Origin of the sequence: Streptococcus sp. HF-2466 (assembly GCF_015594645.1) — a bacterium.
GTDB lineage: Bacteria > Bacillota > Bacilli > Lactobacillales > Streptococcaceae > Streptococcus > Streptococcus anginosus.
In genome coordinates this window covers 461,371-546,038 of sequence record NZ_JADNQU010000001.1, presented here as the reverse complement: position 1 = coordinate 546,038, position 84,668 = coordinate 461,371, and the positions used below count along the sequence as shown (strand labels likewise).

The 84,668-nt window shown below is 38.8% G+C and carries 79 protein-coding genes (1 of these 79 running past the window's edge); 66 read left to right on the top strand and 13 right to left on the bottom strand.

The window, feature by feature from the left end; translation table 11 throughout:
* From IYQ91_RS02660 to IYQ91_RS02605, 13 genes are all read left to right on the top strand, one after another.
* On the top strand, nt 1-561 hold a 561-nt coding region (locus IYQ91_RS02660; protein WP_195672989.1), incomplete at its 5' end, for an ABC transporter ATP-binding protein.
* Nucleotides 542-2,518, top strand: a complete 1,977-nt coding sequence (locus IYQ91_RS02655) for an FtsX-like permease family protein (RefSeq protein ID WP_195672988.1) — start codon at nt 542-544, stop codon at nt 2,516-2,518. The genes IYQ91_RS02660 and IYQ91_RS02655, both read left to right, overlap by 20 nt.
* 152 nt (nt 2,519-2,670) lie before the next feature.
* Nucleotides 2,671-3,537, top strand: coding sequence for an ABC transporter ATP-binding protein (locus IYQ91_RS02650; RefSeq protein WP_195672987.1), 867 nt, complete (start codon nt 2,671-2,673; stop codon nt 3,535-3,537).
* A 1-nt stretch (nt 3,538) separates the two neighbouring features.
* On the top strand, nt 3,539-4,402 hold the full coding sequence (locus IYQ91_RS02645; RefSeq protein ID WP_195672986.1) for an ABC transporter permease: 864 nt from the start codon (nt 3,539-3,541) through the stop codon (nt 4,400-4,402).
* 25 nt (nt 4,403-4,427) lie between these two features.
* A complete protein-coding gene (locus IYQ91_RS02640) occupies nt 4,428-4,883 on the top strand; it encodes a LytTR family DNA-binding domain-containing protein (RefSeq protein WP_174721263.1) in 456 nt (151 codons plus the stop codon).
* A 12-nt stretch (nt 4,884-4,895) separates the two neighbouring features.
* Nucleotides 4,896-5,300: a DUF3021 domain-containing protein gene (locus IYQ91_RS02635; RefSeq protein WP_003030740.1), complete on the top strand. Its 405-nt coding sequence runs from the start codon at nt 4,896-4,898 to the stop codon at nt 5,298-5,300.
* Between the two features lie 163 nt (nt 5,301-5,463).
* Entirely contained in the window at nt 5,464-5,592 is a 129-nt protein-coding gene (locus tag IYQ91_RS10070; protein WP_003030748.1) for a hypothetical protein, read from the top strand.
* A gap of 138 nt (nt 5,593-5,730) precedes the next feature.
* Entirely contained in the window at nt 5,731-6,498 is a 768-nt protein-coding gene (locus tag IYQ91_RS02630) for an ABC transporter ATP-binding protein (protein WP_003040243.1), read from the top strand.
* A complete protein-coding gene (locus IYQ91_RS02625; protein ID WP_195672985.1) occupies nt 6,491-8,479 on the top strand; it encodes an ABC transporter permease in 1,989 nt (662 codons plus the stop codon). The genes IYQ91_RS02630 and IYQ91_RS02625 overlap by 8 nt, the downstream gene beginning before the upstream one ends.
* A 146-nt stretch (nt 8,480-8,625) precedes the next feature.
* Nucleotides 8,626-10,014 (top strand): APC family permease, encoded by a 1,389-nt coding sequence (locus tag IYQ91_RS02620; RefSeq protein WP_195672984.1) that lies wholly within the window; start codon nt 8,626-8,628, stop codon nt 10,012-10,014.
* 67 nt (nt 10,015-10,081) lie between these two features.
* Nucleotides 10,082-10,510, top strand: a complete 429-nt coding sequence (locus IYQ91_RS02615) for a GNAT family N-acetyltransferase (protein ID WP_195672983.1) — start codon at nt 10,082-10,084, stop codon at nt 10,508-10,510.
* A 12-nt stretch (nt 10,511-10,522) separates the two neighbouring features.
* Nucleotides 10,523-10,984, top strand: coding sequence for a GNAT family N-acetyltransferase (locus IYQ91_RS02610; RefSeq protein WP_195672982.1), 462 nt, complete (start codon nt 10,523-10,525; stop codon nt 10,982-10,984).
* Nucleotides 10,981-11,619, top strand: coding sequence for an RpiB/LacA/LacB family sugar-phosphate isomerase (locus IYQ91_RS02605; protein WP_195672981.1), 639 nt, complete (start codon nt 10,981-10,983; stop codon nt 11,617-11,619). Before IYQ91_RS02610 ends, IYQ91_RS02605 begins: the two co-directional genes overlap by 4 nt.
* Before the next feature lie 121 nt (nt 11,620-11,740).
* On the opposite strand, the gene IYQ91_RS02600 is transcribed toward IYQ91_RS02605, so the two are convergent.
* On the bottom strand, nt 11,741-11,944 hold the full coding sequence (locus tag IYQ91_RS02600; protein ID WP_003025526.1) for a cold-shock protein: 204 nt from the start codon (nt 11,942-11,944) through the stop codon (nt 11,741-11,743).
* Between the two features lie 191 nt (nt 11,945-12,135).
* On the opposite strand from IYQ91_RS02600, the gene IYQ91_RS02595 reads away from it, so the two are divergent.
* The 10 genes from IYQ91_RS02595 to IYQ91_RS02550 all read left to right on the top strand — a co-directional run bounded on the left by IYQ91_RS02595 (nt 12,136) and on the right by IYQ91_RS02550 (nt 19,714).
* A complete protein-coding gene (locus tag IYQ91_RS02595; RefSeq protein ID WP_003025500.1) occupies nt 12,136-12,372 on the top strand; it encodes a DUF2829 domain-containing protein in 237 nt (78 codons plus the stop codon).
* Nucleotides 12,365-13,063 carry a 3-oxoacyl-ACP reductase gene (locus IYQ91_RS02590; RefSeq protein WP_195672980.1) on the top strand — a complete coding sequence of 233 codons (699 nt, stop codon included), beginning with the start codon at nt 12,365-12,367 and terminating at the stop codon, nt 13,061-13,063. The genes IYQ91_RS02595 and IYQ91_RS02590 overlap by 8 nt, the downstream gene beginning before the upstream one ends.
* Before the next feature lie 13 nt (nt 13,064-13,076).
* Nucleotides 13,077-13,868, top strand: a complete 792-nt coding sequence (locus tag IYQ91_RS02585; RefSeq protein ID WP_195672979.1) for a GNAT family N-acetyltransferase — start codon at nt 13,077-13,079, stop codon at nt 13,866-13,868.
* Nucleotides 13,843-14,286 carry an ASCH domain-containing protein gene (locus IYQ91_RS02580; RefSeq protein ID WP_049517199.1) on the top strand — a complete coding sequence of 148 codons (444 nt, stop codon included), beginning with the start codon at nt 13,843-13,845 and terminating at the stop codon, nt 14,284-14,286. Before IYQ91_RS02585 ends, IYQ91_RS02580 begins: the two co-directional genes overlap by 26 nt.
* 449 nt (nt 14,287-14,735) lie before the next feature.
* Nucleotides 14,736-16,115, top strand: coding sequence for a bifunctional UDP-N-acetylglucosamine diphosphorylase/glucosamine-1-phosphate N-acetyltransferase GlmU (glmU, locus tag IYQ91_RS02575; RefSeq protein WP_195672978.1), 1,380 nt, complete (start codon nt 14,736-14,738; stop codon nt 16,113-16,115).
* A gap of 8 nt (nt 16,116-16,123) precedes the next feature.
* Nucleotides 16,124-16,675, top strand: coding sequence for an NUDIX hydrolase (locus IYQ91_RS02570; protein ID WP_195672977.1), 552 nt, complete (start codon nt 16,124-16,126; stop codon nt 16,673-16,675).
* Between the two features lie 10 nt (nt 16,676-16,685).
* The gene (gene macP / locus IYQ91_RS02565; RefSeq protein WP_022526867.1) at nt 16,686-16,994 is read left to right on the top strand and encodes a cell wall synthase accessory phosphoprotein MacP; all 309 of its coding nucleotides are present in this window, start codon (nt 16,686-16,688) and stop codon (nt 16,992-16,994) included.
* Nucleotides 16,995-17,045: 51 nt separating this feature from the next.
* On the top strand, nt 17,046-17,738 hold the full coding sequence (locus IYQ91_RS02560; RefSeq protein WP_195672976.1) for a 5'-methylthioadenosine/adenosylhomocysteine nucleosidase: 693 nt from the start codon (nt 17,046-17,048) through the stop codon (nt 17,736-17,738).
* A 14-nt stretch (nt 17,739-17,752) separates the two neighbouring features.
* Complete coding sequence (locus IYQ91_RS02555) at nt 17,753-18,061, top strand: DUF898 family protein (protein ID WP_021001434.1); 309 nt, start codon at nt 17,753-17,755, stop codon at nt 18,059-18,061.
* Between the two features lie 111 nt (nt 18,062-18,172).
* Entirely contained in the window at nt 18,173-19,714 is a 1,542-nt protein-coding gene (locus tag IYQ91_RS02550; RefSeq protein ID WP_195672975.1) for an ABC-F family ATP-binding cassette domain-containing protein, read from the top strand.
* Between the two features lie 272 nt (nt 19,715-19,986).
* Here the strand turns inward: IYQ91_RS02550 and IYQ91_RS02545 are convergent, their stop codons facing one another.
* Entirely contained in the window at nt 19,987-20,790 is an 804-nt protein-coding gene (locus tag IYQ91_RS02545; protein ID WP_195672974.1) for a peptidylprolyl isomerase, read from the bottom strand.
* Nucleotides 20,791-21,029: 239 nt separating this feature from the next.
* On the opposite strand from IYQ91_RS02545, the gene IYQ91_RS02540 reads away from it, so the two are divergent.
* From IYQ91_RS02540 to IYQ91_RS02525, 4 genes are all read left to right on the top strand, one after another.
* Complete coding sequence (locus IYQ91_RS02540) at nt 21,030-21,461, top strand: DUF2798 domain-containing protein (RefSeq protein ID WP_195672973.1); 432 nt, start codon at nt 21,030-21,032, stop codon at nt 21,459-21,461.
* A gap of 120 nt (nt 21,462-21,581) precedes the next feature.
* The gene (locus IYQ91_RS02535) at nt 21,582-21,791 is read left to right on the top strand and encodes a PspC domain-containing protein (protein WP_195672972.1); all 210 of its coding nucleotides are present in this window, start codon (nt 21,582-21,584) and stop codon (nt 21,789-21,791) included.
* 86 nt (nt 21,792-21,877) lie between these two features.
* A complete protein-coding gene (locus tag IYQ91_RS02530) occupies nt 21,878-24,175 on the top strand; it encodes a DNA translocase FtsK (protein ID WP_195672971.1) in 2,298 nt (765 codons plus the stop codon).
* A 192-nt stretch (nt 24,176-24,367) separates the two neighbouring features.
* On the top strand, nt 24,368-26,719 hold the full coding sequence (locus IYQ91_RS02525; protein WP_195672970.1) for an HAD-IC family P-type ATPase: 2,352 nt from the start codon (nt 24,368-24,370) through the stop codon (nt 26,717-26,719).
* Between the two features lie 44 nt (nt 26,720-26,763).
* Here IYQ91_RS02525 and IYQ91_RS02520 read toward each other — a convergent pair whose 3' ends face one another.
* The gene (locus tag IYQ91_RS02520; protein WP_037593826.1) at nt 26,764-27,117 is read right to left on the bottom strand and encodes a DUF3397 family protein; all 354 of its coding nucleotides are present in this window, start codon (nt 27,115-27,117) and stop codon (nt 26,764-26,766) included.
* Nucleotides 27,118-27,279: 162 nt separating this feature from the next.
* Here IYQ91_RS02520 and rplK point away from each other — a divergent pair, with 162 nt between their 5' ends.
* From rplK to IYQ91_RS02470, 10 genes are all read left to right on the top strand, one after another.
* Nucleotides 27,280-27,705, top strand: a complete 426-nt coding sequence (gene rplK, locus IYQ91_RS02515) for a 50S ribosomal protein L11 (RefSeq protein WP_003025466.1) — start codon at nt 27,280-27,282, stop codon at nt 27,703-27,705.
* 90 nt (nt 27,706-27,795) lie between these two features.
* Nucleotides 27,796-28,485: a 50S ribosomal protein L1 gene (rplA, locus tag IYQ91_RS02510; RefSeq protein ID WP_195672969.1), complete on the top strand. Its 690-nt coding sequence runs from the start codon at nt 27,796-27,798 to the stop codon at nt 28,483-28,485.
* A gap of 236 nt (nt 28,486-28,721) precedes the next feature.
* Nucleotides 28,722-31,391 carry an aconitate hydratase AcnA gene (gene acnA / locus IYQ91_RS02505; RefSeq protein WP_195672968.1) on the top strand — a complete coding sequence of 890 codons (2,670 nt, stop codon included), beginning with the start codon at nt 28,722-28,724 and terminating at the stop codon, nt 31,389-31,391.
* A complete protein-coding gene (locus tag IYQ91_RS02500; protein ID WP_003025458.1) occupies nt 31,388-32,506 on the top strand; it encodes a citrate synthase in 1,119 nt (372 codons plus the stop codon). The genes acnA and IYQ91_RS02500 overlap by 4 nt, the downstream gene beginning before the upstream one ends.
* Entirely contained in the window at nt 32,493-33,695 is a 1,203-nt protein-coding gene (icd, locus tag IYQ91_RS02495) for an NADP-dependent isocitrate dehydrogenase (RefSeq protein ID WP_195672967.1), read from the top strand. The genes IYQ91_RS02500 and icd overlap by 14 nt, the downstream gene beginning before the upstream one ends.
* 223 nt (nt 33,696-33,918) lie before the next feature.
* The gene (pyrH, locus tag IYQ91_RS02490) at nt 33,919-34,659 is read left to right on the top strand and encodes a UMP kinase (protein WP_195672966.1); all 741 of its coding nucleotides are present in this window, start codon (nt 33,919-33,921) and stop codon (nt 34,657-34,659) included.
* Between the two features lie 3 nt (nt 34,660-34,662).
* Nucleotides 34,663-35,220: a ribosome recycling factor gene (frr, locus tag IYQ91_RS02485; RefSeq protein WP_003034284.1), complete on the top strand. Its 558-nt coding sequence runs from the start codon at nt 34,663-34,665 to the stop codon at nt 35,218-35,220.
* A gap of 347 nt (nt 35,221-35,567) precedes the next feature.
* A complete protein-coding gene (gene cvfB, locus IYQ91_RS02480) occupies nt 35,568-36,422 on the top strand; it encodes an RNA-binding virulence regulatory protein CvfB (RefSeq protein ID WP_195672965.1) in 855 nt (284 codons plus the stop codon).
* 80 nt (nt 36,423-36,502) lie between these two features.
* A complete protein-coding gene (gene holA / locus IYQ91_RS02475) occupies nt 36,503-37,540 on the top strand; it encodes a DNA polymerase III subunit delta (protein ID WP_195672964.1) in 1,038 nt (345 codons plus the stop codon).
* 70 nt (nt 37,541-37,610) lie between these two features.
* The gene (locus IYQ91_RS02470; RefSeq protein ID WP_195672963.1) at nt 37,611-38,216 is read left to right on the top strand and encodes a superoxide dismutase; all 606 of its coding nucleotides are present in this window, start codon (nt 37,611-37,613) and stop codon (nt 38,214-38,216) included.
* A gap of 273 nt (nt 38,217-38,489) precedes the next feature.
* Here the strand turns inward: IYQ91_RS02470 and IYQ91_RS02465 are convergent, their stop codons facing one another.
* Nucleotides 38,490-39,851 carry a bacteriocin secretion accessory protein gene (locus IYQ91_RS02465; RefSeq protein ID WP_195672962.1) on the bottom strand — a complete coding sequence of 454 codons (1,362 nt, stop codon included), beginning with the start codon at nt 39,849-39,851 and terminating at the stop codon, nt 38,490-38,492.
* 10 nt (nt 39,852-39,861) lie between these two features.
* Nucleotides 39,862-42,012 (bottom strand): peptide cleavage/export ABC transporter, encoded by a 2,151-nt coding sequence (locus tag IYQ91_RS02460; RefSeq protein ID WP_420705772.1) that lies wholly within the window; start codon nt 42,010-42,012, stop codon nt 39,862-39,864.
* A 281-nt stretch (nt 42,013-42,293) separates the two neighbouring features.
* Here IYQ91_RS02460 and IYQ91_RS02455 point away from each other — a divergent pair, with 281 nt between their 5' ends.
* The 7 genes from IYQ91_RS02455 (at nt 42,294) to IYQ91_RS02425 (ending at nt 51,097) form a co-directional block, all read left to right on the top strand.
* The gene (locus IYQ91_RS02455; RefSeq protein ID WP_195672961.1) at nt 42,294-43,349 is read left to right on the top strand and encodes a serine hydrolase; all 1,056 of its coding nucleotides are present in this window, start codon (nt 42,294-42,296) and stop codon (nt 43,347-43,349) included.
* A gap of 136 nt (nt 43,350-43,485) precedes the next feature.
* Nucleotides 43,486-44,172, top strand: a complete 687-nt coding sequence (locus IYQ91_RS02450; protein ID WP_003025412.1) for a Crp/Fnr family transcriptional regulator — start codon at nt 43,486-43,488, stop codon at nt 44,170-44,172.
* Nucleotides 44,173-44,491: 319 nt separating this feature from the next.
* On the top strand, nt 44,492-45,721 hold the full coding sequence (gene arcA / locus IYQ91_RS02445; protein ID WP_003037515.1) for an arginine deiminase: 1,230 nt from the start codon (nt 44,492-44,494) through the stop codon (nt 45,719-45,721).
* A 23-nt stretch (nt 45,722-45,744) separates the two neighbouring features.
* The gene (gene argF / locus IYQ91_RS02440; RefSeq protein WP_003025410.1) at nt 45,745-46,761 is read left to right on the top strand and encodes an ornithine carbamoyltransferase; all 1,017 of its coding nucleotides are present in this window, start codon (nt 45,745-45,747) and stop codon (nt 46,759-46,761) included.
* Nucleotides 46,762-47,050: 289 nt separating this feature from the next.
* Nucleotides 47,051-47,998, top strand: a complete 948-nt coding sequence (arcC, locus tag IYQ91_RS02435) for a carbamate kinase (protein ID WP_003025409.1) — start codon at nt 47,051-47,053, stop codon at nt 47,996-47,998.
* A gap of 237 nt (nt 47,999-48,235) precedes the next feature.
* Nucleotides 48,236-49,738 (top strand): YfcC family protein, encoded by a 1,503-nt coding sequence (locus IYQ91_RS02430; protein ID WP_021001459.1) that lies wholly within the window; start codon nt 48,236-48,238, stop codon nt 49,736-49,738.
* Nucleotides 49,739-49,762: 24 nt separating this feature from the next.
* Entirely contained in the window at nt 49,763-51,097 is a 1,335-nt protein-coding gene (locus IYQ91_RS02425) for a dipeptidase (RefSeq protein ID WP_195672960.1), read from the top strand.
* 64 nt (nt 51,098-51,161) lie between these two features.
* Here the strand turns inward: IYQ91_RS02425 and IYQ91_RS02420 are convergent, their stop codons facing one another.
* Complete coding sequence (locus tag IYQ91_RS02420) at nt 51,162-51,635, bottom strand: arginine repressor (RefSeq protein ID WP_003025403.1); 474 nt, start codon at nt 51,633-51,635, stop codon at nt 51,162-51,164.
* A gap of 10 nt (nt 51,636-51,645) precedes the next feature.
* Nucleotides 51,646-52,674, bottom strand: a complete 1,029-nt coding sequence (queA, locus tag IYQ91_RS02415; protein WP_106100238.1) for a tRNA preQ1(34) S-adenosylmethionine ribosyltransferase-isomerase QueA — start codon at nt 52,672-52,674, stop codon at nt 51,646-51,648.
* Between the two features lie 306 nt (nt 52,675-52,980).
* On the opposite strand from queA, the gene IYQ91_RS02410 reads away from it, so the two are divergent.
* From IYQ91_RS02410 to IYQ91_RS02400, 3 genes are all read left to right on the top strand, one after another.
* The gene (locus IYQ91_RS02410; protein WP_003028166.1) at nt 52,981-53,688 is read left to right on the top strand and encodes a glucosamine-6-phosphate deaminase; all 708 of its coding nucleotides are present in this window, start codon (nt 52,981-52,983) and stop codon (nt 53,686-53,688) included.
* A gap of 115 nt (nt 53,689-53,803) precedes the next feature.
* Nucleotides 53,804-55,162, top strand: coding sequence for a DUF1958 domain-containing protein (locus tag IYQ91_RS02405; RefSeq protein WP_195672959.1), 1,359 nt, complete (start codon nt 53,804-53,806; stop codon nt 55,160-55,162).
* A gap of 78 nt (nt 55,163-55,240) precedes the next feature.
* Nucleotides 55,241-56,410, top strand: coding sequence for an MFS transporter (locus tag IYQ91_RS02400; RefSeq protein WP_195672958.1), 1,170 nt, complete (start codon nt 55,241-55,243; stop codon nt 56,408-56,410).
* A gap of 252 nt (nt 56,411-56,662) precedes the next feature.
* On the opposite strand, the gene IYQ91_RS02395 is transcribed toward IYQ91_RS02400, so the two are convergent.
* Complete coding sequence (locus tag IYQ91_RS02395; protein ID WP_195672957.1) at nt 56,663-57,010, bottom strand: hypothetical protein; 348 nt, start codon at nt 57,008-57,010, stop codon at nt 56,663-56,665.
* Between the two features lie 206 nt (nt 57,011-57,216).
* Between IYQ91_RS02395 and IYQ91_RS02390 the strand changes: the two genes are divergently transcribed.
* The 17 genes from IYQ91_RS02390 (at nt 57,217) to IYQ91_RS02310 (ending at nt 76,465) form a co-directional block, all read left to right on the top strand.
* Nucleotides 57,217-58,653, top strand: coding sequence for a 6-phospho-beta-glucosidase (locus IYQ91_RS02390; protein WP_195672956.1), 1,437 nt, complete (start codon nt 57,217-57,219; stop codon nt 58,651-58,653).
* A 12-nt stretch (nt 58,654-58,665) separates the two neighbouring features.
* Nucleotides 58,666-58,905 carry a hypothetical protein gene (locus IYQ91_RS02385; protein ID WP_106100244.1) on the top strand — a complete coding sequence of 80 codons (240 nt, stop codon included), beginning with the start codon at nt 58,666-58,668 and terminating at the stop codon, nt 58,903-58,905.
* A 97-nt stretch (nt 58,906-59,002) separates the two neighbouring features.
* The gene (locus IYQ91_RS02380; RefSeq protein WP_062200659.1) at nt 59,003-59,242 is read left to right on the top strand and encodes a SemiSWEET transporter; all 240 of its coding nucleotides are present in this window, start codon (nt 59,003-59,005) and stop codon (nt 59,240-59,242) included.
* A gap of 118 nt (nt 59,243-59,360) precedes the next feature.
* Nucleotides 59,361-59,675, top strand: a complete 315-nt coding sequence (locus tag IYQ91_RS02375) for a PTS cellobiose transporter subunit IIB (protein WP_003073302.1) — start codon at nt 59,361-59,363, stop codon at nt 59,673-59,675.
* Between the two features lie 55 nt (nt 59,676-59,730).
* On the top strand, nt 59,731-61,722 hold the full coding sequence (locus IYQ91_RS02370) for a BglG family transcription antiterminator (RefSeq protein WP_195672955.1): 1,992 nt from the start codon (nt 59,731-59,733) through the stop codon (nt 61,720-61,722).
* A 12-nt stretch (nt 61,723-61,734) separates the two neighbouring features.
* A complete protein-coding gene (locus IYQ91_RS02365) occupies nt 61,735-62,052 on the top strand; it encodes a PTS cellobiose transporter subunit IIA (RefSeq protein ID WP_021001470.1) in 318 nt (105 codons plus the stop codon).
* A gap of 22 nt (nt 62,053-62,074) precedes the next feature.
* Nucleotides 62,075-62,581 (top strand): hypothetical protein, encoded by a 507-nt coding sequence (locus IYQ91_RS02360; protein ID WP_229311597.1) that lies wholly within the window; start codon nt 62,075-62,077, stop codon nt 62,579-62,581.
* A gap of 39 nt (nt 62,582-62,620) precedes the next feature.
* Entirely contained in the window at nt 62,621-63,964 is a 1,344-nt protein-coding gene (celB, locus tag IYQ91_RS02355; RefSeq protein WP_195672953.1) for a PTS cellobiose transporter subunit IIC, read from the top strand.
* A 486-nt stretch (nt 63,965-64,450) separates the two neighbouring features.
* Nucleotides 64,451-65,482 carry a competence protein CoiA gene (locus IYQ91_RS02350; protein ID WP_195672952.1) on the top strand — a complete coding sequence of 344 codons (1,032 nt, stop codon included), beginning with the start codon at nt 64,451-64,453 and terminating at the stop codon, nt 65,480-65,482.
* Complete coding sequence (gene pepF, locus IYQ91_RS02345) at nt 65,434-67,236, top strand: oligoendopeptidase F (protein WP_195672951.1); 1,803 nt, start codon at nt 65,434-65,436, stop codon at nt 67,234-67,236. Before IYQ91_RS02350 ends, pepF begins: the two co-directional genes overlap by 49 nt.
* A gap of 1 nt (nt 67,237) precedes the next feature.
* On the top strand, nt 67,238-67,921 hold the full coding sequence (locus IYQ91_RS02340) for an O-methyltransferase (protein ID WP_195672950.1): 684 nt from the start codon (nt 67,238-67,240) through the stop codon (nt 67,919-67,921).
* A 106-nt stretch (nt 67,922-68,027) separates the two neighbouring features.
* Nucleotides 68,028-68,966, top strand: coding sequence for a peptidylprolyl isomerase PrsA (gene prsA, locus IYQ91_RS02335; RefSeq protein ID WP_195672949.1), 939 nt, complete (start codon nt 68,028-68,030; stop codon nt 68,964-68,966).
* Nucleotides 68,967-69,103: 137 nt separating this feature from the next.
* The gene (locus tag IYQ91_RS02330) at nt 69,104-69,673 is read left to right on the top strand and encodes an LURP-one-related/scramblase family protein (protein WP_195672948.1); all 570 of its coding nucleotides are present in this window, start codon (nt 69,104-69,106) and stop codon (nt 69,671-69,673) included.
* A gap of 54 nt (nt 69,674-69,727) precedes the next feature.
* On the top strand, nt 69,728-72,346 hold the full coding sequence (gene alaS, locus IYQ91_RS02325) for an alanine--tRNA ligase (protein WP_195672947.1): 2,619 nt from the start codon (nt 69,728-69,730) through the stop codon (nt 72,344-72,346).
* Nucleotides 72,347-72,798: 452 nt separating this feature from the next.
* Nucleotides 72,799-74,133, top strand: a complete 1,335-nt coding sequence (locus IYQ91_RS02320; protein WP_037597404.1) for an SPFH domain-containing protein — start codon at nt 72,799-72,801, stop codon at nt 74,131-74,133.
* 50 nt (nt 74,134-74,183) lie between these two features.
* Entirely contained in the window at nt 74,184-75,269 is a 1,086-nt protein-coding gene (locus tag IYQ91_RS02315; protein WP_006270133.1) for a hypothetical protein, read from the top strand.
* Nucleotides 75,270-75,286: 17 nt separating this feature from the next.
* Nucleotides 75,287-76,465 carry a TPM domain-containing protein gene (locus tag IYQ91_RS02310; RefSeq protein ID WP_003069847.1) on the top strand — a complete coding sequence of 393 codons (1,179 nt, stop codon included), beginning with the start codon at nt 75,287-75,289 and terminating at the stop codon, nt 76,463-76,465.
* A gap of 91 nt (nt 76,466-76,556) precedes the next feature.
* Here the strand turns inward: IYQ91_RS02310 and IYQ91_RS02305 are convergent, their stop codons facing one another.
* The 5 genes from IYQ91_RS02305 to IYQ91_RS02285 all read right to left on the bottom strand — a co-directional run bounded on the left by IYQ91_RS02305 (nt 76,557) and on the right by IYQ91_RS02285 (nt 81,607).
* Entirely contained in the window at nt 76,557-76,961 is a 405-nt protein-coding gene (locus IYQ91_RS02305; RefSeq protein ID WP_195672946.1) for an ABC transporter ATP-binding protein, read from the bottom strand.
* Between the two features lie 62 nt (nt 76,962-77,023).
* The gene (locus IYQ91_RS02300) at nt 77,024-78,262 is read right to left on the bottom strand and encodes an aminoacyltransferase (RefSeq protein ID WP_195672945.1); all 1,239 of its coding nucleotides are present in this window, start codon (nt 78,260-78,262) and stop codon (nt 77,024-77,026) included.
* 12 nt (nt 78,263-78,274) lie between these two features.
* A complete protein-coding gene (locus IYQ91_RS02295) occupies nt 78,275-79,489 on the bottom strand; it encodes an aminoacyltransferase (RefSeq protein WP_195672944.1) in 1,215 nt (404 codons plus the stop codon).
* Nucleotides 79,489-80,298, bottom strand: a complete 810-nt coding sequence (gene yidA / locus IYQ91_RS02290; RefSeq protein WP_195672943.1) for a sugar-phosphatase — start codon at nt 80,296-80,298, stop codon at nt 79,489-79,491. Before yidA ends, IYQ91_RS02295 begins: the two co-directional genes overlap by 1 nt.
* On the bottom strand, nt 80,288-81,607 hold the full coding sequence (locus IYQ91_RS02285) for an HD domain-containing protein (protein ID WP_022526787.1): 1,320 nt from the start codon (nt 81,605-81,607) through the stop codon (nt 80,288-80,290). The genes yidA and IYQ91_RS02285 overlap by 11 nt, the downstream gene beginning before the upstream one ends.
* Nucleotides 81,608-81,815: 208 nt before the next feature.
* On the opposite strand from IYQ91_RS02285, the gene IYQ91_RS02280 reads away from it, so the two are divergent.
* Together IYQ91_RS02280 and IYQ91_RS02275 are read left to right on the top strand one after the other, a co-directional pair.
* Nucleotides 81,816-82,202 (top strand): DUF1934 domain-containing protein, encoded by a 387-nt coding sequence (locus IYQ91_RS02280; RefSeq protein WP_022526788.1) that lies wholly within the window; start codon nt 81,816-81,818, stop codon nt 82,200-82,202.
* A gap of 371 nt (nt 82,203-82,573) precedes the next feature.
* On the top strand, nt 82,574-84,668 hold the 5' portion of the coding sequence (locus IYQ91_RS02275) for a cation-translocating P-type ATPase (protein WP_126466618.1). Its footprint extends 599 nt past the window's final position; only the first 2,095 of its 2,694 coding nucleotides appear in the window; the start codon lies at nt 82,574-82,576; its stop codon lies beyond the right edge, outside the window.

Below are 84,668 nucleotides of genomic sequence, written 5' to 3'. Positions count from 1 at the left end.
GCGACGATTAAAAACAGTCAAGCTTCGAGCTTCCGTCGGGAAAAATTAGGTTTCGTTTTTCAAGATTTCAACCTGTTAGACACGCTTTCGGTCAAGGACAATATTCTCTTGCCGCTCGTTTTATCACGCCGTTCGATTACAGAAATGATGCAAAAGTTGGTTACTACTTGTAATGAACTGGGGATTAACCAATTGCAGGAAAAATTCCCTTATGAAATTTCCGGTGGTCAAAAACAACGGGTGGCGGTGGCGCGTGCTATTATCACCAATCCAGAAATTCTGCTGGCAGACGAGCCAACAGGGGCGCTCGATTCTAAGTCTTCTGCGGCGCTTTTAGATGTATTTGATGACATCAATGACCGCGGACAGACGATTCTTATGGTAACGCACTCGACTTCGGCGGCAAGCCGAGCTAAGCGAGTACTGTTCATCAAGGACGGAATTTTGTACAATCAAATTTTCCGAGGCGATAAAACAGAGCGGCAGATGTTCCAAGAAATTTCAGATACCTTAACGGTTATGGCAAGTGAGGTGAGTGGTTATGTTCAAACTAACGAATAAATTAGCAGTCTCAAACCTGATAAAAAATCGCAGTCTGTATTATCCATTTGCTCTAGCAACGATTGTGGCAACAGCGATTTTGTATAGTTTCGTATCGCTCGCTTACAGTCCAAATCTAGAAGCTAGTTACGGCGGTTCGGCGGCTCGTATGACCCTGCAATTTGGGATTTGGGTCGTTCAGATTGCAGTTCTTATCCTTATCACCTATGCCAATAGTTTTGTCATGAAGAATCGCTCACGGGAGCTTGGTTTGTACAGTATCTTAGGAATGGAGAAGCGGCACATGCTGCTGATGACTTTCTTTGAAATGCTTTACTTTTTCTTAGTGACTGTCGGACTTGGAATTGGTTTAGGTCTTCTTTTAGACAAATTGCTTTTTGCAGTTTTGCTGAAATTCATGGGAATGAAAGTAGTAATTGCCTCAACTTTCCAATGGTCGAATATTTTCACCGTTTTAGCTAGTCTGGGTGTGGCTTTTGCGCTGATTCTCTTTTTAAATTCTACGCGCCTGCTTCGTTACAGCTCACTTCATTTGATGAGAGAAAAGAAGGCTGGAGAGAAAAAAGGACGATTTCTTGGCTTGCAGACGCTTGTGGGTTTAGGGCTTCTGGCTGCGGCTTATTATATCGCACTCACAGTTGACAAGCCGGTGTCTGCCATTGCGACTTTCTTTATTGCAGTTCTTATGGTTATTTTTGCGACCTATCTTCTTTTTAATGCAGGGACAATCACATTATTGCAATTTTTAAAGAGAAGAAAAAAATATTACTACAAAACGCAGAATTTCATTTCTGTATCCAATTTGATTTTCCGTATGCGTAAGAATGCTGCAGGTTTAGCAACGATTTCAATCCTTTCAACCATGCTGCTAGTAACTCTAGTCGGATCTATCAATATTTATGTAGGTGGGAAAGATTATCTGACAACTTTGTATCCAAAAGATTATAATATCATGGTTACAAGCGCAAAGACGGATAAAAATGCAGCGCTTTTGCAAACAGTCAAAGAAGTAGCACGGGAAAAAGGCTTGACAGATGCCAGGTATGAAGATTATAGTTATCAATTTTCTATGATTTCGAAAATCAATGGCAATCAGCTGACTATTGCTGAAACGACGGAAGGACTAAGTGTAGAAGAAACTCAAAAGATGATTGCTCCTTTCCTTGTCATCAGCCGTCAAGAGTACGAAAAAATGACAGGGAAAAAAGTTGATTTGGCTGATAATGAAGCACTTCTATATGCAAAAAATCTTCGAATCAATCAAAAGCAAGCTCTCACCATCAATGGAAAATCGTGGAACATCAAAGAGCATCTGACGACAGATTTTGCACATGGAAAGATTGTCAATCCCTCTGGTATGGTGTCACAAAAAAACATGTATATGGTTGTCAATAATCCCAGTCAAGTCGGTCTGAAATCTTTCTATACTTACTACATCGGTATCCAATCTTCCAATAAACAGGTTGATCTCCAAGAAAGTATTTTCAATGCTCTTCAGCAACAAGGTCAGGAAAGTGGCAATATCAGTCTTTCTGAGCGTTACCGCATTGAAAAAGATTATCAAGGAGTTATTGGAACTCTTCTCTTTATCGGCATTTTTCTTTCTACGATTTTCCTACTTGGGACAGTTCTTGTGATTTATTACAAACAAATTTCAGAAGGTTATGAAGATCGTGAAGGCTTTATCATTCTGCAAAAAGTTGGACTGGATGAAAAGCAAACGAAGGCAACAATTCGAAAGCAAATCATAACAGTTTTCTTCTTACCACTTATCTTTGCCTTTCTTCATATCGCTGTTGCTTTTCATATGTTGCAGCTGATTGTAGCTCTCTTAGGTGCAACAAATATACCATTACTCATTCAAACAACGATAACCACTTGCGGTGTTTTCCTCTTAGTTTACATCTTAGTGTTTGTAATGACCTCCAGAAGCTACCAAAAGATTGTAGCACAATAAGTATTTTGAACCATTCGTTTTTTGGCGAGTGGTTTTTATCTTGTAAATCTGACTTCTTATCTAGCTAGTAGAACCTCTTATCCAAAAGTGCGAGATTTTTTTAAAAGTGAGGAGTATGATAAGTTCGTAAAATAAATTATTGGAGGAACGTTATGTTACTAGAAACACGCCATCTTAGCAAAGTCTATGATAATAGGCAAGCTGTGAATGATTTGAATCTTCAGATTGAAACAGGAAGTTTTACCGCTATTTTAGGACCAAACGGTGCTGGAAAGTCTACAACGATTCAAATGTTGACAGGACTTTTGCAGCCTACGGCAGGAGAGATACTGTATGATAACCCCATTAAATTAGGTGTTGTTTTCCAAAACAGTGTTTTAGATGATATGCTAACGGTGCAAGAAAATTTAGAAATTAGAGCAGGTCAATATAAGGATATTGATAAAGGAAAAGTGGATGGCTTAGTGAATCAATTGGGATTGCAAAATTTCTCAACGCAATTATATGGGACTTTATCAGGTGGACAAAAACGACGAGTGGATATTGCCCGTGCTCTGCTGAATAGCCCAGATATTCTCTTTCTTGATGAACCAACTACTGGTTTAGATATTCAAACTAGGAAAGCCATTTGGGAGCTGATTCACCAGTTGCAAATAAAAGAGAAGATGACGGTTATCTTAACCACTCATTATTTAGATGAAGCAGATGATGCAGATATGATTTATATTGTGGATCACGGTCAAGTGACTGCCAAAGGTTCTGCTAATCAGATTAAAGAGCAATATGCTCAGAATTTTCTCAAGGTATTCGTGACCGATACTGCTGATTTTAAAGAAATTTTGAAGGAAGAGATTCCTTTTGAGGAAGTAAGAGTGAATGAACTGTTGATTCACCCAGAAACGACAGAAAAGGCTTTAGAGATTCTAACGTGTGGTCGCTCTTTTATTCGACAATTTGAATTTCGACCAGGAACAATGGACGATGCTTTTATGGCGTTGACAGGAAGAGAGGTACGTTAAAATGATAATAATCATTAAAAGAAATTTTTTACTATATTTTCGTAATCGTAGTGGAGTGGTTTTATCCCTTCTTGGAGCCATGATTTCCTTTATATTGTACTTAGTTTTTTTGAAAGCAAATATCAAGACCTCTTGGAGTCAAGTCCCTCATACCAATCAGTTATTGGATTCGTGGTTGATTGGTGGAACGCTTGCCATTACAGGGTTAACCACAACCTTTTCGAGTTTTTCCCAACTAGCGAAAGATAGAGAAAGTAACGTAACACAAGACCTAGTTCTGACAGATTTGGGACGCTGGGGCTTGTCTATCAGTTACCTTCTGAGTACTGCCATCATTGGATTTTTGATGCAGATCATCATGTTTACTGTCATGGAAGGCTACTTTATCTGGGACGATCAGATTGTCGTTGATTTGACTTTGCTTCCTCAAATCCTCCTTATTATGGTGCTCAATGCACTCTTATGCTCGATTTTCAATGGTATTCTTGTGAATCACTTCAAATCAGTAGATACGCTTGGAAAGCTAGCAACGATTATCGGAGCCGCCTCTGGTTTCTTAGTTGGAACCTATATTCCAATAGGGGTTCTTCCGTCATTTGCTCAAACGATAATGAAATGTACTCCCTCCACATATATTGCTTCTCTTTTTAGACAAGTAATGATGAAAGATAGCTTAGCTACTGCTTTTCATCATAATACAGCAGTGCAAGATTATTTTGAAAAGATGATGGGCATTCAATTAAAGTGGGAATCTCTATTGACAATGAAAGAAACATACTATATAGTTGTAGTAGTTTTAGTTGCCTTGCTTGTCATTTGGACAATCCAACAGTTTGCTACCAATCGGTGGACTAAAACTGCTTAAATTGATAGAAAGTTAGAGAAATTTTTTGCAGACTAAATTCAAAATGAATCCAACCATTCCTTCAAATGATCCACTTGTTGTGATTCAAGCGGACGAGTTAGAAGCTGAAGCCAAAGAAATTTTTGAATATTTACATCAGTACAAGTCGTCTTGTGTGAATGCTATTCCCATTAAAACAGATGATAAAATTGTCATGGTAAAGACGGATCAGATTATTTTGGCAGACATCAATCAGACAACATTGATGGTGTATTGTGTGGATGGTATCTATGCGACGACCGAAACACTCACACATTTTCAAAGTCGGGTTAATCGTAAAAACTTTATTCAAATTTCAAAACACGCTGTCATCAATATTGACCATTTGTTATCATTATCGGATAGCTTTTCAGGAAATATGACGGCTAGATTGACAAACAAAATTAAGTCAAGTGTCAGTCGAAAATACGTCAGATTGTTAATGGATTATCTCGGTTTGTAGAAAGGAACAAACATGAAAAAAATTGTAGTGTCTATGCTAGAAGGTCTGCGCACTGGTTCCTTAGCTTATTTACTTGTCTTAGCTTTTCGGATCCAAGAATCCCAAGCGACAACTGCTAATATCATAAGTATCTTGATAATGAGTGCTTTGATTGGCTTATTTACTTTACTATTTGAGGTTGAAAATTTTTCTTATTTGCTACAGTTAACGATTCATTTTTTCCTAACTTTAATTGTAGTTTGTGTGATGATGATTTATAATGGCTGGGATTTCAATCTTGTGCGAGCTGAATTTTGGCTAGATTTCATTGTTATTTATATTTTAATTTGGCTATTTGTTCGCTTAGATATTTATCTAAAAACAAAGAAAATCAATGAATCACTTGTAAAATTAAGAAGAAACCGTACAAAAGAATAGCTTAGGTCTTGTAGTTATATCCAGAGGGCTGGGGACACATTTGTCCAAGCCTTTTTTCTTACAAAAATGTAAGTTTTTAAGGCTCAAATGAAAGGTTATGTTATGGCAGCTGTTTAGCGATTTTTGTATCATATAAGTGTAAAGAAAATAAAGGAGAAAGAACATGAAAACAATTTTATTAAAGCAAAAATCAATGCCAAAAACTGAAAAAATTTCCAAAAAAGAAATCGAAAAGACAAAAATCGGCTGTGCTTCTAGTCAATATTATTTCTGGCTACAATATAGTCATTGAGATACATTTTTAATATCAGTACAGCTTCAGGCAATCTTACAAAAATGTAAGATAAAAGTCAAAAATGAAAGGTTAAAGTATGGAAAGTTACTTTTCTTTTCAGTATGATAGATATATAAAAATTGTTAGGAGAAAATGATGACACTATTAGACGTACAACACGTGAAGAAAATTTACAAAACCCGCTTTCAAGGCAACCAAGTAGAAGCACTGAAAGACATTCATTTTACAGTAGATGAGGGCGATTATGTCGCTATTATGGGGGAATCTGGCTCTGGGAAGTCCACTCTGCTCAACATTCTTGCCATGCTAGACAAGCCAACCGAAGGACGCGTCTTTCTCAATGGCACGGATACAGCGACGATTAAAAACAGTCAAGCTTCGAGCTTCCGTCGGGAAAAATTAGGTTTCGTTTTTCAAGATTTCAACCTGTTAGACACGCTTTCGGTCAAGGACAATATTCTCTTGCCGCTCGTTTTATCACGCCGTTCGATTACAGAAATGATGCAAAAGTTGGTTACTACTTGTAATGAACTGGGGATTAACCAATTGCAGGAAAAATTCCCTTATGAAATTTCCGGTGGTCAAAAACAACGGGTGGCGGTGGCGCGTGCTATTATCACCAATCCAGAAATTCTGCTGGCAGACGAGCCAACAGGGGCGCTCGATTCTAAGTCTTCTGCGGCGCTTTTAGATGTATTTGATGACATCAATGACCGCGGACAGACGATTCTTATGGTAACGCACTCGACTTCGGCGGCAAGCCGAGCTAAGCGAGTACTGTTCATCAAGGACGGAATTTTGTACAATCAAATTTTCCGAGGCGATAAAACAGAGCGGCAGATGTTCCAAGAAATTTCAGATACCTTAACGGTTATGGCAAGTGAGGTGAGTCAAGGTGTTTAGATTAGCGGGAAAATTAGCGGTTTCTAACCTAGTGAAAAATCGTAGATTATACTATCCATTTGCGTTGGCAACTTGTTTAGTCGTCGCTATTTCATATATTTTTAATTCTTTAACGTTTAATCCCCATTTACAAAAAATGCAGGGGGCAAGTTCTATTTCATTTGTCTTGGCTCTTGGAGTGATTATTGTGACGATTGCTGCAGCGATTATCGTTTTTTATGCTAATAGCTTCGTCATGAAAAACCGTTCGAAAGAGCTAGGTCTTTATGGAATGCTAGGGCTTAATAAACGTCATCTCTTTACCATGGTGTTCATTGAGTTATTGATTTTAGGAGCGACGACTGTCACGATTGGTCTTGGATTTGGTATTGTATTTGATAAACTGATTTATGCCTTTTTACTGAAATTGATGGGGTTAAAAGTTGTCTTAGTATCCACGTTTCAATGGGTAGTTCTTATTTCAGTTGTTGTCATCTATGGCGTTATTTTTGCGGGCTTGGTGCTTGTCAACGGTTTGAGGATTCTACGTTTTAATGCTTTGCAATTGGCCAAGGAAAAGAATAGCGGTGAAAGAAAAGGACGATTTCTTCTGATTCAAACGATTATTGGATCGATTTCTTTAGGCTATGCTTATTACCTAGCTCTAAGTGTCAAAAATCCATTGACAGCAATTGGTATATTTTTTATAGCTGTTCTCTTTGTTATTTTAGGGACTTATCTGCTGTTCAATGCAGGAGTTACAGTATTTTTACGGTTGCTTCAGAAAAATAAACGGTATTATTATCAACCTAATAATATGATTTCTGTGTCCAATTTGATTTTTCGGATGAAGAAAAATGCAGTGGGATTGGCAACGATTGCGATTCTTTCAACGATGGTTTTGGTCACCTTGGCTGGAGGTGTCAATATTTATGCAGGTGCTGGTTATCTTAAAAGCGTGATGTATCCCCAAGATTATACGATAAAGGGGAAGGGAGTGTCAGCTGCTCAATTGGATCAGGCATTGACAGAATTTGCAAAAGAGAATCATTTAACAGTCACTAAGAAAAATGCTTATCAATATTATTCGATGGGAATTAAAAATCAAAAGGGCAATCAGCTTGATATTTATCCAAAAGGTGAAACACGAGTTTCTCCACAGGCTTATATTCTGCTGTTTTCAGCTGATGATTATCGGAAAATGACGGGCAAAATATTGAATTTAAAAGATAATGAGACAGTAATCTTTGCAAAAGGAATCTCTATCAAGCAAACTCAGCCTCTTAAGCTGAACGGGCAAGAATTGATAGTTAAAGAACTTTTAAAAGAGGACTTTGTTCTTGGAAACATTACAGATCAGTATAATATCATTATCCCTCAATCACTTTTTATGGTGGTTAATGACCCACAAAAATTGGTGGATTCCCAAAAGCAACATTACACGATTAATACAGAATTATATGGCGGCTTGAATATCAGGGCTTCTAATAAGAAAAAGGGCGATTTGGATACAGCTTACCAGAAGAAGCTGAAACAGTTCAATACGACGCTCCCCGATAATGCCGGTGTGTATGGTTATACAAGAATCCAAGGTGTGCAGGAAATTATGAGTATGTTAGGTGGCGTTTTCTTTATTGGTATTTTCCTTTCAATTGTCTTTATGCTGGGAACGGTTTTGGTAATCTACTACAAACAGATTTCAGAAGGGTATGAAGACCGAGACCGCTTTGTAATTTTACAAAAGGTAGGATTAGATGAAAAGCAGACCAAGCGCACCATTCGCAAGCAAATTCTGACGGTGTTCTTCTTGCCGCTCATCTTTGCCTTTGTTCACCTAGCTTTTGCTTATCATATGCTGAGCCTTATGTTGAAAGTTCTGGGGGTCTTAAATGCTGCATTGATGTTGGAAGTTACGCTTGGCGTTTGTGCTGTTTTCTTTATCGTCTATGTACTTGTCTTTCTCATCACATCACGCAGTTATCGTAGAATTGTGTCGATTTGAGTTAGCGATAGGTACGGATAATAGTGAAAAGGAGTAGGGCTATTCTTGCTCCTTTTTCAATTTATTTAACAAAAAAGAGGGACGTTTGATTCCTTTTTGATTGCTTTTATGGTAGAATAATTCAATCTAATAAATTGGAGTTTAGGATGAATATTTTTCGTAAAAAAGATGTCAGTAGAGATCGGACTGGCATGCGTCGTCATTTACGATTGCTTGATTTGATTTTGTTAGGGATTGGCGCTATGGTGGGAACGGGTATTTTCACGATTACCGGAACGGCGGCTGCAACTCTAGCTGGTCCAGCTTTGGTGGTTTCGATTATTATTTCTGCTCTTTGCGTGAGTATTTCTGCTTTCTTTTATGCAGAATTTGCGTCAAGAATTCCTGCAAATGGAGGTGCTTATAGCTATCTCTATGCTGTTCTTGGAGAATTTCCAGCTTGGATAGCAGGTTGGCTGACCATTATGGAATTTATGACGGCGGTATCTAGTGTTGCCTCTGGTTGGGCTTCCTATTTGAAAGGCTTGCTGAATGGATTTGGTTTGAGTATGCCAGGAGCGCTCAATGGAACCTTTAATCCACAAGTGGGAACCTATGTAGACTTACTGCCGATTCTTGTTTTGGTATTTGTAACAGGTGTGGTTTTATTAAATTCTAAAGCAGCTCTGCGATTTAATTCTGCTTTGGTTGTCTTGAAGTTTTCGGCGCTTGCCCTTTTTATCTTTGTAGGTATTTTCTTTATTAAACCTGAAAATTGGTCTCATTTTGCCCCATTTGGCTTTGGAAAATTATATGGTGGCAATGTTGGAATTATGGCTGGTGCTTCTCTGATGTTCTTTGCCTTTCTTGGTTTCGAGTCTATTTCTATGGCAGTGGACGAGATTAAGGAGCCACAAAAGAATGTTCCACGAGGGATTGTGCTGTCTTTGTCTATTGTAACGGTGCTTTATATATTGGTGACACTAGTTTTGACAGGGATTGTTCACTATAGCAAGCTAGATGTAGCAGATGCTGTCGCCTTTGCGCTTCGCAGTGCTGGGCTTAGCTGGGCGGCTAATTATGTGTCAGTGGTAGCGATTTTAACTTTGATTACCGTTTGCATTTCCATGACTTATGCTCTGTCGCGTATGATTTACGGCATTGCGCGTGACGGTTTGTTGCCAAAGTCTTTCAGAAAATTAACTGCCACTAGTCGGGTACCGAAAAATGCTACGATTTTGGTAGGAATTGTAGCGGCTATTTGTGCTGGTATTTTTCCGCTAGCCAGTATCGCATCCTTTCTAAATATCTGCACCTTGGCTTATCTGATTTTGTTAGCAGTGGCTATTTTGAAGTTGCGCAAGGATAAAGGACTTCCTCAAGCAGGGGAATTTAAAACTCCTCTGGTGCCTCTGACGCCAATCTTATCCATTATTATCTGTCTGTCTTTCATGACCCAATATGGCTTTGACACATGGATGGCATTCGGGCTTGCCTTACTAGTCGGAACAATTATTTATTTTATCTATGGCTACCAACATTCGGAAATCAATTGATGAGCTTTAATCCAGACAGCCACTTAGGCTGTTTTTTGTTATAATAGAAAGAAAAAGAGGTGCGAATATGATACGACCAGCAGAACTTTCAGACGCAGCGGCTATTCAGGAAATCAATGCAACTGCTCTCGGCTATGATTTTGGCTTGATAGAAACTCGTCAGAAACTATCAGAGCTGTTGGATAGGTCAGATCATTTTATCTTGGTGGCAGAAAATGTGGCAGGAAAGATTGTCGGCTATGCCCATGCAGCTAGCTATGATTGCCTCTATTTTCCTCCTTTACTCAACCTGTTGGCATTAGCAGTTGACAAAGATTTTCAAGGTCAGGGATATGGCAAAGCGCTGATGCAGGCTGTGCGTGAAGAGGGTTCAGCTGCAGGCTATGCAGGTATTCGCATAAACTCTGGCATTTCTCGAACTGAAGCCCATGAATTTTATCGAAAACTGGGCTGTGAGGAGAAAGCTAATCAGAAACGTTTTTATTGGAAATTTTAAGAAAGGAAATCTATGAAAATTGAACCATTAAGTCAAAGCAATGCAGAAGAAATTGCGAATCATTGGCATTACGAAGGCATCTATGCTTTTTATGATATGCAAGCAGATTCTGAGGATTATGAAGAAATTTTATCTCCTGAAGCGCGTGGTGATCACTATTATCAGGTTCTCAAAAATGATGAATTATATGGCTTTTTTTGCCTTTTTCCAGTTGACAAGGCCAAGCAGGAGCTAGGTTTAGGCATGAAGCCAGAGTATTGTGGCAAAGGTCAAGGCAAAGAGTTTTTACAAATCATTTTGCGTTTTATCGAGGAAAATCTTTCAGCAAAAATCCTGACTCTCTCAGTTGCTGATTTTAATCAAAGAGCTCAAAGGCTTTATCTCAATTGTGGTTTCAACGTGATTGGACGGCAGCCACAGGAAAGTAACGGAGATATTTACCTTTTTGTCAAAATGGAAAAGGAGTTGAAATGAGAGTTGCAGTTATCCAAGGAACTAGTCGGAAAAATATGAATGCTCTGCTATTTGAATCTGTAAAAAAGGCAGTCCAATCGTCTGATGAAGTGCTGAATTTTGGAATTTTTGAAGACGAGGATGAGCAGTATTCTTATGTCGAAATAGCAATGTTGATTAGTCTCTTAATAGAAAGTGGAGCAGTAGATTTTGTTGTAACAGGTTGCTCTTCAGGTCAAGGTATGATGCTTGCCTGTAATAGTTTACCAGGTCTTTTGTGTGGCTATATAGAGACCCCTCAAGACGCATTCCTCTTTGGACGAATCAATGGAGGAAATGTTGCTTCCCTGCCATTAGGCTTAAATTTTGGTTGGCAAGGTCAATTGAACCTGCAATATACATTGGATAAATTATTTGATGGTGAGTTTGGTATTGGCTATCCTAAACATGAAGCCGCAAGAAAAAGAGCGGAAGCAAGTGCCTTAAAGAATTTGAACCGTTTAACGAAACGCAATTGGGAAGAATTATTAGACCAAATTCCAAAAGATAGTCTCGACAAGTTATTACAAAGAAAGATAGTCATGAATGCCATTATAAATAAGGGAAGTAATAAAGAGTTCATCCGTTTGCTGAAAGCGAAAGCAGATAAAAAGTGAAGTTAGAGCTTTGATTTTATTTGCAATTTTGACGGTCTATAGGAAAAGTATGAGATTGATTTCTGTTGCAGTTGTCGTTATTTGAGAAAAAAAGAGGCTGGGATTTCCAGTCTCTTTTATCTTATGCTAATTTTGTGATATTGATTGCTTGAAGACCACGTTGACCTTCTTCAATGTCAAAAGTTACTTTTTCACCTTCGTTCAGTGATTTGAATCCGTCGGATTGAATCGCTGAAAAGTGAGCAAAAACGTCTGGTCCGTTTTCTTGTGAAATAAAGCCGAAGCCTTTTTCAGCATTGAACCATTTTACTGTACCTTGTGCCATACATCTTACTTCCTTTCTCTAAAATGTTACGTAAAAAATAGAAAAAGTAAAGATGAAAAACAAAAATACTCACTCAAAATTCATTTACTCTTACAAGTCTAACAGAAGTAGCAACAAAAAGCAAGGAAAAACCAGCGATTGGCAATATATTTTGCTATACTAGTAATATGAAAAGCAGAAAGAGGTATATCATGACATTTGAAGAAATTTTACCGGGTTTGAAAGCCAAAAAGAAATATGTCCGCATAGGCTGGGGCGGTGCTGAGAATTATGTCCAGCTTTTTGACAGCATTGAGCAGAACGGAGTGGCGCTTGAAGTGACGCCTTATTTTCTCATCAATGTATCAGGCGAGGGAGAAGGCTTTTCCATGTGGAGTCCGACGCCTTGTGACATATTAGCAGATGACTGGGTGGAAGTCCATGACTAGGACGGTTTTGGTGACAGGTGTTGGCTCAGGGATTGGTCTGGCTCAGGCGCAGCTTTTTTTGGAAAATGGCTGGCGCGTATATGGTGTAGACCGCTCTGAAAAACCAAGTTTGACAGGGGATTTTCATTTTTTTCAACAAGACTTGATACTGGGGTTTCAGCCCATTTTTGACTGGTGTCCTCAGGTAGATGTCCTCTGCAATACAGCTGGAGTGCTGGATGATTACAAGCCACTTCTTGAGCAATCCGCTCAGGAAATCCAAGAAATTTTCGAGATTAACTATGTAACACCAGTAGAGCTAACTCGTTATTATCTGACGCAGATGCTGAAGAAACAATCAGGCATTATCATCAATATGTGCTCGATTGCATCTAGCTTAGCTGGCGGTGGTGGTCATGCCTACACTTCCTCCAAACATGCTTTGGCCGGCTTTACCAAGCAGTTGGCACTAGACTATGCGGAGCAGGGAGTGCAGGTTTTTGGGATTGCACCGGGCGCAGTTAAAACAAGTATGACAGCAGCAGATTTTGAGCCGGGAGGCTTAGCCCAATGGGTAGCAGACGAAACTCCCATCAAGCGTTGGATAGAACCAGAAGAAGTTGCCGAGCTGACCCTCTTTCTCGCCTCAGGAAAAGCCCAACCCATGCAGGGCGAGATTGTCAAGATTGACGGTGGCTGGAGTTTGAAGTGAGGAAGCAAGCAGAATGAAAGCAGTGAGCATTGAGACAAGACCGCAGGAATGTTTCCAACATTGGCAAAAGAACATGGTGAGATATGGTTTGAAGGCGAAGTTAGGGCAGTTTTATACAAATGAAGACGAGACTGCCGTTTTGTATGAACAAGGAGATTTTCTATTTTTGGCTGGGCAGGCAGATATGGCATTACTGGCGGATTATAGGGACTTTTGTAAGCCAGACTACCGCATTCTCATATCTGAAGAGGCTTCTTGGCAGGCCTGCTTATCCTCTTGTCCAGCCTTATCTACCTTTACCCGCTATGCTTTTAAAGATGAGGCAGATTTTGATGACAAGGTTTTGAAAAACATCGTGGAGCAGCTATCGGAGCCGCTCGTTATTGAGGTAATCGACCCAAAAACCTATCAAAAACTGGCTCAGGAAGAATGGTCTCAGGATTTGCAGGGGAATTTTGCAACTTTTAAAGATTTTCAAGAAGGCGGAGCTTTTGGCTTTGTGATCCGAAAGGGTGAGGAAATCGTCGCTGGGGTCTCGACAGCACTTGTCTACCAAAAAGCCATTGAAATTGAGATTGCAACAAAACCGACTTATCAACAGCAGGGCTTAGCCACTGTTCTTGGGGCGAAGATGATTTTGGCATCCCTGCAATGCGGCGTTTTTCCGCTCTGGGACGCCCACAATGAAGCCTCAAAGAAAATAGCTGAGAAGCTAGGCTATCAATGTTTAGGAGCTTATCCAGCTTATGAGTTGAAATCAGTAACAGATAGGAGAAACTATGACACCAGAACAATTATGGAATGAATACAAAACAATCAACCCCACAATCGGCGATGAAATAGATGCCTGGGCTTTTGGTGTAGAGCCAGATCAGCTGGCGGATTTAGTTTTAAAAGGAGAGAAGACTGCGACAGCTTCTGCCTACGATTTGTATCAGATAGATGGCGAGCCGATTCCTCAAGCAGGAACGTTTGATGTGATTTTAGACGGTCAAGGTCAGGCTGTCTGTATCATTAAGGTGACCAAGGTAACGGTTGTTCCTTTCAATCAAGTGTCTGCAGAGCACGCTTTTAAAGAAGGAGAGGGAGATAAATCTTTGGCTTATTGGCGGCAGGTGCATGAGGAGCTCTTCACGGAATGGATGGCTGAAGCCGGCTTAGCTTTCTCAGAGGAGATGGGCGTGGTCTTGGAGGAGTTTTGCAAGGTTTATCCGATAGATTAGAAGACTGTGCCTTATATTCACTTAGAAAAAATCCGACACGAACAAGGAATTTTTCCCAGCCTCCTATGACAGCTGGCAAGAATAACCATGGATTCTGACTTCTCCCAGATAAAAGGGGACAAATTTCTCATGGAGGAAGCACTCGTTTGTAGTGAAATCCGAATTTTAACATGTAGTATTTATGTTTTTTTAATAAGTCGCGAACCTTTTTATGTGGTCTGGACTTTTTATGAGCAAAAAATCAAATTCTCTGCAGGAAATGATGTTTTTGAGAAGAAAAACGTTATTTTTCCATGAAAAGGGTCTTCTCTAGAAAAGTATTGGCACTTTTCAGACAGATTTATTCGGAATAGACAGCTGAACGCCCTATTTCTTTTTTAATTCCTCATTTAAAAAAATTTTGTTTAATGATATAATAGTAGTGACATCTTAGAGAAAAGAGACGATTTATGACAAACTATGCAATTATTTTAGCAGCTGGAAAAGGCACTCGCATGAAATCAGATTTACCAAAAGTGCTTCACAAAGTTGCTGGAATTTCGATGTTAGAACATGTATTTAGAAGTGTTGCTGCCATTGCACCAGAAAAGACTGTGACAGTGGTCGGACACAAGGCAGAGCTGGTGGAGCAAGTATTGGCGGGGCAGACAGAGTTTGTTCGTCAAACGGAGCAATTAGGAACTGGTCATGCTGTGATGATGGCAGAGCCTGTGCTGGAAGGTTTGGCAGGGCAAACATTAGTCATTGCAGGAGACACTCCTTTAATCACAGGAGAAAGCCTGAAAAATTTGATTAACTTTCATATCAACCACAAAAATGTTGCAACGATTTTGACAGCAGAAGCGGAAAATCCATTTGGTTATGGGCGGATTGTCCGTAATCAGCATGAAGAAGTGATCAAAATTGTGGAGCAAAAGGATGCTTCGGATTTTGAAAAGCAAATCAAAGAAATCAATACAGGAACGTATGTTTTTGATAACGCCCGTCTTTTTGAAGCCCTGAAAAATATCAATACCAACAATGCGCAAGGAGAATACTACATCACAGATGTAATCGGCATTTTCCGTGAGAATGGCGAAAAAGTCGGCGCTTATACTCTGAAAGATTTTGATGAAAGTCTTGGTGTCAATGACCGCGTGGCATTGGCAACGGCAGAAAGTATTATGCGTCGCCGAATCAACCAAGCGCATATGGTGAATGGTGTTAGCTTTGTAAATCCAGAAGCGACTTATATCGATGTAGATGTACAGATTGAACCAGAAGTACAAATTGAAGCTAATGTTAGCTTGAAAGGGCAAACGAAAATTGGCGCAGGCAGCATTCTGACAAACGGTACGTATATTGTTGACTCTGCTATCGGTGAACAAACGGTTATTACCAATTCTATGATTGAAGAGTCTACAGTTGCAGACGGTGTAACGGTGGGACCTTACGCTCATGTTCGCCCAGATTCAAGCCTTGCTAAAAATGTACATGTTGGTAATTTCGTTGAAGTGAAAGGTTCTTCTATCGGTGAAAATACCAAAGCTGGGCATCTGACTTACATTGGTAATTCTGAAGTGGGTGCGAATGTCAATTTTGGTGCTGGAACAATTACAGTTAATTATGATGGACAGCACAAGTTTAAGACTGTCATTGGGAACAATGTCTTTGTAGGTTCTAATTCGACCATTATTGCGCCGATAGAACTTGGGGACAATTCTCTCGTAGGTGCAGGCTCAACCATTACAAAGGATGTGCCAGCTGATGCGATTGCTCTTGGTCGTGGTCGTCAGATCAATAAAGAAGAATACGCTAAACGCTTGCCGCATCATCCAGATAATAAGTAGGAATGGCTATGGATTTTGAAGAAAAAACACTAAAACGAACAGAAATTTACCAAGGGCCTATTTTTAAACTTGTAAAAGACGAAGTCCAGTTGCCGGCGGGGAAAGGAACAGCTTACCGTGATTTGATTTTCCATAATGGAGCTGTGGCGGTTATCGCGCTAACACCAGAAGACAAAATGATTTTGGTTAAGCAGTACCGCAAAGCTATTGAAGCAACCTCTTATGAAATTCCAGCTGGCAAGTTAGAAGTTGGTGAAAATGCGGATCCTGAGGCTGCAGCTTTGCGCGAATTAGAAGAAGAAACGGGTTATACAGGTGAGTTAGAACTGCTTTATGATTTCTATTCGGCGATTGGCTTTTGCAATGAGCGAATCAAACTTTATAGCGCTAGCCATTTGACAAAAGTTGAAAATCCTCGTCCACAAGATGAAGACGAGACCTTAGAACTCTATGAAGTGACCTTGGAAGAAGCGAAAGCTTTCCTTGCTAGTGGTGATATTTGTGATGCAAAAACCATTATTGCACTCCAATATTGGGAAATGAAAATGAATCGAAGATAGGGGGATGCTTATGGGAAGACCTTTATTAACAGATGAAATGATTGAAAGGGCAAATCGTGGTGAAGATATTTCAGGTCCACCTTTGCATGATGAGGAAGAAACCAAAATTTTAAAAACGACTAGAAGCCAGTTTGGTTATTCCTCTCAAAATAGTGGCTTCAATCAAGATACGCTGCAAATTGATGTGGAACCAACGGTAACCAAAAGCCGACGCATTGAAAATGCAAAACGCGGAGTATTCCAAGCAAAATTAAACAAAATTCTATTTTGGATTGTCCTGCTTTTGATTGCTTTGATTGCTGCTATTATTTGGCTATAAAAAGCGATAAGCTCGACTTTCGCTTTTTTTGTGATAGAATGAGAGGAAATAATGAAAATCGGAATTATTGCGGCCATGCCTGAGGAACTAAAAATCTTAGTGGAAAACTTGGAAAATGCCGAAAAACACTTACGTTTGGGGCATGTTTACCATACAGGAAGTATCGGTCGACATGAAGTCGTGCTGGTGGAAAGCGGGATCGGCAAGGTTATGTCTGCTATGAGCGTGGCTGTTTTGGTCAATGAGTTTAAAGTGACGGCTGTCATCAATACAGGTTCTGCTGGTGCAGTAGCTGAAGGCTTGCAAATCGGTGATGTTGTGGTTGCTGATCGGCTAGTATACCATGATGTAGATGTAACAGCTTTTGGCTATGAATACGGACAAATGGCACGCCAGCCACTTTATTTTGAAGCGAGCCGTTATTTGGTTTCTGAAATGAAAAAGATTTTAGAAAAAACACATCAGACGAGTCGCGTTGGCTTAATTGCAACAGGAGACAGTTTTATTGCGGGACAAGACAAGATTCAAGCCATTAAGCAGCATTTTCCAGATGTTCTAGCGGTTGAGATGGAGGGCGCAGCTGTCGCTCAGGCTACGCATTCAATTGGGCTACCTTTTATGGTTATTCGGGCCATGAGTGATACAGCTAGCCATGATGCCAATGTCACATTTGATGAATTTATCCATGAAGCTGGCAAGCGCTCAGCAGACACTCTGATTCAATTTCTGAAAGAATTAGTTTAGACAAGGGGAATATAGTGTATAAAGAATCTTATTTCGACGGTGGCCTCTTTTCTTACATTGGTCATGTCATCTTAGCCATTTTGATTACTGTCTTGACGTTGGGTATCTGTGCTCCTTGGGGCATGTGTATCCTGTATAATTGGAAGATTAAGCACACAGTCATTGACGGACACCGTCTCTATTTTGATGGTACTGCGATGCAGCTTTTTGGAAATTGGGTGAAGTGGTGGCTCTTGACGATCATTACTTTTGGCATTTATGGTTTTTGGCTTAATATCAAGCTAACCCAGTGGATTACCAAACACACCCATCATTTGAATTAGATGAAAGCAAACGAGAATGAAGCAGTCTCGCTTTTCATTTGTTCTACCTTGCCAAAAAATCCCTTTTGATGGTATAATCAAGAAACTGTAATCAATGATAGAGGAGAAAAGATGAGTATCTTAGAAGTAAAAAATCTCAGCCACGGTTTTGGAGACCGGGCTATTTTTGAGGATGTATCCTTTCGTCTGCTGAAGGGCGAGCATATCGGCTTAGTTGGAGCCAACGGCGAAGGGAAGTCCACCTTTATGAGCATTGTAACTGGTCAATTGTTGCCAGATGAAGGCAAGGTTGAGTGGTCTAAGTATGTGACAGCTGGTTACTTAGATCAGCATGCTGTGTTGAAAGAAGGTCAATCTGTACGTGATGTGTTGCGGACGGCTTTTGATGAGCTTTTCAAGACTGAGTCTCGAATCAATGAGATATATCTAGCTATGGCAGAAGACGGAGCAGATGTTGATGCTCTTATGGAGGAAGTGGGCGAGCTGCAGGATCGCTTAGAGAGTCGGGATTTCTATACTCTGGATGCCAAGATTGATGAAGTCGCACGGGCGCTGGGCGTCATGGACTACGGTATGGAAAGTGATGTGACGGAGCTATCTGGTGGCCAGCGGACCAAGGTTCTCTTGGCCAAGCTGCTTTTGGAAAAGCCGGATATCCTGCTTTTGGACGAGCCGACCAACTATCTGGATGCGGAGCACATTGACTGGCTCAAGCGTTACCTACAGAACTATGAAAATGCCTTTGTTCTAATCTCGCATGATATTCCTTTCTTGAATGACGTGATCAATATCGTCTACCATGTGGAAAATCAGCAGTTGACCCGCTATTCTGGGGATTATTATCAATTCTTAGAAGTCTACGAGATGAAAAAATCTCAGCTGGAAGCAGCTTATGAGCGTCAGCAGAAGGAAATTGCAGACCTCAAGGACTTTGTAGCTCGCAATAAAGCCCGTGTGGCGACCCGTAATATGGCCATGTCCCGCCAGAAAAAGCTGGATAAGATGGACATTATTGAGCTGCAAAGTGAGAAACCAAAGCCATCTTTTGATTTCAAACCTGCCCGCACACCAGGGCGCTTTATTTTCCAAGCCAAGGACTTGCAGATTGGGTATGACTGTCCACTGACCCAGCCTCTTAATCTGACCTTTGAGCGCAATCAGAAAGTGGCCATCATCGGGGCAAATGGGATTGGGAAAACAACTCTTTTGAAGAGTCTCTTGGGGATTATACCACCAATCGCTGGGGAAGTTGAGCGTGGAGACTATCTGGAATTGGGCTATTTTGAGCAAGAGACAGCTGGTGGTAATCGCCAGACCCCTCTGGAAGCTGTTTGGGATGCTTTTCCCTCGCTCAATCAAGCAGAGGTTCGTGCTGCTCTGGCTCGCTGCGGTCTGACTTCAAAGCATATTGAAAGCCAGATTCAGGTTCTCTCAGGAGGTGAGCAGGCTAAGGTTCGACTTTGTCTCCTGATGAACCGAGAAAATAATGTCTTAGTACTGGATGAGCCTACGAATCACCTCGATGTGGATGCCAAAGATGAACTCAAACGCGCTCTCCAAGCGTACAAAGCCAGTATTCTCATGGTCTGCCATGAGCCTGACTTCTACGAAGGATGGGTAGATCAGATTTGGGATTTTAATCAATTAATGTGAGAATAAAGAAAATGAGGAGTAAGTCTGTAAAAGCTGATAGCATCAGTGCATATAGAGCGCTCAACTACTGCGTATTGAGTTTTATTCTAGAAAGTAAACGAGAGTTTGGGACAAAAAGATTTCAATTTTTAAAAATCTTAATTATTAAGCCCTTCAAATCTATAATTAAATGCGAAAAGCGAACAAAGCAGAATTCTGATTACCAGAAAACTAGTTTTGTTCGCTTTTTATATTTGAGGTCGGACTTTTGTCCCAGCCTCTTCGTTTTGTAATTATTTCTTAAGCGTATAGTCCTTAATGACTTCAATTTTCTCGATTTTGATTTCTTTTTTGGGTTTGTCGTTTTCGCCTGTCTCAGTCGTAGCGATTTTATCCACGACATCCATGCCAGAAATGACTTGCCCAAAGACAGTGTAATTTCCATCTAAACTTGGATTTCCACCTTTTTTATAGGCTTCAATAATTTTTTCAGGATAAATTGTGCTAGAGAGTTGACTCGAACTGTCCTTGGTGTTTTGGTTGATGAAAAATTGACTACCGTTGGAATTTGGATTGGAAGAACGAGCCATGGCTAATGCGCCACGGATATTGTAGAGATAAGACGAAATCTCTGTTTTAAAGCCACTTCCAGAGTCGATCTTAGAATTTTTGCCTTTCCAAATGGATTCACCACCAGTACCGTCTCCCTTAGGGTCTCCTGTTTGAATCATAAAATCCTTAATGACACGATGGAAAGTCACGCCGTTATAATACCCTTCTTTAGCATGCGTTAAGAAATTTTCAGCTGCAAGTGGTGCGTATTTTGGAAAGAGTTTCATAGAAATAACACCTTCTGTCGTTGTCATTTTCACTTCTGCTTCATCGTCAGCGACCTTGTCAGCCAACTGTGGGAAATGCGCGTTTTTGTCTGTCAAAGCAGCTTTTTGCGCTTCTTTTTGTTTTTCAGCTGCTTTTGAGCTGGATTCGGAAGCAAGGCTGGAGTCTACATAATCATTTCCCCTAATCGCTCTTTGTAAGTTTGTGCAGCCTGTCAAAAATAATCCTGCTACGAATCCTAAGATAAGTAATTTTTTCATACATGTCCTTTCTGAATTTAAAACTATTCACATTTTACTATAAACAAGCTAATTTTTCAAACCTTTTGAAAAGTGTCTATACTAACTGAAATTCATTATCGGGGTCCCTTTTTGATGTAAAGATAGATCAATCGTTTAAAGTATGAAAACATTTTCTTATGAAAGGTTTTGTAAATTTGCTTACGAGAAAAAATTTTTTGTGCTAAAATAGCGTTTATCAACAAAGAAATGGAGTTTTTATGCCGAAGAATTTTAAGAAATCATTATTTTTTACAGCACTTATGTGCAGCATGATGGTATTTGGAATGAGCATTTGGAACCTGTCCGTTGTAGGATATTTTTCATGGGTTCATCTAGCAATGGGATATGTTCCTGGATTGATTACCGCTTTTCTCTTAGACCTTCTTGTGGCAGGACCAGTTGTGAAGGGAGTTGCTTTTAAATTTTTAACAGAACGCCGTAAACCTTGGCAGAAGATCCTCGTTGTTTCAGGTGGTATGGTTCTGACCATGGTTTCACCGATGCCTTTTTATGGTATATTTTTTAATAGCGTACCGCTTTCACTAGCCAATTATCTAGGAACTTGGCTAACCAATTTTATTGTGGCTTTTCTCTTGAATTTTCTGATTGTCGGACCAATTTCTCGCTTTATTCTAGGTCAACTGCAATAGCAACTTTTTTAATCTTGCTGACGATGAACGTTTGACAATCGGTTCATGGAAATTCTTTATGATATTTATTTAATGGTAAAAAATTTATGTTATAATAGATTTATAAAGGAGGGACAGAGAATGGCTAAACGATTGACAAGAGATGTGCGAAATAAGAAAATTGCGGGTGTCTGTGCAGGTATAGCAAATTATTTTGACATTGATCCTACCATTGTACGACTGATTTGGGGAGTAGCATTTTTTGTATATGGAATCGGCTTTATTCCTTATTTGATTTTGTGGTTTGTCTTGCCAGAAGATGACGGAGACGATGATGTGATTTGGAAGTAAACAATGTTGTTTAAAAAGTGGAAACATGGAACTTCTGCTTTTTTCTTTCATTGGATTAGCAGCTAACTTATGATATAATAAAGGTTATGGCAAATAAGAAAAATAGTAGACAAGGCCGAACAACACGACGGCCGACAAAAGCAGAATTAGAGCGTCAAAAAGCTATTCGAAGGATGTTAGTAACTTTCGGAGTTGCTTTTTTGCTTCTTTTTGCAGCCTTAAAATGGGGTGCCGTTGGAATCACTCTTTACAACCTTATTCGATTATTAGTAGGAAGTTTGGCCTATATGGCTATTATAGGTAGTCTCATTTATCTTTTCTTTTTTAAGTGGGTCAATAAGCATGAAGGCTATAAATCAGGCTTTTTCAGTATTTTTATTGGCTTGCTACTTATATTTCAAGCTTATTTTGTAAATGTTTTAAATTTAAAAGGACAGGTTCTGAGTATAACCTTGTCACGGATTTTAACAGATTTAAGCTCATTTAAAGTCAGTACTTTTGCTGGTGGCGGTTTATTAGGAGCTGCTCTTTATGCTCCTGTGGCCTTTTTATTTTCAAATATTGGTTCTTACTTTATTGGTGTTCTCTTGATATTGTTAGGTTTCCTTCTTATCAGTCCATATTCAATTTATGATATTTTTGAAAAGTTAAGTGAAGTTTATCATACATGGAATGAAAAGCGAGAAGCGAAGCGCCAACAACGATTTGTGGAAAAAGAAGAAAAAGCTGCGCAAGCAGCGATGAATGCTATTCAGGTAGAGCAAGACGAGCCACAAATTGATTCTGAAACGGGAGAAATTTTAGATGATGAGGTCTTAGTTCATACGCCGATTCAGTTTGAAGAAGCAGAGCCAGAAATTTATGATTATGATGAGAGTTTGTCTGAGAAACAACACAAAGAAGAGCAGCGAGATAACACAGATGAAGATGTTGAGGTTAATTTCACACCCAAAGAAAGTTTAGATTACAAACTTCCAACAATCAATTTGTTTGCGCCAGACAAGCCTAAAAATCAATCCAAAGAAAAGAAAATTGTCCGCGAAAATATCAAGATTTTGGAAGAAACATTTGCTAGTTTTGGCATTCGTGCTAGCGTTGAACGTGCTGAAATCGGACCGTCTGTGACTAAGTACGAGGTCAAGCCAGCTGTCGGAGTGCGGGTCAATCGCATTTCCAATCTGGCTGACGATTTAGCTCTGGCTTTGGCTGCCAAAGATGTGCGAATTGAGGCACCTATTCCGGGCAAATCTTTAGTCGGAATTGAAGTTCCGAATTCCGAGATTGCGACGGTTACTTTCCGTGAGCTTTGGGAGCAGTCTAAGACAGATGATAAGAAATTACTCGAAATTCCTCTAGGAAAAGCCGTCAATGGCTCTGTTCGGACATTTGATTTGGCAAAGATGCCTCATTTGTTAGTAGCAGGTTCGACTGGTTCAGGGAAATCCGTTGCAGTCAACGGTATTATTGCTAGTATTCTCATGAAAGCACGACCAGATGAAGTCAAGTTCATGATGGTCGATCCTAAAATGGTCGAATTGTCTGTCTATAATGATATTCCCCACTTACTGATCCCTGTTGTGACCAATCCTCGCAAAGCGAGTCGGGCTTTGCAAAAAGTGGTCGATGAAATGGAAAATCGCTATGAGCTCTTTTCTAAGGTTGGTGCTCGCAATATTGCTGGTTACAATGTCAAAGTAGCCGAGTACAATGCTAGTCAACCAGAATATAAACAAGTTCCTCTTCCTTTGATTGTGGTCATTGTGGATGAGTTGGCAGACCTTATGATGGTAGCCAGCAGAGAAGTGGAAGACGCTATTATTCGCTTGGGACAAAAAGCTCGAGCAGCTGGGATTCATATGATTTTAGCTACCCAACGTCCGTCAGTTGATGTTATTTCTGGACTCATCAAGGCAAATGTTCCGTCACGAATTGCTTTTGCTGTCTCTAGCGGAACTGATAGCCGAACGATTCTAGATGAAAATGGTGCCGAGAAACTCTTGGGACGTGGGGATATGCTCTTTAAGCCGATTGATGAAAATCATCCTGTCCGTCTGCAAGGATCATTTATTTCCGATGAAGATGTAGAGCGCATTGTCACTTTTGTTAAAAATCAAGCCGAAGCAGATTATGATGATAATTTTGACCCAGGCGAAGTATCTGAAAATGACATGGATTCAGGTAGTGAGAGTGAACAAGGAGATCCACTCTTTGAAGAAGCCAAGGCTTTAGTCATCGAGACGCAAAAAGCGAGTGCTTCAATGCTCCAACGTCGATTGTCTGTCGGATTTAATCGTGCAACTCGGCTTATGGAAGAGCTAGAAGCTGCTGGTGTTATCGGACCAGCAGAAGGCACCAAGCCAAGAAGAGTTTTATTGAATAACTAAAATAGGTGCTGTTTAAAAAATGTAACATCCTTTCCCAACAAATTTCTGTTGGGATTTTTCTGTAGCTGTTCTATTTTAAAGTTTTGTAGAAAAGGTATGAAAAATCTCATGTTTTCCAGTTTTATGACTTTTCTATGACCTAAGGATAACTTTTTTGATAGAATACTAATATGATTTGTGAATGGAGGCTATATGTCAGAACAGATATACACAGGGCTTAGCCAACAAGAGGTCGAAGAACGAATTCAAAAAGGCTTAGTCAATAAAGTAACAGTTAGCACGGAAAAAACAACTTGGCAAATCATTCAGTCGAATGTGTTTACTTATTTTAATTTTATATTTTTTGTCCTTGCTATGTTGCTAGTTATTGTACAATCATGGAATAATTTACTTTTTTTACCTATTGTTATTATCAATTCTTTGATTGGAATTGTTCAAGAGCTTAGAGCGCGCAAAATATTGAGCAACATGCAGTTACTTCATCACTACACAGCGATTGCAGTGCGAGACGGTAAAGAAATCCAACTAGAGACAAAAGATTTAGTACAAGATGATATCGTTCTTTTCTCGGCAGGGGACCAAATCTATGCAGATGCTAAGATTGTATCAGGTGAATTGAAAGTCAATGAATCACAGTTGACAGGAGAAGCGGATGAAATAGCAAAGCAAATAAGTGATACAGTTATGTCAGGCAGTTTTGTCGTATCTGGTAAAGCCTATGCTCGCTTGGAAAAAGTAGGTGATGAATCCTATATCAATCAACTGACGTTGAAAGCAAAAGAAGTCTCTGGAAAAGAAGAATCTGAAATGGTACGTTCGGTCAATAATTTGGTTAAAGTGATTGGATTTTTGATTATTCCTTTAGGGCTTCTTCTATTTTTCCAAAGTTATGTGACCAATCACGAAAGTTTTCAAGTTAGTATTGTCTCCACGGTAGGAGCTATTATTGGGATGATTCCAGAAGGGCTTTATCTTTTGATGACTCTGGCGCTGGCTTTGGGAGCAGCTAGTCTAGCAAGGCAGAAAGTTTTGTTAAATAGCATGAAAGGAATTGAGTCTCTTTCTCGTGTAGATGTTTTGTGTGTAGATAAGACAGGAACCATTACGGAAAATACGATGAAAGTTGCACAAGTACTTTCTGTTCAGCAAGACAAGAATGCTTCGCAGGAAGCTCTTAAACAATATCTGGCAGCAAGTCCAGATGAAAATGAAACGATTGCAGCGATTCGAGACTTTTTTGTTTCAGAAGTAGTAGAAAAGGCTTGGACCGTAGTGAAAACCCTTCCGTTTAGTTCAAAGACCAAGTTTGGTGCTATTTCTTTCAAAGAAGGCAATTTTATTTTAGGTGCTCCAGAGTTTGTATTAAAAGAAAAGCTGGAAGAATATCGCAGCTATTTTCAACAATATGCAGAAAGTGGATCAAGGGTTCTTGTTTTTGCTGAATCAAAAGATCAGCCATTTACAGGTGATTTGACTCAAACAGTAGAACCCCTACTCTTCATCTTATTAGAAAATCCAATTCGAGAAAATGCAGCCGAGACCTTTTCATATTTTGATGTTCAAGGTGTGGAAGTCAAAGTTATTTCAGGAGATAATCCTGTCACAGTTGCTGCAGTGGCTACCAAAGCAGAGATTCCTCATGCTGAAAATTATGTAGATGCGCAAAACTTGGATACTGATGAAAAAATCACTCAAGCAGTTGAAAAATATACGGTCTTTGGTCGAGTGACCCCTCAACAGAAACAAAAATTAGTTCAAGCACTTCAAGCTAATCAACATAAAGTTGCAATGACAGGTGACGGTGTAAATGATATTTTAGCAATGAAGATTGCAGATTGCAGCATTGCTATGGAATCTGGCAACGATGCTACCAAACAGATTGCACAAGTTGTTTTGCTGGATTCTGACTTTTCGCATATGCCGCATATTGTGACAGAAGGACGTAGGGTTGTCAATAACATTCAACGTTCCGCTAGTTTATTTCTTGTAAAAAATATCTTTTCCATTTCACTAGCTATTTTGTCCAGTTTGTTTGCTTTTACCTATCCTTTGCAAGCATCACAAGTTTCCTTGATTAGTGCGTTCACTATTGGTATACCTGGATTTATGTTAGCTTTGGAGCCCAACAAGCAGCGCATTCGAGGGCGTTTCATCAGAACGGTTTTACAGAATGCGATACCAGCAGCTTTTGTTGATTTATTGGCAGTTTTGATTGTCATGGCTTGTGGTCGGATTTTTCGATTATCCACGCAAGAAGTTGCGACATCATCTGTTATCTTATTAGCAGTGGTTGGTTTCATTATCATCATCAAGCTTATTCAGCCGTTCAATCGAATGAAAACCATTGTCGTACTCTTTAACATCATCGGCTTGGTGATTTCGGGCTTGTTATTTCACTCTATCTTTTTGTTATCCAAAATCTCACCGATTACCATTATCCTCACAGTCATTCTCTCCTTAATGTTAGAATCACTCATGAGACTGTTTCAATTCATAACAAATAAGTTATTTGCTCTATTTGATAAGTTCTCAACAAAATATTAAATATAAAAATATCGGAAGCAGATGAGTCTGTCCGATATTTTTTATTATTTTGTTAAAAATAAGCCAATCACCATGGCGAGGTAGAGAAAGAAGGTCAAAATAAAACCAGCTCGCCAGAAAAATTTAAAGAACTTAGGATAGTAAAAACTGCGTTTAACTCGAAGAAAGTAGACAGTAATGGCAATTGCTAAGGCAGAAAGGGCTAATGCTAATTCTGGCAAGAAACTGTGGTAGAAAGCTCTATCAGAGATGACATAGAATTCTAACACAAAAAGTGGAAAAGCCAAATCTGCAAAATTCAAGCCAAATCGTTTCAAGCGAAATAATTTAGTAATAATAATGGTCAAAATAATAGTTAAAAAGATAAATAAAATAGATGCGATTTTTAATAATGTCATACACATATTTTACCACAAAAATCGAGAAAGATAGAGAATTTTTTTAGTATTTTTTCTTGCAATTTAGTCGTTTTAGTGTATAATAGAAAGGTATGCAAGAGGCATACTTGTGGGAGGTAAAAATCTTACATTACCGCCAAAACCACAAAGGAGGATTTAAAAATGGCTAAAAAAGTCGAAAAACTTGTAAAATTGCAAATCCCTGCTGGTAAAGCTACTCCAGCTCCACCAGTTGGTCCTGCGCTTGGTCAAGCCGGTATCAACATCATGGGATTCACGAAAGAGTTCAACGCTCGTACAGCTGATCAAGCTGGTATGATTATCCCAGTTGTTATCTCAGTATATGAAGACAAATCATTTACTTTCGTAACAAAGACACCACCAGCTGCTGTTCTTTTGAAAAAAGCTGCAGGTGTTGAAAAAGGATCAGGTACACCAAACAAAACAAAAGTTGCAACAGTTACTCGTGCACAAGTACAAGAAATTGCTGAAACTAAGATGCCAGATTTGAACGCTGCAAACCTTGAGTCTGCAATGCGTATGATCGAAGGTACTGCTCGTTCTATGGGATTCACTGTTGTTGACTAATCAATAACACCCAAACCCGCAAGACTTCATCATTTCGAGAAGGACGTGGGAGATGAAAATCGATTGAACCACTTACAAGGAGAATAGAAAATGGCTAAAAAAAGCAAACAACTTCGTGCTGCTCTTGAAAAAATCGACAGCACAAAAGCATACAGTGTAGAAGAAGCTGTAGCACTTGCAAAAGAAACAAACTTTGCAAAATTTGACGCAACTGTAGAAGTTGCTTATAATTTGAACATTGATGTGAAAAAAGCGGATCAACAAATCCGTGGTGCAATGGTTCTTCCAAACGGAACTGGTAAAACTCAACGTGTGCTTGTTTTTGCACGTGGTGCAAAAGCAGAAGAAGCAAAAGCTGCTGGTGCAGACTTCGTTGGTGAAGATGACCTCGTTGCAAAAATCAACGGTGGCTGGCTTGACTTTGATGTCGTAATTGCTACACCTGATATGATGGCACTTGTTGGACGTCTTGGACGTATCCTTGGACCACGTAACTTGATGCCAAACCCTAAAACTGGTACTGTAACAATGGATGTTGCAAAAGCAGTTGAAGAATCTAAAGGCGGTAAAATTACTTACCGTGCAGATCGTGCAGGTAACGTACAAGCTATCATTGGTAAAGTTTCATTTGACGCTGATAAGTTGGTTAAAAACTTCAAAGCATTCCACGATGTGATTGCAAAAGCTAAACCAGCTACAGTAAAAGGAACTTACATGACAAATCTTACTATCACCACTACTCAAGGTGTGGGTATTAAGGTTGATGTTAACTCACTTTAATTTAGAATCTAAAACTCTATCTTCGGATGGAGTTTTTCTTTTGCTAAAATCAAAAGCGTTGGATTGATGAAATTCATCGCTTTTTTATGCTTTGGATTTTTTGGCGAATACATATGTGAAATAGTAAACGAAAACCGGTAATGTTATATTTTCTTACATATTTTTATAAAAACTATTGCATGAATTTTTGTAAAATTGTATAATATAAAATAATTATTCCTAGTGGGAGGTTTCTCATGCTAACATATAAATCTATATTATATCAAGATAAGCGAGAATATAGCTATATTGATCTCGAAAAAGCTGCATTAGATATGGGTGGAGACTTAGACAATCTTCCTTATTCTATTCGCATATTATTAGAAAGTCTTTTGCGAAAAGAAGATGGCGATGTTGTAAGAAAACATCACATAGAGAATCTAATGCACTATCAAGCTGTTAAACCGGGAGGTGAAGTGCCCTTTAAACCAAGTCGTGTTATTTTACAGGATTTTACGGGAGTACCAGTTGTTGTTGACTTGGCAAGTATGCGCGATGCAGTTGTAACAAATGGGGGAGATCCAGAACTTATCAATCCTGAAATTCCTGTGGATTTAGTCATTGACCATAGTGTGCAAGTTGATTGTTATGGCTGTGAGACTGCTTTGGAAGAAAATATAACAAAAGAATTTTCACGTAATAATGAGCGGTATGAATTTTTGAAATGGGCTGAGCAATCTTTTGATAATTATCGTGCAGTTCCACCTGCAACTGGGATTATTCACCAAGTTAATATTGAATTCCTTAGTGATGTTGTTATTGAAAAAGACGGCATGCTTTATCCAGATTCAATGTTTGGAACAGACAGTCATACAACAATGATCAATGGAATAGGGGTTCTTGGCTGGGGAGTTGGAGGAATTGAAGCAGAGGCTGCTATGTTGGGAGAAGCTTCTTATTTTCCAGTTCCAGAAGTGATTGGTGTACGCTTAGTTGGGGAATTGCCCAAGATTACAACGGCAACTGACTTAGCTTTAAAAGTAACGCAACGATTACGACAAGAAAATGTAGTTGGAAAATTTGTAGAATACTTTGGGGAAGGACTAGCAACACTTAGTTTGGCAGACCGCGCAACAGTTGCAAATATGGCGCCAGAATATGGAGCAACCTGCGGTTACTTTCCTATTGATGAAGAGACCCTTCATTATATGCGACTAACAAATCGGAAAGAAGAACATATTGCGTTAACGAGGCTCTATGTTCAAAAGAATCATTTATTTTATGATGAAAAAGTGGAGCCAATTTATTCAAAAATTGTTGAGATTGATTTGTCCACCATTGTTCCGAGTATTTCTGGTCCCAAACGGCCACAGGATTTAATTGAATTGACAAATGCTAAGCAAGAATTTCAAGCGAGTCTTATCCGAGAAGCGGGTGTTCGAGGTTTTGGTTTGCCAAGAGAGGAATTGAGGAAAACAGCGACGGTATTGTTTGATGATTATGAAGAAGAGATTAAAACGGGTCATGTCGCTATTGCAGCAATTACTAGTTGTACTAATACCTCCAACCCATATGTCTTAATGGCGGCAGGCTTAGTAGCTAAACGTGCTGTGGAAAAAGGATTGCGTGTTTCAAAAACAGTCAAAACGTCACTTGCACCAGGCAGTAAGGTTGTTACGGCTTATTTGAAGGAGAGTGGTCTCCAAGTCTATCTGGACAAATTAGGTTTTAATGTTGTTGGATATGGCTGCACCACTTGCATTGGCAATTCTGGAAATTTGTTACCAGAAGTGGCAAAAGCAATTACGGATACGGATTTACTTGCTAGCGCTGTCCTATCGGGTAATCGGAATTTTGAAGGACGAATCAATCCTTTGGTTAAAGCAAATTTTTTAGCTAGTCCGCCACTGGTGGTCGCTTATGCTTTAGCTGGGAATACAAATATTGATTTAACAAGTGAACCGCTTGGATATGATAGGAATGGACTACCTGTTTACTTCATGGATCTTATGCCAAATCATGATTTGGTAGCAGACTATGTACAAAAATACGTTACCAGTAGTTTGTTTAAAAAAGAGTATGAGCATGTTTTTACTGATAGTGAAAAATGGAATCAAATTCCAACAACAAAGTCGAAAATCTATCACTGGAATCAAGCCTCTACTTATATACAAAATCCTCCTTACTTTGATGGCTTGGAAGATGATACAAACATTCAACCGTTGAAAAATCTAGCTGTTTTAGCAAAATTTGGAGATACGATTACGACAGATCATATTTCTCCAGCAGGAAATATTGCTAGAAATAGTCCAGCAGCATCATATCTAGAGGAACATGGTGTAAGCTATCAAGACTTTAATTCTTATGGTAGTCGTCGCGGGAATCATGAAGTGATGATGAGAGGCACCTTTGCCAATATTCGGATAAAAAATGAACTAGCAGCTGGAAAACTTGGTGGTTATACAAAGTATAAGGGTGAACTGATGCCGATTTATGAAGCTGCTATGTGCTATAAAAAAGAAAAAGTGGATACGATTATTTTGGCAGGTCGCGATTATGGTATGGGTTCTAGTCGTGATTGGGCAGCTAAAGGAGCAAATCTTTTAGGTGTTAAAGTGGTTTTAGCTGAAAGTTTTGAAAGAATTCATCGTTCCAATTTAGTCATGATGGGCATTCTTCCTCTTCAATATTTGGACGGCGAAAATGCTCAAAATCTTGGATTAACTGGAAAAGAAACGTTTGATATTCAATTGCCGAAAGAGCCACAGGTAGGACAAGTCATAACGGTTATTGCAAAAGAAGGCGATCGAATTGCACGATTTAAAGCACGTCTTCGTTTTGATGCAGACGCGGATATTCGTTATTATGAAAATGGGGGAATTTTACCAATGGTGGTTAGAAAGAAATTGCAAGAGGTAAAACAATGACACAAAGCAATGGTTTAAAAGATACGATTGCCTGTGAGACTCGTATCAGTCAGATTATAGATGATACTCTTTCTTATGCAGGCTATAATATTTCCGAATTGATGGAGAATAATGCAAGTTTTGAAGAAGTTATTTACCTACTTTGGAATTTGCATTTACCAACTCAGATTGAATTGAAACATTTTGTGAACGATTTACGTGCCAACTATGCCATTAGTGATGCGGTGGAACAATGTATTCTCATCCAGTCGCGCAAGCATCTGCATCCAATGAGTGTATTACGTTCTACAGTTAGTCTTTTAGGAGTCTATAATATCCATGCTGAAGAGACGTCTCTAGAAGCAACTTATGAACAAAGTATTCAATTGATGGCTAAGATTCCAACGATTATTGCAACATTTACAAGGTTGAGATCGGGGCAAACTCCGATTGAACCGAGAAAAGATTTAGGATTTGCAGCGAACTTTTTATATATGTTAAATGGGCAGGAACCATCAGAATTAGAAATTCGAGCTTTCAATCGTGCTTTGGTTCTTCATGCAGATCACGAGCTAAATGCTTCCACTTTTGCAGCGCGGGTCTGTGCTTCCACTTTAACCGATATTTATTCTTGTGTGACGGCGGCAATCGGCGCTTTAAAAGGGTCACTTCATGGAGGAGCCAATGAATGCGTCTTTGACATGTTAAAGGAAATTAAAGCAGAGGGTGATACGAATGCATATTTGGATCGAAAATTAGCTTCACATGAAAAAATCATGGGCTTTGGTCATCGTGTTTATAAAACACAGGATCCTCGTGAAAAATATTTGCGAGAAATGGCAGAGGAATTGACAAAGGGAACAGAAAAAGAAATTTGGTACCAGATTTCAGAAGAAATCGAACGTTATATGAAGCACACCAAGCATTTAATACCGAATGTAGATTTTTACTCAGCAACGGTTTATCATGTTTTAGGTATTGACAGTAGTATCTATACATTGATTTTTGCAATGAGTCGGGTGTCTGGCTGGATTGCCCACATTCAAGAACAGCGCAAGAATAATAAGTTGATTAGACCTCGCTCTCATTATGTTGGCGCTCAAAATTTACATTATATTCCTATTGGGAGGAGATAAAATGGCAGAAAGAATTCGTCTTGTGAATAAGCAGTTGCTAGTTCCAGATAAACCCATTATCCCTTATATCGAAGGTGATGGAATTGGGCATGACATTTGGAAAAATGCACAGCTTGTCTTGGATAAAGCGGTGGAGATAGCTTATGGAAGCAGTAGAAAGATTTTTTGGAAAGAGATATTGGCGGGAGAAAAAGCCTTTCGTTTGACAGGAGAATGGTTGCCAGAAGAGACTTTAACGACAATTCAGCATCATTTGGTTGCGATTAAAGGTCCTCTTACAACTCCTGTTGGTGGTGGCATTCGTTCTTTAAATGTTGCCTTGCGTCAAGAACTAGATCTCTACGCTTGTGTACGTCCCGTACGGTATTTTGCGGGCGTTCCTAGCCCACTACGACATCCTGAAAAGACGAATATGACAATTTTTCGTGAAAATACCGAAGATATTTATGCAGGAATTGAATGGGAAGGTGAGTCTGATGAGGCTCAACAAGTGATACAATTTTTACAAAAGGAAATGGGAATTGATAAAATTCGTTTTCCGAAGACGAGTGCTATTGGCATTAAACCAATTTCACGCCAAGGAAGTGAACGGTTGATTCGTGCAGCGATTCATTATGCTCTATCTGCCAATGTAAAAAACGTAACTCTGGTTCATAAAGGGAATATCCAAAAATTTACAGAAGGTGGTTTCAGAAAATGGGGCTATGAGCTTGCCGAGAAGGAGTTTGCAAAGGAATTAGCAGCTGGGCAATTGATTGTGACAGATGTGATTGCAGATAATTTTTTACAACAAATTCTGTTAAATCCTGAAAAATTTCAAGTAGTAGCTTTGACAAATTTGAATGGGGATTATGTTAGTGATGCTCTGGCTGCTCAAGTCGGCGGCATTGGTATTGCTCCTGGAGCTAATATCAATTATGAAACAGGTCATGCTATTTTTGAAGCAACGCATGGAACGGCTCCTGATATCGCAGATCAAAATAAAGCAAATCCTTGTTCACTTTTATTGTCTGCCTGCATGATGTTTGATTACATTGGATGGTCCGAAGCTGCGCAAGTTATTATAAAAGCAATTGAAAAAGCGTTAGCACTTCAAAAGATGACAGATGATTTTGCTAGTCAGATAGAAGGTGTCCCTGCGCTTTCAACGAGTGATTTCACTCAGGTTTTATTAGATTTTTTAGCTTAGGTTCTGATTTTTACATATGAAACAAACGGCAAAGAAGCTGAGACAAAAGTTTCTGATTTCAATATTCGTTGCATAATGAATGAACGACACCATAGCTGGTTGCTCAAATAGCATAGCAAACTATCTTCTCCCTTTTATCGAAATTTTTATTTTTTAAAGAATTTGACTATATAAAAATCTCAAAATATGGTAAAATAGTACAGATAAAATAAGGAGAATAAAAATGGTAGCCCCGAAATATAAACGTATTTTAATCAAATTATCAGGTGAAGCTCTTGCTGGTGAGAAAGGGATTGGAATTAACATTTCAACCGTTCAAAAAATAGCAGAGGAAATCAAGGAAGTACATGATTTGGGTATTGAAATTGCCCTTGTTATCGGCGGTGGGAATCTCTGGCGTGGAGAGCCTGCGGCAGAAGCAGGAATGGATCGTGTGCAGGCTGATTACACAGGAATGTTAGGAACAGTCATGAATGCCTTGGTCATGGCGGATTCACTTCAACAAGTGGGTGTGGATACGCGAGTACAAACAGCGATTGCGATGCAGCAAGTAGCAGAACCTTATATTCGTGGACGCGCTCTGCGACACTTGGAAAAAGGACGTATCGTTATTTTCGGTGCTGGAGTTGGTTCTCCCTACTTCTCAACAGATACAACAGCTGCCCTTCGTGCGGCTGAGATTGAAGCTGATGCGATTCTTATGGCAAAAAATGGTGTAGACGGTGTTTATAATGCTGATCCGAAGAAAGATAAGACTGCGGTGAAATTTGATGAATTAACCCACCGTGATGTGATTAACAAAGGCCTTCGTATCATGGATTCAACAGCTTCAACTCTTTCAATGGATAATGACATTGACCTTGTTGTCTTTAATATGAACGAACCTGGTAATATCAAACGCGTTGTCTTTGGTGAGCAAATCGGAACAACCGTTTCAAATAATGTAGAAAAAGAAGAGGAATAATTTATGGCAAATGCAATTGTAGAAAAAGCGAAAGAAAGAATGACACAATCACACCAAAGTTTGGCGCGTGAATTTGGTAGCATTCGTGCTGGTCGTGCCAATGCCAGCCTTTTGGACCGGATTTCAGTTGAGTATTATGGAGTAGAAACTCCACTCAATCAAATCGCGTCTATCACGATTCCTGAAGCGCGTGTCCTTTTGGTGACGCCGTTTGACAAATCTTCTATCAAAGATATTGAGCGCGCACTCAACGCTTCTGATCTTGGTATTACCCCTGCAAGCGATGGTACGGTTATTCGTTTGGTCATTCCAGCTTTGACAGAAGAAACTCGTCGTGATCTTGCTAAGGAAGTGAAGAAAGTCGGCGAAAATGCTAAAATTGCTATTCGTAATATTCGCCGTGACGCTATGGATGAAGCTAAAAAGCAAGAAAAAGCAAAAGAAATTACTGAAGATGAATTGAAGACACTTGAAAAAGATATTCAAAAAGTGACAGATGAGGCTGTTAAGCATATTGATGATATGACTGCCAGCAAGGAAAAAGAATTGATTGAAGTGTAAGCTTTTCTCTGTATGTAGTAAAAAATAGAAAGCAAGGAGGGTGGGACGAAATCAGTCGTTTCCTAGAAACTTGATTTCGTCCCACTTCCGCAAAGTTGAGTAGGGCTGTAAAAGTTGATTGATTAACGAGTTAGAGCCCACTCAGCAGTGATTGATCAGGCACTAAAGTGCCAATCAATTGTGCATGGGAAACTCTAATTGACTAAAGTCAACGTAGTTTCTCCAAATCACTGCGTCTTAGAATGATAACTATATAAACAAAGGAAGCTGAACACTTTTGTTCCAGCTTCTTCTTTTGAAGTAGGAAGAAAGTTTCATATCCGCTTCGAACGATAGAAAGATGAAAAATGAATACAAATCTTGCAACATTTATAACAGGTCTTGTAACCGATGAAAATAATCGTTTTTACTTTGTTCAAAAAGATGGGCAGATATATGCTTTAGCTAAAGAAGAGGGGGAGCATCAACTGGGCGAATCGGTCAAGGGCTTTGCCTACAGCGACATGAAGCAGAAACTTCGCTTGACGACTCTTGATGTAACAGCGACCCAGACGACTTTTGGCTGGGGAACAGTGACGGATGTTCGTAAGGACTTAGGTGTTTTTGTTGACACAGGACTTCCAGATAAGCAAATTGTAGTGTCCCTTGACATTTTGCCAGAAATAAAAGAACTTTGGCCTAAAAAAGGCGATTGCCTCTATATCCGTCTGGATGTGGATAAAAAAGACCGCATTTGGGGGCTTTTGGCCTACCAAGAAGATTTCCAGAAATTAGCTCGTCCAGCTTATAATAATATGCAAAATCAAAATTGGCCGGCTATTGTTTATCGTTTGAAGTTATCTGGAACCTTTGTCTATCTGCCTGAAAATAACATGCTGGGCTTTATCCATCCTAGCGAGCGCTATGCTGAGCCGCGTCTGGGCCAGGTATTGGATGTGCGTGTCATTGGTTTTCGTGAGGTGGATAGGACTTTGAACCTCTCGCTCAAACCACGCTCTTTTGAAATGCTGGAAAATGATGCTCAGATGATCCTGACTTATCTGGAGACTAACGGTGGCTTCATGACCTTGAATGATAAGTCAGCTCCAGAGGATATAAAGACTACTTTTGGCATTTCCAAAGGACAGTTTAAAAAAGCCCTGGGTGGCCTCATGAAAGCTGGTAAGATTAAACAGAACGCGACTGGGACGGAGTTGATTTGAGATACCAATTTGCTTTGCTTTCGAGATTTTTGGTAAAATAAAAAATATGAATCAAATAAACCTCATAAAAGGAGGCCGTTGTGTTAGCAATTGAAGAGATTAAAACAGTAAATCTGACAAATTTACCTAATCTGACAATTTTGACTGGTGATGATACAGGGCAATTTGAATTGATGAAATCACAATTTTTACGTCAAATTCAATACGATGCTGCAGATTTAAATATGACTTACTTTGATATGAAAGAAGCCGTTTATCCAGATGTGGAGATTGATCTAGTGAGTTTGCCCTTCTTTTCTGAAGAGAAGATCGTCATTTTGGATCATTTTTTGGATGTGACAACAGCTAAAAAATGCTATTTGACGGATGATGAGCTAAAATCTTTTGAGCAATATTTGGAAAATCCTGCAGATACGACAAAATTAGTCATTTTTGCAGAAGGGAAGTTAGACAGTAAACGGCGAATTGTAAAATTGCTCAAGCGAGATGGTAAAATTTTTGAAGCAAGTGAGCCAAAAGAGCAGGAGCTGCGGGCATACTTTAGTAAGTTGGCTCAGGAACAAGGATTAGAATTTAGTTCACCAGTTTTCGAGGAATTGTTTGTCAAATCCGGCTTTGATTTTAGTGAAATTAGTAAAAACTTAGCTTTTTTAAAGGATTATAAAAAAGATGGCATCATTACAAGCGATGACATTGCTGAAGCAATTCCAAAAACTTTACAGGATAATATTTTTGATCTTACCCAGATGATTTTGCATCAAAAGGTAGATGCGGCAAGAAGCCTGGTGCGAGACTTGACATTGCAAGGTGAAGATGAAATCAAGCTGATTGCGATTATGTTGGGCCAGTTTCGTATATTTGCACAAGTGAAAATCCTCTTTGAAAATGGACGTAATGAAAGTCAGATTGTAGCAGACTTGTCCAGTTATTTAGGACGAAAGGTGAATCCTTTTCAAATCAAATATGCCTTACGTGACATGCACTCATTATCTTTAGAATTTTTGAAAAAGTCTCTATCTTGCTTGATTGAAACAGATTACCAAATCAAGTCTGGAGTTTATGAGAAGGGCTACCTCTTTGACTTGGCTTTATTAAAGATTGCTACCCACAACTTATAAGCAAATAAGTTGAAAATTTTGTAGGTCTACGTTATCATTTTCATATAAAATGAAAAAGGGGAACAAACCAATGGCAATTATTTTACCTGATTTACCTTATTCTTACGACGCTTTGGAACCATATATTGATGAAGAAACGATGCATTTACATCATGACAAACACCACAATACTTATGTCAATAATGTAAATGCGGCTCTGGCAAAACACCCTGAAATCGGTGAGGATTTGGAGCAACTTTTGTCAGATGTAGAAACCATTCCAGCGGATATTCGTCAAGCTGTTATCAATAACGGTGGTGGTCATCTCAACCACGCGCTTTTCTGGGAATTGATGACGCCAGAAAAGACAGAGCCGTCAGCAGCATTAGCAGCAGACCTTGAAGCAACATTTGGTTCATTTGAGGATTTCAAAGCAGCATTTACAACAGCTGCGACAAGTCGCTTTGGTTCAGGTTGGGCTTGGCTCGTGGTCAATCCAGACGGCAAATTGGAAGTTATGTCAACTGCTAACCAAGATACACCAATCTCTGAAGGAAAAACACCAATTTTGGGAATTGATGTTTGGGAACATGCCTACTATGTGAAATATCGTAATGTTCGCCCAGATTACATCAAAACCTTCTTCTCAGTTATCAACTGGAATAAGGTTAATGAATTGTACGCAGCAGCAAAATAAGGTGTGCAATGAGATAGAAAAAACGAATCTGATTAGGTTCGTTTTTTTCTGTTATAGTAAAATTACCTATAAATTCCTTCCAAAAAACCCAGATTTGTTGTTTGAGGAATTTCAGAGAATGATCGTTTGTCCTGTCAATCACGCCAAAAACGAGATAGTGATTTTTAAATAATAGCTCATAATCAATATTTTCTCCGACAATAATAATTTTTCCTCCTTGTAAAATATCTTATCATATAAGACAATCTTCTGATGAGTAAAATCCTTAAACAGTCATTCAACGTTGTTTAACAGTTTATCTTTGTAGTAATGAAAGAATGATTTTTTCGCAATGACACTCGTTACTTGTCCTTGCAAACCGTATTTCAAGATTTGGCTATCTCTTTTAGATACGGAGGCTTTTGCAGTAATTTTAAACAGGTTTCCCTGTTTTGTTTCTGTAGCAGAAGTGTCAATGCTGTTAATTCTACCGATAATAGTGATTGTCTGATTTCCAATTTTTTCTAAGGTAAGTCGGGAAGTTTGTCCCTTTTTTAAATTGGTCATATAGGCTGAAGGCACGTAATAGGTGATAAGAACTTCTTTTGTTTTCGTGATATCTGGATAGATCTGAGCAATTTCCGTTCCTTTGGGGAGTAAAGACTTCCCTTTGAGCGCACTGCTGATATGAAGAATTCCTGCTTTGGGAGCAGTTAGTTGATTATTTTGAAGTTGAGCAGTTGCTTGGTTCAATTGATTTTGCAAATCGATTATCTGAGTTGTAAGGGTTCTTAATTCTTGCTCTGTGGTCTGGATAAATTGTGTGCGAAGTACCTCAATTTTAGTCGAAAGACTATTGTCATAGGTCGTTGCAGTTCCGGCACTAGCTTTTTGAATCTTTAGATTGGCTAGGGAAGATTTGAGGTTGGATATATTCGTATTAATCTGAGATAGGTATTGATTTGTAGTTGACGGATTGGGTTTGACGTTATATTCATTTTTATATAGGTTAAAGGTTGCTTGATGAGGATTGCTTTTTGGCAAATTTGAAACGTTGCTAGAAATGGCATGATATAGTTCATGATAGTCATTCATTTGTTTTGTTAATTCGTTCATTTGCTCATCAATAGCAGCAATCGTATGGTTGGTTAAAGAAGCTTGTTTACTAACTTCGGAATTATTTTTTGAAATGCCGATAGTTAAATCTTCTGATTGTTTGATAAAATTGTTAAATGTGTTGGCATAGCCAAACTCATCTTTATCTGTAAAAAGATTTGTTCCCTGCTGTAAACTGTTTTTTAATGTTTCTAATTCTGCTTTTTGCCGTTGATAGCTGGCAAGCTGCGTTTCAATGGCTGTTTGTTGGGAAGCTTCCATATTTTTTGTATATTGAACCAACAACTCTCCTTTGGTGACGGTCTTATTTTCAGCTAAATGATTGGTCAGAACCGTATTGTCACTGGTTGACTGAATCATGGCAATGACTTTCATCGGTGTGATTTCGCCAATGGATTTGACAGTCACTTCTTTTTGACCGATAAAGGAAAAGAGGACAAGAAATAGAACGAAGAATACCAAAGGCAGAATGAGAATGGTCGCAAAGTTGTGGTATCTTCGATGATAAAATTCTGCACTTTTAAACAGATTGGGATTCATAATTTACTCCTTATTTATTAAATAGATGATAATAAAAACCTTTTCTTTCTATCAATTCAGTATGAGAACCAGTTTCAATCACTTTTCCTTGGTCAAGGACGATAATCTGATTTGTACGCTTTGAAATGCTGAGACGATGAGCAACAAAAATAATGGTTTTGTCGGGGAATTTCATGAGATTATCAATGACTTTTTTCTCTGTTAGAACATCTAATCCACTCGTTGCTTCATCTAAAATGAGAATGGGAGATTTCGTCAGCAGAGCGCGTGCAAGTGCGATTCGCTGTTTTTGCCCACCAGATAATCCAGCTCCGTCAGACAATTCTGTCTGGTATCCCATGGGCATTTGTTCGATATCTGAACGAATTTCTGCAATTTCACAGGCACGAAGAATATCTGATTGGGAAACTGTTTGATCGGCTCCTAATGTGAGGTTGTCTAGAATGGAACCACTAAAGATGTAAGCTTGCTGAGGTAAGTAGTTGATATATTGCCGAAGAACTTTCTTATCAATTGTCTTGAGGTCATTTCCATTGAGGCGAATTTGTCCTTGATAAGGCTCATAAAAATAAACAATCATCTTAGCAAGTGTTGTTTTTCCCGAACCGCTAATACCGACAAGACTGATTTTATCTCCCTTCTTGATAGTTAAACTAATATCTGATAAAGTATCTCGTCCAAAGCCATATTTATAGGAGACGTTATGAAAAGTAATATCACCAGCTAAGAAATTTTTCTCCGTAAGGACTTGTTTGGTTTTGAATTCAGATTCTACCAGATAAACTTCATTCAGTCGATGATTGGCAACTTTAGCTGATTGCAGTTTGGTTTGAAGATTGATGATACTTTCAAGCGGGTTTGTAAAATACGAAAGGAGTGCATTGAAAGTAATCAGTTGTCCAATCGAAATTTTTTGAGACATAGCCAAAGAGGCTCCGACCCAGAGAATAATCACATTCAAAATAAATTGTGCTCCTTGTTTGAGCGCTGCCTGCATAATGGAATATTTACTTAATTTGAAAGTTTTATCCAGATAATCAACAAACTCGCTATCAATTTTTTGGTAACGACTTTCTTCGCTAGTTAAAGATTTAATGGTTTCAATTCCATTGATATCTTCGATAATAGCAGAATTCACCATAGCATTGCTTTGCATAACATCGTTGTTCATTTTTTCAAAAGGGTTCATAAAAGCAAAAATAATGAGAGCGTAGATAGGAATTGCAAGTAAAGTGAGTAAAAAGAGATGGGCATTTTGCAGTAAAAGAACACTACTGACAATCATCACAATGGACAAATCAAGAAAGAGAGACAGGATAGTTGAAGCTAGAGCATCAATAATGGAGTTGGCATCTGTAAAACGAGAAATAATCTCTCCAGTGCGTCTCGTCGCAAAAAAGGACATTGGCAATTCAAAAATATGCCGAATATAAGACAAAATCACATCAATTGTTAATCGTTGACTGAGCACTGTTAGCAGGTAGTCTCTTGAAAAACTCATCATTTGCTGTAAGATGTAGGCAATGATAAGTCCAATCGAAATAATCCCAAGAGTTGATTTCATCTGATTTGGGATGTATTCGTCCAAAACACTTTGCAGATAATAGGAGCCAACAATGTTGATGAAGGTCACGAGCAAACTAGCTAAGACAATATAAAAAATCAAAGAACGCTGTTTAAAGATGAGTGGTAAAAAGCTAGCAAGTCCATTTTTCTTATCCTTATGAGGTTTATAGTTAGGTTTTGGTGCGAGAAAGATAGCAACACCTGTCCATTCTTTAGTAAATTGTTCTTTGCTAATCTTAGTTATTTTGACAGTTGGATCAGGATCACTGATAAGCAAGTGCTTTTTTTCGTTTTTATAAACGACATAATAATGCTGGAGCTTACCGTTTTTGTTGACATGTACGATGAAAGGATAGGGAAGCTCTTCTGTATCAAACAATGTCATGTCTGCTTGGATTGGTCGGGTTTCAAAGTCCATTTCTTTTGCTGCTTTGACAATTCCAAGTGCAGTTGTCCCTTCTTTGTCTGTCTTTGCGAGCTCTCTCAAGTGTGCTAAAGAATAATTTGAACCATAGTATTTAGCAATGGAAGCCAGAGCAGCAACACCACAATCTCTAGCATCTATTTGTGGAACAAACGATTTTTTAAAATTCACTATAATGTTTTCCTTTCGTTTTGTAATGTTATTTTCTCAAAAAGCGCAAGAAAAAGAGCATTTTAATCTTAAATGGTCGTTCTGATGTCTTAAATGGTTAAAAAATACCATTCAAGATGTGAAAGCTACCATTCAGGCTTATTTTAAATTAACTAGAATTGTTACTTTATACTGTATATATACAATAAAGGAAGTTGAAAATAATTGATGATTCTGTTTATCATATCTTGTCATTTTTTCATTCTTCCTATATAATGAGGTATATAAGTTAGGAGAAGTGCGTGAGTAAAAAGACAATAATTCTTTGTTTGCTTGGTTGCTTTATGATGTGTGGTGTGTTGGTGTTAAGTGCTGTGTACTTTGGACAAGCTAGAAAGCCACATCATACAAAGGTAGCTGCAAGTTATACTGCCAGTCAAGAAAAGAAAAAAAGTCCGTCAAAAGAGTCAAAACCAGCCACTCGTGTTCCAATAAAGAGTATGGAAGAAAAGCAGAAGGACATGGAAGCTGATTTGCCTGTAATGGGAACTTATGGTCTGTATTATGATTATGCCAATCTAAATTTAGTTCAAGTTGTACAAGCGTATCTAGATGAGATGGGAATAGATCATTCGCAGATTGCATTTTCTTATAAGGATTTAACGAGTGGACAAACCTATGCTATGAATGAAACACAGCCAATGACAGCAGGATCAACTTACAAATTGCCATTAAATATGTTGGTCGTTGATGAGGTAGAAAAGGGAAATTTATCACTTACCGAGCGATTTGATATTACACATACCCGCTATGAGTATATCGGTGAACATAATAACTATGTAGCAGCATTTAATGGGACCATGAGCATCCCTGAAATGCAGGAGTATTCCCTTCTTTATTCTGAAAATACGCCAGCTTATGCCTTAGCTGAGCGCTTAGGTGGCTTGGATAAAGCCTATACAATGTATCAGCGCTATGGAAAAGGCAAGGGGGAAGTTGAGACGATCAACCAACAAAATCAAACCACGACTGACTATTATATTCAGGTTTTGGATTACCTTTGGAAATATCAGGAAAAGTATAAAGATCTTTTGTATTATATCGGTGAATCTTTTCCAAACGAATACTATAAACGATATGTAAGAGACATTCCAATCTACCAAAAGCCAGGTTATGTTGCAGAGGCATTAAATGTAGATGCAGTTGTGTGTGAGGAAAAGCCTTATTTGATTGCCCTTTATACAGCAGGACTGGGAGGAACGACTTCAGAGAGTGATGAAATCAGTGGTGTTGGTATTACGCAAGTTGGACAATTGGCCTATGTCATCAATGAATGGCATCGAGTGAATATGAATTAAGATACGTATATTTATAGGGCGAAGGACACGTTGTAAAAAGAACAAATTTCAGAAAAATGTAAGGGCTCTCTTTAAGATTGAAGCCCTTTTGTGTTATAATAAGAGCAGAATGTAAAAAAAGGACCACAAGGATATCATGATTAACAAAGAGCATTATCGTTACATTAGAGAACATCCTGCTTTTAAAAATTTGCCAGTTGAATATTTTGATAAAATAGCTGTTGAGATTCAATTTCGCAAAGTGCCAAAAGGGCAAATTATTTTCTTTTCTGGAGATAAGCGAGAGCGACTTTTTTTGATTTATAAGGGCTATGTTCGGATTGAGCAGTATGATCAGACAGATTCGTTTAATTACATTGATTATGTGAAAGAAAATACCATGTTTCCTTATGGTGGCATGTTTGAAGATAAAGATTATCATTATTCTGGGATTTCTGTGACGGATTTAGAATACTTTTCGATTCCTGTTGACTTGTATGAATACTATTCCAAACAAATTATAGAGCAAATGTTATTCATTACGCATAAGTTATCAAATATTTTGCGTTTCCATGAATTACGCTTGCGAAATTCCGTTTTAGCGAGTGCGACAGAGCGAGTTATCCAAGCGATTTCAATTTTATGTATTGATTTTTGTCAAGATAGAGATGATATTCCTTTTGCCCTTAGTATGAAAGAGTTAGCCAAGTTGGGGGCGACCACTCGTGAAACAGTTAATCAAGTGTTGAAAAAATTAACAGAAGAAAACATTATTCAATATAATCGAAAGAAACTCGTCTTTTTGAATAAAGAATACTTTTTAAAGTATTTTGAAGATATGTAGAAAAGAAGGACAGAATTGCAGTCCAAAAAGCAATTTTTGGTCCTTTTTTAATTTTGAAACCTAAACATTTAAAAATATCCTCAAAAACTTCATTTGTTTCTAAAAAATAATTATTCATAAAACCAATAAAATGCATAAAATATTTATAGAAAGCGTTTTATTTTGAAATAATATTAGAATTTATTTTAAAAAAAGCAAAGGATTTGGCATTTTAAATGTATAATTGATTGTGAAAGCGCAAACAAAAGATATTACAATATAACATGTAAATAGAACTTAAGGAAACTTAAGTCACAAAGAAAAAAGAGGAGGACATAAGATGTCTACACATCCTATTCATGTTTTCTCAGAAATAGGAAAACTGAAAAAAGTTATGCTACATCGTCCTGGTAAAGAGTTGGAAAACTTGATGCCAGACCATTTGGAACGTCTACTTTTTGACGATATTCCATTTTTGGAAGATGCTCAAAAAGAACACGATGCATTCGCAGACGCTCTACGTAAAGAAGGTATTGAAGTTCTTTACCTCGAAAAATTGACTGCTGAATCATTGACTTCTCCAGAAATTCGTAACGAATTTATTGAAGAATATCTTGACGAAGCAAATATCCGCGGAGCACAAACAAAAGTTGCTATTCGCGACATTCTTCATGGTATAGAAGACAACCTTGAGTTGGTTGAAAAGACAATGGCTGGTTTCCAAAAAGCTGAACTGCCAGAAATTCCAGCAGACGCCAAAGGTTTGACGGATTTGGTAGAATCTGACTATCCATTTGCCATTGATCCAATGCCAAACCTTTACTTCACTCGTGACCCATTTGCAACAATTGGTAATGCGGTGTCATTGAACCACATGTACTCAGATACACGTAATCGTGAAACACTTTATGGTAAATACATTTTCAAATATCACCCAGTATATGGTGGCAATGTTGACTTGGTTTATAACCGTGAAGAAACAACTCGTATCGAAGGTGGAGATGAACTCGTTCTTTCTAAAGATGTCCTTGCAGTAGGTATTTCACAACGTACAGACGCAGCATCTATTGAAAAACTTTTGGTTAATATCTTCAAGAAGAATGTTGGCTTTAAGAAAGTGATTGCATTTGAATTTGCTAATAATCGTAAATTCATGCACTTAGATACAGTCTTCACAATGGTTGACTATGACAAGTTCACGATTCACCCAGAAATTGAAGGCGACCTTCGCGTTTACTCTGTTACTTATGAAAATGAAAAACTTCATATTGCAGAAGAAAAAGGCGATTTGGCTGAATTGTTAGCTAAGAATCTTGGTATTGACAAAGTTCATTTGATTCGTTGCGGTGGCGGAAATGTAGTAGCAGCTGCTCGTGAACAATGGAACGACGGTTCAAACACCCTTACAATCGCACCAGGCGTGGTAGTGGTATATGACCGTAACGTTGTTACAAATAAGATTCTTGAAGAATATGGACTTCGTTTGATTAAGATTCGCGGAAGTGAATTGGTTCGCGGTCGTGGTGGACCTCGTTGTATGTCAATGCCGTTTGAACGTGAAGAACTTTAAGATTAGAAAGAGGAAATAATAGAATGACAAACTCAGTGTTCCAAGGACGCAGCTTCTTGGCAGAAAAAGATTTTACACGTGCAGAATTAGAATACCTTATTGGTTTAGCAGCTCACTTGAAAGATTTGAAGAAACGCAATATTGAACATCACTACTTAGCAGGTAAAAATATTGCTCTCTTGTTTGAAAAAACTTCAACTCGTACTCGTGCAGCTTTCACAACAGCAGCGATTGATCTTGGCGCTCATCCAGAATACCTAGGAGCTAATGACATTCAGCTTGGTAAGAAAGAATCTACTGAAGATACTGCTAAAGTATTGGGACGTATGTTTGATGGGATTGAATTCCGCGGATTCAGCCAACGCATGGTAGAAGAATTAGCAGAATTCTCAGGTGTTCCTGTATGGAATGGCTTGACAGACGAATGGCATCCAACTCAAATGTTAGCTGACTATTTGACAGTTCAAGAAAACTTTGGTCGTTTGGAAGGCTTGACTCTTGTCTATTGTGGTGACGGACGTAATAACGTTGCAAATAGCCTTCTTGTAACGGGTGCTATCCTAGGTGTGAATGTTCATATCTTCTCTCCAAAAGAACTCTTCCCAGCTGAAGATATTGTGAAATTGGCAGAAGGATATGCAAAAGAAAGTGGCGCACATGTCTTAATCACTGACAATGCAGATGAAGCTGTTAAAGGTGCAGATGTCCTTTACACAGACGTTTGGGTATCTATGGGTGAAGAAGACAAATTTGCAGAACGTGTAGCCCTTTTGAAACCTTACCAAGTAAATATGGACTTGGTTAAGAAAGCTGACAATGAAGATTTGATTTTCTTACACTGCTTACCAGCTTTCCATGATACAAATACTGTCTATGGTAAAGACGTTGCTGAAAAATTCGGCGTTGAAGAAATGGAAGTAACTGACGAAGTATTCCGCAGCAAATACGCTCGCCAATTTGACCAAGCTGAAAACCGTATGCATACTATTAAAGCAGTTATGGCAGCAACTCTTGGTAACCTTTATATTCCAAAAGTATAATTTAAAACCAAAACCGTTTACCAACAGCTATGAGGGCTGCGACTAATAGCTTTAGTCCAGTCCTCATTTTTGATAGTGCTCGTGTTCATTTTAGTATGATGTTAATAGAGGAAAAAGGCGATAGAACAAACAACCATAATTACTGATGCAGTCACTCTCAGAGAAATGTAGTCTGAGACAATGCTATTCTAACCTCATTCCTACGTTTGTTGCAGCTGGATTCTATCTTGGACTACTAAAATGAAATTGAAACACTATAATGAGAAAACTCTAAGGAGGCTAATTATTTATGGCAAATCGGAAAATCGTTGTGGCTTTGGGAGGAAATGCCATCCTTTCATCTGATCCATCAGCTAAAGCACAACAAGAAGCATTAGCAGAAACAGCAAGTCATCTTGTAAAATTGATTAAAAATGGTGATGACTTGATTATCACTCATGGAAATGGACCGCAAGTTGGAAATCTTTTATTGCAACATTTAGCAGCAGATTCTGAAAAAAATCCAGCATTCCCGCTTGATTCGCTCGTTGCGATGACAGAAGGAAGTATCGGCTACTGGTTGCAAAATGCTCTTCAAAATGCTTTACGTGAAGAAGGGATTGAAAAAGAAGTTGCTTCTGTTGTGACACAAGTCGTGGTTGACAAAAACGACCCAGCTTTCACAAATTTGAGCAAACCAATCGGACCATTCTACACAGAGGAAGAAGCAAAAGCAGAAGCTGAAAAGAGTGGAGCTACTTTCAAAGAAGATGCTGGACGTGGCTGGAGAAAAGTAGTTGCTTCACCAAAACCAGTTGGAATCAAAGAAATTGAAACTATTCGTACACTCATCAATGCAGGACATGTCGTTGTGGCTGCTGGTGGTGGCGGCATTCCTGTTATCAAGGAAGACAATGGTCATCTTGCCGGCGTAGAAGCAGTAATTGACAAAGACTTTGCTTCACAATGTCTGGCTGAATTGGTCGAAGCAGATCTTTTCATTGTCTTGACAGGTGTTGACTATGTTTATGTGAACTACAATAAACCAGATCAAGCTAAGTTAGAGCGTGTTAATGTAGCTCAGCTTGAAGAATACATCAAGCAAGAACAGTTTGCACCAGGAAGTATGTTACCTAAAGTGCAAGCAGCTATTGCCTTTGTAAATGATCGACCAGAAGGCGAAGCTGTCATTACTTCTCTTGAAAACTTAGGTGCTTTAATTGAGTCTGAAAGCGGAACGATTATTGAAAAAGGATAACAGAGTGTTATCATTTATAAGTTTAAGACTGTAATAAAACTTTTTAAAACAATGTCGGTGTTTCCTATTTTTAGATTTGCTTTCTTTAAGTCTATTTTACTGTTGTAAAATGATAATTTTTTTGAAAATGACTAGTATTTTTCATTTGAATATGTTAAAATATAGTCAAAGGAAGCGCTTTCTGAAAATGGGATTCGGTTAAATTTTTACAATTTGTTACATTTAGGAGGAAAACAAATGAGTGAAAAAGCAAAAAAAGGGTTTAAGATGCCGTCATCTTATACCGTTTTGATGATTATCATTGCCATTATGGCAGTATTGACCTGGATTATTCCAGCTGGTCAATATGATGCTGATAAGTCTGGTAATCTAATTACAGGAACCTATAAGACTGTTGCTCAAAATCCGCAAGGGATTTGGGATGTCTTAATGGCTCCGATTCGTGCTATGCTTGGGAAAGAACCAACATCAGCAGCAATTGATGTTGCCTTCTTTATTCTGATGGTTGGTGGTTTCCTTGGTGTTGTCAACGAAACAGGTGCCCTTGATGTAGGGATTGCTTCTATCGTGAAGAAGTACAAAGGCCGCGAAAAGATGTTGATTTTAGTCTTGATGCCTTTGTTTGCCCTTGGTGGATCAACTTATGGTATGGGTGAAGAAACCATGGCTTTCTATCCACTTCTTGTGCCAGTTATGATGGCAGTAGGATTTGATAGTTTGACTGCGGTGGCTATTATCCTTCTTGGTTCTCAAATTGGATGTTTGGCTTCTACTCTGAATCCATTTGCTACAGGTATAGCTTCTGCGACAGCAGGTGTAGGTACTGGTGACGGTATCGTTCTTCGGTTAATCTTCTTTGTTGTGATGACAGCTTTGGGTACTTATTTCGTATATCGTTATGCAGATAAGATTCAAAAAGATCCTACAAAATCTTTGGTTTACAGCCATCGCGAAGAAGATTTGAAACACTTTAATGTAGATGCAGTTGCTAATGTAGAATCCACTCTTAGCAAGAAACAAAAACAAGTGTTGGTACTCTTTGTCTTGACCTTTGTTCTCATGATTATGAGTTTCATTCCATGGACAGACTTGAAGGTAACTATTTTTGAAAGTTTCAATAAATGGTTGGTTGGACTTCCGTTCATTGGTAAGATTGTTGGTAGTTCAACATCTGCTTTGGGTACCTGGTACTTCCCAGAAGGGGCAATGCTCTTTATGGTAATGGGTATCATCATTGGTTTTGTTTACCGCATGAAAGAAAGCCGCTTTATCACTGTCTTTATCAATGGTGCGGCTGATCTTCTAAGTGTTGCGCTTATCGTAGCTGTTGCGCGTGGTATTCAAGTTATCATGAACGATGGTATGATTACAGCTACAATCCTTCACTGGGGTGAAGTAGGACTAAAAGGTCTATCATCTCAAGTATTTATCGTATTGACTTACATTTTCTATCTGCCAATGTCATTCCTTATCCCATCAACATCTGGTCTTGCCAGTGCAACAATGGGTATCATGGCACCTCTTGGAAAATTCGTCAACGTTCCAGCAAGCTTGATTATCACTGCTTACCAATCTGCTTCTGGTCTTTTGAACCTTGTTACTCCAACATCTGGTATCGTTATGGGGGCACTTGCTCTTGGACGTATTGATTTGGGTACTTGGTGGAAATTCGTTGCAAAATTGGTTGCAGGAATCTTTGTAGTAAGTATTCTACTTCTTATTTTAGGAACTTTCTTATAATAAGAAATTAATGAGGTGTTCTCTATGAAACAATTTTTAACCGAAAAAATTAAGTCTGATTATTTAGAATCGCTGAAAACGATCGTTTCCTACCCGTCAGTTCTTAATGAAGGGGAAAATGGAACACCTTTCGGACAATCTATTCAAAACGTCTTAGAAAAAATGCTAGAGATCACTAGGAGTTTAGGTTTTAAAACTTACATTGATCCTAAAGGCTATTATGGATATGCAGAAATCGGTCAGGGAGAAGAACTCCTGGCCGTTCTCTGCCATTTAGACGTTGTTCCAGCTGGAGATTTGTCCGATTGGGAAACTCCTCCATTTGAAGCAACTATAAAAGATGGTTGGATACATGGACGTGGGGTGCAAGATGATAAAGGTCCGTCCCTAGCTGCACTTTATGCTGTTAAAGCACTGATGGATGCGGGTGTCACATTTAACAAACGAATTCGTTTTATCTATGGTACAGACGAAGAAACGCTGTGGCGCTGTATGGCTCGTTACAATGAGCTAGAAGAAACAGCAACACTTGGTTTTGCACCGGATTCTTCTTTCCCGCTGACTTATGCTGAAAAAGGTTTACTGCAGATTAAGTTACATGGTTCAGGCTCGCAAGAACTTGCTATTGAAGCAGGGGAAGCCTTTAATGTTGTACCTGCAAAAGCAAGTTATACGGGAAATTTAGCAGATTCATTAGAAGTTGAATTGAAAAAACAGGCTTTTGAATACGAACGAACTGCAGATACAGTAACAGTCATTGGTGTCCCTAAGCATTCAAAAGATGCAGCTGAGGGGGTGAATGCTATTGTACGTTTGGCAACAGGACTAAATCCGCTTATTCAACACTCTGCCATTCAATTTATCGCTGAAGCAGTTAGGGAAGATGCTACAGGCAGCCGCTTGTTTGGTGAAATTTCAGATGAGCCTTCAGGAACGTTGTCATTCAATGTTTCTGGATTAAGCTTAGATCAGGACAAGTCTGAAATTCGGATTGACATGCGGATTCCAGTTCTTGCAGACAAAGATAAATTAGTACAGGAATTAAGCCAAATTGCTGAAGAATATCAATTGCGTTATGAAGAATTTGACTATCTTGCACCATTATATGTGCCGCTTGATAGTGAATTGATCAGCACGTTAATGGCTGTCTATAAAGAAAAAACAAATGATAATAGTCCTGCTGTGTCCTCTGGTGGTGCTACATTTGCTCGCACCATGCCAAATTGCGTGGCCTTTGGCGCACTTTTCCCTGGTGCTTTGCAAACAGAACATCAAGCGAATGAACGAACTGTGATTGAGGATTTGTATAAAGCCATGGACATCTATGCTGAAACGATTTATCGCTTAGCTGGAAAATAGTTAGAAGAAAAAAGCTGAGAGTGGACGAAAATGTCCATTCTCAGCTTTTTCATACTTAAAAAGGTTATTCTTTACTAAAGAAGAACGGGGGTGCAAATTGTTTTAATTTGTTAAAACAGTCTTGTGCTTTTTGATTGTCCTCGCAGATAATCAAGCAGACATCATCACCGCAGACCGTTGCGACAATTTCGGAAAATTCTAGAGCATCTAAGATAGAGCCGAATGATTGTGCCAATCCAGGAAGAGTTTTCATGACAACTTGATGTTGAACAGGACGCAACATAATCAAGGCATCTTCCATATAGAGACGCAGGCGTTTTTCCCAGCGTGAAGGTGCCATGCTATTGATAATATAATAAGAAATATCTGCTTCGTGTACTTTTACTAAGTTCAAAGCTTTAATGTCTCGAGAAAGTGTGGATTGCGTCACTGTAACGCCATTCGCTTTCAATAAATCTTGTAATTCTTGTTGTGTGTGAATTTTTTTCTCTAGGACAAGCGAGCGAATGAGTCGATGACGGCTTTCAATTTTATTCATATTTCACCTATTATTTTATAAACATAGCATCTCCAAAGCTGAAAAAGCGGTATTTTTCATCAATGGCATGCTGATAAGCAGAGAGCACTAATTCTCGACCTGCAAAGGCTGAAACGAGCATGACGAGAGTGGACTTTGGAAGGTGGAAATTGGTAGAAAAAGCATCTACGATTTTCCAATCGTAGCCAGGTTTAATAAAGATGTTGGTCCAACCAGAGTCAGCTTTGATTTCCCCGTTAAACTTTGAACCGATTGTCTCCAAAGTACGGATAGAAGTCGTTCCGACCGCTATAACACGTTTCCCGCTGGCTTTGACCTGTCGAAGCGTGTCAGCTGCTTCTTCAGACAGTGTATAGAATTCTGAATGCATCTCGTGTTCATCTACATTGTCTACAGAGACAGGACGGAAGGTTCCTAGACCAACATGAAGCGTCAGATAGACTAATTTCACACCTTTAGCTTCAATCTGAGCCAGCAGCTCTTTGGTAAAATGAAGCCCGGCAGTAGGAGCAGCCGCTGAGCCATTTTCTTTAGCATAAACAGTCTGATAGCGTTCACGGTCTTTTAGCTTTTCGTGGATATAAGGCGGCAAGGGCATTTCGCCCAGACTTTCAAGCACTTCTAAGAAAATGCCTTGGTAATGGAAACGTACAATTCGTCCACCGTGTTCTAATTCTTCTAAGACAGTTGCTGTCAAGCGTCCGTCGCCAAAAGAAATAGCCGCTCCGACTTTTAACCGTTTGGCGGGCTTAGCCAGTACTTCCCAATCATCACCTGCGATGTTTTTTAAGAGTAGCAATTCAACATGCCCGCCTGTTTCAGGTTTTTCACCGTGAAGGCGTGCAGGTAAGACGCGCGTATCGTTCATGACCAAAGCATCTCCAGGATGTAATTGATCAATAATCGCATCGAAGTGAGTATCTTCCAGTTGACCAGTTTCGTGATTGACGACTAAAAGGCGGGAAGCATCTCGTTTTTTTAAAGGTGTTTGCGCGATTAATTCTTCTGGTAAATGAAAGTCAAAATCAGCAGTATTCATACATTCTCCTTAAGCTGTAACTAAAATCCATAACGAATAACAACAAGCAAGCAGTGGCAGACACATGAGTAAAATTCCTAAAATCAGTAAGAGATAACGCCACATTTGCTTGGTGTTGAGAAAGATTGCAGTAATAAGAAAAGCAACTCCCATGAAAAATAAACAGAATAAATAGACTAACATTCTTCTATTATAGCACGATTTTTCGTGCAAACAAGCGTGGATTTTTTAAAAAGAAACAAATTCTCTTGACAAAAATTGGTCTATACCATATAATATGATTAAGTAAAGAAAAGGAGCTCAACGATGAGAATTATTCAAGTAGAAAATCAAGCAGCCGGTGGCAGAGTAGCCTTTGAATTGTTAAAAGAAAAATTAGCTGAAGGAGCAAAAACGATAGGTTTGGCAACAGGAAGCAGTCCTTTGAGTTTTTATGAGCAAATTGTTGAAAGTGACCTTGATTTGTCAGGTTTAACCAGTGTGAATCTAGACGAGTACATAGGATTAAGTGGGGAAAATCCTCAGTCTTATCGTTATTTTATGCAAGAACATTTATTTAATCAAAAGCCTTTTAAAGAAAGCTTTTTACCAAATGGTGTTGCTGAAGACGCGGAAGCAGAAGTGAAACGTTACAACCAAATCTTGACAGAACATCCTGTTGATTTGCAAATTTTGGGAATTGGTACAAATGGACATATTGGTTTTAATGAGCCGGGAACGAGCTTTGATAGTACTGTTCATGTAGTGGATTTGGAGCAATCAACTATTGAAGCGAATGCTCGTTTCTTTGATAAAATAGAAGATGTACCGACGCAAGCTTACTCAATGGGGATTCGGAATATTCTCGATGCAAAATCTATTATTTTATTTGCTTATGGTGCTTCAAAAGCTAAAGCGATTGCAGGAACAGTAGAAGGACCGATTACAGAAGAATTGCCTGGAAGTGCTCTTCAAAAACATGAAGATGTGGTTGTTATCGCAGATAAAGAAGCCTTAAGCATTTTAAAAAAATAAGAATCTATTTCCTATCTAATTTTTAGGTAGGTTTTTTATTATTTAAAAAAATTTCCTTATCTTACAGGAAAAATATGCTATACTAGAAGATAAGTGAGAACTCAGGAGGATTCTAGTGAAAAAGTTGTTAGCTATTGTTTGTTTTTTTGTGTTGTGTGTGGGAACAACCACTATTCATGCGGACGAGTTAGTTGATATGGCGCAAAAAATGTATCCAAACGAGAAGGTCAATCCAATCAATCGTCCGAAATCATCCTTGATAGTAGATGCTAATACGGGAAATATCCTTTGGCAAGACAATATTGATGAAGTTCGTGATCCTGCCAGTATGAGCAAATTGATGACCTTGTATTTAGTTTTTGAAGCAATTCAGCAAGGAAAGTTGAGCGAAAATACAGTTATCAAAGCAACACCACGTGATGAAGCAATTGCCAAAATTTACGAAATCTCCAATAATAAAATTGTGGCGGGAGTAGATTATACTGTCTCTGAATTGATTACGATGACAGCTGTTCCATCTTCAAATGCGACAACTGTTATGTTAGCCAATTATTTATCTAACAATGATCCAGATACATTTTTAGACCGAATGAATGCAAAAGCTAAAGAGCTGGGTATGACCAATACGAAATGGTTTAATGCCAGTGGGGCTGCAGCGGTTTCTTTTAAAGGCTTGTACACGCCACAACGTTATGATAATAATGCTGCGAATCAAACAACAGCGCGCGATTTAGCTATTTTAGGTTATAATTTTGTTAAGCATTATCCAAAGATTTTAAATTATACTAATCAAGCTAAAGTGACAGTCAAAAAAGGAACTCCTTATGAAGAAACTTTTGAAACCTATAATTACTCACTTCCTGGTGCAAAATATGCTATAAAGGGGGTTGATGGCTTAAAGACAGGATCAAGTCCACAAGGAGCTTTTAACTACATTGCAACGATTAAGCGTGGAGAACAACGCTTGATTAGTGTTATCATGGGAGTTGGGAATTGGTCTGACCAAGACGGAGAATATTATCGTCATCCATTTGGTAATGCCTTGATTGAGAAAGCTTATGCTGATTATGAGTACAAAAAAATTTTCAAGGCTGGAGAACAAACAATCAATGGAAAAAGATATAACCTGTCAAAAGATTTCTATGCAACTGTGAAAAAAGGGGCGTCAGCAAAACCAGTTGTGGAAAATGGAGTATTGAAAAATGATAATGGTCTGAAGCAACTTTCTTCGCTCATTGCGGATGGAGAAAGTGTCACAGACGTAAAGGAAAGAGCAACATCAACAGTACAAAGTACTATAGCAAAGTCTAACGGAAAAAGTTTGAAGCAACTCTTTTTAGATTATTATATTTTTATTGCAGTTCCCATAGTGATTTTTTTGTTGATTATTGTTTTTGAAATCATGAGACGAAAGCAAAAAAGAATTCGACGAGATCATAGTGATACCCGGCTTTCTCGTCGTCGGAAGCGTTAAATATATAGTATGGGACAGAAAACTCGATTGGTGATTCCAGTCGAGTTTTGTCACTCTGTTTAGGGGGAAGGAAAAATTATGTTTAGGAAATTTCAAAATAGCTATTTTGCCTATTTTTTAATGTATAACTTTTATTTTTTAGCATATGCACTTTTTTCGACTTTAATTTCAGTATACATGCTTGATAAGGGATATTCAGCTAGTCAGGTGTCACTTGTTGTCTCTGCCTCATTCTTTTCTTCTATGATTGTTCAGCCGCTCATGGGGATTTTAAATGATAAGATTGGCATTAAAAAAGTGACCATTTATAGTTTTCTTCTGATTAATATAGCTGCAATATTTTTTATGCAAGCCAATAATCTTTTATTGTTGACAGTCTGGTATAGTGCTGTTTTAATGTTGGTCAATGGAGTCAATCCTGTTATGGATGTGTTGGCTGCTAGAAGCCCTTATACTTATGGGAAAATTCGTATCTGGGGGACTTTTGGTTATGCAATGGGCTCACAATTAGCAGGATTGATTTATAAATTCATCTCACCGCAAGCAATTTTTATCGTGTTTATCAGTATGATGTGTGTGAGTATTCTTGGGGTATTTGGGATTGAGCCAAAACATAATCAAGGTTCAAAAAAAGCCACACAAATGAAAAATGGTTCTTCTATTGGGAAAATTTTCAAAAACAAAACATATTTGTTTTACCTTCTTATCGTGGCACTTTATTCTGGAGTTGGAAATACAGGGCATACATATATCCCTTCTATGCTAGAGCATAGCGGCTTAAGTGTTAATATGGCAACAACTGTGGTAGCTATTTCTGTAATTTGCGAGTCGCCATTGATTTTCTTTTCTTATCTTTTTATGGATAAGGTTCCAATTAAAAAATTGCTCTATATTCCTTTGGGAATTTTGCTTTTACAGTATGTGATTTATGGATTGGATTTGGGGCTTACTTCCAAAATTCTCTTAACTTTAATGTCAAAGCATGCTACAGGTATGTTGTTGATTATGGTGACTTTGAAGATTGTTGCTAACGTAGTAGATGAGAATTATTTGGTCACAGCTATTGCTTTGGTGCAGACAGCGCGCAATTTAGGAACCATTCTTATTCAAAATATTGCAGGTGATTTGATAGATCAGTCTGGCTATGAAATGATGAGCTTTTTCTTAGCTGGTGTTATGATTGCTGTTATTATTCTTGTGGCGTTTTTAAAAATTCCAGAGCGAAAGAATCAAAACTTATTCGGCTAAGACAAGAGAAGAATAAAAAAGCTGGGACGAAAACCTTCAGTTTCATAGCATATTGTATAATAAAGCAATGACGAATTAGTTTCCGGATAAGGCTCATGAGGCGAGTCTTAACGTTGTTTGCTTTTTAAGCTCAAAAGAGCACTTTTGACGAAAACATCGTTTTGTCATTCACTATCTCAATAGTCTCTCAAGCTGTAGAGTGAGACAGAATTAAAAATTATCAAATTTTAGTTTTGTTTCACTCTTTTTATTTTACTCGTTTGTTTTTTTCCTAAATAGAAAGAGGCAAGCACAGGCAATCAGGCTGACACATCCATAAACGACTAAAAATGGAAGTGTAATACTAAAAGGCTTGATACCAAGTAGAAAAAGTCCTGTTTTTAAAACACCGTCTATAAAACCAGCAAAAATAAAAGTAGAAACTTTCTTTTGCTGAAAGAAAAGAGGTAAGCTAAAAGGAAAAGTGAGGAGGGAGAGAGAAAGCGGGCGTGAATCAATGGGCAAAAAGTATAATAAAAAGGCTATCATAGTACAAGTTATAGCAATAATAGGTATATAACTCAAAGATTTTTTGTAAACTTTGAAGAAATTTGCAATCATAGCTGAATGAGACAACCTTTCTTGGATAGAGAGATATGATGTAGATTTTATATTCTTTTTCTTCATTATAGAAAGAAATGAGATGAAAAGCAATCGCTTTCACAGTCTTTGGATTTATTTTCCGCATTGCTGTGGCAAAAATATGGGTTTTAAAAGCGCTTTCTTAGAAGTATAATAAAAGTATCAAAATCAGGAGGACTTTAGACATGTCAACATTTAAAGACGGATTTCTCTGGGGTGGAGCAGTTGCAGCTCATCAACTAGAAGGTGGTTGGCAGGAAGGTGGCAAGGGCATTAGTGTGGCTGATGTGATGACAGCAGCTCGCCATGGGGTTCCGCGTGAAATTACGGCAGGAGTGTTGCCGGACAAATATTATCCTAACCATGAAGCAATTGATTTTTATCATCGTTATAAGGGGGACATTGCTCTCTTTGCGGAAATGGGTTTCAAGTGCTTCCGAACTTCTATCGCTTGGACGCGGATTTTTCCTAAGGGAAACGAAGAGCAGCCCAATGAAGCTGGTTTGCAGTTTTATGATGACCTTTTTGATGAGTGTCTCAAATACGGGATTGAGCCAGTTATTACCCTGTCGCATTTTGAAATGCCTTATCATTTGGTGACCGAATATGGTGGCTGGAAGAACCGCAAGGTTATTGATTTCTTTGTTCGCTTTGCAGAAGTGGTCTTCAAACGCTACAAGGACAAGGTCAAATACTGGATGACCTTTAATGAGATCAACAATCAAGCTAACTATCAAGAAGATTTTGCTCCTTTCACCAATTCTGGTATTGTTTACAAAGAAGGAGACAATCGTGAAGCGATCATGTATCAGGCGGCTCACTATGAGTTGGTGGCTTCAGCGCGGGCGGTCAAGATTGGACATGAAATCAATCCCGACTTCCAAATCGGCTGCATGATAGCCATGTGCCCGATTTACCCGGCGACCTGCAAGCCCAAGGATGTCCTCATGGCTATGAAGGCCATGCAGAAGCGTTATTATTTTGCAGATGTCCATGTTTTCGGGCTTTATCCAGAACATATTCTTAAATATTGGGAACGAAAAGGTATAAAGGTTGATTTTACCGAGCAAGATCAGGAAGATTTGCTGGCTGGAACTGTTGATTACATTGGCTTTAGTTACTATATGTCCTTTGCTATTGATTCTCATCGGGAAAATAATCCTTACTTTGACTATGTGGAAACGGAAGATTTGGTGAAAAACACGTATGTTGAGGCTTCAGAATGGGATTGGCAAATCGACCCAGAAGGTCTGCGCTATGCTCTCAACTGGTTTACCGACCATTATCACCTGCCTCTCTTTATCGTAGAAAATGGCTTTGGTGCCATTGATAAAGTGGAAGAAGACAGCATGGTGCATGATGATTACCGGATTGACTATCTGGGTGCTCATATCCGCGAGATGAAAAAGGCCGTGGTAGAAGATGGTGTGGATCTCATGGGCTACACGCCTTGGGGCTGTATTGACCTAGTATCAGCAGGTACGGGTGAAATGCGCAAACGCTATGGATTTATCTATGTCGATAAGGATGACGATGGCAAGGGGAGTTATGAACGTTCACCGAAGAAGTCCTTTAACTGGTATAAGGAAGTCATTGCATCAAATGGAGAAACTGTAGACTAGATAAGGGATTTTATGAGTAAAAAAATAACCTATGTCATCAAATTTTCTAAAGGAGTCGCTGTGCCAGACTTGGCTGCCAATCCAGCTATCACTCAGCATTTGACGATTAAGTTGAAAAATGCAGACGGCTTTGTCGTAGACAGTGACATCAATGATGTGAAGATTCGGGAGCTGATAATGGTCGCTTTCAATCTAGAAAAGAAAGATATAATCGTCTTATCCAAATATCTGGGACTGGTGAATATTTTGTAATAGGAAGATTGTGCATATATCTTTCTATATGTAATAGAGCAAGGAAGAAAAAAACGGGGCTAGGTTTTCTAGCTTCGTTTTTAGAAAGGGAGAAAATATGATTGGAACGATTGCTGCTGTATTAACTACTTTTGCTTTTTTACCGCAGGTAATAAAAGTCATTAAAACCAAGGATACAGAGTCTATTGCGCTTGGCATGTATCTGATGCAAGTTGTTGGTATTGCTTTGTGGCTGTTTCATGGCTTGGTGATTGACGATCTGCCTTTGATTATGGCTAACAGCGTTTCTTTGGTTTTATCAGGAACTATTCTCTGTTATAAGTTAAAATATAAGTAAAAAAAGTGACTAAGGAAATGTTTCCGTTTCACTAAGGAAAAAAATAAGATGGAAGTTGCAATCGTTTTCATCTATAATGAGTTTATAAAATAAATTTTATTTATAAGGAGAAAATCTTATGGCTAAAGCATTGATTATCTGTGCAGCAGGTATGTCATCTTCTTTGATGGCAAAGAAAACAACGGAATTTTTAAAGAGCAAAGGGCATGACATTGAAGTAGATGCTATTAGTGCGACAGAAGGTGGAAAAGCCATTGCTGCTGCTGAATTTGATCTTTATCTCATTAGCCCTCAAACAAAAATGTATTTCAAGCAATTTGAGGATGCTGGAGCAAAAGTCGGCAAACCTATTGTACAAATTCCTCCGCAAGCCTACATTCCTATTCCAATGGGAATTGAAAAAATGGCAAACCTCATCTTGGAAAAGATTTAAATTTTCAGCTCAAAAAGGGTAAAATAGTTCTTATAAATGCGGAAGGAGAACTGTATTGCTACATCAGAAAGAAAAATTGATTCTTCAATCTTTGTTAGAAAATAAAGATCATTATATTACAAGTAAGGAATTAGCTAGTCAGCTTTCTTGCTCTGATCGTACGATAAGAACTTACCTGAAATCATTGATGGATTGGAAGCCTGATGAAACTGGCTGGAAGATTACAGCCAAGCAAGGTTATGGTTATCGACTTGAACTTCAAGATAAAGCTCTCTATCGAAACTTTATAAAAACAGAATTTTTTACAGAGCAAAACTCTGCTAAGACTGAAAATATAGAGGATCGTTACAATTACATTTTAAATAAATTGCTCTTTGAGCAGGAAAAACTTTATTTTGATGACTTAGCAGAAGAGCTGTTTGTCAGTCGTTCAACCTTGTCAGCAGATTTCAAGAAAATCAGACAAGACTTGGCAAAGTATGATTTACAAATCGAGAGCAAAGCCAATCATGGTGTTTATGTAAAAGGCAGCGAACGCAATAAACGACGTTTTATCATGGATTACTTTTTTCGTGATAATTTCTTTCAAAGTTTGCACAACTACATTAACATTGAAGTTCCAGGACGGCAAATCAGCTTAGAAGAATTGACGATTATTGTATTGGACGAATGTCGTGAAGGTCACTTAAAGTTGTCAGATTTTGTGATTCAAAATTTAGTCATTCATATTGCCTTATCGTTTAAAAGGATTGCAGAAGGCTTCCAAATTAGCAAGATTGAAGACTGGGAACAAGGTAATTATCTGGCAGAACGAAAGATTGCTGAGAAAATTTTACACAGAGTGTATTTGGCAACTGGGCTGGAATTTCCCAAAGAAGAAGTAGACTATATCACGCTCCATTTGATTTCAAAAGCTTCTTGTCAAGAAAGCCAGAATACCAAAATAGACACCAATCAAGAAATTCGCAAGCAGCTACTAGAGGCGTTAGAGCAAGTCGAGCATGTCAAGGATTATCAATTTCAGCATGATTTTCAATTAGTTGAAGGAGTTGTTACACATTTATCTACTTTCTATCTTCGTTTGCGAAATCATGTGAGACTTGAAAATCCTCTTTTGAAAGATATTCAACAGCAATCACCAGCTGTTTTGAAGATGACAAGAGAAATTTTGCAGGAAATGCCAATCTTTTCTAAGGGAAATTTATCAGATGATGAAGTGGCTTATGTGGCACTGCATTTCATGGCTGCTTTGGAGCGATTAAAGGAAAAGCAAAAGTTTAACATTTTGGTGATTTGTGCTACAGGTTATGGCTCAGCGCAAATGCTGAAAAATCGGATTGACAATGAGCTGGGCAACTTAGTCCACATTGTGGATGTGATTGGTTATTATGAGTTGAGTGATGAACGTCTGAAAGACATTGATTTCATCATTTCGTCTATTGACTTGTCAAATTTAGTCTTTAGTGTTCCTATTTTTACTGTCAGCATATTTTTAAATGCAAATGAGCTAGAAGGAATAAGGCAAAAAATTGCTCAATTGAAGCCAGTAGCAAGTCATTTGAAGGCAGATTTAACACCAACAGCCACTACAACGAAAGAAAATATTTTTGATGAATATTTCTCTCCGTCTTGTTTTATTCTCATGCAGGATGCGACAAAAGAGCAGATTTTGCAAGAATTATTAACAAAAATGGAGCAGGGAGAAGAAAAGGATTTTGTTACACATATGCAAGAGCTAATCAAGCAGCGTGAAAAGATGAGTTCTGTCGTTTTTTCAGAACAAGTTGCGGTGCCTCACCCGATTAAGCCCCTTGCAAAGAATCATAAAATTGGTGTTGCCATTGTGAGAAATGGCGTGCAGTGGAATGAAGAAAGTCCTAAAATTCAACTCATTTTTCTCCCTTCTCCGTCCGTTTATGGGAATGAAGAAATGGCAACGTTGACATCAAAGATTGTTGATTTGTTAGAGCAACCTGACCTGCAAGCAAAGATATTGAGCTGTCAGTCGTTTACAGAATTTAAAGCATTATTTTTAAACATAAAGTAAAGGAGATTGTCTATGAATCAGGAAGAATTACAAGTTGCAGCTTTTGAAATTATCCTGCATAGTGGTTCAGCAAGAACAACAGTTCATGAAGCATTTGCAGATATGCGCGAAGGGCATTATGATGAAGCTGCTGAAAAGTTAGAAGCTGCCAATGCAGAGCTATTGGAAGCTCATCATGCACAAACAAATTTGCTACAAGAATACGCAAGTGGAACGGAAATCAAAATTGAAATTATCATGGTGCATGCTCAGGATCATTTGATGACAACTATGACCTTGCGTGAGGTAGCACTTGAAATGCTCAGTCTTTATCGAAAGATTGAAAAATAAAAGATGAATGGAAGGGGAAAACATGACTGAAAAAGAGAAACAAGAACTAGAAGCAAGACGAAAAGAAGCAGCAATAAAAAACATGTACTACACGCGTTACTTTTCAGTCCGATACGCGACAGCATTTTTCTTCTTTGCTAATCTTTATTGGATGCTAATGCTGTATCTTTCAAAGGCTGGTTTAGTTTTGCTGTTGCCTTTGTTGCTAACTGTTCTAGCGGCGTTGGCAATGTGGGAACAAACACGAATGTACAGCGTTCATCAAAAAGAAGCGACATTAACGCGGTTCTTTTACAATATTTCTGCTTTAGCAAATGTTTTGCTACTGATAATTGTTTATGTGGGACAGTATCATTTCCTCTTTCCATTTTTTTCGATTAGTACAACCACTGTAACCGTTTTAACGGTTGTACTTTTATTGGGGCTACTTTTAGCCATTCTCATGTTAAGAAAATTAAGTCGGATTCATCACCATACAGATAAGCAATATAAACGCATTCAAGAATATATTGCCACTGTTCAACGTTAGTTTATAAATTATATTTCAAACATCATAGGAGGATATATTATGAATAAATTGTTTGAATTTCTAGAAAAGTACCTCATGGGACCAATGGGGAAAGTCTCTACTTGGCGTCCTGTTCGTGCTATTGTTGCTGCCGGGATGGCCAGCATTCCCTTTACAATCGTAGGGTCTGCTTTCTTGGTTCTTAGTGTTATACCGCAAGCCTTTAATCTTCAATTTATTGTTGATTTGTGGGCGAATTCATTTGATAAGATTCAAGCTCTCTACTTGTTAGCTTATAAGTGTACAATGGGGATTTTGTCTCTCTATTTTGCCATCGTTATTGGGTATGAATACACAAAAATTTATGTCGAAGAAGAAGGGCTCAACCTCAATCCACTCAATGGTGGTCTCTTAGCGGTATTTGCTTACTTTTTGACCATTCCTGAATTAACTTATTCTAAAGGAATGATTTCATCTGTTACAGGAAAAGCAACAATTGGCGGCTGGACTATTGGTGGAGATAGTTTGACACGTCTATCTACATCAGGTATGTTTACTGCGATTCTGATGTCCATTCTCGCTGTGCAACTATATCGCCTTTGTGTGCAGAAGAATTGGGTCATCAAGATGCCTGAAGCTGTTCCAGAAGGAGTTGCTCGTTCATTTACAGCCCTCATTCCAGGTTTTGTCATTGCATTTGCAGTACTCTTCATTAACGGTATCTTTATCCTATTTGGTACAGATATTTATAAAGTTATTGCAATTCCGTTTGCCTTTGTTAGCCATATCACTAATACATGGCTAGGTATCGTTGTGATTTACTTATTGGTTCATGCTCTTTGGATTGTCGGTATTCACGGTGCTAATATCGTTATGGGACTGGTTAGTCCGATCTTGCTTGCTAATATGGCACAAAACGTTGACGGCAAATTCATTGCTTATGCAGGTGAATTTACCAACTCTTATGTAACAATCGGTGGTTCTGGTGCGACCTTATTGCTTTGCTTCTATATTGCTTTCCGTGCGAAGTCAGATCAATTACGTATGCTTGGAAAAGCAGCTATGGGTCCAGCTATTTTCAACATCAACGAACCCCTTATCTTTGGTCTACCAATTGTGTATAATCCAATGTTGACCATTCCGTTTATTTTGGCTCCAATCGTCTCTGCTTCAATTGGTTACTGGTCTGTCCAACTTGGACTAGCTGGTAAAGCAATTGCCCAAACACCATGGCCAACACCTATTGGTCTTGGAGCTTATGTTGGTTCAGGTGGTAATATTGGTGCTTTCGTAGTTGCACTTGTTTGTGCTCTGTCTGCCTTTGTGATTTGGTATCCATTTATTAAGATGTATGATACGAAGTTGTACAAAGAAGAAATGGGCGGCGCTGAAGCGATTCAATAATTGTGTTTCCCCTTATAAAAAATTTGAAGCTGGAACGAAAGTCTCCAGCTTCAATTTATATAGTGCAATAAACCAAGGTCGCAGTAGCTGTTTGCTCAAAGCACTACTTTGAGGTGGAGGATGAGAGTGGGGCAGAAATCAGTAGTTTCGTAGAAACTTGATTTCATCGTCCCACCTCCGCACGGTTGAGTAGGGCTGTAAAAGTTGATTTATCAACATATTAGAGTCCACTCAACTACTGTGTCTTATAATTCTAACTATATAAACAAAGGAAGCTGAGCACTTTGCCCCACCTTCAAAGTTCTTCATTTTTCAAGCTCAGAAAAGCACTTTTGATAAAAACTTTGTTTTCTTTATCCACCAGCTCAACAGTCTGGAAGACTGTTGAGCAACTTTGCGGGGGTGAGACAGAACTTAAAATTTTTAAGATGAGTTCTGTCTCACTCTTTTTTTACGAATAATTTAAGTAAAAGGGGAAAATAATCTATGTTAATGGCTTGTCAGGAAAACGGAAAAATGCTAAATGCTGTGGAAGATACGGTAAATCCGTTGGATAGGTTTCTCTGCCCGGCTTGTAAAGAAGCGGTGCGATTTAAGAATGGCAAGGTGATGCGATCGCATTTTGCTCATATTTCCTTGAAAAACTGCCATTTTTCTACGGAAAATGAAAGTGCAGAGCACCTAAATCTGAAAGCTGCTTTGTTTACTTGGGCTAGAAAATCCAATCATGCGATTCAAGTAGAAGCTTATTTACCAGAATTGCAGCAAATCGCAGATTTGTTAGTTGAAAAACAAATTGCGCTTGAAGTTCAGTGTAGCTCGCTTAGTCAAAAACGCTTAAAAGAGCGTACGGACAGTTATCGTCAGCATGGTTATCGCGTCCTTTGGCTCTTGGGAAAGAAACTTTGGCTGAAAAATACCTTGACCAATTTACAAAAGGACTTTCTCTATTTCAGTCAAAATATGGGCTTTCATCTGTGGGAATTGGACGAACAAAAACAGCTTTTGAGGCTTAAATACTTGATTCATGAAGATTTGCATGGCAAGGTTCAGTATAAGGAGAAAAGTTTTGCTTTTGGTAAAGGAAACCTTTTAGACATCTTTCGTCAGCCGTTCTGCAAGCAGGAGATGACGAGTTTTCTGGCAAAAGAAGATAAAAATATTTGCCGTTATGTGCGCCAGCAGCTCTATTATCAGCAGCCCAAATGGATGAAATGGCAGGCAGAATTGTACCAAGCAGGTGATAATTTATTAATCAAAACAGCTAGTGACTTTTATCCGCAGGTTCAGCCTGTTCGTGCCAGCTCTTTCTGCCAGATTTTTCAAGACCTCACACCTTATTACCAGCAATTTTCAGCTTATTATGAAAAGGAAAAGAATAAAAATCTCCAAATTCTCTATCCTCCAGCTTTTTATGCAAAGATTTTTGGCAATATTTATGATAAAATAGGAAAGACGGAGGAAATTTTATGGCAAAACAAAGAAATGAAATTGAAGAAAAATACACTTGGAACCTAACAACGATTTTCCCAACAGATGAAGCTTTTGAGGCAGAGTTAAGTCAAGTTTCAAAAGAATTAAAAGAAGCCAGCAACTTAGCAGGTCACCTTTTGGATTCAGCTGACAGCCTCTTAAAAACAACAGAAATCCAATTGGACTTGATGCGTCGTATCGAAAAACTCTATTCCTATGCTCACATGAAAAATGACCAAGATACGCGCGTGGCAAAATATCAAGAATACCAAGCAAAAGGAATGGCCATTTATAGTGAGTTCGGACAGGTCTTTGCTTTCTATGAACCAGAATTTATGGCAATCACAGACGAGCAATATCAGACTTTCTTAGCTGAAAAGCCCGAATTGCAAATCTATCAGCACTTCTTTGATAAGCTACTGCAAAAGAAACCTCACATCCTTTCTCAACGTGAAGAAGAATTGTTGGCAGGAGCTGGTGAAATTTTTAGTGCTGCGGGTGATACTTTTGGAATCTTAGACAATGCTGATATTGTCTTTCCAACCGTGCACGACGAAGAAGGAAATGAAGTGCAATTGACGCACGGAAATTACATTAGTTTAGTGGAGTCGAAAAATCGTACAGTCCGCAAGGAAGCTTATGAAGCGCTTTATAGCGTCTATGAGCAATACCAACATACTTATGCTAAGACACTCCAAACGAATGTTAAAGTTCATAATTACAATGCCAAAGTTCGTAATTTTTCTTCTGCGCGTGAAGCTGCTTTGTCTGCTAACTTTATTCCAGAAAGTGTTTATGATAGCTTAGTGTCTGCGGTAAACAAACATTTGCCACTCTTACATCGCTACATTGCCCTACGTGCAAAGATTTTAGGCCTTTCTGATTTGAAAATGTACGACCTCTATACACCATTGTCAGAAGCAGATTACAAATTTACTTATGAGGAAGCCTTGATGAAAGCAGAAGAAGTCTTAGCTATCCTTGGAGAAGATTATCTAGGTCGAGTAAAAGAAGCCTTTTCAGATCGTTGGATTGATGTTTATGAAAACCAAGGCAAGCGCTCTGGGGCTTATTCTGGTGGTTCTTACGATACCAATGCTTTTATGTTGCTCAACTGGCAAGATACGTTGGACAATCTTTTCACGCTGGTTCATGAAACAGGTCACAGTATGCATTCTAGCTATACTCGTGAAAATCAGCCGTACGTTTACGGAGATTATTCTATTTTCTTAGCTGAGATTGCTTCTACGACCAACGAAAATATCTTGACGGAGAAATTATTGGAAGAAGTAGATGACGATCAAACCCGCTTTGCGATTCTGAATCATTTCTTGGACGGTTTCCGTGGAACTGTTTTCCGCCAAACTCAATTTGCCGAGTTTGAACATGCCATTCACAAAGCTGACCAAGAAGGTCAAGTCTTGACGAGTGAATTTTTGAATGATTTGTACGCAGATTTGAATGAAAAATATTATGGTTTGACGAAAGAAGACAACCCACAAATTCAATACGAATGGGCACGGATTCCGCATTTCTACTATGATTACTATGTTTTTCAATACTCAACCGGTTTCTCAGCTGCTTCTGCCTTAGCAGATAAGATTGTTAACGGAACGCAAGAAGATAAAGAGAAGTATCTCAACTACTTGAAAGCAGGAAATTCTGATTATCCGCTAAATGTCATTAAAAAAGCTGGTGTAGATATGGAAAAAGAAGACTACCTCAATGCTGCTTTTGCAGTCTTTGAACGTCGTCTTGATGAATTTGAAGCACTCGTAGAAAAGTTAGGACTGGCATAAAATGGTTGAATCCTATAGTAAAAATGCCAATCACAATATGCGTCGTCCCGTTGTCAAAGAAGAAATCGTCGATTTTATGCGGACACGGCAAAAGCAAGTTTCGGGCTCCTTAAAAGAGCTCGAAACTTTTGCTCATGCAGAAAATATTCCCATTATTCCTCACGAAACAGTTGCCTATTTTCGTTTTCTGTTAGAAACTTTACAGCCACAGAAGATTTTGGAAATTGGGACAGCCATTGGTTTTTCAGCTCTTTTAATGGCAGAACATGCACCGCACGCACAAATCACAACGATTGATCGAAATCCAGAAATGATTGCTCTTGCCAAAGCGAACTTTTCCAAGTTTGATAAGCGCAGGCAAATTACATTGCTGGAAGGAGATGCAATGGATATTCTTCCTCATTTGAAAGATTGCTATGACTTTGTCTTTATGGACTCTGCTAAGTCCAAATACGTTGTCTTTCTGCCAGAAGTTCTGAAGCGTCTTGCTTCAGGAGGGATTATCATCATAGACGATGTTTTCCAGGGTGGTGATATAGCGAAAGACATTAAGGAAGTTCGCCGAGGTCAACGAACGATTTATCGAGGGCTGCATCAATTATTTGATAAAACACTGAATCAGCCTGAATTGACTGCAACTTTGTTGCCTCTTGGTGACGGCATTCTGATGATTAGAAAAAAATGAGAGATTTAATATTTTCCTAAATTTTCATAGTTTTTAGGAAAATTTAAGATATTAAATCTATTTTATGGTACAATAAGAAAGTGAATTAAATAAAGGAGTTTTCATAATGAAGAAAAAAATTCTAGCAGGAGCTATTACGCTTTTGTCAGTTGTAACATTAGCAGCATGCTCACAAGCTGGTGGTAAAGACATTATCACGATGAAGGGAAATACAATTACTGTCAGTGATTTTTATAATAAAGTAAAAAATAATGCAGCTGCTCAACAAGTACTTCTCAATATGACCATTCAAGAAGTTTTTGAAAAGAGTTATGGTAAGCATGTTACAGAAAAAGAAGTCACTGAAACGTTCAATAAGAGTAAGAGCACTTATGGAACTGCTTTTCAACAAGTATTGGTAAGAGCAGGATTGACGGAAGATACTTATCGTGAACAAATCAGAACCAATAAATTGGTCGAATATGCTGTCAAAAAAGCAGCTGAAAAAGAATTGACAGATGCAAATTATAAAAAAGCATACGAATCTTATACACCAGAAGTGACTGCTCAAATCATCAAAGTAGATAACCAAGACAAAGCAAAAGAAGTATTGGCAAAAGCAAAAGCCGAAGGTGCTGATTTCGGACAAATTGCCAAGGAAAATTCTACAGATAAGAAGACAAAAGATAAGGGTGGCGAAGTGAAGTTTGACTCAGCTTCAACAGATGTTCCAGATGCTGTTAAAAAGGCTGCTTTTGCTCTTGAAGCAAACGGTATTTCTGATGTTATCACCGTTAAATCATCAACTTATTCTTCAAGTTATTATATTGTGAAACTAAATAGTAAATCTGAAAAATCAGCAAACTGGAAAGACTACAAGAAACAACTGAAAAATGTTATCTTGACACAAAAACAAAATGATCGCACCTTTATTCAAAAAATTGTTGCCAAAGAATTACAAGCAGCCAATATTAAGGTGAAAGATCAAGCTTTCCAAAATCTGTTCTCACAATATGTCAAGTCAGATAGCAAATCAACATCTAGCTCGTCATCTTCATCAAAATAAGTTGACGAAAAGCTCATAAGTGAGTATAATAGGACTATTGAGAATTGATTTTTGACCTCTTAGCCCAGAGAATTGGCGGTGCTGCAAGCCATGTAAGAACGAAAATCATGCTACTCAAAGAAAAAATTGCATACATAATGAGAATGACAAGTTCATTGAATGAAGGTGGTACCGCGGTTTTTCGCCCTTCGTCTAGTGGACTTGTCTTTTTGCGAGGAACCGTTATGAAGACCTATCTTGTAAAACAAAAATTTCGCTTTGGTGGTGAGAAATTTGACATCAAAGATGATCGTGGGAACATTGATTATCAAGTGGAGGGGAGCTTTTTAAAAATTCCCAAAACTTTTACGATTTATGATGACAAGGGTGAAGTGGTCAGCCAAATTCAAAAGACTATGCTAACAGTCTTACCTCAATTTGAAATTCAATTGCGCAATGGTTCGAGTTTTTATATCCGTAAAAAATTCACTTTTTTACGAGATAAATATGAATTTGACAACTTAGGTCTGCGCATCGAGGGGAATATCTGGGATTTGGAATTTCGTCTGCTGGATGCGCAGGGACAAGTGATTGCAGAGATTTCAAAAGAACTCTTGCACCTGATGTCCACTTATCAAGTTGTAGTTTATGAAGATGCCTATGCGGATTTAGTGATTTCATTGTGTGTGGCTATTGACTATGTAGAAGCTCTTGAAAGTAGTTCTTAAAACTCACATGGGCAATAGAAAAATCAGTTAGAGAAATGTTTTAAGGAGAAGAAAATGAAACAATTATCAAGTGCTCAAGTACGCCAAATGTGGCTAGATTTTTGGGCCTCAAAAGGTCATGCTGTCGAACCGTCTGTTAGTCTAGTACCAGTCAATGACCCGACCCTACTCTGGATTAACTCTGGCGTAGCAACATTAAAGAAATATTTCGACGGGACCATTATTCCAGAAAATCCACGGATTACCAATGCGCAGAAAGCGATTCGGACGAATGACATTGAAAATGTCGGAAAAACAGCACGTCATCATACCATGTTTGAAATGCTGGGGAATTTTTCTATTGGTGATTATTTCCGTGATGAAGCGATTGAATGGGCTTTTGAGCTCCTGACTAGTCCTGAGTGGTTTGATTTTCCAAAAGACAAGCTCTACATGACTTACTATCCAGATGATCATGATTCTTATAATCGTTGGATTTCAGTTGGTGTCGATCCAAGTCATTTGATTCCAATTGAAGACAATTTCTGGGAAATTGGTGCAGGACCTTCTGGACCAGATACAGAAATCTTCTTTGACCGTGGGGAAGTATTTGACCCTGAACATCAAGGAATTCGTTTGCTTGCAGAAGATATTGAAAATGATCGTTATATTGAAATTTGGAATATTGTTTTGTCCCAATTCAATGCTGATCCAGCTGTTCCAAGAAGTGAATACAAGGAGCTGCCTCACAAAAATATTGATACGGGTGCAGGTCTAGAGCGTCTTGTAGCTGTTATTCAAGGGGCAAAAACTAATTTTGAAACAGACCTCTTTATGCCGATTATTCGTGAAGTAGAGAAGTTATCCGGTAAGACTTACAATCCAGACGGTGACAATATGAGCTTCAAGGTCATTGCAGACCATATCCGCTCTCTGTCATTTGCTATTGGCGATGGTGCGCTTCCAGGAAATGAAGGACGTGGTTATGTTTTGCGTCGCTTGCTCCGTCGTGCTTCTATGCATGGTCAAAAATTAGGAATCAATGAGCCTTTCCTTTACAAACTTGTTCCAACTGTCGGAAAAATTATGGAAAGCTATTATCCAGAAGTGCTTGAAAAGCAAGATTTTATCGAAAAAATCATCAAAAGTGAAGAAGAGTCCTTTGCTCGCACGCTTCATTCCGGTCAACACTTTGCACAAAGCATTGTAGAAGAGTTAAAGGAAAAAGGACAGTCTGTTATTTCAGGAACGGATGTCTTTAAACTGTATGATACCTATGGTTTCCCAGTAGAATTGACCGAAGAAATTGCCGAAGAAGCTGGTATGACAGTAGACCGCAAAGGCTTTGAAGCTGCTATGAAAGAGCAGCAAGAACGCGCACGGGCTAGTGTTGTTAAAGGTGGATCTATGGGCATGCAAAATGAAACCTTGCAAAACATTACAGCTGAAAGCCACTTTAACTATGAAAAAGAGGCTTTATCTGCGAAGTTGGTTGCGATTGTGGCAGATGATAAAGAAGTAGAAGAAGTGACTTCTGGTAAGGCTTACCTCGTTTTTGCAGAAACGCCATTTTATGCTGAAATGGGCGGACAAGTAGCAGACCACGGACAAATCTTGGACCTTGCAGGCAATCTCGTTGCACAAGTCGTAGATGTTCAAAAAGCGCCGAATGGACAACCGCTCCATACGGTAGAAGTGGTAGCACCACTCGCATTAAACCAAGAGTATAAGCTTGAAATTGACCACAATCGTCGTCACCGTGTTATGAAGAATCACACAGCAACACACTTGCTTCATGCGGCTCTTCACAATGTTTTAGGTAAACACGCAACGCAAGCAGGCTCTCTCAATGAAGTAGAATTTCTTCGCTTTGACTTCACTCATTTCCAAGCAGTTACAGCAGAAGAACTACGTCGTATTGAGCAAGAAGTCAATGAAAAAATCTGGGAAGCGATTGACATCAAAACGATTGAAACAGACATTGATACGGCTAAAGAAATGGGAGCAATGGCTCTCTTTGGTGAAAAATACGGTAAAGAAGTTCGTGTGGTGACAATTGGAGATTATTCTATTGAGCTGTGTGGTGGTACTCACATGAAGAATACTTCTGAAATTGGTCTTTTTAAGATTGTCAAAGAAGAAGGAATTGGCTCAGGAACTCGTCGCATTCTTGCGGTAACCAGCAAAGAAGCATTTGAAGCGTATCGTCAGGAAGAAGATGCTTTGAAAGCTATTGCAACGACATTGAAAGTCCCACAAATGAAAGAAGTATCACGTAAGGTTGAAGCCTTGCAAGAACAACTTCGTCAATTGCAAAAAGAAAATGCTGAGCTGAAAGAAAAAGCAGCTGCCGCTGCTTCAGGTGAAGTCTTCAAGAATGTTCAGGAAGCTAATGGACACAGCTTTATTGCCAGCAAAGTTTCTGTATCTGATGCAGGTGCTCTACGCACTTTTGCAGACACTTGGAAACAAAAAGACTATTCAGACGTTCTTGTACTTGTGGCAGCCATTGGTGAGAAAGTGAATGTTCTTGTGGCTAGCAAAACAAAAGATATTCACGCTGGCAATCTAATCAAGGAACTTGCTCCAATCGTAGCTGGTCGTGGTGGTGGTAAACCAGATATGGCTATGGCTGGAGGAAGCAACCAAGCAGCTATTCAAGAATTACTTACAGCTGTTCCTGAAAAATTGTAATGTCATATTACTTTAAGCGAGATAGATCTGTGCTTGTCTCTACAAAGATTTCAAAAAATGAAATCTAAGAGAGTTGCATAAAAATCATACAAAAAACGAACAGTTTCGATATTCTGTTAGTCAGAACATCGGAATTATTCGTTTTTTTATTTGTACTGTTAGGTTGTGGTGTTTTATAAAGATTTTTTGACTGAAAAAGATAGTTATTCCAATTTCCTTACGATTCACTTATATTTTTGATAGTTACAATTTTATAAAAATATGGTACAATAGTTTTGAAGATAAAACGCTTTCATACAGCTAATTATGTTGCGATAAAAAGACAAATATTGCCAGTTAGCGTATGATTTTTTGTAAAAACTCACAAATTTATGACAAAGGAGATGATGTCGTTCAGTAGTACAGTTTAAGGTAACGGAAACATGCTTTTTAAAGAGAGAAAGGAGATTCTTATGGGACTCATTAAAGCAGGAATTGGTGCCGTAGGCGGCGTATTGGCTGACCAATGGAAAGAATTCTTTTACTGTGATGCCATGGACAAGTCCGTCATGGTGGTCAAAGGACAAAAGCAAGTATCTGGACGTTCATCTAATACGAAGGGCAGCGACAACATTATTTCGAATGGTTCTGGAATTGCTGTTGCAGACGGTCAGTGTATGATGATTGTTGAGCAGGGAAAAATTGTCGAAGTTTGTGCTGAGCCCGGTCAATTCACTTACGACACCTCTAGCGAGCCGAGCATTTTTACAGGTAATTTAGGTGATTCCATTAAGGAGACCTTCAAACAAATCGGAAAACGGTTCACTTATGGTGGTGATACAGGCAAAGATCAGCGTGTTTATTATTTCAATACAAAAGAGCTGATTGATAATAAGTTTGGCACACCAAATCCGATTCCGTTTCGTGTAGTGGACTCAAAAATCGGCTTAGATGTGGATGTTTCTGTCCGTTGCTCTGGTGTTTATTCTTATAAGATTGCAGACCCACTTCTTTTCTATACCAATGTCTGTGGCAATGTCGAAAAAGAATATTTACGTGAAGAGTTAGAATCACAACTGAAAACAGAATTTATCAGTGCTCTTCAACCAGCATTCGCTACATTGTCTGATTTAGAATTGCGACCAAATCAAATTGTTAGCCATAATACAGAACTCGAAAATGCTATGAATGAAGCACTCTCTAGCAAATGGGGCGAGCTTCGTGGTTTGAAAGTCATCAGTGTAGCTCTTGGTTCAGTAACTCTTCCAGACGAAGATGCTGAAATGATTAAGCAGGCTCAACGTGTGGCTATTATGAAGGACCCAACCATGGCAGCGGCTACCTTAGTCGGTGCACAGGCAGATGCTATGAAAGCAGCGGCTGAAAATCCAGGAGGTGCTATGACTGGCTTTATGGGAGTAGGAATGGCAGCAGGCGCAGGCGGTATGAATGCCCAAAATCTTTTTGCTATGGGACAAGAGCAGGCCGCTAGTCAGCAAACGCAAACAGCGAGTGCAACCTCTCAAACTCAAACTACTGCAGATAAATGGACTTGTCCAAATGGGCATGAAGCATCCGGCAAGTTCTGTCCAGAATGCGGTTCACCAAAACCTGTGAGTGACAGCTGGACTTGTACTTGTGGGACTGTCAATAATGGTAAATACTGTTCAAACTGTGGTCAACCGAAACCAGAAACCCGCCGTCAATATCGTTGTAGCAATTGTGGCTGGCAACCAGAAGATGCTTATAATCCACCTAAATTCTGCCCTGAATGTGGCAATGTATTTGATGAAAATGACCTTGTTTAAAAGCTTTTCTAACTATCTCATAGTTCGATGACAGTAGAAAGGAGGTCATCATGGCTGATTTACAAGAATATAAATGTCCAAATTGTGGCGGTGCTCTTGAATTTAATAGTTCAATCCAGAAAATGAAGTGTCCTTATTGTGATTCCGAATTGGATATGTCAAGTTTGAAGGAATTGGATGAACAATTAAAAACCCAGACTGATGAAAATATGACCTGGAGTACGCAGGCTGGTGGTGAATGGGATACAGGCGAGATTGATCAGCTATCAGTTTATGTCTGTAAATCTTGTGGTGGTGAAATTGTTGCTGACGAGTCAACAGCAGCCACTTCGTGTCCATTCTGCGATAATCCTGTTGTTATGATGGGACGCTTTGCTGGTGATTTAAAGCCAGATTATGTGATTCCATTCAAATTAGATAAAAAGGCAGCAAAGGCGAATCTGAACAAGCATCTCATGGGGAAACGTCTCTTGCCAAAAGTTTTTAAAGACCAAAATCATATTGATGAAGTAAAGGGGGTTTATGTTCCGTTCTGGCTTTTTGACACAGAAGCAGATGCGGATGTTCATTATAAAGCAAGCAGGATTAGAACATGGAGTGATAGTGAGTATGACTATACCGAAACAAGCTATTTTTCAGTTATTCGTTCCGGTCAGTTAGCGTTTGAACATATCCCAGTAGACGGTTCAAGTAAATTGGATGATCAATTAATGGAATCCATTGAACCCTTTGATTTTTCAGAAGCTGTTGATTTTCAGACAGCTTACCTAGCAGGATACCTAGCAGATAAATATGATGTCGGAGCCGAGGAGAGCATTACTCATGCTAACAGCCGTGTCAAGCAAAGCACGGAGGAAGCCTTTGAAGATACAGTTACGGGGTTTTCTGCCGTTACCCCAGAATCTTCGAATATTCGCTTGATAAATGGTTCAACTAAGTATGTTCTCTATCCAGTTTGGCTCTTAAATACGACTTGGAGGGGCAAAAAGTTTGTCTTTGCGATGAATGGTCAGACTGGTAAATTCGTCGGAGATTTGCCCTTAGACAAGCAAGCTTATAGACGTTGGCTAATTGGACTGGGCGTGGCGGCAAGTTTAGTTAGTTATGCGGCTGTATGGATGATTCACTTACTGTAAGAAGGGAGGATGAGATTATGTTGAAGAAATTCATAACATTACTGACAACTCTTCTTCTCTCCTTTCTCATGATTGGGACTGTCTGTGCAGAAGAAACCAGCTATATTCGTGATGAAGTCTCAGCCTTTTCAAGCAAGGAAATAACAGAGATTAACAAAGCGGCTAAAGCTATTGAAGAACAATATCATTTGAAAGTTTACTTTTTAGCAGCAAAATCAGTAGGTGAAGATGGTATTTTGTCTTATGCTGAAAAGGTTTATCAAGAATCTGCAGGCACAGCTGAAGGTATTCTCCTTGCTGTTGATAAAGAAAAAAATGAATGGATCCTATATTATGCCGGAAACGCTAAAGAAAAGCTAGGAGCAAAGAGTGACGACATACTTTGGAAAGCTTTTGAGAGTGGGAAAAATATTTATAGCGGTGTTCGGTATTATCTCAATAAAGTAACCAAATTGCTCAATGCATCGGCCAATCCATTACTGGTAGATGAAGCGGACTTGCTGAAGCCGAATCAAGAAAAAGTCTTACTAGCAAAGCTCCAAGACATTAGTCAGCGCCAAAAATGCGATGTTGTTGTCGTGACCGTTAAGAGTCTGGAAGGAAAAAGTGCTCAAGACTTCGCAGATGACTACTTCGACTACAATGGCTACGGTCAAGGAAAAAATCATGATGGGGTGCTTTTCTTAATCAGTATGGCAGAACGGAAGTGGCATATTTCAACGACAGGCTACGGCATCACTGCTTTTACCGATGCTGGCTTAGACTACCTATCAAAGCAGTTCTTGCCTGATTTAAAAGATGGTGACTACAATGCTGCTTTTACAACCTACGCTGAGCAGTGTGATGAATTCCTCACTCAAGCACGAAAAGGGCAGCCTTATGATGTAAAAAATCTCCCTAAGGAGCCTTTAAGTTGGTACTGGATTCCTGGAGCATTGGCTATTGGCTTTGGTATTGCCTTTCTCATCGTAACAGGAATGAAAGGTCAGCTCAAATCTGTCTATCATCAAACCGGAGCCACTGATTACATCAAGAAAAATAGTCTCCAGATTACTAATGCTCAAGAATTCTTCCTCTACTCAAATGTAGATAAGAAAGCAAAACCGGAGCCTAGCAGCTCCAGTGATTCTGGGGGTAGTAGCACACATACATCTTCATCAGACAGAAGTCACGGGGGCAGTGGCGGAAGTTTTTAGATGGATAATAGTGGAAGTTAAAAAAGGTCAGGATATTTATACTGGCCTTTTTATTACACTTCATTTTACAACAGGGCAAATTTTAAAATTTTTAAACGATGTTGTCCACAATAATTTTATTTTTAGGGAAATTCAACGAGGAATGGTAAAAGCTATCAATTTGCTTTACATCATTTTCCAAGTCAGAAAGAATATCTTCATTTGCCAGTTGATTTTCATACAAAAAAGTAGCAAACATCTTTCCTTTTATATTTGCATTGAAATCTGCAATGACTTTTGCATAGAAATAGCGTTTGCCTGCTAAACCTAAGACAATCAGCATATTTCCAAGAATTCCCAACATCAAGATTTGCCAGAGAATTTTTAAATTTTTCGTTTGAAAACTATCAATAATCATCCGAACGAGCGTTGGGTTTAAAACTGACTCAATCCATGTCAGCACGATAAACAGAAAGTAAATCGCTAGTAGTTTTTTTGAAATAAATCGTTTCAGCATATTTGATAAGTCCTATCTAAAATACGAATATTTAAAAACTCTCAAAAAGCTGTTTGAGAGTTTTAAGCGCGCCGTAGCAGTTTTTTAATCAAACTGAGAATTTTAAATTTAAGTGGTTGTGGATAATAGCGGAAGGTGCCCATTTTGCGAACAATGTAGCCATTGAAATTTTGCTTGAAACGGAGCACACCGTCTGAGCCATCGAAAATTCCTGTAATACCAAGAAAATTGTAAAAGGGAATATGTCGCTTGATAGCTTCTTTCATGACATATTCTTGGAGAAGCGCTGGGGCATAAAATTTGTTAAATTCAGGATAGGAACCACTAAAGAGGTAGGTCGCTTCTTGTGGTGTATAGAGGAAGAGGCTGCCAGCAAGCACTTGGTCTTCCATTCCATATTTATCTATCAATTCTTGTGCTTCGGCCTTACGTGTTTCAAAGCTTTCAAATTGGCTAGATAATTCACGCAGTTGATTGTGCTTTTTCTCCGACTGAGGATTTTTTTCTAAATCCGCTTCTAATTTTTGAATTTTTTGTCTGAGTTTTTTTTGATCATTTTGCAGATGTTGCAGATAATCTTGAAAATTAAGCGTTGCAATCATAAAGTCTGCTTGATTGCCAAAAGCATCGTAGAAATCTTGGTAATAATCCAAAGGTTTGTCACTATATTCACGGCGCTCGGAAGTGGCAGAAGTGATTTCCTTGAAAATATTTAATTCATCTCGCTTCAATTTTTTTAATTGAATGCCGAAAGTATTCGCCTTTTTGACGGTTGATTTGCCATTTTTGCTGAAGGATTTGATGAGGTCTTTTTCGGTAAGACCTGCCAGATCTTTGACATAGTGCCAGTCAGGTTCTCCACCGGGATAGCCAGTCTGTAAACCATCAAATTCATAACCTAAGTCTGTCAAATCTTTTATCAATTCTGTTTTTTCGGGCGAAGTAGGTTGACCATTGCTGTCAAATGTTTGATAAGTTTCATAAGGTTTGACAATTAGCTCTAAAGCACCATTTTCTTTGGCGTAGGTCTTGAGTTCACGGTAAAAAGCTTGCAGGTCTTGAGGATTTGTTGAAACAGGGCCACAATTTATTTCCATGTGAAGTCCACCTGTCATGGGCATACTGTAGAGCACAGCTGAAACAGTCACTTCGTCATGCTCATTTGTGTATCCTACATATTGACAAGTAAAGCCACGTTTTGATAAGAGCTTCTCCATTTCTACCGTCTGCATAAAAGAACGTTGAGCGCAAGAAGCGCTGTGTTTTACAAATTCTTCCTGACGAAGTTGTTTGAGTGTCATGCGATTCCTTTCTTAGTGTTTGCTGCGGTATTTCTTTCTCAAAGTATAAGCAAAGTTCGAGAGATGATAGAGAGGATTAGTTGGGAGGTTAAATTCACCGACAAACTCTTCAATGGTTGGATTGAACTTGGACTTAAAGTGATAAAGTCCGCCGTCTAAATCATTTTCAACACCACCCATGTTTTGCCAGTTCGCCCCACGGTCAAAGGCGTGCTTTGCTGTTTCATACCAAGTGAGGAGAGCTGGCTGGTAGCGGCGGTATTCTTCATCCATTCCAGCATAGATATTTTCAGAAGTGGCACCATATTCGAGAACCAAGGTTCCAGATAAAGGCACGGTTGTGGCACCTTGAGCAATTTTTTCTGCCAAGAAATCTATTTCTTCTTGCAGTCGTTTTTGTTCTTGCTTATTGTTTTCAATTTTACCGGGCTTGGTTTTTTCAGTGAACTTGCTGGCTTCTTTTTCAGCCTTGGATTTTTGTACTTGGAGATTTTCTAGACGCTCGTTTAAATTAATACTTGCAAGTGTGATATAGGACTGCTCAGGGTAAGTATCCAGCAGTTTTTGATAATAATCTTGACCACGCAGATGGATACTTTTTCGATTTTCTGTTTTTTTCATCAAAGCAGAGAAATCGTCCAAAAGCTCTGAACCACCAAATTGGACTTGAATACCTTTGTTGCGAGCAGTGCGAATAGCTTGTCGTGTGCTTTTCGATAAAAGTTCTTCACTGAAATTATCCTTGTAAATATTTGCTTGAAAGCGTGGCTGAATGGTTTCATCCAATAATTCAGTGCGTCCAAGCCAGATAGCACCTGCTTTTTGCAAGTTGTTAATCAAATCAAGAGTTTTTGGATTGTCCTGTCGTTCTTCCCCACTTTGATTTTGAACTAAGAAAAGACTAGGATCAAACTTGATAAAAAGAGCTTTTTTAGTTTTGGCAAATTTTTTTAAAGAAGTCAGAACAAAGTGTAGCAATTCCTGATCTTGATAGTCCATAATAGGGCCACGCGGAATATAAAGCATGGTCATACTGAGCGGCAGTGGCTTGATGAGAATGCTAGCCGAGGCTACTAATTGATTATTTTTGTAAAAACCAATTCGTTCATTGTCCCAGTTATCTTTAACCTTTGCCCAAGAAGCGCTTTGAAGTAAGTTGGTTTGAGAACTTTGCTTAACAAAATCATCGTGTTCTTGAGCAGAGATTCCGATTTTATAAGTGTACATTAGTTTAAAACCCACTCTCTAATAGCGTATGCAACGCCTGATTCGTCATTTGATTTGGTAATGTATTTGGCGATTTTTTTCAGTTCATCAGTCCCATTTTCCATTACAACAGGATTTCCCACGACTTCTAGCATAGAACGATCATTTTCTTCGTCACCAATCGCCATAGTCTCCTCTTTTGTCAATCCTAATTTTTCTGCTAGATGCACGACTGCAGCTCCTTTGTTGACAGTTTTGTTGACAATTTCTAAGTAAAAAGGTGCAGATTTTACGAGTGTGTATTTATCGTACAATTCTTTAGGAAGTTTCGTGATTGCTTGATCCAAAATTTCTGGTTCGTCAATATACATGATTTTAACGATTTCTTTATCTATCATTTCCTCTGGAGTGCGGTAGTAGACTGGCATATTAACTAACCCAGCTTCGTAAACAGTATATTTTCCAATGTTACGGTTAGCAGTATAAATGCCGTCCTTGGTGATAGCGTGCATATGAACTCCTAGCTTGCGGCTGAGGCATTCGATGTCCAGATAATCCTCATAAGACAGGGGTTCTTTGATATATTCCTCCCCTGTTACTGTATCTTGCACCAGCCCGCCATTGAAGGTAATGACATAGTCGCCTGGCTCATTTAGGTGTAATTCTTCGAGTAAATTTCTCACTCCTGGAATAGGGCGTCCGGTTGCAATGACAATCTTTACTCCAGCAGCTTTCGCATCTTGTACAGCACTGAAAACCTCAGGTGTGACTTCTCTTTTATTGTTCAATAAGGTTCCGTCAATATCAACGGCAACTAGTTTAATACTCATGTTCGTGTGCTTCTCCATATATAAATTGGTCGTTTTTGATATACGACAAGAAAGTTTTACTATTTTCACTAAAAAGTCCAGCTTCTTTCAGCATTTCTTTTGGGAAATAGAAACGGTTGTCGCCGTGCCTTGTGCCTGCTAATGTTTCGACGATAGGGGATAAAGTGGACAACTCCGCGAGACTGCCATCCTTTTGGATAATTTCAATCTGAGTGCGTGGTTTTTCGACATCTGGACGATAAAAATCATAAGGTAGATCAAAATTGCGGTGAATAGCGGTATAGTAGTCAGGATCAAAACCGACTTCTGCAACCAAATCCCGCATAACATTCAGATTTTTTTCATTTTCCTTTGAAAAAATAATGGATTTAAAGACTTTGCGGTTGATGAAACGCTGTGCCAAGTCAGACAAAATCGTATCAGGGCTTGTCATCCAGACCTGAAAATAAGTATTCATCACGCCGTCATCCAGTGCTAAATAATCTTTCAAGGTCACTCGCTTTTCAAAGAAAGGAATGAGGTTGGGAGAAGAGAGTGCAAAATAGTCTTTCTGCTTTTCGTAGAGAAATTTAGCTCGCTTGAGCAAGTTTTGCAAGAGCACTTCCATTGCCCGACTAGCAGGATGAAAATAAACCTGCATATACATCTGGTACCGACTGACGACATAGTCTTCCACGGCATGCATGCCGTTGCGCTTAAAAGCAATGCCATTTTCAACAGGACAAATAACGCGCAAAATCCGTGTTAAATCAAATTGTCCATAAGAAGCGCCTGTATAGTAGGAGTCTCGCAAGAGATAATCCATGCGATCGACATCAATCTGACTGGAAATAAGTTGCACCACCTGTTTGTTTGGATAGGTGTGGTTGATAACGCTGGCTACTTTTTCCGGAAAATCAGGCGAAACTTGAACCAGAACTTTGTTAATCTCTGTTTCAGGGTTTGTGATAATCTGGCGTGTAATTTCCTCGTGGTCGGTATCAAAGAGACGCTCGAAAGTATGTGAATAAGCGCCGTGACCGACATCGTGCAAGAGGGCTGTTGCCATGACAAGTAAGCTTTCATGACAATCCCAAACCTCTGGATATTTTTCGTCAAAGATTTTTGTAATTCGTCTTGAAATTTCATATGCTCCGAGGCAATGCGAAAAACGGCTGTGCTCGCCTCCGTGAAAAGTATAGCCGGAAGTTCCTAACTGTTTAATGCGGCGCAGTCGTTGAAATTCTTTGGTGTTTATTAAATCATAGATGACTTGGTGATCCACATGAATGTAATTGTGGACGGGATCACGAAATACTTTTTCAATCATGGCTCTATTATACCACATCTCGTCTAGCAGTCCAAATAACAAAGTAATCTATAACCTCTGAAAATAGCGATTCAAACTTGCTGTTTTAATTCAAAAATTCTCCCATTCAGAGCTATGGTAAAATAAAAGTATAAGAAAAAATGGGAGAAATATTTTTGATTTTCTGCTAAAATGAAAAAAGAAATAGGAAGACGAGGAAATTTGAAGAGTGAAAATTAGAATCCAAAATCGAATTCAAATGGATGAGCAAGTGGAACAAATTGACCAAAGTTACGATGTAGATTGGACTCAAAAGGGCGCTTATCATTATTTATTGTTTAAAAATGAAGAAGGAGAGAAGGTTGTGCTGAAGTTTCATGATGAAGAACTAGTCATGACACGCTTCTCCACCCCTAAATCCTTGATGCGATTTATCAAAGGAGGAGAAGCTTTGGTTGGCATTCCCACACCAATAGGCATGCAGCAATTTATCACGAAAACAAGCCATTACCAAGTTGATTTGAAAAAGCAGATAATTGAACTTCATTATCAATTGAGAATGCCTGATGGCGAACGAACTTTTGCGGATTATCAAATGGAAATTTCGTGGAGGTAGAAGATATGAAAAGAATCCTTCCTAGTTTAGTGATGACGGCTATTTTCATTCTCAGCAGATTTATTTGGTTTTTTATAACAAGACAAAGCTTAATATGTTCTTTGACCTAACAGGGACACTTGTCATAGCGATTATTTTATTTATTGCGTCTTATTCTTTGTTGGGTAAAATAGATAGAAATTGAACTTTTTTTGCTTGAAAAAATTGAAGAATTTGATATAATAAAAACACTCAAGGGAGTAGCTAGCGGGATATCCGTTACAAGGTCGTCAATACGAAAGCAATTTCCGGCCTTGTATGAAACAGCGAGACTTGTTGCAATAAACAGGTCTCTTTTTGTTTGTCAAAAAGGGATCAAAGGAGGAAATATTTTGTCAAAAGAACAAAAACGCCAAGCGTTTTATACGCAAGGTTCGGAGGAAGTTTTAAAAAATTTAGAAACTTCTGAGCAAGGTTTATCAAGCAATGAAGCCGCTAAGCGTTTAGATGAATACGGACGCAATGAACTGGATGAGGGAGAGAAAAAATCCCTTCTGATGAAATTCGTTGAGCAATTTAAGGATTTGATGATTCTTATTTTGCTGATTGCGGCTATTCTTTCGGTTGTGACTTCAGGTGGTGAAGATATTGCAGATGCGATTATTATCCTAGCTGTGGTCATTATTAATGCCATTTTTGGAGTTTACCAAGAAGGTAAGGCAGAAGAAGCAATTGAAGCACTCAAATCTATGTCTAGCCCAGCTGCGCGTGCGCTGCGTGACGGGCATGTGACAGAAGTAGACTCAAAAGAATTGGTCCCTGGAGACATCGTTATGCTGGAAGCAGGTGATGTGGTACCTGCTGACATGCGTCTTTTAGAAGCAAATTCTTTAAAAATTGAAGAAGCGGCTCTGACTGGCGAATCCGTTCCAGTTGAAAAACATCTGACTGTTGATGTAGCTGCTGATGCAGGTATTGGCGACCGTATCAATATGGCATTCCAAAATTCAAACGTTACGTATGGACGGGGAATGGGTGTCGTTGTCAATACAGGTATGTTTACAGAAGTCGGTCATATTGCTGGTATGCTCCAAAACGCTGATGAAACAGATACTCCACTCAAGCAAAATCTAAATGGTCTGTCAAAAGTGCTCACCTATGCGATTTTAATTATTGCAGCTATCACTTTTGTGGTTGGTGTATTCGTTCAAGGAAAAGACCCGCTGGGCGAATTGATGACATCAGTCGCACTTGCTGTGGCAGCAATTCCAGAAGGACTTCCTGCTATTGTGACCATTGTCTTGGCACTTGGCACACAAGTTTTGGCGAAGAGAAATTCTATTGTTAGAAAGCTTCCTGCAGTTGAAACGCTTGGCTCTACTGAAATTATTGCTTCTGATAAGACGGGTACCTTGACCATGAACAAGATGACGGTTGAAAAAGTCTTTTATGACGGCAGTTTGCATGAAGCAAAACAAGATATTGACCTCGGACTTGACTTGCCATTGTTACGCTCGGTTGTCCTTGCTAATGATACTAAAATCGATCAAGATGGAAAACTCATTGGAGATCCAACGGAAACAGCTTTTGTTCAGTATGCACTTGATAAAGGGTATGATGTCAAAGCTTTCTTAGAGAAATATCCTCGTGTCGCAGAATTGCCATTCGATTCTGAACGTAAGCTCATGTCAACCATTCATCCTTTGCCAGATGGTAAATTTTTGGTGGCTGTAAAAGGTGCGCCAGATCAACTTTTAAAACGTTGTGTGGCTCGTGACAAGGCAGGCGATATTGCGCCGATTGATGAAGCAACGACTCAGTTAATTAAGGAAAATAATTCAGGTATGGCTCATCAGGCCTTGCGTGTTTTAGCTGGTGCCTATAAAATTATTGATGAAATTCCAGAAAACTTAACATCTGAAAATCTTGAAAATGATTTAATATTCACAGGTATGATTGGGATGATTGACCCTGAACGACCAGAAGCTGCTGAAGCTGTTCGAGTGGCTAAAGAAGCGGGTATCCGTCCGATTATGATTACGGGGGATCACCAAGACACAGCGGAGGCTATTGCTAAACGCCTTGGAATTATCAATGATGATAGTAAAGACCATGTCATGACTGGTGCTGAGCTTAACGAATTGTCAGACGAAGAGTTTGAAAAAGTTGTTGGTCAATATTCTGTCTATGCGCGTGTATCTCCTGAGCATAAGGTGCGAATTGTCAAAGCATGGCAACATCAAGGCAAGGTTGTTGCTATGACAGGTGACGGTGTCAATGATGCACCAGCCTTGAAGACAGCCGACATCGGTATCGGAATGGGGATTACAGGGACAGAAGTTTCGAAAGGTGCTTCTGACATGATTCTGGCTGATGATAATTTTGCAACGATTATCGTGGCTGTTGAGGAAGGACGGAAAGTCTTCTCTAACATTCAAAAGACCATTCAATATTTGCTTTCAGCCAATACAGCAGAAGTGTTGACGA

Coding starts and splice junctions, on each gene's coding strand:
- IYQ91_RS02615 (WP_195672983.1), top strand. CDS start 10,082: ATGATACGACCAGCAGAACTTTCAGACGCAGCGGCTATTCAGGAAATC.
- IYQ91_RS02285 (WP_022526787.1), bottom strand. CDS start 81,607: ATGATTGAAAAAGTATTTCGTGATCCCGTCCACAATTACATTCATGTG.
- IYQ91_RS02305 (WP_195672946.1), bottom strand. CDS start 76,961: ATGCTGAAACGATTTATTTCAAAAAAACTACTAGCGATTTACTTTCTG.
- IYQ91_RS02465 (WP_195672962.1), bottom strand. CDS start 39,851: ATGAATCCCAATCTGTTTAAAAGTGCAGAATTTTATCATCGAAGATAC.
- IYQ91_RS02610 (WP_195672982.1), top strand. CDS start 10,523: ATGAAAATTGAACCATTAAGTCAAAGCAATGCAGAAGAAATTGCGAAT.
- IYQ91_RS02580 (WP_049517199.1), top strand. CDS start 13,843: ATGACACCAGAACAATTATGGAATGAATACAAAACAATCAACCCCACA.
- IYQ91_RS02320 (WP_037597404.1), top strand. CDS start 72,799: ATGGGACTCATTAAAGCAGGAATTGGTGCCGTAGGCGGCGTATTGGCT.
- argF (WP_003025410.1), top strand. CDS start 45,745: ATGACAAACTCAGTGTTCCAAGGACGCAGCTTCTTGGCAGAAAAAGAT.
- IYQ91_RS02585 (WP_195672979.1), top strand. CDS start 13,077: ATGAAAGCAGTGAGCATTGAGACAAGACCGCAGGAATGTTTCCAACAT.
- IYQ91_RS02295 (WP_195672944.1), bottom strand. CDS start 79,489: ATGTACACTTATAAAATCGGAATCTCTGCTCAAGAACACGATGATTTT.
- yidA (WP_195672943.1), bottom strand. CDS start 80,298: ATGAGTATTAAACTAGTTGCCGTTGATATTGACGGAACCTTATTGAAC.
- IYQ91_RS02340 (WP_195672950.1), top strand. CDS start 67,238: ATGGTTGAATCCTATAGTAAAAATGCCAATCACAATATGCGTCGTCCC.
- IYQ91_RS02400 (WP_195672958.1), top strand. CDS start 55,241: ATGTTTAGGAAATTTCAAAATAGCTATTTTGCCTATTTTTTAATGTAT.
- IYQ91_RS02655 (WP_195672988.1), top strand. CDS start 542: ATGTTCAAACTAACGAATAAATTAGCAGTCTCAAACCTGATAAAAAAT.
- IYQ91_RS02520 (WP_037593826.1), bottom strand. CDS start 27,117: ATGACATTATTAAAAATCGCATCTATTTTATTTATCTTTTTAACTATT.
- IYQ91_RS02600 (WP_003025526.1), bottom strand. CDS start 11,944: ATGGCACAAGGTACAGTAAAATGGTTCAATGCTGAAAAAGGCTTCGGC.
- IYQ91_RS02540 (WP_195672973.1), top strand. CDS start 21,030: ATGCCGAAGAATTTTAAGAAATCATTATTTTTTACAGCACTTATGTGC.
- IYQ91_RS02590 (WP_195672980.1), top strand. CDS start 12,365: ATGACTAGGACGGTTTTGGTGACAGGTGTTGGCTCAGGGATTGGTCTG.
- IYQ91_RS02560 (WP_195672976.1), top strand. CDS start 17,046: ATGAAAATCGGAATTATTGCGGCCATGCCTGAGGAACTAAAAATCTTA.
- IYQ91_RS02390 (WP_195672956.1), top strand. CDS start 57,217: ATGTCAACATTTAAAGACGGATTTCTCTGGGGTGGAGCAGTTGCAGCT.
- prsA (WP_195672949.1), top strand. CDS start 68,028: ATGAAGAAAAAAATTCTAGCAGGAGCTATTACGCTTTTGTCAGTTGTA.
- IYQ91_RS10070 (WP_003030748.1), top strand. CDS start 5,464: ATGAAAACAATTTTATTAAAGCAAAAATCAATGCCAAAAACTGAAAAA.
- IYQ91_RS02350 (WP_195672952.1), top strand. CDS start 64,451: ATGTTAATGGCTTGTCAGGAAAACGGAAAAATGCTAAATGCTGTGGAA.
- IYQ91_RS02315 (WP_006270133.1), top strand. CDS start 74,184: ATGGCTGATTTACAAGAATATAAATGTCCAAATTGTGGCGGTGCTCTT.
- IYQ91_RS02330 (WP_195672948.1), top strand. CDS start 69,104: ATGAGAATGACAAGTTCATTGAATGAAGGTGGTACCGCGGTTTTTCGC.
- arcC (WP_003025409.1), top strand. CDS start 47,051: ATGGCAAATCGGAAAATCGTTGTGGCTTTGGGAGGAAATGCCATCCTT.
- IYQ91_RS02595 (WP_003025500.1), top strand. CDS start 12,136: ATGACATTTGAAGAAATTTTACCGGGTTTGAAAGCCAAAAAGAAATAT.
- IYQ91_RS02500 (WP_003025458.1), top strand. CDS start 31,388: ATGACACAAAGCAATGGTTTAAAAGATACGATTGCCTGTGAGACTCGT.
- rplA (WP_195672969.1), top strand. CDS start 27,796: ATGGCTAAAAAAAGCAAACAACTTCGTGCTGCTCTTGAAAAAATCGAC.
- rplK (WP_003025466.1), top strand. CDS start 27,280: ATGGCTAAAAAAGTCGAAAAACTTGTAAAATTGCAAATCCCTGCTGGT.
- IYQ91_RS02645 (WP_195672986.1), top strand. CDS start 3,539: ATGATAATAATCATTAAAAGAAATTTTTTACTATATTTTCGTAATCGT.
- IYQ91_RS02550 (WP_195672975.1), top strand. CDS start 18,173: ATGAGTATCTTAGAAGTAAAAAATCTCAGCCACGGTTTTGGAGACCGG.
- IYQ91_RS02385 (WP_106100244.1), top strand. CDS start 58,666: ATGAGTAAAAAAATAACCTATGTCATCAAATTTTCTAAAGGAGTCGCT.
- IYQ91_RS02570 (WP_195672977.1), top strand. CDS start 16,124: ATGGATTTTGAAGAAAAAACACTAAAACGAACAGAAATTTACCAAGGG.
- IYQ91_RS02395 (WP_195672957.1), bottom strand. CDS start 57,010: ATGATTGCAAATTTCTTCAAAGTTTACAAAAAATCTTTGAGTTATATA.
- IYQ91_RS02535 (WP_195672972.1), top strand. CDS start 21,582: ATGGCTAAACGATTGACAAGAGATGTGCGAAATAAGAAAATTGCGGGT.
- pepF (WP_195672951.1), top strand. CDS start 65,434: ATGGCAAAACAAAGAAATGAAATTGAAGAAAAATACACTTGGAACCTA.
- frr (WP_003034284.1), top strand. CDS start 34,663: ATGGCAAATGCAATTGTAGAAAAAGCGAAAGAAAGAATGACACAATCA.
- IYQ91_RS02420 (WP_003025403.1), bottom strand. CDS start 51,635: ATGAATAAAATTGAAAGCCGTCATCGACTCATTCGCTCGCTTGTCCTA.
- alaS (WP_195672947.1), top strand. CDS start 69,728: ATGAAACAATTATCAAGTGCTCAAGTACGCCAAATGTGGCTAGATTTT.
- cvfB (WP_195672965.1), top strand. CDS start 35,568: ATGAATACAAATCTTGCAACATTTATAACAGGTCTTGTAACCGATGAA.
- macP (WP_022526867.1), top strand. CDS start 16,686: ATGGGAAGACCTTTATTAACAGATGAAATGATTGAAAGGGCAAATCGT.
- IYQ91_RS02300 (WP_195672945.1), bottom strand. CDS start 78,262: ATGACACTCAAACAACTTCGTCAGGAAGAATTTGTAAAACACAGCGCT.
- IYQ91_RS02470 (WP_195672963.1), top strand. CDS start 37,611: ATGGCAATTATTTTACCTGATTTACCTTATTCTTACGACGCTTTGGAA.
- IYQ91_RS02375 (WP_003073302.1), top strand. CDS start 59,361: ATGGCTAAAGCATTGATTATCTGTGCAGCAGGTATGTCATCTTCTTTG.
- glmU (WP_195672978.1), top strand. CDS start 14,736: ATGACAAACTATGCAATTATTTTAGCAGCTGGAAAAGGCACTCGCATG.
- IYQ91_RS02605 (WP_195672981.1), top strand. CDS start 10,981: ATGAGAGTTGCAGTTATCCAAGGAACTAGTCGGAAAAATATGAATGCT.
- arcA (WP_003037515.1), top strand. CDS start 44,492: ATGTCTACACATCCTATTCATGTTTTCTCAGAAATAGGAAAACTGAAA.
- IYQ91_RS02425 (WP_195672960.1), top strand. CDS start 49,763: ATGAAACAATTTTTAACCGAAAAAATTAAGTCTGATTATTTAGAATCG.
- queA (WP_106100238.1), bottom strand. CDS start 52,674: ATGAATACTGCTGATTTTGACTTTCATTTACCAGAAGAATTAATCGCG.
- IYQ91_RS02525 (WP_195672970.1), top strand. CDS start 24,368: ATGTCAGAACAGATATACACAGGGCTTAGCCAACAAGAGGTCGAAGAA.
- acnA (WP_195672968.1), top strand. CDS start 28,722: ATGCTAACATATAAATCTATATTATATCAAGATAAGCGAGAATATAGC.
- IYQ91_RS02430 (WP_021001459.1), top strand. CDS start 48,236: ATGAGTGAAAAAGCAAAAAAAGGGTTTAAGATGCCGTCATCTTATACC.
- IYQ91_RS02365 (WP_021001470.1), top strand. CDS start 61,735: ATGAATCAGGAAGAATTACAAGTTGCAGCTTTTGAAATTATCCTGCAT.
- IYQ91_RS02380 (WP_062200659.1), top strand. CDS start 59,003: ATGATTGGAACGATTGCTGCTGTATTAACTACTTTTGCTTTTTTACCG.
- IYQ91_RS02530 (WP_195672971.1), top strand. CDS start 21,878: ATGGCAAATAAGAAAAATAGTAGACAAGGCCGAACAACACGACGGCCG.
- IYQ91_RS02410 (WP_003028166.1), top strand. CDS start 52,981: ATGAGAATTATTCAAGTAGAAAATCAAGCAGCCGGTGGCAGAGTAGCC.
- celB (WP_195672953.1), top strand. CDS start 62,621: ATGAATAAATTGTTTGAATTTCTAGAAAAGTACCTCATGGGACCAATG.
- IYQ91_RS02450 (WP_003025412.1), top strand. CDS start 43,486: ATGATTAACAAAGAGCATTATCGTTACATTAGAGAACATCCTGCTTTT.
- IYQ91_RS02545 (WP_195672974.1), bottom strand. CDS start 20,790: ATGAAAAAATTACTTATCTTAGGATTCGTAGCAGGATTATTTTTGACA.
- IYQ91_RS02650 (WP_195672987.1), top strand. CDS start 2,671: ATGTTACTAGAAACACGCCATCTTAGCAAAGTCTATGATAATAGGCAA.
- pyrH (WP_195672966.1), top strand. CDS start 33,919: ATGGTAGCCCCGAAATATAAACGTATTTTAATCAAATTATCAGGTGAA.
- IYQ91_RS02360 (WP_229311597.1), top strand. CDS start 62,075: ATGACTGAAAAAGAGAAACAAGAACTAGAAGCAAGACGAAAAGAAGCA.
- IYQ91_RS02310 (WP_003069847.1), top strand. CDS start 75,287: ATGTTGAAGAAATTCATAACATTACTGACAACTCTTCTTCTCTCCTTT.
- IYQ91_RS02620 (WP_195672984.1), top strand. CDS start 8,626: ATGAATATTTTTCGTAAAAAAGATGTCAGTAGAGATCGGACTGGCATG.
- IYQ91_RS02635 (WP_003030740.1), top strand. CDS start 4,896: ATGAAAAAAATTGTAGTGTCTATGCTAGAAGGTCTGCGCACTGGTTCC.
- IYQ91_RS02630 (WP_003040243.1), top strand. CDS start 5,731: ATGACACTATTAGACGTACAACACGTGAAGAAAATTTACAAAACCCGC.